This window comes from Microbacterium sp. zg.Y1084, assembly GCF_024623595.1.
GTDB classification, from domain to species: Bacteria; Actinomycetota; Actinomycetes; order Actinomycetales; family Microbacteriaceae; genus Microbacterium; species Microbacterium wangruii.
In genome coordinates, this window is record NZ_JANJGV010000009.1 from 1 (window position 1) to 114,323 (window position 114,323).

107 protein-coding genes, 1 tRNA gene and 1 riboswitch (1 of these 109 running past the window's edge) are annotated in these 114,323 nt (G+C 71.5%); of the genes, 42 read left to right on the forward strand and 66 right to left on the reverse strand.

Annotated elements, in window-relative coordinates; all coding sequences use genetic code 11:
• Nucleotides 1-92 precede the first annotated feature (92 nt).
• A complete protein-coding gene (locus NQ165_RS10410) occupies nt 93-2,246 on the reverse strand; it encodes a DEAD/DEAH box helicase (protein ID WP_257533302.1) in 2,154 nt (717 codons plus the stop codon).
• Between the two features lie 194 nt (nt 2,247-2,440).
• Complete coding sequence (locus NQ165_RS10415) at nt 2,441-3,103, reverse strand: hypothetical protein (protein ID WP_257533304.1); 663 nt, start codon at nt 3,101-3,103, stop codon at nt 2,441-2,443.
• A 120-nt stretch (nt 3,104-3,223) separates the two neighbouring features.
• Here NQ165_RS10415 and NQ165_RS10420 point away from each other — a divergent pair, with 120 nt between their 5' ends.
• The 4 genes from NQ165_RS10420 to deoC are packed head-to-tail and all read left to right on the forward strand — an operon-like array spanning nt 3,224 to nt 7,167.
• A complete protein-coding gene (locus NQ165_RS10420) occupies nt 3,224-4,552 on the forward strand; it encodes an extracellular solute-binding protein (RefSeq protein ID WP_257533306.1) in 1,329 nt (442 codons plus the stop codon).
• On the forward strand, nt 4,549-5,499 hold the full coding sequence (locus NQ165_RS10425; protein ID WP_257533308.1) for a carbohydrate ABC transporter permease: 951 nt from the start codon (nt 4,549-4,551) through the stop codon (nt 5,497-5,499). The genes NQ165_RS10420 and NQ165_RS10425 overlap by 4 nt, the downstream gene beginning before the upstream one ends.
• Nucleotides 5,496-6,407 (forward strand): carbohydrate ABC transporter permease, encoded by a 912-nt coding sequence (locus NQ165_RS10430; RefSeq protein ID WP_257533310.1) that lies wholly within the window; start codon nt 5,496-5,498, stop codon nt 6,405-6,407. Before NQ165_RS10425 ends, NQ165_RS10430 begins: the two co-directional genes overlap by 4 nt.
• A gap of 43 nt (nt 6,408-6,450) precedes the next feature.
• Entirely contained in the window at nt 6,451-7,167 is a 717-nt protein-coding gene (deoC, locus tag NQ165_RS10435; RefSeq protein ID WP_257533312.1) for a deoxyribose-phosphate aldolase, read from the forward strand.
• A gap of 1 nt (nt 7,168) precedes the next feature.
• Here the strand turns inward: deoC and NQ165_RS10440 are convergent, their stop codons facing one another.
• From NQ165_RS10440 to NQ165_RS10460, 5 genes are read right to left on the reverse strand one after another with little or no spacing between them, the layout of a single operon-like run.
• Nucleotides 7,169-8,149 (reverse strand): bifunctional riboflavin kinase/FAD synthetase, encoded by a 981-nt coding sequence (locus NQ165_RS10440; protein ID WP_257533314.1) that lies wholly within the window; start codon nt 8,147-8,149, stop codon nt 7,169-7,171.
• Nucleotides 8,146-8,589: a hypothetical protein gene (locus NQ165_RS10445; protein ID WP_257533316.1), complete on the reverse strand. Its 444-nt coding sequence runs from the start codon at nt 8,587-8,589 to the stop codon at nt 8,146-8,148. Before NQ165_RS10445 ends, NQ165_RS10440 begins: the two co-directional genes overlap by 4 nt.
• Before the next feature lie 38 nt (nt 8,590-8,627).
• Nucleotides 8,628-8,996, reverse strand: coding sequence for a hypothetical protein (locus tag NQ165_RS10450; RefSeq protein WP_257533317.1), 369 nt, complete (start codon nt 8,994-8,996; stop codon nt 8,628-8,630).
• Nucleotides 8,996-9,883 (reverse strand): tRNA pseudouridine(55) synthase TruB, encoded by an 888-nt coding sequence (gene truB, locus NQ165_RS10455; protein ID WP_257533319.1) that lies wholly within the window; start codon nt 9,881-9,883, stop codon nt 8,996-8,998. Before truB ends, NQ165_RS10450 begins: the two co-directional genes overlap by 1 nt.
• Nucleotides 9,883-10,539, reverse strand: coding sequence for a uridine kinase (locus NQ165_RS10460; RefSeq protein ID WP_257533321.1), 657 nt, complete (start codon nt 10,537-10,539; stop codon nt 9,883-9,885). The genes truB and NQ165_RS10460 overlap by 1 nt, the downstream gene beginning before the upstream one ends.
• Nucleotides 10,540-10,610: 71 nt before the next feature.
• Here NQ165_RS10460 and NQ165_RS10465 point away from each other — a divergent pair, with 71 nt between their 5' ends.
• Nucleotides 10,611-11,477: an A/G-specific adenine glycosylase gene (locus tag NQ165_RS10465; RefSeq protein ID WP_257533323.1), complete on the forward strand. Its 867-nt coding sequence runs from the start codon at nt 10,611-10,613 to the stop codon at nt 11,475-11,477.
• A gap of 186 nt (nt 11,478-11,663) precedes the next feature.
• Here the strand turns inward: NQ165_RS10465 and rbfA are convergent, their stop codons facing one another.
• The 5 genes from rbfA to NQ165_RS10490 form a co-directional block, all read right to left on the reverse strand.
• Entirely contained in the window at nt 11,664-12,098 is a 435-nt protein-coding gene (gene rbfA / locus NQ165_RS10470) for a 30S ribosome-binding factor RbfA (protein ID WP_257533325.1), read from the reverse strand.
• A gap of 58 nt (nt 12,099-12,156) precedes the next feature.
• Nucleotides 12,157-14,946 carry a translation initiation factor IF-2 gene (gene infB / locus NQ165_RS10475; protein WP_257533326.1) on the reverse strand — a complete coding sequence of 930 codons (2,790 nt, stop codon included), beginning with the start codon at nt 14,944-14,946 and terminating at the stop codon, nt 12,157-12,159.
• 94 nt (nt 14,947-15,040) lie between these two features.
• Complete coding sequence (locus NQ165_RS10480) at nt 15,041-15,310, reverse strand: YlxR family protein (RefSeq protein WP_306816695.1); 270 nt, start codon at nt 15,308-15,310, stop codon at nt 15,041-15,043.
• Nucleotides 15,311-15,364: 54 nt separating this feature from the next.
• Nucleotides 15,365-16,351, reverse strand: a complete 987-nt coding sequence (gene nusA, locus NQ165_RS10485) for a transcription termination factor NusA (protein WP_257533329.1) — start codon at nt 16,349-16,351, stop codon at nt 15,365-15,367.
• Between the two features lie 98 nt (nt 16,352-16,449).
• Nucleotides 16,450-18,309, reverse strand: a complete 1,860-nt coding sequence (locus NQ165_RS10490) for a lipase family protein (protein ID WP_257533332.1) — start codon at nt 18,307-18,309, stop codon at nt 16,450-16,452.
• Nucleotides 18,310-18,368: 59 nt separating this feature from the next.
• Here NQ165_RS10490 and NQ165_RS14665 point away from each other — a divergent pair, with 59 nt between their 5' ends.
• On the forward strand, nt 18,369-19,190 hold the full coding sequence (locus tag NQ165_RS14665) for a DUF1206 domain-containing protein (RefSeq protein WP_257533334.1): 822 nt from the start codon (nt 18,369-18,371) through the stop codon (nt 19,188-19,190).
• Nucleotides 19,191-19,205: 15 nt separating this feature from the next.
• On the opposite strand, the gene NQ165_RS10500 is transcribed toward NQ165_RS14665, so the two are convergent.
• Complete coding sequence (locus NQ165_RS10500; protein ID WP_257533336.1) at nt 19,206-20,963, reverse strand: proline--tRNA ligase; 1,758 nt, start codon at nt 20,961-20,963, stop codon at nt 19,206-19,208.
• A gap of 47 nt (nt 20,964-21,010) precedes the next feature.
• Between NQ165_RS10500 and pcp the strand changes: the two genes are divergently transcribed.
• Nucleotides 21,011-21,640 (forward strand): pyroglutamyl-peptidase I, encoded by a 630-nt coding sequence (gene pcp / locus NQ165_RS10505; RefSeq protein ID WP_257533338.1) that lies wholly within the window; start codon nt 21,011-21,013, stop codon nt 21,638-21,640.
• A gap of 127 nt (nt 21,641-21,767) precedes the next feature.
• Here pcp and ispG read toward each other — a convergent pair whose 3' ends face one another.
• Complete coding sequence (gene ispG / locus NQ165_RS10510; RefSeq protein ID WP_257533341.1) at nt 21,768-22,919, reverse strand: flavodoxin-dependent (E)-4-hydroxy-3-methylbut-2-enyl-diphosphate synthase; 1,152 nt, start codon at nt 22,917-22,919, stop codon at nt 21,768-21,770.
• Between the two features lie 194 nt (nt 22,920-23,113).
• On the opposite strand from ispG, the gene NQ165_RS10515 reads away from it, so the two are divergent.
• On the forward strand, nt 23,114-25,027 hold the full coding sequence (locus NQ165_RS10515) for an anthranilate synthase family protein (protein ID WP_257533343.1): 1,914 nt from the start codon (nt 23,114-23,116) through the stop codon (nt 25,025-25,027).
• A gap of 42 nt (nt 25,028-25,069) precedes the next feature.
• Here NQ165_RS10515 and NQ165_RS10520 read toward each other — a convergent pair whose 3' ends face one another.
• Nucleotides 25,070-26,374 carry an RIP metalloprotease gene (locus NQ165_RS10520; RefSeq protein WP_257533345.1) on the reverse strand — a complete coding sequence of 435 codons (1,305 nt, stop codon included), beginning with the start codon at nt 26,372-26,374 and terminating at the stop codon, nt 25,070-25,072.
• A 78-nt stretch (nt 26,375-26,452) separates the two neighbouring features.
• Between NQ165_RS10520 and NQ165_RS10525 the strand changes: the two genes are divergently transcribed.
• The 7 genes from NQ165_RS10525 (at nt 26,453) to pflA (ending at nt 36,026) form a co-directional block, all read left to right on the forward strand.
• Nucleotides 26,453-27,028 carry a hypothetical protein gene (locus NQ165_RS10525; RefSeq protein WP_257533347.1) on the forward strand — a complete coding sequence of 192 codons (576 nt, stop codon included), beginning with the start codon at nt 26,453-26,455 and terminating at the stop codon, nt 27,026-27,028.
• A 66-nt stretch (nt 27,029-27,094) separates the two neighbouring features.
• Nucleotides 27,095-27,796, forward strand: coding sequence for a YcnI family protein (locus NQ165_RS10530; protein ID WP_257533349.1), 702 nt, complete (start codon nt 27,095-27,097; stop codon nt 27,794-27,796).
• A 211-nt stretch (nt 27,797-28,007) separates the two neighbouring features.
• Nucleotides 28,008-29,387, forward strand: coding sequence for a glutamate decarboxylase (locus NQ165_RS10535; protein WP_257533351.1), 1,380 nt, complete (start codon nt 28,008-28,010; stop codon nt 29,385-29,387).
• Nucleotides 29,388-29,396: 9 nt separating this feature from the next.
• Nucleotides 29,397-30,986: an amino acid permease gene (locus tag NQ165_RS10540; protein ID WP_257533353.1), complete on the forward strand. Its 1,590-nt coding sequence runs from the start codon at nt 29,397-29,399 to the stop codon at nt 30,984-30,986.
• Nucleotides 30,987-31,086: 100 nt separating this feature from the next.
• Nucleotides 31,087-32,706, forward strand: a complete 1,620-nt coding sequence (locus tag NQ165_RS10545) for a Mur ligase family protein (protein ID WP_257533355.1) — start codon at nt 31,087-31,089, stop codon at nt 32,704-32,706.
• A gap of 226 nt (nt 32,707-32,932) precedes the next feature.
• Complete coding sequence (gene pflB / locus NQ165_RS10550) at nt 32,933-35,206, forward strand: formate C-acetyltransferase (RefSeq protein WP_257533357.1); 2,274 nt, start codon at nt 32,933-32,935, stop codon at nt 35,204-35,206.
• A gap of 7 nt (nt 35,207-35,213) precedes the next feature.
• Nucleotides 35,214-36,026 carry a pyruvate formate-lyase-activating protein gene (gene pflA, locus NQ165_RS10555; RefSeq protein ID WP_374679354.1) on the forward strand — a complete coding sequence of 271 codons (813 nt, stop codon included), beginning with the start codon at nt 35,214-35,216 and terminating at the stop codon, nt 36,024-36,026.
• Here the strand turns inward: pflA and dxr are convergent.
• Both dxr and NQ165_RS10565 read right to left on the reverse strand, forming a co-directional pair.
• The gene (gene dxr, locus NQ165_RS10560) at nt 36,014-37,105 is read right to left on the reverse strand and encodes a 1-deoxy-D-xylulose-5-phosphate reductoisomerase (RefSeq protein WP_257533359.1); all 1,092 of its coding nucleotides are present in this window, start codon (nt 37,103-37,105) and stop codon (nt 36,014-36,016) included. The two genes, pflA and dxr, sit on opposite strands and share 13 nt — an antisense overlap.
• Before the next feature lie 16 nt (nt 37,106-37,121).
• Entirely contained in the window at nt 37,122-38,069 is a 948-nt protein-coding gene (locus NQ165_RS10565; RefSeq protein ID WP_257533361.1) for an FKBP-type peptidyl-prolyl cis-trans isomerase, read from the reverse strand.
• Between the two features lie 139 nt (nt 38,070-38,208).
• Here NQ165_RS10565 and NQ165_RS10570 point away from each other — a divergent pair, with 139 nt between their 5' ends.
• Nucleotides 38,209-38,985: a lysophospholipid acyltransferase family protein gene (locus NQ165_RS10570; RefSeq protein ID WP_374679353.1), complete on the forward strand. Its 777-nt coding sequence runs from the start codon at nt 38,209-38,211 to the stop codon at nt 38,983-38,985.
• Between the two features lie 19 nt (nt 38,986-39,004).
• Here the strand turns inward: NQ165_RS10570 and NQ165_RS10575 are convergent, their stop codons facing one another.
• Nucleotides 39,005-39,478 (reverse strand): OsmC family protein, encoded by a 474-nt coding sequence (locus tag NQ165_RS10575; protein ID WP_257533362.1) that lies wholly within the window; start codon nt 39,476-39,478, stop codon nt 39,005-39,007.
• Nucleotides 39,479-39,529: 51 nt separating this feature from the next.
• Here NQ165_RS10575 and NQ165_RS10580 point away from each other — a divergent pair, with 51 nt between their 5' ends.
• Nucleotides 39,530-40,519 carry an asparaginase gene (locus NQ165_RS10580; RefSeq protein ID WP_257533364.1) on the forward strand — a complete coding sequence of 330 codons (990 nt, stop codon included), beginning with the start codon at nt 39,530-39,532 and terminating at the stop codon, nt 40,517-40,519.
• 36 nt (nt 40,520-40,555) lie between these two features.
• Complete coding sequence (gene ald / locus NQ165_RS10585; protein WP_257533366.1) at nt 40,556-41,671, forward strand: alanine dehydrogenase; 1,116 nt, start codon at nt 40,556-40,558, stop codon at nt 41,669-41,671.
• 7 nt (nt 41,672-41,678) lie between these two features.
• Here the strand turns inward: ald and NQ165_RS10590 are convergent, their stop codons facing one another.
• The 19 genes from NQ165_RS10590 to prmC all read right to left on the reverse strand — a co-directional run bounded on the left by NQ165_RS10590 (nt 41,679) and on the right by prmC (nt 62,406).
• Nucleotides 41,679-44,447, reverse strand: a complete 2,769-nt coding sequence (locus NQ165_RS10590) for an FtsK/SpoIIIE domain-containing protein (RefSeq protein WP_257533368.1) — start codon at nt 44,445-44,447, stop codon at nt 41,679-41,681.
• Between the two features lie 66 nt (nt 44,448-44,513).
• Nucleotides 44,514-45,395, reverse strand: coding sequence for a PP2C family serine/threonine-protein phosphatase (locus NQ165_RS10595; protein ID WP_257533370.1), 882 nt, complete (start codon nt 45,393-45,395; stop codon nt 44,514-44,516).
• 59 nt (nt 45,396-45,454) lie between these two features.
• Nucleotides 45,455-47,410 (reverse strand): ABC transporter ATP-binding protein, encoded by a 1,956-nt coding sequence (locus NQ165_RS10600; protein WP_257533371.1) that lies wholly within the window; start codon nt 47,408-47,410, stop codon nt 45,455-45,457.
• Nucleotides 47,407-49,140 (reverse strand): ABC transporter ATP-binding protein, encoded by a 1,734-nt coding sequence (locus NQ165_RS10605; RefSeq protein WP_257533373.1) that lies wholly within the window; start codon nt 49,138-49,140, stop codon nt 47,407-47,409. The genes NQ165_RS10600 and NQ165_RS10605 overlap by 4 nt, the downstream gene beginning before the upstream one ends.
• 97 nt (nt 49,141-49,237) lie before the next feature.
• Nucleotides 49,238-50,224: an aldo/keto reductase gene (locus NQ165_RS10610; RefSeq protein ID WP_257533375.1), complete on the reverse strand. Its 987-nt coding sequence runs from the start codon at nt 50,222-50,224 to the stop codon at nt 49,238-49,240.
• A 59-nt stretch (nt 50,225-50,283) separates the two neighbouring features.
• Nucleotides 50,284-51,192, reverse strand: a complete 909-nt coding sequence (locus tag NQ165_RS10615; protein ID WP_257533377.1) for a hypothetical protein — start codon at nt 51,190-51,192, stop codon at nt 50,284-50,286.
• Nucleotides 51,193-51,251: 59 nt separating this feature from the next.
• A complete protein-coding gene (locus NQ165_RS10620; RefSeq protein WP_257533379.1) occupies nt 51,252-52,070 on the reverse strand; it encodes a YaaA family protein in 819 nt (272 codons plus the stop codon).
• Between the two features lie 96 nt (nt 52,071-52,166).
• A complete protein-coding gene (locus NQ165_RS10625; protein WP_257533381.1) occupies nt 52,167-52,427 on the reverse strand; it encodes a F0F1 ATP synthase subunit epsilon in 261 nt (86 codons plus the stop codon).
• Between the two features lies 1 nt (nt 52,428).
• A complete protein-coding gene (gene atpD, locus NQ165_RS10630) occupies nt 52,429-53,874 on the reverse strand; it encodes a F0F1 ATP synthase subunit beta (protein WP_257533383.1) in 1,446 nt (481 codons plus the stop codon).
• A 21-nt stretch (nt 53,875-53,895) separates the two neighbouring features.
• A complete protein-coding gene (locus tag NQ165_RS10635) occupies nt 53,896-54,798 on the reverse strand; it encodes a F0F1 ATP synthase subunit gamma (protein WP_257533384.1) in 903 nt (300 codons plus the stop codon).
• 20 nt (nt 54,799-54,818) lie between these two features.
• A complete protein-coding gene (atpA, locus tag NQ165_RS10640; RefSeq protein WP_257533386.1) occupies nt 54,819-56,459 on the reverse strand; it encodes a F0F1 ATP synthase subunit alpha in 1,641 nt (546 codons plus the stop codon).
• A 64-nt stretch (nt 56,460-56,523) separates the two neighbouring features.
• On the reverse strand, nt 56,524-57,312 hold the full coding sequence (locus tag NQ165_RS10645; protein WP_257533388.1) for a F0F1 ATP synthase subunit delta: 789 nt from the start codon (nt 57,310-57,312) through the stop codon (nt 56,524-56,526).
• Nucleotides 57,312-57,863, reverse strand: a complete 552-nt coding sequence (locus tag NQ165_RS10650) for a F0F1 ATP synthase subunit B (protein ID WP_257533390.1) — start codon at nt 57,861-57,863, stop codon at nt 57,312-57,314. Before NQ165_RS10650 ends, NQ165_RS10645 begins: the two co-directional genes overlap by 1 nt.
• 31 nt (nt 57,864-57,894) lie before the next feature.
• The gene (gene atpE / locus NQ165_RS10655; RefSeq protein WP_257533392.1) at nt 57,895-58,131 is read right to left on the reverse strand and encodes an ATP synthase F0 subunit C; all 237 of its coding nucleotides are present in this window, start codon (nt 58,129-58,131) and stop codon (nt 57,895-57,897) included.
• 43 nt (nt 58,132-58,174) lie between these two features.
• Nucleotides 58,175-58,975, reverse strand: a complete 801-nt coding sequence (atpB, locus tag NQ165_RS10660) for a F0F1 ATP synthase subunit A (protein ID WP_257533552.1) — start codon at nt 58,973-58,975, stop codon at nt 58,175-58,177.
• Between the two features lie 131 nt (nt 58,976-59,106).
• Nucleotides 59,107-59,601, reverse strand: a complete 495-nt coding sequence (locus NQ165_RS10665) for a hypothetical protein (protein ID WP_257533394.1) — start codon at nt 59,599-59,601, stop codon at nt 59,107-59,109.
• Nucleotides 59,598-60,752, reverse strand: coding sequence for an MraY family glycosyltransferase (locus NQ165_RS10670; RefSeq protein ID WP_257533396.1), 1,155 nt, complete (start codon nt 60,750-60,752; stop codon nt 59,598-59,600). The genes NQ165_RS10665 and NQ165_RS10670 overlap by 4 nt, the downstream gene beginning before the upstream one ends.
• Nucleotides 60,749-61,459, reverse strand: coding sequence for an L-threonylcarbamoyladenylate synthase (locus NQ165_RS10675; RefSeq protein ID WP_257533398.1), 711 nt, complete (start codon nt 61,457-61,459; stop codon nt 60,749-60,751). The genes NQ165_RS10670 and NQ165_RS10675 overlap by 4 nt, the downstream gene beginning before the upstream one ends.
• 65 nt (nt 61,460-61,524) lie before the next feature.
• Entirely contained in the window at nt 61,525-62,406 is an 882-nt protein-coding gene (prmC, locus tag NQ165_RS10680) for a peptide chain release factor N(5)-glutamine methyltransferase (RefSeq protein WP_257533400.1), read from the reverse strand.
• A gap of 145 nt (nt 62,407-62,551) precedes the next feature.
• Between prmC and cysK the strand changes: the two genes are divergently transcribed.
• Nucleotides 62,552-63,490: a cysteine synthase A gene (gene cysK / locus NQ165_RS10685; RefSeq protein WP_257533402.1), complete on the forward strand. Its 939-nt coding sequence runs from the start codon at nt 62,552-62,554 to the stop codon at nt 63,488-63,490.
• Between the two features lie 111 nt (nt 63,491-63,601).
• Complete coding sequence (epsC, locus tag NQ165_RS10690; RefSeq protein ID WP_257533404.1) at nt 63,602-64,195, forward strand: serine O-acetyltransferase EpsC; 594 nt, start codon at nt 63,602-63,604, stop codon at nt 64,193-64,195.
• Here the strand turns inward: epsC and NQ165_RS10695 are convergent.
• The 11 genes from NQ165_RS10695 to NQ165_RS10745 all read right to left on the reverse strand — a co-directional run bounded on the left by NQ165_RS10695 (nt 64,192) and on the right by NQ165_RS10745 (nt 78,058).
• On the reverse strand, nt 64,192-65,598 hold the full coding sequence (locus NQ165_RS10695; protein WP_257533406.1) for an HNH endonuclease signature motif containing protein: 1,407 nt from the start codon (nt 65,596-65,598) through the stop codon (nt 64,192-64,194). The genes epsC and NQ165_RS10695 overlap by 4 nt on opposite strands.
• Nucleotides 65,599-65,738: 140 nt before the next feature.
• On the reverse strand, nt 65,739-66,149 hold the full coding sequence (locus tag NQ165_RS10700; RefSeq protein ID WP_257533408.1) for a hypothetical protein: 411 nt from the start codon (nt 66,147-66,149) through the stop codon (nt 65,739-65,741).
• Nucleotides 66,150-66,244: 95 nt separating this feature from the next.
• Nucleotides 66,245-67,318 carry a peptide chain release factor 1 gene (gene prfA / locus NQ165_RS10705; RefSeq protein ID WP_257533409.1) on the reverse strand — a complete coding sequence of 358 codons (1,074 nt, stop codon included), beginning with the start codon at nt 67,316-67,318 and terminating at the stop codon, nt 66,245-66,247.
• A 28-nt stretch (nt 67,319-67,346) separates the two neighbouring features.
• Nucleotides 67,347-69,548: a transcription termination factor Rho gene (gene rho / locus NQ165_RS10710; protein ID WP_374940943.1), complete on the reverse strand. Its 2,202-nt coding sequence runs from the start codon at nt 69,546-69,548 to the stop codon at nt 67,347-67,349.
• 157 nt (nt 69,549-69,705) lie between these two features.
• Nucleotides 69,706-70,674: a homoserine kinase gene (gene thrB / locus NQ165_RS10715; protein ID WP_257533411.1), complete on the reverse strand. Its 969-nt coding sequence runs from the start codon at nt 70,672-70,674 to the stop codon at nt 69,706-69,708.
• Nucleotides 70,671-71,756 (reverse strand): threonine synthase, encoded by a 1,086-nt coding sequence (gene thrC, locus NQ165_RS10720; RefSeq protein WP_257533413.1) that lies wholly within the window; start codon nt 71,754-71,756, stop codon nt 70,671-70,673. The genes thrB and thrC overlap by 4 nt, the downstream gene beginning before the upstream one ends.
• A 1-nt stretch (nt 71,757) precedes the next feature.
• Nucleotides 71,758-73,101 (reverse strand): homoserine dehydrogenase, encoded by a 1,344-nt coding sequence (locus NQ165_RS10725; protein WP_257533415.1) that lies wholly within the window; start codon nt 73,099-73,101, stop codon nt 71,758-71,760.
• Nucleotides 73,098-74,510, reverse strand: coding sequence for a diaminopimelate decarboxylase (lysA, locus tag NQ165_RS10730; protein WP_257533417.1), 1,413 nt, complete (start codon nt 74,508-74,510; stop codon nt 73,098-73,100). Before lysA ends, NQ165_RS10725 begins: the two co-directional genes overlap by 4 nt.
• 163 nt (nt 74,511-74,673) lie before the next feature.
• Nucleotides 74,674-75,507 (reverse strand): DUF2993 domain-containing protein, encoded by an 834-nt coding sequence (locus NQ165_RS10735; RefSeq protein WP_257533419.1) that lies wholly within the window; start codon nt 75,505-75,507, stop codon nt 74,674-74,676.
• Nucleotide 75,508: 1 nt separating this feature from the next.
• Complete coding sequence (locus NQ165_RS10740) at nt 75,509-77,176, reverse strand: arginine--tRNA ligase (RefSeq protein ID WP_257533421.1); 1,668 nt, start codon at nt 77,174-77,176, stop codon at nt 75,509-75,511.
• Nucleotides 77,177-77,215: 39 nt separating this feature from the next.
• Nucleotides 77,216-78,058 (reverse strand): transglutaminase family protein, encoded by an 843-nt coding sequence (locus NQ165_RS10745; RefSeq protein ID WP_257533423.1) that lies wholly within the window; start codon nt 78,056-78,058, stop codon nt 77,216-77,218.
• A gap of 101 nt (nt 78,059-78,159) precedes the next feature.
• Here NQ165_RS10745 and NQ165_RS10750 point away from each other — a divergent pair, with 101 nt between their 5' ends.
• From NQ165_RS10750 to NQ165_RS10765, 4 genes are all read left to right on the forward strand, one after another.
• A complete protein-coding gene (locus tag NQ165_RS10750; RefSeq protein WP_257533425.1) occupies nt 78,160-78,981 on the forward strand; it encodes an SGNH/GDSL hydrolase family protein in 822 nt (273 codons plus the stop codon).
• Between the two features lie 89 nt (nt 78,982-79,070).
• On the forward strand, nt 79,071-79,874 hold the full coding sequence (locus tag NQ165_RS10755; protein WP_257533427.1) for an SDR family oxidoreductase: 804 nt from the start codon (nt 79,071-79,073) through the stop codon (nt 79,872-79,874).
• 43 nt (nt 79,875-79,917) lie between these two features.
• Nucleotides 79,918-80,343, forward strand: coding sequence for a glucose-6-phosphate dehydrogenase (locus NQ165_RS10760; protein WP_257533429.1), 426 nt, complete (start codon nt 79,918-79,920; stop codon nt 80,341-80,343).
• Nucleotides 80,344-80,425: 82 nt separating this feature from the next.
• Entirely contained in the window at nt 80,426-80,584 is a 159-nt protein-coding gene (locus NQ165_RS10765) for a hypothetical protein (RefSeq protein ID WP_257533431.1), read from the forward strand.
• A gap of 73 nt (nt 80,585-80,657) precedes the next feature.
• On the opposite strand, the gene NQ165_RS10770 is transcribed toward NQ165_RS10765, so the two are convergent.
• On the reverse strand, nt 80,658-83,648 hold the full coding sequence (locus NQ165_RS10770; protein ID WP_257533433.1) for a DEAD/DEAH box helicase family protein: 2,991 nt from the start codon (nt 83,646-83,648) through the stop codon (nt 80,658-80,660).
• A gap of 71 nt (nt 83,649-83,719) precedes the next feature.
• On the opposite strand from NQ165_RS10770, the gene NQ165_RS10775 reads away from it, so the two are divergent.
• Nucleotides 83,720-84,079 (forward strand): DUF6804 family protein, encoded by a 360-nt coding sequence (locus tag NQ165_RS10775; protein WP_257533434.1) that lies wholly within the window; start codon nt 83,720-83,722, stop codon nt 84,077-84,079.
• 124 nt (nt 84,080-84,203) lie between these two features.
• Here the strand turns inward: NQ165_RS10775 and NQ165_RS10780 are convergent, their stop codons facing one another.
• Entirely contained in the window at nt 84,204-84,860 is a 657-nt protein-coding gene (locus tag NQ165_RS10780; protein WP_257533437.1) for an FMN-dependent NADH-azoreductase, read from the reverse strand.
• A gap of 84 nt (nt 84,861-84,944) precedes the next feature.
• On the opposite strand from NQ165_RS10780, the gene NQ165_RS10785 reads away from it, so the two are divergent.
• On the forward strand, nt 84,945-85,283 hold the full coding sequence (locus tag NQ165_RS10785; RefSeq protein WP_257533439.1) for a helix-turn-helix domain-containing protein: 339 nt from the start codon (nt 84,945-84,947) through the stop codon (nt 85,281-85,283).
• 72 nt (nt 85,284-85,355) lie between these two features.
• Here the strand turns inward: NQ165_RS10785 and NQ165_RS10790 are convergent.
• From NQ165_RS10790 to NQ165_RS10810, 5 genes are all read right to left on the reverse strand, one after another.
• A tRNA-Arg gene (locus tag NQ165_RS10790) sits at nt 85,356-85,431 on the reverse strand.
• Nucleotides 85,432-85,671: 240 nt separating this feature from the next.
• A complete protein-coding gene (locus NQ165_RS10795) occupies nt 85,672-85,992 on the reverse strand; it encodes a multidrug efflux SMR transporter (protein WP_257533441.1) in 321 nt (106 codons plus the stop codon).
• 11 nt (nt 85,993-86,003) lie between these two features.
• Nucleotides 86,004-86,068, reverse strand: a riboswitch (guanidine-III (ykkC-III) riboswitch).
• Between the two features lie 365 nt (nt 86,069-86,433).
• On the reverse strand, nt 86,434-87,306 hold the full coding sequence (locus NQ165_RS10800) for a CPBP family intramembrane glutamic endopeptidase (RefSeq protein WP_374940944.1): 873 nt from the start codon (nt 87,304-87,306) through the stop codon (nt 86,434-86,436).
• The gene (gene trmB / locus NQ165_RS10805) at nt 87,303-88,073 is read right to left on the reverse strand and encodes a tRNA (guanosine(46)-N7)-methyltransferase TrmB (protein ID WP_257533443.1); all 771 of its coding nucleotides are present in this window, start codon (nt 88,071-88,073) and stop codon (nt 87,303-87,305) included. The genes NQ165_RS10800 and trmB overlap by 4 nt, the downstream gene beginning before the upstream one ends.
• Before the next feature lie 41 nt (nt 88,074-88,114).
• Nucleotides 88,115-88,951, reverse strand: coding sequence for a DUF3097 domain-containing protein (locus NQ165_RS10810; RefSeq protein WP_257526629.1), 837 nt, complete (start codon nt 88,949-88,951; stop codon nt 88,115-88,117).
• Between the two features lie 220 nt (nt 88,952-89,171).
• On the opposite strand from NQ165_RS10810, the gene NQ165_RS10815 reads away from it, so the two are divergent.
• From NQ165_RS10815 to NQ165_RS10830, 4 genes are all read left to right on the forward strand, one after another.
• Entirely contained in the window at nt 89,172-91,136 is a 1,965-nt protein-coding gene (locus NQ165_RS10815) for a TPM domain-containing protein (protein WP_257533445.1), read from the forward strand.
• Nucleotides 91,137-91,207: 71 nt separating this feature from the next.
• A complete protein-coding gene (locus tag NQ165_RS10820) occupies nt 91,208-91,948 on the forward strand; it encodes a PspA/IM30 family protein (RefSeq protein WP_257526627.1) in 741 nt (246 codons plus the stop codon).
• 135 nt (nt 91,949-92,083) lie between these two features.
• Nucleotides 92,084-92,899, forward strand: a complete 816-nt coding sequence (locus NQ165_RS10825; RefSeq protein WP_257526625.1) for an arginase family protein — start codon at nt 92,084-92,086, stop codon at nt 92,897-92,899.
• Nucleotides 92,896-93,351, forward strand: a complete 456-nt coding sequence (locus tag NQ165_RS10830; protein ID WP_257526624.1) for a Fe-S oxidoreductase — start codon at nt 92,896-92,898, stop codon at nt 93,349-93,351. The genes NQ165_RS10825 and NQ165_RS10830 overlap by 4 nt, the downstream gene beginning before the upstream one ends.
• 38 nt (nt 93,352-93,389) lie before the next feature.
• Here NQ165_RS10830 and NQ165_RS10835 read toward each other — a convergent pair whose 3' ends face one another.
• Genes NQ165_RS10835 through NQ165_RS10845 form a run of 3 tightly spaced genes read right to left on the reverse strand, consistent with a single transcriptional unit; the run spans nt 93,390 to nt 95,090 of the window.
• Entirely contained in the window at nt 93,390-93,851 is a 462-nt protein-coding gene (locus NQ165_RS10835) for a siderophore-interacting protein (RefSeq protein WP_257526623.1), read from the reverse strand.
• Between the two features lie 37 nt (nt 93,852-93,888).
• Nucleotides 93,889-94,617, reverse strand: a complete 729-nt coding sequence (locus tag NQ165_RS10840; protein WP_257526622.1) for a tyrosine-protein phosphatase — start codon at nt 94,615-94,617, stop codon at nt 93,889-93,891.
• Nucleotides 94,614-95,090, reverse strand: coding sequence for a carboxymuconolactone decarboxylase family protein (locus NQ165_RS10845; RefSeq protein WP_257526621.1), 477 nt, complete (start codon nt 95,088-95,090; stop codon nt 94,614-94,616). The genes NQ165_RS10840 and NQ165_RS10845 overlap by 4 nt, the downstream gene beginning before the upstream one ends.
• A 211-nt stretch (nt 95,091-95,301) precedes the next feature.
• Between NQ165_RS10845 and NQ165_RS10850 the strand changes: the two genes are divergently transcribed.
• The 7 genes from NQ165_RS10850 to NQ165_RS10880 are packed head-to-tail and all read left to right on the forward strand — an operon-like array spanning nt 95,302 to nt 101,661.
• Complete coding sequence (locus tag NQ165_RS10850; RefSeq protein WP_257526620.1) at nt 95,302-96,810, forward strand: ABC transporter substrate-binding protein; 1,509 nt, start codon at nt 95,302-95,304, stop codon at nt 96,808-96,810.
• On the forward strand, nt 96,807-97,757 hold the full coding sequence (locus NQ165_RS10855; protein WP_257526619.1) for an ABC transporter permease: 951 nt from the start codon (nt 96,807-96,809) through the stop codon (nt 97,755-97,757). The genes NQ165_RS10850 and NQ165_RS10855 overlap by 4 nt, the downstream gene beginning before the upstream one ends.
• Nucleotides 97,754-98,671, forward strand: a complete 918-nt coding sequence (locus NQ165_RS10860) for an ABC transporter permease (protein WP_257526618.1) — start codon at nt 97,754-97,756, stop codon at nt 98,669-98,671. The genes NQ165_RS10855 and NQ165_RS10860 overlap by 4 nt, the downstream gene beginning before the upstream one ends.
• Nucleotides 98,668-99,456: an ABC transporter ATP-binding protein gene (locus tag NQ165_RS10865; RefSeq protein ID WP_257526617.1), complete on the forward strand. Its 789-nt coding sequence runs from the start codon at nt 98,668-98,670 to the stop codon at nt 99,454-99,456. Before NQ165_RS10860 ends, NQ165_RS10865 begins: the two co-directional genes overlap by 4 nt.
• On the forward strand, nt 99,453-100,274 hold the full coding sequence (locus tag NQ165_RS10870; protein ID WP_257526615.1) for an ABC transporter ATP-binding protein: 822 nt from the start codon (nt 99,453-99,455) through the stop codon (nt 100,272-100,274). The genes NQ165_RS10865 and NQ165_RS10870 overlap by 4 nt, the downstream gene beginning before the upstream one ends.
• A gap of 9 nt (nt 100,275-100,283) precedes the next feature.
• Nucleotides 100,284-101,342, forward strand: a complete 1,059-nt coding sequence (locus NQ165_RS10875) for a M4 family metallopeptidase (RefSeq protein WP_257533447.1) — start codon at nt 100,284-100,286, stop codon at nt 101,340-101,342.
• On the forward strand, nt 101,329-101,661 hold the full coding sequence (locus NQ165_RS10880) for a protealysin inhibitor emfourin (protein WP_257526613.1): 333 nt from the start codon (nt 101,329-101,331) through the stop codon (nt 101,659-101,661). The genes NQ165_RS10875 and NQ165_RS10880 overlap by 14 nt, the downstream gene beginning before the upstream one ends.
• Here the strand turns inward: NQ165_RS10880 and NQ165_RS10885 are convergent.
• Together NQ165_RS10885 and NQ165_RS10890 are read right to left on the reverse strand one after the other, a co-directional pair.
• Complete coding sequence (locus NQ165_RS10885; protein ID WP_257526612.1) at nt 101,624-102,244, reverse strand: GNAT family N-acetyltransferase; 621 nt, start codon at nt 102,242-102,244, stop codon at nt 101,624-101,626. The genes NQ165_RS10880 and NQ165_RS10885 overlap by 38 nt on opposite strands.
• 4 nt (nt 102,245-102,248) lie before the next feature.
• Nucleotides 102,249-102,956, reverse strand: coding sequence for a uracil-DNA glycosylase (locus NQ165_RS10890; RefSeq protein ID WP_257533558.1), 708 nt, complete (start codon nt 102,954-102,956; stop codon nt 102,249-102,251).
• Nucleotides 102,957-103,176: 220 nt separating this feature from the next.
• Here NQ165_RS10890 and NQ165_RS10895 point away from each other — a divergent pair, with 220 nt between their 5' ends.
• Entirely contained in the window at nt 103,177-104,598 is a 1,422-nt protein-coding gene (locus tag NQ165_RS10895; protein WP_257526611.1) for an HNH endonuclease signature motif containing protein, read from the forward strand.
• Between the two features lie 28 nt (nt 104,599-104,626).
• On the opposite strand, the gene NQ165_RS10900 is transcribed toward NQ165_RS10895, so the two are convergent.
• A complete protein-coding gene (locus tag NQ165_RS10900) occupies nt 104,627-105,409 on the reverse strand; it encodes an SDR family oxidoreductase (RefSeq protein WP_257533449.1) in 783 nt (260 codons plus the stop codon).
• 121 nt (nt 105,410-105,530) lie between these two features.
• Here NQ165_RS10900 and NQ165_RS10905 point away from each other — a divergent pair, with 121 nt between their 5' ends.
• Both NQ165_RS10905 and NQ165_RS10910 read left to right on the forward strand, forming a co-directional pair.
• Nucleotides 105,531-106,853 carry a bifunctional o-acetylhomoserine/o-acetylserine sulfhydrylase gene (locus NQ165_RS10905; RefSeq protein WP_257526609.1) on the forward strand — a complete coding sequence of 441 codons (1,323 nt, stop codon included), beginning with the start codon at nt 105,531-105,533 and terminating at the stop codon, nt 106,851-106,853.
• Nucleotides 106,854-106,986: 133 nt separating this feature from the next.
• Entirely contained in the window at nt 106,987-108,006 is a 1,020-nt protein-coding gene (locus NQ165_RS10910; protein ID WP_257526608.1) for a DUF2332 domain-containing protein, read from the forward strand.
• On the opposite strand, the gene NQ165_RS10915 is transcribed toward NQ165_RS10910, so the two are convergent.
• Nucleotides 108,007-108,948 carry a hypothetical protein gene (locus NQ165_RS10915; protein WP_257526607.1) on the reverse strand — a complete coding sequence of 314 codons (942 nt, stop codon included), beginning with the start codon at nt 108,946-108,948 and terminating at the stop codon, nt 108,007-108,009.
• Nucleotides 108,949-109,021: 73 nt separating this feature from the next.
• Here NQ165_RS10915 and NQ165_RS10920 point away from each other — a divergent pair, with 73 nt between their 5' ends.
• Nucleotides 109,022-110,227 (forward strand): homoserine O-acetyltransferase, encoded by a 1,206-nt coding sequence (locus tag NQ165_RS10920; protein WP_257526606.1) that lies wholly within the window; start codon nt 109,022-109,024, stop codon nt 110,225-110,227.
• A 4-nt stretch (nt 110,228-110,231) separates the two neighbouring features.
• Here the strand turns inward: NQ165_RS10920 and NQ165_RS10925 are convergent, their stop codons facing one another.
• Genes NQ165_RS10925 through NQ165_RS10940 form a run of 4 tightly spaced genes read right to left on the reverse strand, consistent with a single transcriptional unit; the run spans nt 110,232 to nt 113,529 of the window.
• Nucleotides 110,232-110,984 carry an NUDIX domain-containing protein gene (locus tag NQ165_RS10925; protein ID WP_257533451.1) on the reverse strand — a complete coding sequence of 251 codons (753 nt, stop codon included), beginning with the start codon at nt 110,982-110,984 and terminating at the stop codon, nt 110,232-110,234.
• 1 nt (nt 110,985) lies between these two features.
• Nucleotides 110,986-111,351: a thiamine-binding protein gene (locus NQ165_RS10930; protein WP_257526604.1), complete on the reverse strand. Its 366-nt coding sequence runs from the start codon at nt 111,349-111,351 to the stop codon at nt 110,986-110,988.
• A 16-nt stretch (nt 111,352-111,367) separates the two neighbouring features.
• Nucleotides 111,368-112,621 (reverse strand): glycosyltransferase 87 family protein, encoded by a 1,254-nt coding sequence (locus NQ165_RS10935; RefSeq protein ID WP_257533453.1) that lies wholly within the window; start codon nt 112,619-112,621, stop codon nt 111,368-111,370.
• 59 nt (nt 112,622-112,680) lie between these two features.
• A complete protein-coding gene (locus NQ165_RS10940; protein WP_257526602.1) occupies nt 112,681-113,529 on the reverse strand; it encodes an ADP/ATP-dependent (S)-NAD(P)H-hydrate dehydratase in 849 nt (282 codons plus the stop codon).
• A 30-nt stretch (nt 113,530-113,559) separates the two neighbouring features.
• Here NQ165_RS10940 and NQ165_RS10945 point away from each other — a divergent pair, with 30 nt between their 5' ends.
• Nucleotides 113,560-114,323: the 5' portion of an NADH:flavin oxidoreductase/NADH oxidase gene (locus NQ165_RS10945; RefSeq protein WP_374679351.1), read on the forward strand. It continues 331 nt past the right edge of the window; the window shows 764 of its 1,095 coding nt (coding positions 1-764); its start codon is at nt 113,560-113,562; its stop codon lies off the right edge, out of view.

Sequence of the window (114,323 nt, forward strand, 5' to 3'; positions counted from 1 at the left end):
CGGCCGCCGGCGGGGGCGGGTGTAATGGGCGGGGGGCCCGGGGGGGGGGGGGGCCCGCGTCCATCTGTGGCCACGATGGCGGCAGCGGCGCGTCAGCTGCCGCCGAGCGACCGCCGCAGCAGATGCATGAGAGCCGACAGCTGCACCGAGTCCGTCGATGCCGCCTCCGCCGCCTCGCCGTCCAGTGCGCGGGCCGCGAGCCCCTGCTTCGAGTCGATGAGCTCCGCGATCTTCGTGTCGATCGTGTGGGCCGCGATGATGCGCCACGCCGTGACCGGCTCACCCTGACCGATGCGGTGCACGCGGTCGATCGCCTGCGTCTGCTCGGCCGCCGTCCACGACAGCTCCGCGAGCACGACGTTGGATGCCGCCTGCAGGTTGAGTCCCACGCCGGCTGCCGTCAGCGAGCACACCGCGATGCCCACTCCCGGGTCGTTGTTGAACGCGTCGATGGCCTCCTGGCGCGCGGGCGTCGTCTGGTCGCCGCGGATCGAGACGGTGCGCAGCCCTGCCGCGGCGAAGTGCGCCTCGGCGGCATCCATGACGTCGATGTGCTTGGCGAAGAAGACGACCTTGCCCACCGACCGCTGCAGCTGCACGGCGTAGTCCGCCGCGAGCAGCGCCTTGGCCTGGCCGATGCGCCGCACCATGGTGAAGACGTTCTCCGAGCCGGAACCCGCGGCCTTGGCCTCTTCGAGCTCGTTGTGCGCGACGAGCCGCACGATGTCCTCGTCGAAGTCGCCCAGGAACACCCGGTCCCCACGCGCTTCGAGGATGCGGCGGTACTTCGCCGCGAGACGGTCGCCCAGCTCGCGCTCCGCAGCCCTGATCGAGCGGCCGAACTCGTCGTCCAGCTCCACCGGGAGATCGGCGATCAGCTTGTCGGGGAGGTCCGCGGCGACGTCCTTCTTCTTGCGCCGCACGATCCCCATCGAGATGACCGCTTCCCGCGCCTCGGGGTAGAACGCCTTGTCCGCCGGAGTCAATCCCGTCGCGTCGAGCTTCTCCATCAGCTCGGGGCCGGGCTTCTCGCCGTTGGTCCAGCCGAGGAACCGCCAGATCGCATCGAAGTCCTCGACGTCGTTGATCAGCGGGGTTCCCGTCAGCGCCAGCATGAGCGGGTCGCTCGTCTGCTCGCGGATGCGGCCCGCCAGCGCCAGCACGTTCTGCGAACGCTGCGACGAGAGGTTCTTGATGAAGTGGGCCTCGTCGACGACCATGCCCTTCAGCCCGATCGAGCTGAGCCAGGACAGGTGGCGGTCGAGGATCTCGTAGTTGACGATGAAGACGTCGGCGAACGCGTCGAGGTCCTCCCCGTCACCCTGGATGACCGTCGCGCGCCGCTGCGGCGTCCAGCGGTGCACCTCGCGCGCCCAGTTCATCTTGACGACGTTGGGGACGACCACCAGCAGCGGGTAGGCGTCGGCGACGGATGCCGCCAGCACCGACTCCGCGGTCTTTCCCAGACCCGGCTCGTCGGCCAGCAGGAAGCTGCGGTGGCCGTGACGCACCGACTCCAGGAACCGCGACTGGTGCGGCATGATCTCCAGGCCCTTGGGCGACAGGCGATCGAACTCCGGCATGGGGGGCAGGTCCATCGACGCCGCGCTGCCGCCGGCGCCGGTCTCGAACGCCTTGTACAGCGGGCCCATGAGCTCCCAGCCGTCGAGTCGGCGACGAGGGGTGTCCGCGGGGTTGCGGCGGTGGAGGTCCGGCGCCAGGAACGGGTTCGCCTCGCGGCGTGCTTCGACCTGCGGCGGCACGACCTGCCGTGAGCTCATGGCGGCGGGGACCACGGGCGCTGCGACGGGCACGGTGTCGGTGATGATGAGCTCGTCCGGCGGAAGCTCCGCCCCCGATTCCAGCAGCCAGTCCCGCCGCATGCGCTTGGCGACCGGCGACGTGGCCTGGTCGACCTCGAGCAGCTGGATCAGCGAGGTGTCGCGCGCGGCGGTCTTCGCGAGGATCGTCGCCACTCCGTCGAGCCGCTTCAGCAGCTCGGCGCGTGCGGCGTCGGTGACCTCGGTGTCGGCCTTGACCCGGGCGCGCTCCTCGCGGACGAGGAACGCGATCACCTGGAACTTCACGCGGTTGGTGGGTCCCAGCTTGCCGCGCTGGGACTTCGCCTCGACCTCGCGCACCTTGCGGGCGAGGATCGGGATGATGGGCGCTTCGTCATCGCGTCGGGATGACGTGTTCTTCCTGCGGCGCGACGTGGACTGCGCGGCGGGTGCCGTGGGCGGCATGCTCCTCCTGGGCGTGGATGCCGGATGCCTCGGGAGTCCCGGGGCGGGATCGATGTGCATGTGACCGCGTGCGGCTCGGTTGCCGGGACGACCGCGGTCTCAGGGACGACGCACGACGCGCCACGGGCATACATCAGCCGACTGCGGCGACGAAGCGTCTCTTCCCCGATGCACAGTCTAGGGCATGCGCGCGCTCAGCCCCAGATCATCGAGGCGATGTCTTCGGTGTAGCCTTCCGGGCCGTAGTTCAGCCACACCGTGGCGAGCCAGCCGTTGCCCCGGAAGAAGTGCGTCTCGCCCTTCTCCACGAGGTTGTCGTCGTAGTCCACGAGCGTCTCGGTGAGGCGGCACGCGGTGCCCCCCTGCGCGTCGGCGCACGAGAACCCGGCGTTCGCCAGCGACCCCACGAGGTCACCCACCGCGGCGGGTTCGATCAGGGAGACGGTGGTGGCGATGCCCACCTCGGAGGGATAGCCCCACGTGCACCGCAGCGACGGGATGCCGGACTCGAGCAGCTGGAGCGCCTGGGCGTTCTGCGTCGAGGGCATGCTGATGCCGGGGTCGTTCAGAGGCGGCACTCCGGCCTCGAGCTGCGCGCGCATCGCCGGGGAGTAGATGTCGTCGCACGACGCCGGCAGTTCGATCGTGTCGGCCTCGGCCGGCTCGGTGGGCGTCGGCGACGGGGTCTGCGAGGGCGACGGCTCGGCGGTCACCGGCGGCGTGGCGCCGGTCCCGGAGGGTGCCGGCGCGGCCGGCTCCTGGGCGCAGCCCGCGAGGAGGAGGATCGCCGCGGCCGCGGCGGCGATCGTCGTGGCGCTGCGACGCAGCCGCGTCGAGGGGAAAGCCGAGGTGAACACGCTCCGACTGTACCGTTCGCGCGCGTCCGGATCCGGCCGCCGCACCCGCACATGCCCTTGCACCGGCTCGGCAGGGGGTACAGGATGCGGGAATCCACGCGAAGTCACGAAGGAGTGACGATGACAGCAGCACCCGTGGTCTCCCGCCGGGGGTTCCTCGGCCTCGCCGGCGCCCTCGCGGGCACCGCCGCCCTGGCCTCCTGCAGCCCCGTGTCGGCATCGGGTCCCCGCCCCCTGCAGTACTGGCACCTGCTCAGCGGCGCCGACGGCGTGACCATGTCGGGGCTCGTCGACACCGCGAACGCGGCGCAGAGCGCCTATCGGGTCAGACCGACGGTGCTGTCGTGGGGCGAGCCGTACTACACCAAGCTCGCCATGGCCGCCGCGGGCGGCCGGGCACCGGACCTCTCCGTGATGCATGCGTCCCGCGTGGTCGGCTATGCGCCGGGAGGGCTGCTGGACACCTGGGACGTGCAGCGCCTCGCCGACCTCGGCGTCGATGAGGCGTCGTTCCCCGCAGCGGTCTGGCAGAAGGGGTTCGTCGGAGACGACCTGTACAGCGTCGCGTTGGACGCGCATCCGTTCATCCTCATGTTCAACACCGACATCTGCGAGCGCGCCGGGGTGCTCGACGGCGACGGCCGCCTGCGCGCGGTGTCCTCCCCCGACGACTTCCTGGAGCTCGCCCGCGCCGTCGCCGGGGAGTCGGAGGGCCATGGCCTGTCGTACGGGTACCTGGGCGACGGCGCGCAGATGTGGCGCCTGTTCTACACCCTCTACACGCAGCACGGCAGCGAGATCGAACTGCCGGAGGGCGGCAGCGCCCAGATGGACGACGACGCCGCGCTGACGGCACTGACCTTCATGCAGCAGCTGCTCGATGGAGAGATCGCCGCGCGCGAGAACGACTACCAGTCGGCGATCGCAGAGTTCGCCACGGGCCGCAGCGGACTCTTCCTCACCGGTGTCTGGGAGCTGCGGTCCATGCAGGAGCGGGATCTCCCGCTGGATGCGACGCTCATCCCGACGCTGTACGGCACCCCCAGCGTGTACGCCGACTCCCACGCCTTCACCCTGCCGCACCAGAGCGCCCCCGACCCCGCGACGAGAGACCTCGTCTACCGGTTCGTCGCGGATCTGCTGAAGGGGTCCTTCGACTGGGCGGGGGCCGGGCACATCCCGGCGTATCTGCCCGTCACCGAGGCGTCGTCCTATGCCGACCTCCTGCCGCAGGCCCACTACGCCGAGGCCGCTCAGCACGTGCGCTACGACCCGCGCGCCTGGTTCACCGGCTCGGGGTCGCGCTTCCAGGCCGAGTTCGGCTCGGCCGTGCAGAACGTGCTGCTGGGCGGCGACGACCCCTCCGCCGCGATCGCCCGCTTCCGATCGCGCCTGGACGCGCAGCTGAAGACACCCAACCCGGCCGACCCGCGAGGAGGCGCGTCATGACCACCACGGCACCGTCCACCTCCACCGCCACCGTCATCACCGGGCGGGCGAGTGCCGGCATCCGCCGTCACACCGGCGAGCGCCGCGAGACCGCGGTCGCGTGGGGCTTTCTGGCACCGTTCCTCGTCGCGTTCGCGGTGTTCCTGCTGTGGCCCCTCCTGCACGGGCTGTACCTGAGCTTCACCGATCAGTCCCTCACCGGCGCCGGGGGCGGGTTCGTCGGGTTCGCCAACTACATCGAGGCGCTCGGCGATCCGGTCACGTGGCGGTCGCTGGGCAACACGGCGTGGTTCACCGTCCTGTCGACCGTGCCGCTGGTGCTGCTCGCGCTCGCGATGGCGCTGCTGGTGCACCGCGGACTGCCCGCCCAATGGCTGTGGCGGCTGTCGTTCTTCATGCCGTATCTGCTGGCCTCCACGGTGATCTCGCAGATCTGGGTGTGGATCTTCAACCCCCAGATCGGCGCCGCCAACAGGGTGCTCGCCTGGTTCGGTCTCGAGCCTCTGGCGTGGCTGCAGAGCCCCGACACCAACATGTACGCCATCGTCATCGCCACGGTGTGGTGGACGGTCGGCTTCAACTTCCTGCTGTACCTCGCCGCGCTGCAGAACATCCCGGCGCAGCAGTACGAGGCGGCCTCCCTCGACGGTGCGGGCCCGGTGCGGCAGCTGTGGTCGATCACCCTCCCGCAGCTGGGTCAGGTGACGGTGCTCATCGTCATCCTGCAGGTGATCGCGTCGCTGAAGCTGTTCGACCAGGCCTATCAGATGCTGGGCGGGGTCGCGAGCGACACCACCCGCTCCGTCGTGCAGTACATGTACGAGGCCGGTTTCGTCGGGTACCGCTTCGGGTACTCCTCCGCCATCTCCTACGTCTTCTTCGCCATCATCGTCATCATCGGCGTGGTGCAGGCCTTCGCCGTCCGCCGCCGGGGGGAGCAGTCATGACCACCACCGCTCAGGCACGCGCACCGCTGGCCACCCCGCAGGGCGCCGCCACCCGGCCGGACCGCACGACCAAGCCCGGCGCGCGACGGCTGACCCCGCTGAACATCCTCGCCTTCGTCGCACTGGCGCTGATGGCGCTCGGCTGGCTGATGCCGTTCCTGTGGGCGGTGGCGACCTCGTTCATGACCGAGACGGATGCCGCGTCCGGCGGCGGCTGGATCGGCCAGTCCGGTGCGACCACCGATGCCTACGGCGCGATCCTCGCGCAGGGGAACGTGTACATCTGGGCCTTCAACAGCCTGTGGACCTCCGCGGCCGTGACCCTCATCACCGTGGCCATCTCGGCGCTGGCCGCCTATGCCTTCTCGCGGCTGGAGTTCCCCGGCAGGAGGTTCCTCTTCGGAGTCGTGATCGCGTCGATCGTCGTCCCCCCGCAGGTGCTCATCATCCCGCTGTTCTACGAGATGCTCGCCCTCAACCTCGTCGACACCCCGCTGGGGCTGATCCTGCCGCAGGTCGTCGTGCCGGCGATGGTGTTCATCCTGAAGAAGTTCTTCGACCAGGTGCCGCTGGAGCTGGAGGATGCCGCGCGCGTGGACGGCGCGGGACGGCTGCGGGTGTTCTGGTCCATCGTGCTGCCGCTGTCGCGCGGCATCCTCGCTGCTGTGGCCATCTTCGTGTTCATCACGACCTGGAACAACTTCCTCTGGCCGTTCCTGATCATCAACGACACCAACCTGATGACGCTGCCGGTGGGTCTGCAGACGGTCATCAGTGCCTACGGGGTGCAGTACGCGCAGGTGATGGCGCAGGCCGTGCTGGCATCCCTCCCCCTGATCGTGCTGTTCCTGATCTTCCAGAAGCAGATCGTCCGCGGTGTGGCGACGACCGGGTTCGGCGGCACCTGAGCGGTGGCCCACCTCGTCCGGGGGCGGCGACTACGCTGAGAGCATGTCCCGAATCACCGAACGCGAACTGGCCGCCACGATCGACCACGCGATCCTGAAGCCCGAATTCACCCGTGCCGACGTCGACGCCGAGCTCGACATCGCCGCCCAGTGGGGCGTGTTCAGCGTGTGCGTTCGTCCGTCGGACATCCCCTACGCGGTGAAGCGCCTGGACGGCACCGGCGTCGCGGTGGGCACCGTGATCGGGTTCCCCCACGGCACCACCTCCACCACGGCGAAGGTCGCTGAGACCATCCGCGCGTTCGAGGACGGCGCGACCGAGTTCGACATGGTGATCAACATCGGCGCGCTGCGCTCCGGGTTCGACGATGTCGTCGTCGACGACATCCGCGCCGTCGTGGATGCCGCTGCCGGGAAGATCACGAAGGTGATCCTGGAGACGAGCCTCCTCGACGACGAGCAGATCGCCCGCGGCAGCCGGCTGACCGAGGCCGGCGGCGCAGACTTCGTCAAGACCTCCACCGGGTTCGCCGGCGGCGGCGCGACGGTCGAGCACGTGCGACTCATGCGGGCGAGCGTCGGCGAGCGCGTGCAGGTGAAGGCCTCCGGCGGCGTCCGCAGCCTCGAGACCGCCCTGCAGATGCTCGATGCCGGCGCGACCCGCCTGGGCACCAGCGCCAGCGCCACGATCCTCGGCTCGCTGCGCGCAGAGCTCGACGGCCGGGAGGGCGCCTCCACGGTCGACGAGACGTCGTACTGACTCAGTCGCTCAACGCGGCGCGCACTCGGGCGACGTCGTCGGTCATCTGCGCGATGAGTGCGTCGACGCCCTCGAAGGCGACCATTCCCCGGATGCGGTGGGTGAAGTGCACCTCGACGCGGTGGCCGTAGAGATCCAGATCGGTCTCGTCCAGCACGTACGCCTCCACCTGACGCGCGGTCACGTCGCCGAACGTGGGGTTGGTCCCCACCGAGATGGCGGCGGGGTAGCGGGTCGTGGCGTGCGGGTGGGGCGAAGCATCCGCCACAGGGATCGCACCCTCGTCGACGAGCCAGCCGGCGTAGACGCCGTCGGCGGGGATGAACCCCTCGGCCTCGAGGGACAGGTTCGCCGTCGGGAAGCCGAGGTCGCGGCCGCGCTTCAGGCCGTGCACGACCTCGCCGCGCACCGCCGCGGGGCGGCCGAGCAGCCGGGCCGCGCCCTCGACGTCGCCCTCCGCGAGCAGGCCGCGGATCCAGGTCGAGGAGACACGGCGGCCGTCGTCGCGAGCCCGGATGTCGTCGATCACCTCGACGCGGAACCCGGACGAGCGGCCCAGCTGCGCGAGCAGGCCGGGGTCGCCGGCACCGCCGCGACCGAAGCGGAAGTCGGCCCCCACGAACACCGTGACCGCGCCGACGGCGTCCACGAGCACGCGGCGCACGAAGTCTTCAGCGGGCAGGTCGGCGAGGGCACGGTCGAAGTGCAGTACGAGGGTGGCGTCCACCCCGGTCTGCGCGAGCAGGGCCAGCTTCTGGTCGACGCTGACGAGCTCGGGCGGGCACAGCTCCGGCCGCAGCACGCTGAGCGGATTGCGGTCGAACGTGACGGCGACCACGCGCGCGCCTTCGGCCTCTGCGGCGACCCGGGCGCGGTCGATCCCGGCGCGGTGCCCGGCATGCACGCCATCGAACTTGCCGATGACGACCACCGAGGGGCCGAAACCGGCGGGGATCTCCGCCGGGTCGCGGAAGACGATCACCAGGACGACCTCTCGACCGGCTCGGGGCCCGGCTCGGCCACGGGGCCGGGCCGGTGGGTGGTCAGCCACCACAGTCCGAGGAAGGGCAGCACCAGCGGGATGAACAGGTAACCGGCGCCGAACCAGGACCACACCGTCGGGTGGTCGAACAGCGCAGGCAGCACGAAGGTGAGCATGCCGACGACGATCACGCCGGTGAGCTCGAAGCAGATCGCGACCCAGGCGATGACGTACCAGACGCGGGAGCCCGCGAACACGAGGGCGAGGGTGGCGAGGATGTACACGACGGCCGCGCCCGCCGACAGGGTGTACGCGAGCGGCGCCTCGTCGAACTTCTCGACGATCTGCACGAAGGAGCGCCCGGTGGCGGCGAGGGCCATGACCGCGTAGACGATCACGAGCACGCGGCCGATGCCGGTCATGCGGGGGCGGGTGGACATGTCGCGGTCCAGTTTAGGCGGCGTGACGACGGAGCCGGTCATGCGCCCTGCACCGTCCAGATGACCTCCATGCGCCACACCATCACGGCCACCGACAGCGCGGCGACCCCCATGATGACGGTGCTCCAGCGGCTGCGCTCGATGAGCGCCCACGCCGCCGCCGCGGGCGGCAGCAGCACGGCCGAGACGAGGTACACCCAGAACTCGAGCAGGCTGCCCGAAGCGGGGTTGCCCGCGAGCGGCGACACGATGCCGATGACGACCTGCGCGATGAGGAGCAGCTCGAGAAGTGCGAGCGAACCCACCGTCAGGTCACTGGGGCGACGGCCGGCCAGGCCGATCCCGATGCACAGCAGGCCGGCCACCACGGCGACGGCCACCTGGACGACGGTGAACCACAGGATCATCAGCTCTCCTCCGAGACGTTCATGGCACTCTTCACGTCGGCGCCGCGGCGCTCGACGATCCCCACGAGCCGGCCGTCGGGGTCGATGGCCGCGGCCGGCGGGTCGGCGAGGCGCACGCCCGCGCCGACGAGACGCTTTCCGTGCCGCAGATCGCGGGCCTCCTCCGCCGTCACCGGGAAGGCGCCCAGCACATCGGCGGCGACCCTCGCCTGCGGGAGCAGGGCGTCGGCGGAGATGTCGTCGACGGCCACCGCGTCGGCGAGGTCGAACGGACCGATGCGGGTGCGCCGCAGCGCGGTGAGGTGACCGCCGACCCCGAGCGCCGCACCCAGGTCGCGGGCGAGGGCACGGATGTAGGTGCCGCTGGAGCAGTCGACCACGACGTCGAGGTCCAGCACCCCGTCGCCAGGGCGGCGGGCGCGCACCGCGAAGCGCGAGACGGTGACCGCACGTGCTGCCAGCGTGACCTCCTCGCCGGCGCGGGCCAGGTCGTAGGCGCGGCGACCGTCCACCTTGATCGCCGAGACGCGACTGGGCACCTGGGAGATGTCCCCCGTCAGCGCCGAGATGCCCGCGTCGACCGCAGCGTCGGTGACGGCGGCGACGGCCGCGGCATCGGCCCTGGTCGTCACGGCGCCGTCGGCGTCATCGCTGTCGGTGGCGACACCGAGGCGGATCGTGGCTTCATAGGTCTTGTCGAGCCCGACGAGATACGTCAGCAGCCGGGTCGCGCTGTCGACGCCGAGGACGAGCAGGCCCGTCGCCATCGGGTCGAGCGTGCCGGCGTGGCCGACCTTGCGGGTGCCCAGCGCGCGCCGCGCGCGCGCGACGACGTCGTGGCTCGTCATGCCGCCGGCTTTGTCGACGAGGAGGATGCCGCCGGCCATCAGCAGAAGTCCCGGTAGACGCGCGACGGGTGGCGGAAGTCGGTGTTGTCGACGATCGCCGAGGCGGCGCGACGCGGGTCGGCGTCGCGCAGGTAGATCTCCTGGCCCTGCCGGTAGCGGGCGTTGGAGGCTGCGGTGTGGGCGGGGTCGGTGCCGTCGCGCTCGGCCAGGCGGGCGAACGCCACGTCGACGGGGACGTCGAGCCACAGCGACCAGTGCCAGAGCCCGCGCAGCTCGGGGCGGTGCAGGAAGATGCCGTCGACCAGCAGCACGGCATCGGGTCCGGCGACCTGCGGGGCCACATCGACCGGCGCATCGGCGTCGACATCCCACACCGCGGTGCGGAAGGGCTCGCCGGCACGGAAGGGCTCGATGAGCTCACGGCGGAACGCCGCGTAGTCGTAGGAGTCGAGGTAGAACCCCTCCGGCGACGTGCGCCCGCGGGCGTATCGCTCGGCGCGGGGGCGGTGGAACCCGTCGACCGATGCCCGGAAGACCGGGACGTCGTCGAACACGGTCGCGAAGCCGTCGGCGAAGCGGGTCTTGCCCGCGCCGTCGACGCCATCCACGCCGAGGAGGATCCGCCCATGGCGGTGATGCTGGCGCACCTCGTCGCGCAGGCTCCCCCAGAGGTCGGAAGCGGTGGTCTCGGGCATCCCTCCAGCCTACTTCGGCCGGGTGGGGCGACCGGCGCTCCCCCGGCGTTCGGCCGTCATAGGCTTCTCGGGTGCCCGACCTCGCGACCCCGCTCATCGCCTGGTACCGCGACAACGCCAGGGACCTGCCGTGGCGGCATCCGGAGTTCGGGGCGTGGGGCGTGCTGGTGAGCGAGTTCATGCTGCAACAGACGCCGGTGGCCCGGGTGATCCCCCATCTGGAGGCGTGGCTCGACCGCTGGCCCGACCCCGCGGCGCTGGCGGCCGACCCGCCCGCGGAGGCGGTGCGGCAGTGGGCGAACCTCGGGTACCCGCGGCGCGCGCTCTGGCTGCACCGGGCCGCGGTGGAGATCCGCGACCGCCACGACGGCGTCGTGCCGGCGGACGTCGAGGCGCTCCTCGCCCTCACCGGGATCGGCGACTACACCGCGCGCGCCGTGGCCGTCTTCGCCTACGGGCGCAGGCATCCCGTCGTCGACACCAACACCCGACGCGTGCTCGCGCGGGCCGTCGACGGTCGGTCGCAGCCGGGTGCGCCGGCGAAGCGTGATCTGGCGGCGATGGCGGCGGTGCTGCCTTCGGACGTCGACCAGGCCGCGGTCGTCAACGCGGCGGCCATGGAACTCGGGGCGGTCGTGTGCACGGCACGCGTTCCCCGGTGCGAGGCGTGCCCGCTCGCGCACCTGTGCGCGTGGCGCGCGGCCGGGTACCCGGACACCGGCGACGAGAGGCGGCGGCAGGCCCGGTACGAGGGCAGCGACCGGCAGGCGCGCGGTGCGGTGCTGCGGGTGCTGCGGGAGGCTGCGGCCCACGCGGTGGCGGCCGACGCGGTCATCCCGGCCTGGCAGGATGCGCGCCAGCGCGACCGCGCCATCGACTCGCTCATCGCGGACGGGCTCGTCGAGGCGACCGGGGGCATGCTCTCGCTCCCCCGCTGAGCCTGCGCGCGTGCGGCCGCGTGCACAACGTCGCCAATCAAGTGCGGGCAACAGCCCGTCTGGGCGCGTTGACGCGCAGGCACCCGGGATCGGCGACGTTGTGCACGTCGGCAACGGAGCGCCCCCGCTCCCGGTGGCGCGAAGGCTCAGCCGCGTCGCCGGATACCCGCTCGTGGACCCGGAGGTCTACTCGGCTTCTTCGAGGTCGCGGGGCTTGACGTACGGGTCGGCGTCGCCGGCATAGGCGGCACCGGTGGCCAGTCCCGCCACAGCGGCGTCGCGCTCGCGCGCCTCGCGCAGCAGGTCCTCGATGTGCCCGGCGTTCTCGGGGATCGCGTCGGGGATGAACTCGAGGGTCGGGGTGAGCCGCACGCCGAGCTTGCGCCCGACCTCGCTGCGCAGCATGCCGGTGGCGGCCCGCAGCGCCTCAGCCGAGTCGGCGCGCTCCTTCTCGGTGCCGAGCACGGTGTAGAACACCGACGCGTGCTGCAGGTCCCCGGTCACCTTCACATCGGTGATGGTGGTGAACCCCAGCCGCGGGTCCCGCAGACCCTTCTCGAGCCGTTCGGCGATCAGAACGCGAATGCGGTCGGCCAGCCTGGCCTGACGCTCTGAAGACATCGTTTATCTCCCTGCAAGTGAAGGCGGGGGGTGCCTTCCGGCACCCCCCGCCGGATGATCAGCCTCGCGGCTTCTCGACCATCTCGGTGGTTTCGATCTCGTCGCCGATCTGGATGTCGTTGAACTTGCCGAGTCCGATACCGGCCTCGTAGTCCGTGCGCACCTCGGTGACGTCGTCCTTGAAGCGGCGCAGCGACTCGATCGTCAGGCCGTCGGCGATGACCACGCCGTCGCGGATGACGCGAGCCTTCGCGTTTCGGGTGATCGTCCCCGAGCGCACGATGACACCGGCGATGTTGCCGACCTTCGAGGAGCGGAACACCTCCCGGATCTCCGCGACGCCCGACTGGACCTCTTCGTACTCCGGCTTGAGCAGGCCCTTGAGCGACTGCTCCACATCGTCGATCGCGTTGTAGATGACCGAGTAGAACCGGATGTCCACGCCTTCACGCTGAGCACGCTCGCGCGCCTTGGCATCGGGGCGGACGTTGAACCCGATCACGATCGCGTTGTCGATCGTGGCGAGGTTGACGTCGGACTCGGTCACGGCACCCACACCGCGGTGGATGATCCGCAGCTGCACGGAGTCGTCCACCTCGATCTTCAGCAGCGACTCCTCGAGCGCCTCGACGGCACCGGAGACGTCACCCTTGATGATGAGGTTGAGCGACTCGACCTTGCCCTCCTGCAGAGCGCGGGTGAAGTCCTCGAGCGAGATGCGCTTGCGGGCCTTGGCCAGCTGGGCGTTGCGCTCGGCGGCTTCACGCTTCTCAGCGATCTGACGGGCGAGGCGGTCCTCTTCGGTCACGATGAACGTGTCGCCGGCGCGGGGCACGGAGTTCAGACCCTGCACCTGCACGGGGCGGGAGGGGTAAGCCTCCTCGACCGGGTCGCCGTTCTCGTCGACCATGGCACGCACACGGCCGTAGGCGGTGCCTGCGACGATCGCGTCGCCGACGCGCAGCGTGCCGGACTGGATCAGCACGGTGGCCACCGAGCCGCGGCCCTTGTCGAGCTTCGCCTCGATCGCGACACCACGGGCGGCCTTGTTCGGGTTCGCCGTGAGGTCCAGACCCGCGTCCGCGGTCAGCAGGACGGCATCCAGGAGCTCCTGGATGTTGGTGCCCTGACGTGCGGAGACGTCGACGAACATGACGTCGCCGCCGTACTCCTCGGCGACCAGGCCGTACTCGGTGAGCTGCTGGCGCACCTTCGCCGGGTTGGCGTCGGGCTTGTCGACCTTGTTCACTGCCACGACGATCGGCACGCCTGCCGCCTGTGCGTGGTTCAGCGCCTCGACCGTCTGGGGCATGATGCCGTCGTCGGCGGCGACCACGAGGATCGCGAGGTCGGTGACCTGCGCACCACGGGCACGCATGGCGGTGAACGCCTCGTGACCGGGGGTGTCGATGAACGTGATCGCGCGCTCGATGCCCTCGTGCTCGGTCCACACCTGGTAGGCACCGATGTGCTGGGTGATGCCACCGGCCTCACCGGCGACCACGTTGGTCTGACGGATCGCGTCGAGCAGTCGCGTCTTACCGTGGTCGACGTGACCCATGACGGTCACGACGGGCGGACGGATCTCGAGGTCGTCTTCGCTCTCGGCTTCGAGCTCGGCGTCGAGGTCCAGACCGAAGCCCTCCAGGAGCTCCTTGTCCTCGTCCTCGGGCGAGACCATCTGGATCTTGTAGCCCAGCTCCTCGCCGAGCACCTCGAAGGTCGCCTCATCCAGCGACTCGGTGGCCGTGGCCATCTCGCCGAGGTTGAACAGGATCGTCACCAGCGTGCCGGGCTGCACCGTGTAACCGGTGATGGCCTCGATCTTGTCGGCGAAGTCCGCGATCGACGCGCCGCGGCGCATGCGGATGATCTCGCCGTTACCGCGCGAGACGTTGACGCCGCCGACGACCGGCGCCGACCGCATCTCGAATTCCTGCCGCTTCGCCCGCCGCGACTTGCGCTGCTTGGACTTGCCGCCACCCTTGCCGAAGGCGCCGGCGGTGCCACCACCGGGACCACGGCCACGACCGCCGCCGCCACCGGGACGACCGGCGAAGCCACCCGCGGGCGGACCGCCGGGGCGCTGGAAGCCACCGGGTGCGCCACCGGGACGACCGGGGCCGCCGGGACGCTGCTGGAACGGGGCGCCGGGACGACCGCCGCCACCGGGACGACCTGCGCCACCGGGGCGCGGGGCCCCCGGGCGCGGGGCGCCGGGACGCGGTGCCTGCGGACGCGGGATGTTACCGGGCGTGGGGCGCTGCCCCATGCCCTGCGCCGAGGCGAACGGGTTGTTGCCGGGACGCGGACCGGCGGGACGCTGGCCCATGCCCTGCGAGGAGGCGAACGGGTTGTTTCCTGGACGCGGTGCCCCACCGGGGCGCGGGGCGCCGGGAGTCGGGCCGCCGGGAGTGGCGCCACCGGGCTTCGGCGCGGCGTCGGGCGCCTGCGGAGCTGCGGCGGGCGCAGGCGTGGCTGCGGCCGGCGCTGCCGGAGCGGCGGGGGCCGCCTGCTCGGGAGCGCTCGACGGCGCGGGAGCAGGTGCCGGGGCGGCGGGAGTCGCCTGTGCTGCCGGTGCCTGCGGCGCCGGAGCGGACGGCGTGGGAGCCGACGGACGCGCGGGGCCGGGGCGGCCGGCCGGGCGAGCCGATGCACCCGGGGCGGGCGCAGCGGCGGGCTTGGCGCCGTCGGCCTGCAGGGCCTGACGGAGCTTGCGAGCCACGGGGGGCTCGATGGTCGAGGAAGGGCTCTTGACGAACTCGCCGAGCTCCTTCAGCTTCGCAAGTGCGACCTTGCTGTCGACGCCGAGTTCGGAAGCGATCTCGTGCACGCGTGGTTTTGCCACAATTCTCCTGTCTGAAGGTCTGCCCCAGACAGGAGCAGACCACTAGTTGCGGACGGGTCTCATTTCGAGCCGTTCACTTTGAGTCCATAGCCGTTCAGCCGTTTCGCTGGAAGTGGTTCTGAAGGGTCTGCGTGTCAAGCGAACCTGACACACGTAGTGCTCGCCCGAAGGCACGGCGCCGGATGGCGGCATCCACGCACTCGTGCGTGCGGTGCACCCACGCGCCCCTTCCGGGCATCGATCCTCGTTCGTCCAGGACGACCTGCGAATCGATGGCCACGACTCTGACGAGCGCGGCACGGGGGGCGCGTGCGCGGCATCCCACGCACGTTCGAACAGATTCCATCCTACCCCCTCCGTGCATTCCCTCGTCGAGCCGTGTCCCGGGCGCGTCCGGCGGGACGCTCCCGGCGGGTCGTCAGGCCTCGAGGATGCTGTCGGGCTGGATGTCGATCTTGGCGCCTGTCAGCTTGGCCGCCAGACGGGCGTTCTGACCTTCCTTGCCGATCGCCAGCGACAGCTGGTAATCGGGAACGAGGGCGCGCACGGCCTTGGTGGAGGCGTCGAGGATGAAGCTCGACGTCACCTTCGCCGGCGACAGCGCGTTGGCCACGAATGCCGCGAGCTCCGGGTTGTAGTCGACGATGTCGATCTTCTCGCCGCCGAGCTCTTCGGTGACCGCGCGCACGCGGCGGCCGAGCTCGCCGATGCACGCACCCTTGGCGTTGATGGAGGGCTCGGTGGCCGACACCGCGATCTTCGTGCGGTGGCCCGCCTCGCGAGCGAGGGAGACGATCTCCACCAGGCCGGACGCGATCTCGGGCACCTCGAGGGCGAACAGCTTGCGGACCAGGCCGGGGTGGGTGCGCGACACGGTGATCTGCGGGCCCTTGAGACCCTTCGACACGCTCGTGACGTACACACGCAGGCGCGAGCCGTGCGCGTAGGTCTCGCCGGGCACCTGCTCCTCGGGCGGGAGGATGGCTTCGACCGAGCCGAGGTCCACGTGCACCATGCGCGGGTTGGGGCCCTGCTGCACGACACCGGCGACGATGTCGCCCTCCTTGCCGCGGAACTCTCCCAGCACGGCGTCGTCGGCGATATCGCGCAACCGCTGGCCGATGACCTGCTTGGCGGCGAAGGCGCCGATGCGGCCGAAGTCGTCGGGGGTGGTCTCCTCTTCGCCGATGACGGCGCCCTCTTCGTCCAGCAGCGGAACGTAGATCGCGACGTGACCGGTCTTGCGGTCCAGCTCCACGCGGGTGCCGTCGGGCAGCTCGCCGGTCGGGGAGGTGTGCTTGCCGTATGCGGTGAGGATCGCCTGCTCGATGATGCGCACCAGCTCGTCGAAGGGGATCTCCTTCTCGCGCTCGATCGTCCTCAACAGTCCGAGATCGATGTCCACGGTGTCCTCCCTATTCAGCTTGTCGCGGGGCGCGACGGCGCCTCCGCATCCCTCATACGTTACCGGATGCCGCCCGCGCTCCAGCTGGGAGCCGCACCTCAGCGCGCGCAGGTGTCGAGCACCCGGTCGGCGCGGGCCGCCTCCGCCGGCGTGTCGAGATCGGTCTCCAGCACCGTCTCGCTCCACTGCAGCATCGCCGGCAGCACCTGCGAGCGCGGTTGCAGGAGGTCCTGGTGTCCCGCGGTGGGGACGACCCAGGTGTAGACGCGCTCGCCCGCTGCGCACAGGTCGTCCACGAGTCGCCGCTGCAGCACCGTCGGCAGGACGTCGTCCTGAGCCCCCCACCCGACGAACAGCGGCGTCCCCCACGGCCCCTCGGGCACGTTCTCCGCCAGCCGCTCCCCCAGCGGTCCCGTCGTCAGATCGGACAGCGTCACCGGCTGATCCTCGGACAGCCCCAGCGCGGTGAGCGCCGAGACCACCACGCCCGGCTCGCTCAGGCAGCGCTGCGAGATCTCCCGGATCAGCTGCTCCGCGCCGCGGGCGGCGTAGTCCTCGAGCTGCACGTCCGGATAGGTGTCGGCATAGGGCACCAGCACCCATGACACCATCACGGTCAGCAGCGCGTTGGCGTCGCCGGATGCCAGCTCCTCGGCGAGGGCCAGCGGGTCGGCGGCGGGGGCCAGCAGGGCCGTCCCGCGCACGTCGATGCCCGGGGCGTAGTCGGGGGCGAGCTGCGTCGTCCACAGCGCGGCATGCCCGCCCTGCGAGTGCCCCCACACCAGGGTGCGCGGCGACAGCACGAGATCGTCGTCGAGCTCTCCCGCCGCCAGCACCGCGTCGAGAGCGGAGCGCGCCTCACCCCGCCCGATGAGGTACGGGAAGTCGCCCGGTGCGCCCTGTCCGCTGTAGTCGGGGGCGACGACAACCCAGCCGTTGGCGACGGCGCGGTTGACGTCGGGGATCGCCCAGTGCGTGGCTGTGCCGTCGGCCAGGCTCGGCGCGCAGCCGCGCGCGATGCCGGTGGTGCCGTGGTTCCACACCACCACCGGCCGGGGCCCGCCGGCGGGCTCTTCTGGGACGATGACCAGGGCGCTGCCGACGGCGGGGTCGCCCAGCGTCGAGCGTGTCGTGTAGAGGATGCGCTGCACGCTCGCCCCGGGCGGGGCGGCGCCGCGGTACTCGTCGGCGCGGATGAGTCTCCCGTGCCCGTCGGGCACCTCCGCGGGCGGGTCGTAGAAGGCGTCGACCACCGGCGCGCCGTCGGCGAGCCACGAGTTGACCCAGGAGCCGCCGGCGGCCGCGGCGACGAGCAGCAGCGCGACGGCGTACCGCCCGACCGCCGTCCACACGCGCCGGCGACGTCCGACCGGGCGCGGCTCCGGCGCCGGCGTCTCGGCGCCCTCGGAGACGATGGCACGGATGCCGCGCCCCACGAGTGCGGCGCCGAAGACGATCGTGCGGGCACCGAAGAGCACCGCCACCATCAGCACGCTGATGTCAGGCCAGGTCAGCGCCAGCACCCCGAAGACGATCTGCGTGCCGCCCCAGGCCAGGCTCAGCACGCGCTGGCTCACAGTGCCTCGTCGCAGGGCATCGCCGAGGGACGCGGCACCGGCGACGATCAGCAGCACGGCCATCGCGGCGGGCAGTTCCTCCAGCCTGCGACCGAACCAGAACGCCACCGCGAGTCCGCCGATGATCCAGATCGCCCCGAACAGCCGGCCGTGCCAAGCCCGTTCCCGGCTCGACAACAGCTCCGCCACGCCGGCGGCCACCGCGCTGAGGCCGATGTACACCGCCAGCAGCAGCAGCGAGGTCAGCGGCCGGAAGACGATGAGCAGACCGAGCGCCACCACGAGCAGCCCGATGGCCAGGAGGGCCGGCGCCGGGGCGCGCACGATGAGGCGGGGCAGCTCGCCCAGCCTCGCCGTCAGCCCTCTGCCCCGTCCCTGCACCCTTGAAAGCGTACGCGCGGCCGGCTCGGCGAAACCTGCGCGAGCCCTAGGGTGACCTTGTGACCGAAGCCGCCCCGCGCCGCGCCGCGCGTGAGATCGCCCACCATCCGGCGGCCCGGCTCGGAGCCCGTGCCGGCTACGCCGCGAACGGCGTGGTCCATGCCCTGATCGGCGTCATCGCGCTCGTCATCGCCTTCGGCGGCGACGGGGAAGGCGACCAGGCCGGCGCGCTCAAGGCGATCGCCGCCGTGCCACTGGGCCTTGCCGCCCTCTGGCTGCTCGCTGTGGCCCTGTGGGCGCTGGGCACGTGGCACCTGGCGGAGGGGGTGCTCTCCCGTGACCGCGACGGCGACCTCAAGGGCGCGGCGAAGAAGTGGGGGCAGCGCGCCTCGGAGTGGGGTCAGGCCGCGGCCTTCATCGCCGTCGGGTCGGTCGCCGCAGCCGTGGCCCTCGGCGCCCGTCCCGACGGCGAATCCGCCGCGGAGGATGCCAGCCGTGGTGCGCTCACCGTCCCCGGTGGCAGCATCGTGCTGGGGCTGGTGGGGCTCGGCGTGGCGATCGGCGGCATCTCGTTCATCGTCATGGGATTCCTGCGCAGCTTCCGCAAGAAGATGGACATCCCCGACTCGCCGCTCGGCCACACCGTCACCACCCTCGGCACCGTCGGATTCATCGCCAAGGGCGCCGCGCTGCTCATCGTCGGCATCCTGCTGCTGATCGCCGCAGTCACGATCGACGCGAGCGCGGCGGGCGGCATCGACGGCGCCCTCGACGCGCTGCGCGACATGGTCTTCGGGCAGCTTCTGGTCGCCGCCGTGGGCGCCGGCTTCATCGCGTACGGCGTGTTCTGCGCCTTCCGCGCCCGCTACGCCTCGCTCTGAGACGCAGCGCCGACGTCAGCGGCGGGCGAGGCGCTCGACCGCCTCGGCGGCGGCGACGACCTCGCGCTCACCTGTGCGACGGTCCCACAGCTCCACCTCACCGGCGGCGGCGCCGCGGCCGACGATCACGATCTGCGGCACGCCGACGAGCTCCGCGTCGCCGAACTTCACGCCCGGCGAGACCTTCGGACGGTCGTCGTAGAGCACGTCGAACCCGGCGGCCTCGAGATCGGCCGACAGCTTCTCGGCGAGTTCGAACGCGGCGGCGTCGCGACCGGTGGCCACGACGTGCACGTCGAACGGGGCCACGGAGGTCGGCCAGATGAGGCCCTTGTCGTCGTTGTTGAGCTCGGCGATGATCGCGAGGATGCGGGTGATGCCGATGCCGTACGAGCCCATCGTGACGGTGACGAGCTTGCCGTTCTCGTCGAGGACCTTGAGCCCCAGCGCCTCGGCGTACTTGCGGCCGAGCTGGAAGACGTGCCCGATCTCCATGCCGCGGGCCAGTTCGACCGGGCCGGAGCCGTCGGGGGCGGGGTCGCCGGCGCGCACGGTGGCGACCTCGACGAACCCGTCGGCGGTGAAGTCGCGGCCGGCGACGAGACGGGCGACGTGCTTCTGGTCGATGTTCGCGCCGGTGATCCACGACGTGCCGTCGACCACGCGGGGGTCGAGGAAGTAGCGGATGCCGGTGGCGGACTCCTCGCCGAGGATCGGCCCCTTCTCGGACCAGGGTCCGATGTAGCCCTTCACCAGCAGCGGGTTGGCGGCGAAGTCGGCTTCGGTCGCCTGCTCGACCTCGGCCGGAGCGAACGCGACCTCCACGCGCTTGTCGTCGATGTCGCGGTCGCCGGGGAGCCCGACGACGACCAGCTCGCGCGTGCCGTCGAGGTGGGTGAGGGCGAGCACGACGTTCTTGAGCGTGTCGGCGGCGGTGTATTCGCCGTCGAGGTGCGCGTTGCAGTGCGCCACGAGCGTCTCGATGGTGGGGGTGTCCGGGGAGTCGAAGATCACCGGGGCGGGCAGCCCGTCGAACGGGATCGGGTCGGGCGCGACAGTCGTGAACGCCTCGACGTTGGCGGCGTAGCCGCCGGCGGAGCGCACGAACGTGTCCTCCCCCACCGGGGTCGGGTGCAGGAACTCTTCGGAGCGCGATCCGCCCATGGCGCCGGCATCCGCCTGCACGATGACGTACTCCAGGCCCAGACGCTGGAAGATGCGCTCGTACGCGTCACGCTGAGCCTCGTACGAGGCGTCGAGACCCTCGTCGGTGTAGTCGAACGAGTAGGCGTCCTTCATCGTGAACTCGCGGCCGCGCAGGAGGCCGGCGCGGGGGCGCGCCTCGTCGCGGTACTTGTCCTGGATCTGGTAGATCGACAGCGGCAGGTCCTTGTACGAGGAGTACAGGTCCTTCACCAGGAGAGTGAAGACCTCTTCGTGCGTCGGAGCGAGCAGATAGTCGGCGCCCTTGCGGTCCTGCAGGCGGAAGAGGGCATCGCCGTACTCCTCCCAGCGGCCGGTGGCCTCGTAGGGCTCGCGCGGCAGCAGGGCCGGGAAGTGCACCTCGTAGGCGCCGGCGGCGGCCATCTCCTCGCGGACGATCTGCTCGATCTTTCCCTTGACCCGCAGCCCCAGGGGCAGCCAGGCGAAGACGCCGGGCGCCTGCCGTCGGATGTAGCCGGCGCGGACGAGCAGCCGGTGGCTCGTGACCTCCGCATCGGCGGGGTCTTCACGGAGCGTGCGGAGGAAGAAGTGCGACAGACGAGTGACCACGAGGAGTAAGTCTACGGATGCCACCTGGGTCGACCTACGCTGGAGGCGTGTCCACCGTGCTGCTGACCGGGTTCGAGCCCTTCGCCGATGCCGCCGTCAACCCGAGCGCGGAGGCGGTGCATCTGGCGGCCGATCGCTGGGAGGGGCCGGAGACGCTCGTGACGGCGGTGCTGCCGGTGACCTTCGACGGCGCCGCATCGCGCCTGCGCGAGCTCATCGCGGAGCATTCCCCCGGCGTGGTCGTCGCGGCCGGACTCGCCGGCGGTCGGCGCGCCATCGGCATCGAGCGCGTCGCGGTGAACCTGATCGACGCCCGGATCCCCGACAACGACGGCGCGCAGCCCGTCGACGTGCCGAGCGTGGCGGGCGGCCCGGCCGCGTACTTCGCCACCGTCCCGGTCAAGGCCATCGTCCGCGCGGTGGCGAGTGCCGGCATCCCCGTCGAGGTCTCCCACACCGCGGGCACGTTCGTCTGCAACCACGTGATGTTCGTGGCGCTGGACGAAGCCGCGCACCGGCCCGGCCTGCGCGCGGGCTTCGTGCACGTACCGTGGGCGGACGGCGAGGGCGAACCGTCACTGCCGCTGGAGACCATCGCCGCGGCGCTGCTCATCGCGGTGCGGACCGCGCTGGACACCGCCGGCGACGTCGCGATGCCGGGCGGCACCCTGCACTGAGCGGGCGCGCCGGGGCATCCTGAAGACCGTGCAGCCGGCGCGCACGCCGACCGGGAGTCGACGGCGCCTCAGCGCGGACGGTCGGTTCGGCGAGTACGGCCTCTGCTCCGTTGCAACGCTGCGACGATCAGGCGGTGACGACCTGCGCCGTGCCCAGAGGTGCGTCGGGGCCCATCTCGGCGGCGATCCGGTTGGCCTCTTCGATGAGGGTCTGCACGATGTCGGCCTCGGGCACGGTCTTGATGACCTCGCCCTTGACGAAGATCTGTCCCTTGCCGTTGCCGGACGCCACGCCCAGGTCGGCCTCGCGGGCCTCACCGGGTCCGTTGACGACGCAGCCCATGACCGCCACGCGCAGCGGCACGGTCATGTCCTTGAGGCCTTCGGTGACGTTGTCGGCGAGGGTGTAGACGTCGACCTGCGCGCGTCCGCACGAGGGGCACGAGACGATCTCGAGCTTGCGCTCGCGCAGGTTCAGCGACTGCAGGATCTGGTGCCCGACCTTCACCTCTTCCGCCGGCGGCGCGGACAGCGAGACGCGGATGGTGTCGCCGATGCCCTCGGAGAGCAGGATGCCGAAGGCGGTGGCGCTCTTGATGGTCCCCTGGAAGGAGGGACCCGCCTCGGTGACGCCGAGGTGCAGCGGCCAGTCGCCGCGCTCGGCCAGCAGCCGGTAGGCCTTGACCATGACGATCGGGTCGTTGTGCTTGACCGAGATCTTGAAGTCGTGGAAGTCGTGCTCCTCGAACAGGCTCGCCTCCCACACGGCGCTCTCCATGAGCGCCTCGGGGGTGGCCTTGCCGTACTTCTCCAGCAGGCGGCGGTCCAGCGATCCGGCGTTCACGCCGATGCGCAGCGAGACTCCGGCATCCTTCGCGGCCTTGGCGATCTCGCCGACCTTGTCGTCGAACTGCCGGATGTTGCCCGGGTTCACGCGCACCGCCGCACACCCGGCGTCGATGGCCTGGAAGACGTACTTCGGCTGGAAGTGGATGTCGGCGATGACCGGGATCTGGCTCTTCTTCGCGATGATGTGCAGCACATCCGCGTCGTCCTGGCTCGGCACGGCCACGCGCACGATCTCGCAGCCCGAGGCGGTGAGCTCGGCGATCTGCTGGAGGGTGGCGTTGATGTCGGTGGTCTTGGTCGTCGTCATCGACTGGACGCTGACGGGAGCGTCGCCGCCGACGAGGACCTTTCCGACCTTGATCTGACGGCTCTTGCGGCGGGGGGCGAGGACCTCCGGCACGCGGGGCATCCCGAGATTGACTGCTGGCACGATCCCACCCTACGCCGGGCGGGCTGGGGACGGGCCGAACGCGGGGAGGGCCCTGTGCGGTGTGGTAGTTTCGGCGCATGTCCGCGAACCTCACCTGGTGGCTCACCGCATAGGCGGTGGGTTCGTGTGACGACAGACCGCCCCCGGGGCGGTCTTTTTGTTGGTGCGGCCGCTCCCATGACGAAAGACCGACCATGACCGCGTCCCTGTACTCCACGCTGGCCGACCTGCCGGCGTTCGCCCTCATCGCGCGCGATGCCGACACCGTGGAGCTGCTCACCGGCGACGTCGTCGACGTCGATCTGCTCGCCGACATCCCCCTGACGGATGCTGCGGGCACGCCCCGCGAAGTGCTCGCGATGGTGCCGTTCCGCCAGGTGCGCGAACGCGGCTTCGAATGCCACGACGACGGGGCGCCGCTGCGATGCCTCATCGTGGACACGCACAGCGCACTCCCCCGCGCCGAGGTTCTCGCGCAGCTGCCGAGCGATCCGATCGCGCTGACGGATGCCGGCTTCGACATCTCGGACGAGGATTACGCCGCCATCGTGCGCCGCGTGATCGCCGAGGAGATCGGCCGCGGCGAGGGCGCGAACTTCGTCATCCGCCGCGACTTCACCGCCGGAGTCGACGCCGACCCGCGGCTGGCGGCACTGACCTGGTTCCGGGCGCTCCTCGAGCACGAGCGCGGCGCGTACTGGACGTTCGCGATCGTGACGCCCGGGCACATCGCAGTGGGTGCGAGCCCTGAGGCGCACGTCAGCGCGCAGCATGGCGTGGTGACGATGAACCCCATCTCCGGCACGTTCCGCCACCCCGCCGGCGGGGCCACGGCCGCGACCCTCAGCGCATTCCTCGAGTCGACGAAGGAGACCGAGGAGCTGTTCATGGTCGTCGACGAAGAGCTGAAGATGATGAGCGCCGTCTGCGCCGACGGCGGACGCATCACCGGACCGCACCTCAAGGAGATGTCGCGACTCACGCACACCGAGTACGTGCTGCGCGGCCGCAGTCGGCTGGACCCCCGTGACATCCTGCGCGAGACGATGTTCGCCCCCACCGTCACCGGCTCCCCGATGCAGAACGCGTGCACGGTCATCAGCCGACACGAGACCACCCCACGCGGCTACTACTCCGGCGTCGCAGCCCTGTTCACCCCGAACGACGGGATGGATGCCGCGGACGGGCCGACCCACGACCTCGACGCTCCGATCCTCATCCGCACGGCCTATCTCGCCGAGGGACGCCTGCGCGTGCCGGTCGGCGCGACGCTCGTACGCCACTCCGACCCGGACGGCGAAGTGGGCGAGACCCACGGCAAGGCCGCCGGTGTGCTCGGCGCGATCGGCGCGATCCCCCGCGACGCACCCGTCGTGACCGCTGCCACCCCCGACAGCGACCCCGATGCCCCCGCGGCGGCACCGCGGCCGCTGGCCGAGGACCCGCAGATCGCCGAGCTGCTGGCCTCGCGCAACGCGCGGCTGGCGGAGTTCTGGCTCAACCCGCAGGGCGACGACAGCACGCCGGGGCCCTTCGCAGGGCGCACGGCGGTGGTCGTCGACGCGGAGGACCGCTTCACCACGATGCTCGCCCACCAGCTGCGGCATCTGGGCCTGGACGTCACCATCGTGCCGTGGTCCGAGGTGTCGGACGCCGCCATCGACGCCGCCGACCTCGTCGTCGCTGGCCCCGGTCCCGGAGATCCGCGCGACCCGGACAGCCCGCGCCTGCGCCGCATGCGCGAGGTCGTGCGCGGGCGACTGGCCGCCGGCAGCCCGCTGCTGGCGGTGTGCCTCAGCCACCAGATCGTCGCCGACGCGCTGGGCATCGACCTCGCGCCGCTCGACGCCCCGCACCAGGGCCTGCAGAAGACCGTCGACGTGTTCGGCGAAGCGTCGTCGATCGGCTTCTACAACACCTTCACCGCCCGGGTGACCCCGGGAACGGTGCGTGTCGCCCGGGCGGAGGTGTCCGCCGACGCCGCCACCGGCGACGTGTACGCGCTGCGCGGCCCGGGCTTCGCCTCGGTGCAGGGGCACCTGGAGTCGATCCTCTCGCGCGACGGCATGCGCACGCTCGAGCGCCTCGTCGCCGCCGCCCTGGCCTGAGCCCGCGTCGGCTGCCGCGGTCCGGCCACGCGCGCGCTCCGGTCAGCCGAACAGGGCGATCGGGTTGAACACGTCGGCGAGGATCAGGATGCCGCCCATCCCGATCATCAGCACCACGACGGCGAAGGTGGCCGGCACGAGGCGCGCGGTGTCGACCGGGCGCGGCGGCGGTCGGCGGAACACCTTCGCGACCACGCGCTTCAGGCCGTCCCACAGCGCCACCAGCACATGCCCGCCGTCCAGCGGCAGCAGCGGGATGAGGTTGAACACGAAGAGCGCGAGGTTGAGTGAGGCCAGCAGACCCAGCAGCCCCGACAACCGGTTGAGCACGGGCGCGTCGATCGCGGCGACCTCGCCGGCGATGCGTCCCGCACCCACGACCGACAGGGGGCCGTCGGGGTCGCGTTCGGAGCCGGTGAACAGCGCCACCGCCGTGTCGTAGACGCGCACCGGCAGCTGCACGATGACACCGGCGACGCGCTGCACACTGTCGACCGTCATCTCCGCCCCCGCCCACAGTGGCTGCGGAACGTACTCCGACCGTGCGGTCATCCCCACCATGCCGACCTCGGCGGTGGACACCTGGCCGTCGGCGTCGACGACCTCGCGCTCGGTGAGCACGGGCGTCACCTGCAGCGTCTGCGTCTCGCCGTCGCGCTCGACGACGACCGGGAGGGCGCGACCGGGGGAATCCTGGATGATCTGCGACGCCTCGGCGAAGGTGTCGACCGCGACGCCGTCGACGGAGACGAGCACGTCGCCGGGTCGGATGCCGGCCGCCGCCGCGGGAGCGGCGGGATCGTCCGCGGTGCACTCGGCCTGCGCGGACGCTCCCGACACCAGGCATTCGCTGACGCCGGCGATGGTGGTCGTCGCGGTCTGCACGCCGATGCCGCTCAGCATGATCGTGAACAGCACGAGCGCGAGCAGCAGGTTCATGAGCGGCCCGCCCAGCATGATGATGATGCGCTTGTAGACCGGCAGCCGGTAGAACAGCCGCTTCTCATCGACGTCGGTCATCGTCTCGGCGTTGGCGGCCCGTGCGTCCTGCACCATGGTGGCGAAGAAGCCCCCACCCGCACGACCGCCACGCTCGGCCTCCGTCGGCGAGGGCGGGTACATGCCCGACATCGAGATGTAGCCGCCCAGGGGGATGGCCTTGAACCCGTATTCCGTCTCACCGCGCCGACGCGACCAGAGTGTGGGACCGAAGCCGATCATGTACTGGCCGACGTGCACGCCGAACTTCTTCGCGGGCACCAGATGCCCGAGCTCATGGAGCGCGATCGAGAGTGCCAGCCCCACGACGAGGAAGAGCACTCCGATGACGAAGGCGATGACGGTCACAGCGGGTCACGCTACCGCCACCGCCTTTGAATTCGCCGTGGCGCGCACGCACCGTACGCTGATCCTCGGGAGGCGGGCATGACGACACGACAGGCGCGGACGCTGCGCGGCGCAGCCGGTGCCGGCGTCGCGACCCTCGTCGCCGCCACGGCGCACACCCTCTCCGGCGGTGGTGCTCCCGGCCCCCTGCTCGTCGTGGCCGTCGCCTGCCTCGCCACGCCGCTCGCGGTGCTGCTCTCCGGCGGCCGCTCGGCGCTCTGGCGCACCACGCTGGTGGTGGGCGGGGCGCAGGCGCTGTTCCACGGCGCGTTCGCGATCGCCGGCGACGCCCGTACGCTCCCCGGCGGCGGGCACGCACACCATCACATCGATGACATCGTCGCTCCCGCCGCCGGCACCGTCGCGTCGACCGAAACCATGCCGCTCGGCCACCTCATCGCCGCCGTGGTCACGATCGCGGCCCTGCGCCACGGCGAGCGTCTGCTGCGGCGGCTCGGCCGTGGCATCCTGCGCCTGACGTCGCGACGCCTGCCGGCCCTGCGCCCCTCGCCGGCCGCGCCGACCGTGCCGCCGGCCCCCTGCGCCCGCCTGGGCTCCCGCCGTCTCGCCCTCTCCGCTCTCTCCCGACGGGGTCCGCCGGTCTTCGCCCGCTGACACCCCCAGGCGCTGCGCGCCACCCCGCGACGGCGCCGCCGTCGCCCAAGATCCGAGAGAGCTCACATGACCACCATCACCCCGGCACGCCGTCGCGCGCGCCTGACCGCCGGCGTGCTCGCCGGCACCGCGCTGGCCCTGGCCGCCCCCCTGGCGGCGAGCGCGCACGTCCACGTCGACCCGTCCGATGCCACGGCAGGCGGGTCGGCCGTGCTGACCTTCTCCTCCAGCCATGGCTGCGACGGGTCGCCGACCACCGCTTTCACGATCGACATCCCGGAGGGCGTCGCCGGCATCGCACCGCACGCGCACGCGGGCTGGACGATCGAGCAGGTCGGCGCCGACACCGGCGTGCCGACGCGAGTCGTGTTCACCGCCGACGAGCCCATCGAGTCGGGGCTGCTGACGACCGTCTCGATGCAGGTGACGTTCGCCGCAGACCTCGCCGGCGAGCAGGTGGCCTTCCCCGTGCTGCAGGAGTGCGTCGCCGGTGCGACCGACTGGGCGGACATCGCCGAAGACGGGCAGGACCCGCACGACCTCGAGGCCCCCGCGCCCGTGGTCACCGTGAGCGAGGCCGCCGGCGACGCGCACGGCGGCCACGGCGAGGACGCGGCGACCGACGCGGCGGCAGCCGAAGCCGAAGCCGAAGCCGAAGCCGACGCCGATTCGGCGCTGCCCATCGTGCTGGGCGCGGGCGGCCTCGCCCTCGGCGCCGCGGGCCTGGCAGCGAGCCTCGTCGCCCTGCGCCGCACCCGCCGCAGCTGATCCCGCAGGGGGCGCCGTCGTAGGCCCGACGGCGCCCCCCCTGCACATCTTGGATACGAACCAGCCGTCGCGCCGCCGCGAGGCCTCTTGTCCGACCGCGGCCCGCGGCGTAGCTTCCCCCCAGATGCGCACCGAACTGCACCGCAGCTCGGTTTTTCGCATTCGCGGCCCGCACATCGCGGGCGCCGGACATCGAGGATGGGAGCAGCTGATGAGCACAGCGAACACCGGGGACGAGGAACTGACCCCCCGATTTGCACGACCCGGCGAGGCCTCCGTCGCCGCCAGGCACGTCATCCCGCAGCAGGAGTCGCTGCCCGACACCGCCAAGCAGATCGTCGACGACGAGACGATGCTCGACGGCAATTCCCGGCTGAATCTGGCGACCTTCGTGGGCACGTGGATGGACGACGACGCCAAGCAGGTGTACGAGGCGTCCTTCGACAAGAACATGATCGACAAGGACGAGTACCCCCAGACCGCCGCCATCGAGGACAACTGCTGGCACATGCTGGCGAATCTGTGGAACGCGCCGGACGCTTCACGGAGCATCGGCACCTCCACCATCGGCTCGTCCGAGGCCTGCATGCTCGGCGGACTCGCCTTCAAGCGGCGCTGGCAGCAGTCGCGTCGTGCCGCGGGCAAAGACACCTCCCAGCCGAATCTCGTGATGTCGTCCGCGGTGCAGGTGTGCTGGGAGAAGTTCTGCAACTACTTCGACGTGGAGCCCCGTTTCGTCCCCATCAGCCTCGAGCACAAGACACTCGACGGGTACGACCTGGAGAAGTACGTCGACGAGAACACGATCGGGGTCGTCGCGATCATGGGCGTCACCTACACCGGCATGTATGAGCCGGTGGCCGAGATCGCCAAGGCCCTCGACGAGATCCAGGCCAAGACAGGTCTCGACATCCCCATCCACGTCGACGGCGCCTCCGGCGCCATGATCGCTCCCTTCCTGCAGCCCGACCTCCTCTGGGACTTCCGTCTCGAGCGGGTGCACTCCATCAGCACCTCCGGCCACAAGTACGGCCTGGTCTACCCGGGCCTCGGCTGGGTCGTCTGGCGCGACACGCAGTGGCTGCCCGAGGACCTCGTGTTCAAGGTGAGCTACCTGGGCGGGGAGATGCCGACATTCGCGCTGAACTTCTCACGCCCCGGCGCGCAGGTGCTGCTGCAGTACTACATGTTCCTCCGGCTCGGATTCGAGGGATACCGCGCCGTGCAGCAGGCCTCGCAGGACGTCGCGAAGTACCTGTCGGCCGGCATCGCGAAGATCGACGCGTTCGAACTGTGGAACGACGGCAGCGACATCCCGGTGTTCGCCTGGTACCTGAAGGAGGGGCACACCAAGAACTGGAACCTCTACCATCTGCAGGACCGTCTGCGCATGAAGGGCTGGCTCGTTCCGGCGTATCCCATGCCGGATGATCTGGGCGATCTCACCGTGCAGCGCATCGTGGTGCGCAACGGCCTGAGCATGGATCTCGCCGCCGAGCTGCTCGGCGACATCGAGACCGAGACCGCGTACCTCGACGCCCTCGAGTCGGCCATGCCCGTCGAGGGCCAGCACCCCGCGTTCCACCACTAGGCGGCAACCATGTCGACCAACCCAACGAACCAAGCGACGGATGCCGCGAAGGCGGCATCCAACCATCCGCTCACGTCCCACAAGGCCGTCACCGCCTTCCTCGGAGTCGGCCAGCTCGCGATGCTGACGCTCGTGGTGGTCGCGAGCCTGCGCTCGCTCCCCGCGATGGCGGTCTACGGGCTCGGCAGCGTCACGCTCTACATCATCCCGGCCATCTTCTTCCTCATCCCCACGGCGCTGGTCGCCGCGGAGCTGGCGACGGGATGGAAGGGCGGCGTCTACGTCTGGGTGCGTGAGGCGTTCGGCAACAGATGGGGGTTCACGGCGGTCTGGCTGCAGTGGATCCAGAACGTGGTGTGGTACCCGACGCAGATCGCGTTCATCGCGGCCGCTCTCGCGTTCGTGTTCCTCGATCCCTCCCTCTCCAGTTCCGGGCTCTTCACCGCGATCGTGATCCTGGTGCTCTACTGGGGCTCGACCTTGATCACGCTGCGCGGCGGCAACCTGTTCGCCAAGCTCGGATCGTGGGGCGGCATCCTCGGCACGCTGCTCCCCGCGGTGCTGCTCATCGTGTTCGGGTTCATCTGGCTCGGCACCGGGGAGAAGAGCGAGACCTCGCTGGAGCCCTCGGCCATCATCCCGCCGTTCACCGGTATCGCCTCGATCGTGCTGATCGTCTCGAACGTGCTCGCCTACGCGGGCATGGAGGTCAACGCGGTGCACGTGAACCAGATGAAGGACCCGGGGCGCGGGTACCCGAGGTCGGTGCTGCTGGCGTCGATCCTCATCCTGCTGGTGTTCATCCTGCCGACGCTCGCGATCTCGATCGCCGTGCCGGAAAAGGACCTCGGGCTCACCAACGGCATCATGCTCGCGTTCCAGGCCTACTTCGACAAGTGGGATCTGGGATGGGCGACGGCGGTGGTGTCGGCGCTCATCGCCGCCGGGGCGCTCGCCTCGGTGATCACCTGGATCGCCGGCCCTTCGAAGGGCCTGCTCGCCGCAGCCGAGACCGGGCTGCTGCCGCCTGCTCTGCAGAAGCGCAACAAGGCGGGCGTGCAGTCGGGCATCCTCATGCTGCAGGGCACCATCGTGACGATCCTGGCGGCGATCTTCGTGATCGTGCCGAACGTGAGTGCGGCGTTCGTCGCGCTCATCGACATGGCGGCGGCGCTGTACCTGATCATGTACATGCTGATGTTCGCAGCGGCGATCGTGCTGCGACGCAAGGAGCCGAACGTCAAGCGCACCTACCGGGTGCCGGCGATGAACCTCGTCGCCGGGGTCGGCTTCGTCGCGTGCCTCTTGGCGTTCGTGCTGGCCTTCGTCCCGCCCGACGGGTTCACCGCGTTCCCGGTCGCGGCGTACCCGTGGATCGTGGGCCTCGTCATCGTCGTGCTCGGCGGACCTCCCTTGGTCTTCTACGCGCTGCGCAAGCCGAGCTGGGATCGTCGCAGTCCGGCGGAGAAGGCCCTGCACGGCACGCACGACGAGGATGAGGCTGCGGCCGCGACCGCGCCTCCGGCGGCCGGGTCGACTCCCCCGCCGTCGACAGGCTCGGCGCCCCGGTCAGGCGGAGCCCCGCCTCCATCCACCTGAGCTCGGCAGTGATCTGCGGTCGCGGGGCAGCATCCCGCGACCGCAGATCTGCGTGCGGGGTGGAGGTGTCGGCCATGCCGGGTGAGAGGATGGGAATGCCATGCCCACCGATGCCCCCACCAATCTCCCGCCCGTCCTGCGCCCGGAGCACCCGCCGGTGCGCGCGCTCGACGAGCTCGCCCGCCGCTTCAGCGGACGCGTCCGCGGCGCTGTCGCCGGAGTGACCCTGTCGGGCATCACGCTCGCCACCGCCGATCTGCGCCCCGGCGAGGCCTTCGTCGCGATCCGCGGCGCAGCCCGCCACGGCGCGGAGTTCGCCCGCGCGGCCGCCGACAAGGGCGCCGTCGCCATCGTCACCGACGAGGCCGGCGCCGACCTCGCTGCCGACGCCGGCGTGCCGATCGTCGTCGTCGACGACCCCCGCGCCATGCTCGGCGACCTGTCGGCGTGGGTCTACGGCACCGGCTCCGGTGACGACCTGCCGCTGCTGTTCGCGACGACCGGCACCAACGGCAAGACGAGCGTCTCGCACCTGCTGGAGGGCATCCTCGAGCAGGTCGGAACGGTGACGGGCCTGTCGTCGACGGCCGAGCGCCACATCGCCGGACAGGTGATCGTGTCCCGGCTGACGACCCCCGAGGCATCCGAGTTCCACGCCCTCCTCGCGCTCATGCGCGAGCGCGGCGTCGAAGCGGTCGCCGTCGAGGTGTCGGCGCAGGCGCTGTCACGGCATCGCGTGGACGGCATCATGTTCGATGTCGCGGCGTTCACCAACCTCACCCACGACCACCTCGACGACTACGCCGACATGCGCGAGTACTTCGAGGCGAAGCTGCCGCTGTTCCGCGCCGACCGCGCGCGACGGGCGGTCGTCTCGCTCGACTCGGCCGCCGGCGCCGAGGTCGTCGCGCGGTGCGAGGTCCCCTGCACGACCGTGGGCACGCCCGACATCGCGGTCGACCCGGTCGCCGCAGCAGCGGCGGACTGGGTGGTCGAGATCGTCGACGAGCGCCAGGAGGGCACCGAGTTCCGCCTCGTCGGCCCCGGCGGCCGCTCGCTGCAGACGACCGTCCCCGTTATCGGGCGCCACATGGCCGCCAACGCCGCACTCGCCATCGTGATGATGCTCGAGGGCGGCTACGCATGGGACACGATCGTCGACGCACTCGAGCGCGACGGCGGCATCCGCGCCCATCTCCCCGGCCGCACCCAGCGGGTCTCCGGGGATCGCGGACCCGCCGTCTACGTCGACTTCGGCCACTCGCCCGACGCGTTCGAGAAGACGCTCGCCGCCGTGCGTCGCGTCACCCCCGGCAAGGTGCTCATGCTCTTCGGCGCCGACGGCGACCGGGATGCGACGAAGCGCCATGACATGGGACGCACCGCCGTGCTCGGCAGCGACATCCTCGTCATCACCGACCACCACCCGCGCTTCGAGGACCCCGACTCGATCCGGGCGACCCTCATCGAGGGCGCGCGCCTGGCGCGGCCCGACGCAGAGATCCACGAGTACTCGCCGCCCGAGCGGGCGATCGTCGAAGCGGTGAAGCTCGTCGGCGAGGGCGACGCGATCCTCTGGGCCGGGCCCGGCCACCAGGACTACCGCGACATCCGTGGTCAGCGCACTCCGTACTCGGCACGCGAGCTCGCCCGGCGCGCGCTCCGGGACGCCGGGTGGCCGGTGCCCGACCCCAGCTGGCCCGTCCCCTACCCCGACTGATCGGCGCTGCGCCCCTGCGGCACACCGCCGAAACGGGCGCAAGCGGCACCCGCCGTGCATATCCGATCTTGTGTTCGCGCCACAGGGCTCATGGCGTTCGCCGAACGTTCTTTATGGGTCCCGTGCATGCTCTTCCGTTGTGGTCAGACCACGACGTATCCTGGGTCAACGCCTCAGGTCCCGACGAGACCCGCATGGCGAACATTCGCAGAGGATTGAGGAAACGATGACCACGGTCACTCCCCCCACGCAGCTTTCCGGCGCGGACGCCATGCCCGAAGCCTGGGACGGCTTCACCGCCGGCCCCTGGCAGGACGGCATCGACGTGCGCGGGTTCATCCAGGCCAACTACACCCCCTACATCGGCGACGCCGCGTTCCTCACGGGCGCGACGGAGCGCACCGAGCGGGTGTGGCAGACCCTCATGGGGATGTTCCCCGAAGAGCGCGAGCGGGGCGTCTACGACGTCGACAACCACACCCCCGCCAGCATCACCGCACACGCCCCCGGCTACATCGTCGAAGACGACGAGCTGATCGTCGGCCTGCAGACCGACGCGCCTCTCAAGCGCGCCATCATGCCCTACGGCGGATGGCGCATGGTCAAGGGCGCGCTGGAGACCTACGGCTACGAGATCGACCCCGTGCTGGAGCGGATCTTCACCAGCTACCGCAAGACGCACAACGACGGCGTCTTCGACGTCTACCCCCCGGCCGTGCGCCGTGCCCGCAGCAGCCACATCATCACCGGACTGCCCGACGCCTACGGCCGTGGCCGCATCATCGGCGACTACCGTCGCGTGGCGCTCTACGGCACCGACGCGCTCATCGCCGGCAAGCACGCCGAGCGCGCAGAGCTGGACATGCACTTCTCCACCGAGGAGATCATCCGCGAGCGCGAAGAGAACGCCGAGCAGATTCGCGCCCTCAAGGAGCTGGCCGAGATGGCCGCCACCTACGGCTGCGACATCACCCGCCCCGCCGCCACCGCGCGTGAGGCGATCCAGTGGCTGTACTTCGCCTACCTCGGTGCGGTCAAGGAGCAGAACGGCGCCGCGATGAGCTTCGGGCGCAACACCGCGTTCCTCGACGTGTACATCCAGCGCGACCTCGCCCGCGGCATCCTCACCGAGCAGGAGGCGCAGGAGCTCGTCGACGACCTCGTCATCAAGCTGCGCATCGTGCGGTTCCTGCGCACGCCCGAGTACGACGCGCTGTTCTCCGGCGACCCGACCTGGGTCACCGAGTCCATCGGCGGCATCGGCGAGGACGGGCGCACGCTCGTGACCAAGACGGCGTTCCGCTTCCTGCAGACCCTCTACAACCTCGGCCCCGCACCGGAGCCCAACCTGACGGTGCTGTGGAGTGACGACCTGCCCGAGGGCTTCAAGGAGTTCTGCGCGAAGGTCTCCATCGACACCTCGTCCATCCAGTACGAGTCCGACGACCACATCCGCGCCCTCTGCGGCGACGACGCGGCCATCGCGTGCTGCGTGTCGCCCATGACCGTCGGCAAGCAGATGCAGTTCTTCGGCGCTCGCGTGAACCTCGCCAAGACGCTGCTCTACGCCATCAACGGCGGGCGCGACGAGATCAGCGGCAAGCAGATCACGCCGTTGCTGCCGGCCGTGACCGGTGATGTCCTCGACTACGACGACGTGCGCGAGAAGTTCCGCACGACGATGGAGTGGCTGGCCGAGACCTACGTCGACGCGCTCAACTGCATCCACTACATGCACGACAAGTACGCCTACGAGCGGCTCGAGATGGCGCTGCACGACCGCGAGGTCATGCGCACCATGGCCTGCGGCATCGCCGGACTGTCGGTCGCGGCCGACTCGCTGTCGGCGATCAAGTACGCCACCGTCCGCCCCGTGCGCGACGAGTCGGGTCTGGTCGTGGACTACGAGGTCGAGGGCGAGTACCCCTGCTTCGGCAACGACGACGACCGCGTCGACGCCATCGCCCGTGACCTGGTCACGGAGTTCATGGAGATGCTGCGCCGCCACCCCACCTACCGCGACGCCGTGCACACCCAGTCGGTGCTGACCATCACGTCGAACGTCGTGTACGGCAAGAAGACGGGCAATACTCCGGACGGACGCCGTGCCGGCCAGCCCTTCGCCCCCGGCGCCAACCCGATGAACGGCCGCGACACCCACGGCATGCTGGCATCGGCGCTCTCGGTCGCCAAGCTCCCCTTCGAGCAGGCGCAGGACGGCATCTCGCTGACCACCACGGTGGTCCCGGCCGGCCTCGGACGCACCGAGGAAGAGCGGGTGCACAACCTGGTCGGCCTGCTCGACGCCCAGATGGCCACGGGGGGCTACCACCTCAACGTCAACGTGCTCACGCGCGAGACGCTGGAGGATGCCATGGAGCACCCGGAGAACTACCCCCAGCTGACCATCCGTGTCTCCGGTTACGCGGTCAACTTCGTGCGTCTGACCCGCGAGCAGCAGCTCGACGTCATCAGCCGCACGTTCCACACGGGACTCTGAGACTCCCGTGTCTGCCATCCTGGTGCCGGCGCCCGATACGGCACGCCCTGACTCCGACGGACGTCACGCCCACCTCGAAGCTGTTCGGGCGGGTCGCGTCGCGAGCGTGCACTCCTGGGAGCTCGTCACTTCCGTGGACGGTCCCGGCACCAGGATGACCCTCTTCCTCGCCGGGTGCCCGCTGCGCTGCCAGTACTGTCACAACCCCGACACGTGGCAGCAGCGCGACGGCATCCCGACCGAGATCGACGATGTGCTGGCGCGAGTGCGCCGGTACCTGCCGGTGTTCAAGGCCACCGGCGGCGGGCTCACCATCTCGGGCGGCGAGCCCATGCAGCAGCCGGCGTTCGTGACGCGGCTCGCGCGCGAGGCGGCCGAGCTCGGCGTTCACGTCGCCCTCGACACCTCCGGAAACCTCGGTCGCAACGCCTCCGACGCCCTGCTGGACGACCTCGGCATGGTGCTGCTCGACGTCAAGTCGGGCCTGCCGGACACGTACCGCGAGGTGACCGGCCGCGAGCTGCAGCCCACCATCGATTTCGGCGACCGCCTGGCGGCCAAGGGCGTGCCGGTGTGGATCCGGTTCGTCCTCGTTCCGGGTCTGACCGACGCCCCCGAGAACGTCGAGGCCGTGGCTGACATCGTCGAGCGCTGGCCGAACGTCGCGCGCGTCGAGGTGCTGCCGTTCCACCAGATGGGCACGTCGAAGTGGGAGCGCCTGGGCATCGACTACGCCCTGGCCGACGTGCAGCCGCCCGAGGCGGACCACGCCGAGAGCGTGCGCGATCGCTTCCGCGCACGGGGTCTTCAGACCTTCTGACCCCCGGCGATCAGCGCGTCGGCGGTGCGCCGCGCCCACGCCTCGGCGTCCGCGAGGCTTTCCCGCGAGAGCGCGGCAGGCGCCTCATGCCGGTCGACGACCGCACGCACCGTCTCGACGATGGCGGGAAAGCCCAACCGGCCCTCGTGGAACGCGTCGACGGCCTGCTCGTTCGCGGCGTTGAACACCGCGGGGTACGTGCCGCCGGCGCGGCCGACCTGCTTGGCCAGCGCGACCGCGGGGAATGCCCGCTCGTCCAGCGGCTCGAACGTCCACGAGGTCGCCGTGGTCCAGTCCAGCGGCCGGCCGACGCCGGAGACCCGGTGCGGCCAGTCCAGGCCGAGCGAGATGGGCAGGCGCATGTCCGGCGGTGACGCCTGCGCGATCGTCGAGCCGTCGACGAACTCCACCATCGAGTGCACGATCGATTGCGGGTGCACCACCACGTCGATGTCGGCGTAGTCCACCCCGAACAGCAGGTGCGCCTCGATCACCTCGAGGCCCTTGTTGACCAGGGTCGCGGAGTTCGTCGTCACCACGCGCCCCATGTCCCATGTCGGGTGGGCGAGGGCGTCTGCGGGGGTGACGGATGCCAGTTCGTCGCGGGTGCGGCCGCGGAACGGCCCGCCTGATGCGGTCAGGACGAGGCGGCGCACCTCGCCGCGCTCCCCCGCACGCAGCGCCTGGGCGATGGCGGAGTGCTCCGAGTCGACCGGCACGATCTGGCCGGGGGCGGCGAGCGCGGTGACGAGGTCGCCGCCGACGATGAGCGACTCCTTGTTCGCGAGTGCCAGCGTGCGGCCCGTCTCGAGTGCGGCGATCGTGGGACCGAGTCCCACCGATCCCGTGATTCCGTTGAGCACGACGTCCGCCTCGACGTCGCGCACCAGCTGCTCCGCCTCGGCGGCGCCGAGCGCCGTGTGCTCGACGCCGAACTCCGCCGCCTGACGCTGCATCAGCTCGCGCTGGGTGCCCGCAGACAGTCCCACGACATCGAACCGGCCGGGGTGGGCGCGGATGACGTCGAGGGCCTGGGTGCCGATCGAGCCGGTGGAGCCGAGGATGAGAACGCGTCGCACGCGCTTCAGCCTACGGTCACTGGGTCGGCACGTGCTGGGTGCCGAGGATGTCCACGACGAACACGAGGGTCTGGCCCACGAGGTTCTCGTCGTTGATCTCACCCTCGCCGTAGGCGACGGCCGGCGGAAGCACGGCGATGACCTGCGAGCCGACCTTCTGGCCCACCAGCGCGTCGGCGAAGCCCTGCACGACCTGCGACGTGGAGAAGGTCGCGGGCGCCTGGCCCCAGCTCTGGTCGAAGACCTCGCCGGTGTCCCACGAGACGCCCTGGTACTGCACCATGACCGCGTCGCCCTCGGCGACCGTCGGGCCGTCGCCCTCCTTCAGCACCGCGAGCTCGTACTCGGTGGGCGCGTCGCCTTCGGGCAGGGTGACGGTGGGAGCGCCGTCCTCGTCGAGCTCGACGGTCGGAAGGCCCTCTGCCGGCTCCTGCTCCTCGCCCCACGCCGCGGCCGGAACGATGTCGATCAGATCGAGCACGTACACCTGCGCGGAGGTGCCGGTGGTGTCGTCGGCGGGGAGGGCCACGGCGACCCGGCTTCCCACGGGGGCGCAGCCGAGGAACTGACCGATGCCCGTCTCGGCGCCGATCGTCTGCGGGAGCACCTCGCCCTCGGTGTAGCCGACCGAGCCGAGCTCGGTGGCGTCCGCGGCATCCAGACCGACGAAGGCGACGTTGACCAGATCGCCCTCGGACACGGCTTCGCCATCACCCTCGACGAGGAGGGTGCTCTGCATCTCGTCGATCTCGAGCGGCGTGGAGAAGGTGACCTCGGGGAGCTCTCCCACGGCGCCCTCGGCCTTGACGGCGTCGGATGCGGCACCGGAATCCAGCTTGGCGTCGCAGAGCGCGGAATCCTCCGAAGAGGGGGTGCCCGTGGTGTCCGGTGAGCCGGCGCAGCCGGCGAGCAGGAGCGCCGAGACGGCGGCGACGGACAGGGCGGCAAGCGGGCGGAAGCGCACGGGGATCCTCACGGAAGGAGACAGGGAACGGGACCATCCTCTCGCACTCTTCTCTGCTGCGGCTGGGAACCCGCCTCAGCGGCCTCCTCGCCGTCCCGCCATGCCCGGACCCGCATGAGAACGGGAGTAGCCTCGACTGGTGACCGCGTCTCTTCCCGATCCCGACGAGCAGACGAGCGAATCCACCGGTGTGCCCGGCATCGGCCTCACCTACGTCATCGGGCGCTGGGTGATCGCCCCGCTGGCCCGGCTGTTCTACTGGCCCCGCATCGAGGGGCGCAAGAACGTGCCGCGCAAGGGTCCCGTGATCCTCGCGAGCAATCACCTGTCGTTCATCGACTCGTTCGTCATCCCCATGGCATCGCCCCGCCCCGTGCGCTTCCTCGCCAAGGCCAGCTACTTCGACGGCAAGGGCCTCAAGGGCTGGCTCGCGCGCGAGTTCTTCTACGCCGTGGGCGCCTTTCCCGTGCAGCGCGGCGCCGGTCAGGCGGCGCTGGACGCCCTCGATCAGCAGAAGCGGATGCTGGAGGCGGGCTGGGCCACGGCCCTGTACCCCGAGGGCACGCGATCCCTGGACGGGCGGCTGTACAAGGGGCGCACGGGCGTCGCCTTCCTCGCGCTGCAGACCGGCGCGAAGGTGGTGCCCGTCGGGCTGGTCGGCACGAACGAGATCATGCCGGTGGGCGCGAAGTTCCCCCGTCTGCGCCCGCGCGTGACCGTGCGCTTCGGTGAGCCGATCGACCTGTCCCACCACGGCCCCGCCACGTCGGGTCGGGCCCGCCGGCTGGCGACCGACGAGATCATGACGGCCATCCACGCCCTGTCGGGCCAGCAGCTCGCCAACGCCTACAACGAGGCTCCCGCGCAGAATCCGGTGGAGCGCATCAAGCAGGTCCTCCCCCACGAACGCCGCTGATCCGCAGCGAGTCGGGCACTCACTCGGCGACGGTGACCGACGGCTCGTGGCGCACCGGGAAGTTCACCGAGTTGGCGATGAAGCACCACTCGTGCGCCTGCACGTGGGCGGCGAGCGCGGCATCGACCATCGACTCATCGGCGACGGTGACCTGCGGCCGCAGCACGACCTCGCGGAACGCGCCTCCCCCGCGGCCGTCCTGCACCATCACGCCGCGCGCCTCGTCCCGGTACGCGGTGACGACCACCCCGGCCTGCACGCAGGCGTGCAGGTACGACAGCAGGTGGCACTCCGCCAGGGCCGCCACGAGCAGATCCTCGGGGTTCCACTTGCCTCGGTCGCCGCGGAACGGCCGGTCGGCCGAGGCCGCCAGTGCCGGCTTTCCCTCGACCGCCAGCGTCACCGACCGGTCGTAGTCGCGGTAGCCGCTCGTGCCGGTGCCGCGGTCCCCGGTCCACAGCGCCTCGACGCGGTAGGTGTGCTCGCCGAACATTCCGCCAGTCTGCCACGCGTCGCGACCGCCCCCGCCGGGTAGGCTGACGGGGTGCCGCAGACGTTCTCCGCCCAGGATGCCGTGGAGCTCGCCGTCGTCGAGCGCAGTGGTTTCGTCGAGTCGCGTCACGTGGGCAGCGCCGTGGTGCTCGCCCCCGACGGTGCGACGCGCACCGCATTGGGCGACGTGGACGCTCCGGTGCTCCCGCGTTCGACGCTGAAGCCGCTGCAGGCACTCGGGTGCCTGACCGCCGGGGCGGAGCTGGAAGGCGAGCAGCTCGCGCTCGCCACCGCCAGTCACGCCGGCACCGACCGGCACGTCGCGGTCGTGCGGGACATCCTCCATCACGCCGGTCTCGGCGAGGACGACTTGCGCTGCCCGCCGGCCTGGCCGGGCGACACCGCCACCCGCGACGAGCTCGTGCGCGAGCTGGGGACCCCCTCCCGCATCCGCATGAACTGCTCCGGAAAGCACGCCGCCATGCTGCTGGCATGCGTCGTCAACGGCTGGGACACCGCCGGATACCTCGAGGTCAACCACCCGCTGCAGATGCACATCCGCGAGGTGGTGGAGCGGCTGACGGGGACGAAGGCCACCGTCACCGCGGTCGACGGCTGCGGCGCGCCGGTCTACGGCCTGAGCCTCACGGCGCTCGCCCGCGGCATCCAGCGCATCGCGACCTCGTCGGAGCGCTCCCCGTTCGCCCTGCACCGTCACGCCGCCACCCTCGTGCGTGCGGTGAAGGACCACCCGTGGACGATCGACGGGGACGGCCGCCCCGACACCGTCGTGATCGAGGCGCTGGGGGTGTTCGCCAAGACGGGCGCCGAGGGCGTGCTGGTGATGGCGGCCCCCGACGGCACAACGGTCGCGCTGAAGATGCTCGACGGCAGCCCGCGCGCCGCCACCGTCGTCGCCCTCACCCTGCTCGTGCGCGCGGGGGCCCTGCCCGCCGCGCAGGTCGCCCAGGTGCTCGGCTCGCTCTCCTTGAGCGTGCGCGGCGGCGACCGAGATGTCGGGGCGATCCGCCCCACTGTGTGACGGCGCCCTCACCCCGGGCGCGGAATGGAGCGATCGATGAGGATCTGCGTACCGACCGAAGTCAAGAACAGCGAGTACCGGGTGGCGCTGACCCCTGCCGGGGTGCATGACCTCGTCACCTCGGGCCATGAGGTGTTCGTCCAGCGCGGAGCCGGACTCGGCTCGTCGATGTCGGATGCCGAGTACGACGCGGCCGGCGCGACGCTGCTGGACGATCCCGCCGAGGTGTGGGCGCGCGCGGAGCTGCTGCTGAAGGTCAAGGAGCCCATCGCCTCGGAGTACGCCTACTTCCGCGACGACCTCGTCGTGTTCACCTACCTGCATCTCGCCGCCGACCGCGCGCTCACCGAGCGACTCGTCGCCGACCGCGTCACGGCGATCGCCTATGAGACGGTGCAGCTGCCCGGCGGGAGCCTGCCGCTGCTGGCCCCGATGAGCGAGGTCGCCGGCCGCCTCGCGCCGATGGTCGGCGCCTCCACCCTCATGCGCTCGGCCGGCGGTCTGGGGCTGCTGATGTCGGGCGTCCCCGGCACGCGCCCAGCGCGCGTCACGATCATCGGCGGCGGGGTGGCGGGAGCCAACGCGGCCATAATCACGGCGGGTACGGGTGCCGACGTGACCGTCTTCGACACGAACGTGCAGCGGCTGCGGTACCTCGACGACTACTTCCAAGGCCGCATCAAGACGGCGGCCTCCAACCCGCTGGACCTCGATGCCGCCGTGGTGGCATCCGACCTGGTGATCGGGTCGGTGCTCATCCCCGGTGCCAAGGCGCCCAAGCTCGTCACGAACGCGATGGTGGAGCGGATGCGACCGGGCTCGGTGCTCGTGGACATCGCCGTCGACCAGGGCGGCTGCTTCGAGGACAGCCACCCGACGACGCATGAGGATCCCACGTTCCTCGTGCACGGCAGCGTCTTCTACTGCGTCGCGAACATGCCCGGCGCCGTGCCGAACACCTCGACCTCGGCCCTCACCAACGCGACGCTGCCCTACATCCGGCGCATCGTGGCGCTCGGCTGGCGCGACGCACTGCGGGCCGACCCCGCTCTCGCGTCGGGACTGAACACGCACGCCGGCGAGGTCGTCAATCCCGGTGTGGCGACGGCTCACGGCATGCCGCTGGTGTCGACCGCCGACGCGCTGCGATAGCCCGCCGTCACCGCAGCCGCACCCGCAGGGCGACGGATGCCGCGTCCCACAGCCACGCCCGGTCGCGGCCGGGCGCCGCGTAGGGCGGCGCCGCGCGCGAGGCGGTGACCGCTCGCACGTCGCCGCTGCACGCGGCGTCGACGAGCAGCGCCCCCGACGCACGCACCTCCTGCAGGGTGCGCCATTCGCGCAGCCAGGTCTCGGGCTCCCCCCACAGCGCCGTGGGCCCCGTCGGGAGGTCGGTGCGCGCCGCGCCACCGAGCGGGACGACATGCACGCCGGCGCTCTGCCACCGCTCGCGCACCTCGCGGGCCGCGGGCGACGCCGGCGCCACGAGGCCGACGAGCCCCCGCGGCCGGTACAGGGGGACGTCGGTCTCGGGCTCCGGGAGCCCGCTTTCGGCCAGCGCGAACTGCACGGCGAGGCCGTCCACGACACCGCGGCCGGGCGGCAGGTCGCGGTGGTGGTCGCGCGCCTCCCCTCCGGCGGCGACATGATCCGCCCGGCTGGGAAGCGACAGGATCGCCCGCCTGGTCAGCAGCGGCGCGACCCGCCCGGCGATCCCCGTGAGCCGCTGGGTCGTGACGATGACGCGGATGCCGCGACGGCCGGCGTCGCGCACGAGAGCCTCGACCCGCTCCTGGAGGATCGCCTCGTGATCGGGCCCGTACGGCGCAGGCAGCGCATCGAGGTCGTCCACGAGCACGAGGGTGCCCGGCGGCAGCTCGGCCGTGCCGGCGAGCGCATCCCAGGCCGCCTCGGGGTCTCGGGGCACGACAAGGGTGCGACCGGCGTCGTGCTGTGCTGCGGCGGCCCGCAGCACGCCGGTCTTCCCCGACCCCGGGCCACCCACCACGACAAGGCCACGCTCGGCGGAGGTCAGCAGCACCGGGCGCTGCCGCTGCCGGTCGGGCTCGTCGGCCAGCCCCAGCAGGATCGCACCGTCTCGGGGCGTCGCACCGTCCGCCGTTCCCAGGGTCTGCAGCGCCTGCAGCGGCAGCCGATCGGGCAGAGCGGGGAGCCAGGGTCGCCGGGGCGGCGCACCGGCGTCGACGGCCGCGAGCCGGGCGAGGGTGTCGTCATCGCAGACCGCCACCCGCACCCCGCGCGCCGTCCGGTCGGCGGCGCGGCGCACGAGGGCGAGCCCACGCGCGGCCGGTTCGCCGGGCAGCAGGGCGGCGTCGTCCCCGCCGAGCATGAGCCGGGCGTCGCCGACGTCGGTGACCCGCAGACTGACCCGCAGCGGACAGTTGGCCAGCAGCGCGTCGCGGAAGACGCCCGCGGCGCGCTGGCCGGCGAGGATCAGGTGCATGCCCAGCGCCCGCCCGCGCGCGGCGATGTCGGCGAACAGCGCGTGCAGCTCCGGCTGCGTGCCCACGAGCGCGGCGTACTCGTCGACGACGATCACGAGTCGCGGCAACACCTCGCCTGCCTCGTCGACGTCGCGCGCACCCGCCTCGGCGAGCACGCGCTCGCGGTGTCGAAGCTCGGCTCGCAGGCTGTGTATGGCGCGGTGAGCGGCGGCCTCGTCGAGGTCGGTCAGCACACCCGTGACGTGCGGCAGGGCGGCGAGGCGGTCGAACGCGCGGCCGCCCTTGAAATCAGCGAGGAGGAAGGCGACCTGCGCAGTGGTGTGGGTCGCGCAGAGGCTCGCGATCCAGGTGGTCAGCAGCTCGCTCTTGCCTGCTCCGGTGACCCCGGTGACGAGGGCATGCGGACCGTCCACCGCGAGGTCGATGACCACCGCCTCGCCGCCGTCTCGGCCGATCACCGCCGGCAGCGTGCCCGCGGCGGCGGACGGGGCGTGGGGCAGCAGGAGCGCGAGGTCTGCCGAGGGGGCGGAAGCCGCGCCGGCAACGGCTCCCGCCCGCACATCGAGCGCGGTGGCGACGGCCGTCGCCTGGGCGCGCCCCAGGGCCTCGACGCGCACCTCGCGGCCGAACCCGCCATGATCGAGCCACGCCGCGCCGAGTCCGGTCAGGGTGAGCACCGCCGCGCAGCGGGGCGGGGGAGGCATGCGCGGGGCGACGAGGGCGATCGGCGCCTCGACGCCGCGTTCCGGCACGGTCCCCTGCTCGCACAGCTGCACCGCCATGCCTGTGACGCAGCGACGGTGCGGGAGCGCCGCGGTCCACCCGCCGTCGGCGGTCACCGGCCCGACGAGCCTCACCTCCCCCGGGGGCGAGACCAGACACACCTGCGCGAGCAACGCCCTCCCCACCGCGGCCGCTGCGACCGGCGGGCCCACCACCGCGACGCCGTCGCCGAGCGGCACCGTGACCGGCGCGTGGTCCAGGCGCGTCGCCTGTGCCCGCAGTGCGGCATCCTCCTCGTCACCGCCACCGCCGACCACGCGCACCGCACTCGGCCGCTGACCCGTCCCCACCCGCAGCTGGTGCGCCCGGCCCGGGACGGTGCGCCAGATCCCCTCGGGCTCCGCCAGGCATCCGGCGACATCGGGATGCCTGGCGGAGAGCGCGCCGCGCTCCGTGGCGTGGCGCGCGGCGAGTCGTGCGGCGACGCTGGCCCGCAGGGACTCCTGCGATCGCCGTGCGCGGCGCCGGTCCCGGCGGGCGGCCCGCAGCCCGTCGAGGGCGGCGCCGCCGGCCAGCAGCGGCCCGAGCGCGGCGAACCACAGCGACAGGACCGATCCCGTGATCGCCCAGAGCCCGAGCGCGGCGGCCACGGGCAGCAGAGCCGCTGCGAACGGCAGCGCCGGCCGCGGCACGGGTTGCGCCGGCTTCGGGAGGGTCAGCGGTTCGTCGTCGGAGATCATGCCCCCAGCACAGCGCACCACGGGACCCCGCGGTCGCCGCGGCGACCGTTCGGGGTCGGCTCCGGCTCAGTCGGCGGCTGGGGAGGAAGCGGCGTCGGCCGCCGCGGCGTCCTGGCGCGGCAGCGGCACAGTCGGCGCCACCTGCTGGCGCTCAGCGGTGTCGCCGTCGTCGTCGCCCTCGGCGACGACCTGCGCGTTGAGCACGATCACGGAGATGTTGTCGCGACCACCGTTGTCCAGGGCTGCCTTCAGCATGGCATCGACGGCCGCCGCGGGGTCGGGGTGCTCCATGAGGAAGTGCAGGATGCCGTAGTCGGTGAGTTCCTTGGTGAGTCCGTCGCTGCAGATGACGAACCTGTCGCCGTCGACGACGTCGAGGCGCACGTAATCGGGGGTGACGGACTCTGTGGGGCCAACGGCGCGGGTGATCACGTTGCCGTACGGGTGGTTCTCGGCTTCCTCCGGGCTCAGCCGACCCGAGGCGACGAGCTCCTGCACCACCGAGTGGTCGGTGGTGATCTGCATGAGGCTCTCGTCGCGCATGAGATACACCCGCGAGTCGCCGATGTTCAGCGTGACCCAGGTCGCCTCGTCTCCCGTGGCGTCCAGGTAGACGCCGGTGACCGTCGTGCCGGTGCCGTCGTCGGTGGCCTCGGGATGGTGGGAGATGTCCTCCACCGCGCGCGCGAGTGCCGTCTCGATCACCTTCGGGGAGACGGGCTCGGTCGTCGAGACCGCGCTCAGCCGTTCGATCGCGCTGGCGCTGGCGATCTCGCCGCCGATGTGCCCACCCATGCCGTCGGCGACGATGAACAGGGGGTAGGTGGCCAGCACCGCGTCCTGGTTCACCTCTCGGCGACGTCCCACGTCGGTGGCCGCAGCCCACGACAGAGACAGCTCCCCGCCGGGCACCGCGACGACGCGCGTCTGGGTGGTGGCTTCAGGCACGCTGTCGGCCTTCCCTGTCGTCGTCGGATGCGTTCGTCTGCAGAACGCGTTTTCACATCCTAGTGGACCGCCGCCTGCTCGCCCTCAGCGACGTCACCCTCGACCGGGGCCTGGAACTGCGCGTTGTACAGCCTCCGGTAAGCCCCCTGCGCGGCGAGCAGCTCGTCGTGGGTGCCCTGCTCCACGATCGAGCCGTTCTCCATCACCAGGATCACGTCGGCGTCGCGGATGGTGGACAGCCGGTGCGCGATGACGAACGACGTGCGGTCGCGCCGCAGGCGGGCCATGGCCCGCTGGATCAGCAGCTCGGTGCGGGTGTCCACCGACGACGTCGCCTCGTCGAGGATGAGCAGCCGCGGGTCGGCCAGGAATGCCCGGGCGATGGTGACCAGCTGCCGCTCCCCTGCGCTGAGGTTGGTGGCCTCATCGTCGAGCACGGTGTCGTACCCCGCGGGCAGGGCGTGGACGAAGCGGTCGACGTAGGCGGCCGAGGCGGCGGCCGTCATCTCCTCTTCGGTGGCGTCGGGCCGCCCGTAGAGGATGTTCTCGCGGATCGTGCCGGAGAACAGCCACGTGTCCTGCAGCACCATGCCGGTGCGCGAACGCAGGTCGGCCCGCGTCATCCGCCGTGTGTCGAGGCCGTCGAGCGTGATGCGGCCGGCGTCGATGTCGTAGAAGCGCATGATGAGGTTGACCAGCGTGGTCTTGCCCGCACCGGTCGGACCGACGATGGCCACCGTGCTCCCCGGCCGCACCGACAGGTCGAGGTGCTCGATGAGCGGCTTGTCGGGGGTGTAGCTGAACGACACGTCCTCGAAGTCGAGGTCGCCGGCATCCTCGTCGACGGTCTCGGCCGGCTCGGGGTCGGGCGTCTGCTCCTCCTCGTCGAGGAGTTCGAAGACGCGCTCTGCGCTGGCGACGCCCGACTGCAGCAGATTGGCCATCGAGCCGAGCTGGCTCAACGGCTGGGTGAACTGACGGGAGTACTGGATGAAGGCCTGAACGTCGCCGATCGACAACCGCCCGCCGGCGACCTGCAATCCGCCGACGACCGCGATCGCCACATACACGAGGTTTCCGATGAACATCATGGCGGGCATGATGACGCCCGAGAGGAACTGCGCACCGAAGGTGGCGCGGTACACCTCCTCGTTCTCGGCCCGGAAATCCGCTTCCACCTCGCGCTGGTGCCCGAAGACCTTGACGATGGCGTGACCCGAGAACGTCTCCTCCACGCGGGCGTTGAGCACCCCGGTGGCCTTCCACTGGGCGACGAACAGCTTCTGGGATCGGCGGGCGACGAGCACCGTGACCACGATCGTCAGCGGAATCGTCACAAGGGCGATGAGGGCGAGCAGCGGCGAGATCACGAACATCATCACGAGCACGCCGATGACGGTGAGCAGCGAGACCACGACTTGCGAGAGGGTCTGCTGCATCGTCTGCCCGATGTTGTCGACGTCGTTTGTGACGCGGCTGAGCAGCTCACCGCGCTGCACGCGGTCGAAGTACGACAGCGGCAGTCGGTGGATCTTGTCCTCGACACGCATGCGCAGGCGCTGCATCGCCCGTTGCACGACGCCGTTGAGGATGCGCGCCTGAAGCCAGCCGAACACGCTCGCCAGCAGGTACACCGCCAGCACGCCCATGAGGATCCAGCGCAGCTGCTCGAAGTCGATGCCCGCACCGGGAGTGAACTCCATCGCCGCGAGCATGTCGGCCTGCTCCTGCGAACCTTCGGCACGCAGGGCGTCGACGACCTGGTCCTTGGTCACGCCGGGAGGCGACTGCAGGGAGATGAATCCGGCGAAGACCACGTTCGTCCCCTCACCGAGCAGCTTCGGGCCGGTCACCGTCAGTCCGACGCTGACGACCCCCAGGATCAGCACCGTGACGATGCGCGGCAGGTCGACCCGCAGCTCCCCGAGCAGCCTCCGGGCGCTCGGGCCGAAGTTCTGCGCCTTCTGCACCGGCGCCGTGCCGCGCCCGGGGCCGTGTCCGCCGTGCCCGCTCATGCCGTCGCCTCCGCCGCCAGCTGCGACGCCACGATCTCGCGATAGGTCTCGCAATCCTCGAGCAGCTCGTCGTGGCGTCCGACACCCACGATGCGACCATGCTCGAGGACGATGATCTGGTCGGCACCCTGGATGGTGGACACCCGCTGGGCCACGACCAGGCGGGTGGTCCCCGGCAGGCGTTCATCCAGAGCACGGCGCAGCGCCGCATCGGTCTGCAGGTCCAACGCCGAGAACGAGTCGTCGAAGATCTGGATGCGTGGGTTCTTCACCAGGGCCCGCGCGATCGCCAGCCGCTGGCGCTGCCCGCCCGATACGTTCGTGCCGCCTTGGGCGATCGCCGCTTCGAGCCCTCCCGGCATCGCCTCGACGAAATCGCGGGCCTGTGCGATGTCCAGTGCCTCCCACAGCTCCTGGTCGGTCGCCTCGGCATTGCCGTAGCGGAGGTTGGAGGCCACCGTGCCGGAGAACAGGAACGCCTTCTGGGGCACCAGGCCGATGCGCTGCCACAGCTCGTCCGGGTCGTATTCGCGCACGTCGACGCCGTCGACGCTGACCGATCCCGCGGTGACGTCGAACAGGCGCGGCACGAGTCCGACGAGCGTGGTCTTTCCCGACCCGGTCGATCCGATCACCGCGGTCACCGTGCCGGGCTCGACGTCGAAGGAGAGATCGTGCAGCACCGCCTCGTCGGCTCCGGGATAGGCGAAGTCGACGTGGGAGAACCGCACGCGACCCGCCGGCCGGGGAGCCGCCGCCGGTGCATCGGGGGCCGTCACCGACGCCGGGGTGTGCAGCACCTCGCCGATGCGCTGCGCGCACACCGCTGCGCGCGGGATCATCACGAACATGAAGGTGGCCATCATGACGCCCATGAGGATCTGCATCATGTAGTTGAGGAAGGCGAAGAGGGTGCCGATCTCCACCCCGGCATCCTGCACCTGCCCCGCCCCGAACCAGATCACGGCGATGCTGGAGAGGTTCATGACGAGCATGACGGCCGGGAACATCAGCGCCATGAGGTTGCCCGCCCGCAGCGCCGTGTCGGTCACGTCCTGGCTGGCCGCCCGGAACCGCTCGCGCTCCTGGCGCTCCCGAACGAAGGCTCGGATGACGCGGATGCCGGTGAGCTGCTCGCGCATGATCAGGTTCACGCGGTCGATGCGCTGCTGCATGAGAGTGAACGCCGGCACCATTCGCACCACGATGAGTCCGACGATGATGAGCAGGAGCGGCACGGAGACGGCCATCAGCCACGACAGCCCGACGTCCTGCCGGATGGCCATGATGATGCCGCCGATGGCGAGCATGGGCGCGGAGATCATCAGCGTCGCCGAGACCTGCACCAGCATCTGCACCTGCTGCACGTCGTTGGTGTTGCGCGTGATCAGCGAAGGCGCGCCGAACCGGCCCACCTCGCGCTGTGAGAAGGCGACGACCCGGTGGAACAGGTCCGAGCGCAGGTCCCGGCCCACCGAGGTGGCCAGGCGCGAGCCGAACCACACCGCGATGATCGCGCACGCGATCTGCACCGCGCTGACGACCAGCATGACGCCGCCGAGCGACCAGATGACGTCGACGTCACCGGTGACCACCCCGTCGTCGATGATGTCGGCGTTGAGGGTGGGCAGGAGCAGCGACGCGACCGACTGCGCCAGTTGGAACACCACGACGGCGACGATGAGCGGCCACATCGGGCGCGTGTACGTCGCGAGCAGCTTGCCGAGCACGAAGCCCCCTCCCGCGCGCCAGGCACGACACGCGGATTCAGACGCTACGCCTGCCGTGCGCCCGGTGCCAGTCGCCGACGTGCGCTCTCGGCGAACGTCACACGCGGGCAGCGGGATCGGCGACCAAGGGGAACAACTCGTCGATGGCGGCGAGTTCCGCCGCATCGGGCGTCCAGTCCGTCGCGGCCGCGTTGGCGCGCACCTGCTCGGGGGTCGTGGCACCCGCGATGACGCTCGAGAGCTCGGGCCGCGAGAGCAGCCAGCCGTATGTCGCCTGCAGCATGGTGATGCCCCGCTCCCGGCAGAACCGCTCGTACGCCTCCAGCGCGTCCCACGGCGCATCGTCGTAGACGTGACGGCGGTTGCGCATGATGCGCGTGTCCTCAGGCGCCTCGTCGCGGCGGAACTTGCCGGTGAGCAGCCCGTTGTGCAGCGGGAAGTACGGCAGGAAGCCGACCCCGAAGCGCTCCACCGCCGGGAGCACCTCGCGCTCGGCCGCACGCGCGAGGAGGCTGTAGTGGTTCTGGGCGGAGATGAACGGGATGCCGTGGCGCTCGCGGGCGACGAAGTGGGCCTCGGCGATCTGCCACCCGGCGAAGTTCGAATGACCGATGTAGCGGACCTTGCCCTCCCGCACCAGCTCCGCGAGCGCGTCCAGGGTCTCCTCGATGGGCGTGCCGGGGTCGGGCGTGTGCAGCTGGTAGAGGTCGATCCAGTCGGTCTGCAGCCGGCGCAGCGAACCCTCGACGGCTCGGCGGATGTAGGCGCGCGATCCCTTGGCCCCGGTGGGGAGCCCCGGCATCGCCGCACCGGAGTGCCCGAACTTCGTCGCGAGCACGACCTGATCGCGCCGGGAGCCCAGCGCCTCACCGATGAGCGTCTCCGACAGGCCGGGTTCCTTGCCGTACATGTCTGCGGTGTCCAGCAGCGTGATGCCGGCATCGATCGCCGCGTCGAGCACCGCGCGGGTGCCCTCGAGCGTCTCGGTCGCAGATCCGGCCCTGCCGAAGTTGTTGCAGCCGAGGCCGGCGGCGGAGACGAGCAGGCCGGAGGCGCCGAGGCGGCGCTGAGAGGGAGCGGTCATGCCCCCACGCTAGCGCGCACGGGGAAACCCCCGCCGGTGGACCGGCGGGGGTTTGCGGCTCATGGCTGGTGGGGAGGTTGCGGAGCCGTCGGCGGCTCGGTCCCGGGCGCTGCGGCGGGAGGCTCGGGCGCGGCGGGCGGCTCCGGCGCAGCGGGCGGCGCAGCAGGCGGCTCGGGCGCGGCGGGAGGCTCGTACGGCGGCGGCTGCGTGCCCGCGGGCGGCTGTGCCGCGGCGGGCGGCGGGTACGCCGCCGGGGCCCGGTACGCCGTGGGCGGCGGGGTGCCCGGAGCGGGCGGCTGGCCCGGCGCCGCGTAGCCCGCGGGCGGCTGGCCCGGCGCCGCGTAGCCCGCGGGCGGATACCCCGGCGCCGCGTAGCCCGCGGACGGGTAGCCGGGAGCGGCGTATCCCGCCGGCGGCGGGTAGGCGCCCGGGACAGGGGGCTGCCCGTACGCCACGCCGGGGAAACCCGCCGGCGTCTGGGCCGGGATGCCCGACCATTCGGTGGTGTCGCGCAGGAAGGTGTTCGCCCACGGCGCGGGCGGCACCGCCAGGTTCCAGCGCGACCGGTCGTAGGCGGCGATGCCCAACCACACGATCGACACCAGCACGTAGAGCACGACCCAGACGGGCTCCTTCTGCAGCTTCAGCCCGATCCGGTAGGACGCCATGGCGAGGTAGGCGGATGCGGCCAGCAGGAAGATGTAGCCGACCCCGACCGGCGACAGCAGCGCGCCCGCGCCCCACGCGATCAGCAGCCACCAGGGGTTCAGGTCGCCGAGCTTGGCGAACACGAGCATGTTGTAGACCGGCACCCAGGCCCGCCACCGGCCCTGCACGCCCGCCTTCTCGAAGATCTTCATCAGGAACAGGGACGTCAGCACGTAGCCGGCGATGGAGAGGAGGAAGGCGACGAAGCCGAAGGCGGCGACGAGCGCCCAGAGCGCCCCGTCGGTGTCATACAGGTACATGGGTGGACCTCCGATGTCGATCCTGGCGCCGGGAGGGCGACGGGGCGATGCCCCCGCGGTCACATGCTAGCGATACCCGCCGCGGTGCGCCGGGTGACAGCGGCCACGGACCCGGTCGAGGCGTCAGGCCCGGCGACGAGCTCCAGCTCGCCCGCGTCCCCCGGCCGCAGGGTGAGACCGACAGCAGCGGCCCAGTCGAGGAGTTCGTCGAGGCTGACGATCTTCGGGCGATGGGATGCCAGCAGTCGCAGCAGCTCTCCCTTGGCGTGCTTGTTGAAGTGGTTGAGCGCCCGCACGGTGCCGTCCGGCCCGGTCGAGACCACGCGCACGTAGGCGCGGGGACGATCGGCCGGGACGGGACCCAGAGCCGTGTAGGCCTCGGAGCGCAGGTCGAGGATGAGCCCGGACTCGGTGGCGCCGAGAGCGGCCGTCACGGCCTCGGCCCAGAGCCGTCGCAGCGGCGGCAATCCCGGCAGGCGGGTGCCGGCTGCGAGCCGGTACGCCGGGATCGGATCGAGTGCGGCGACCGGCCCGAACGGAGCGGAATGGATCAGCACGTGCGCGTGAAGCCACGCCCGCGCGGATGCATCGAGCGAGTCGGCGCCCAGCGCGTCGAACAGCACGCCGGTGTAGCGGTCGACCGCAGGCAGGGTCGGCGCGGTGCGCAGGGCGGCGTTGGCCGCGATGTCGCCGCGCTGCCGCGCACCGAGCTTGAGCACCCGGGCAGCGTCATCCTCGTCCTGCGAGAGCGCCACGAGTGCGTCGATCACGCAGTCGCGGATCGCCGCGAGCTGCGGAAGCGCGAGGGCGGTCGCGTCCAGCGGGCGGCCGTCTCCCCCGGTCCGCTTGGTCTCGGAAGGTGGGGCGAGGATCAGCATGGGGTGCCCTTCGATGCGTCGCCGTGGCGCACGAATGCACCGGAGAGCATGCTCATCCGGTGCATTCGTGTGCTGTCGTGCGGTGGTGAAGCGGGGTCAGGAGACCAGGGCGGCGTGGCCTGCCACGATGGACAGCTCATCGCCGGCCATCGACAGGAAGCCCTCGCGTGCATCCGCGACGACCTTGCGGCCGTCCTCGGTGGTGATGCGCACCTGGCCCTCAGCGAGGATCGCCAGCACCGGCTCGTGGCCGGTCATGAAGCCGATCTCGCCCTCGACGGTCTTGGCCACGACGAGGCTCGCCTCGCCGGACCAGACCTCCGCCTCAGCGGAGACGAGGCTGACGGAGATCGCCATGTCAGCTGTTCTCCTTCTGGATCTTCGCCCACTTCTCCTCGACGTCGGCGATGCCGCCGACGTTGAAGAAGGCCTGCTCGGCCACGTGGTCGAAGTCACCCTTGACGATCGCGTCGAAGGACTCGATGGTCTCCTTGATCGGGACCGTGGAGCCCTCGACGCCGGTGAACTTCTTCGCCATGTAGGTGTTCTGCGAGAGGAACTGCTGGATGCGACGCGCGCGCGACACGACGACCTTGTCCTCTTCGGAGAGCTCGTCGACACCGAGGATCGCGATGATCTCCTGCAGCTCCTTGTTCTTCTGCAGGATCTGCTTCACGGCGGTGGCCACGCGGTAGTGGTCCTCACCGATGTAGCGCGGGTCGAGGATGCGGCTGGTCGAGCTGAGCGGGTCGACGGCGGGGTACAGACCCTTCGACGCGATCTCGCGGGACAGCTCGGTGGTGGCATCCAGGTGGGCGAACGTGGTCGCCGGCGCCGGGTCGGTGTAGTCGTCGGCGGGCACGTAGATCGCCTGCAGCGAGGTGATCGAGTGACCGCGGGTCGAGGTGATGCGCTCCTGGAGCACACCCATCTCGTCGGCGAGGTTCGGCTGGTAGCCCACGGCGGAGGGCATGCGGCCCAGCAGCGTGGAGACCTCGGAGCCGGCCTGCGTGAAGCGGAAGATGTTGTCGATGAACAGCAGCACGTCCTGCTTCTGCACGTCGCGGAAGTACTCCGCCATCGTCAGCGCCGACAGGGCCACGCGCAGACGCGTCCCCGGCGGCTCGTCCATCTGGCCGAAGACGAGGGCGGTCTTGTCGAAGACGCCCGCCTCCTCCATCTCGTGGATGAGGTCGTTGCCCTCACGGGTGCGCTCACCGACACCGGCGAAGACGGACACACCACCGTGGTCCTGCGCGACGCGCTGGATCATCTCCTGGATGAGGACGGTCTTGCCGACACCGGCGCCGCCGAACAGGCCGATCTTGCCGCCGAGCACGTACGGCGTGAGCAGGTCGATGACCTTGATGCCGGTCTCGAACATCTGGGTCTTCGACTCGAGCTGGTCGAAGTTCGGCGCCTGGCGGTGGATGCCCCAGCGCTCGGTGACCTCGATCTGCTCGCCGGGAGCGGCGTTGAGCACGTCCCCGGTCACGTTGAAGACCCGGCCCTTGGTGACGTCGCCGACGGGCACAGTGATGGGTCCGCCGGTGTTGCGCACCTCCTGGCCGCGGACGATGCCGTCGGTGGGCTTGAGCGCGATGGCGCGGACGAGGTCGTCGCCGAGGTGCTGAGCGACCTCGAGCGTGATCTCGGTCGACTCGTCGTCGATCGTGATCGTCGTCTTCAGCGCGTTGTAGATCTCGGGGATCGAATCGTGCGGGAACTCGATGTCGACGACGGGGCCGGTGACGCGCGCGACGCGGCCTGTGACCGTGGTCGCCTCGGGTGCGGTGAGAGTCATTGTCTTCTCTTTCGGTGGGTTCTACTTGCCCGACGCCAGAGCGTCGGCGCCGCCGACGATCTCGGCGATCTGCTGAGTGATCTCCGCCTGACGCGCGTTGTTGCGCAGGCGGGTGTAGTCGGTGATGAGCTTGTCGGCGTTGTCGCTGGCGGACTTCATCGCCTTCTGCGTGGCGGCGTGCTTCGCCGCCGACGACTGCAGGAGGGCGTTGAAGACGCGGCTCTGGACGTAGACCGGGAGGAGGGAGTCCAGGACGGCCTCGGGGCTCGGCTCGAATTCGTACAGCGGGTAGACCTGGCTGCCCGACGGCTCGTCCGCGGCAGCGTCGACGACCTCGAGCGGAAGCAGACGCACCCGCTCGGGCGACTGGGTCATCATGCTGATGAACCGGTTGTACACGAGGTGGATCTCGTCCACGCCACCCTCGTCGCCGCCGCGGTCGTAGGCGTCCAGCAGGGCGCCCGCGATCAGTTCGGCGGTGTTGAAGTGCGGCGTGTCCGTGTCGCCCACCCACTCCCCCGCGGCCGGGATGCGGCGGAACTGGAAGTAGCCCACCGCCTTGCGGCCGACGAGGTAGAACTCGACTTCCTTGCCCTCCGAGCGCAGCAGCTCCGCAAGCTCCAGCGCCTCGCGCAGGATCTGGGAGTTGAAGGCGCCCGCCAGGCCCCGGTCGGAGGCGAAGATGACCACCGCGGAACGGCGGATCACCTCCCGCTCCGTGGTGAGGGGGTGGTCGACGTTGGAGTACGTCGCGACCGCTGACACGGCCCGCGTGACGGCCCGTGCGAAGGGGGATGAGGCGCGGACGCGCCCCATCGCCTTCTGGATGCGCGAAGCCGCGATGAGCTCCATCGCCTTCGTGATCTTCTTGGTCGTCTGAGCAGAACTGATCTTCTGCTTGTAGACCCGCAGTTGTGCGCCCATTGGCTATCCCTACTGAGTCGTCAGCCCCGGCGGCCCTTGACGATCTTCTCCTGGTTCACGTCGTCGGCGTCCGCCGCGGCGAACTCCTCGTGACCCGGGTTGTTGATCGCCATGCCCTTGCCGGACTGGAACTCGAGGACGAAGTCGTCCGTCAGCTTGTCGAGCTGCGCGACCGTGTCGTCGTCGAGGACGTTGGTCTCGCGCAGCGTGTCGAGGATCGACGTGTTGCGCTTGAGGTAGTCCAGCAGCTCGCGCTCGAACCGCAGCACGTCCTCGACCGCGATGGTGTCGAGCTTGCCGTTGGTGCCGGCCCAGATCGACACGACCTGCTCCTCCACCGGGTACGGCGAGTACTGCGGCTGCTTGAGCAGCTCGGTCAGACGCGCTCCGCGCGCCAGCTGGCGACGCGAGGCCGCGTCGAGGTCGGACGCGAACATCGCGAACGCCTCGAGCGAGCGGTACTGGGCCAGCTCGAGCTTGAGCGTGCCGGAGACCTTCTTGATCGACTTGACCTGCGCGTCACCACCGACGCGCGACACCGAGATGCCGACGTCGACAGCGGGGCGCTGGTTGGCGTTGAACAGGTCGGACTGCAGGAAGATCTGGCCGTCAGTGATCGAGATCACGTTGGTCGGGATGTAGGCCGACACGTCGTTGGCCTTGGTCTCGATGATCGGCAGACCCGTCATCGATCCCGCGCCCAGCTCGTCAGAGAGCTTCGCGCAACGCTCCAGCAGACGCGAGTGCAGGTAGAACACGTCACCGGGGTAGGCCTCGCGGCCCGGCGGGCGACGCAGCAGCAGCGACACGGCACGGTACGCCTCGGCCTGCTTCGACAGGTCGTCGAAGATGATCAGGACGTGCTTGCCGCCGTACATCCAGTGCTGGCCGATGGCCGACCCCGTGTAGGGCGCCAGGTACTTGAAGCCGGCGGGGTCCGACGCGGGAGCGGCCACGATGGTGGTGTACTCCATGGCGCCGGCATCCTCGAGCGCGCCCTTGACGGAGGCGATCGTGGAGCCCTTCTGGCCGATGGCGACGTAGATGCAGCGCACCTGCTTGCTGACGTCGCCGGACTCCCAGTTGGCCTTCTGGTTGATGATCGTGTCGATCGCGATGGCCGTCTTGCCGGTCTGGCGGTCGCCGATGATCAGCTGACGCTGGCCGCGGCCGACGGGGATCATGGCGTCGATGGCCTTGATGCCGGTCTGCATCGGCTCGTGCACGCTCTTGCGCTGCATGACGCCCGGCGCCTGCAGCTCGAGGGCACGCCGGCCTTCCGACGCCACGGGCCCGAGGCCGTCGATCGGGTTGCCGAGCGGGTCGACGACGCGGCCAAGGTAGCCGTCGCCGACGGGGACCGAGAGGACCTCGCCGGTGCGGGTGACCTGCTGGCCCGCCTCGATGCCGGCGAAGTCGCCCAGGACGACCACACCGATCGCGTGCTCGTCGAGGTTGAGCGCCAGTCCGGCCGTGCCGTCGCCGAAGCGGACGAGCTCGTTCGCCATGACGCCGGGCAGTCCCTCGACGTGGGCGATGCCGTCGGCGGCGTCGATGACGGTGCCGACCTCGGTCGCGGCGGCCCCGGTGGGCTCGTACGCGGCGACGAAGTCCTTCAGCGCGTCACGGATGACGTCGGGGCTGATGGAGAGTTCTGCCATGGTCTTCCTTCGTGTTCATGGGACCTTGCGGTCCCGAAATCTCCGCTCCGATGAGCGGGAAGCTCTAACCGGCCAGCTTCTGGCGCAGGTCGTTCAGACGGCTCGACACACTGGCGTCGATGACGTCGTCGGCGATCTCGACGCGCAGGCCGCCGACGACCGAGGGGTCGACGACGACGTTGAGCGAGATGTCCGTGCCGTACCGCTGCGACAGCGCAGCGGAGAGGCGGTCGGCCTGTCCCGCCCCGAGGGGCTTCGCGGCGACGACCGTGGCGACCGAGCGACCGCGCTGCTGCGCCACCAGGCGCATCGCACGACCGAGCAGCTGCCGCACCCGACGCTCACGCGTCTGCTGCACCGCCGAGGAGACGATCAGTGTCGTGCCGGCGCTGGTGCGGCCGCCCAGGAGCGTCTCGACGAGCGCGCCCTTGGCGGACGCGTCTCCGAGTCGGCTGCCGAGCGCAAGCTCCAGCTCGGGGTTCGCTGCGATGGTGCGGATGACCGCGAACAGCTCCCCCTCGATGTCGGAGCCCGGCTCCGCGATCGCGGTGGCCCGGATGCCGAGCTCCTCGATCCCGTCGACCAGGTCAGACGCCGACGACCAGCGCTGCTGGACCGCACTGGTCAACAGCGAGACCGTGGTGGGCTGGAACGAGCCGAACACGTGCGCGACGACCTTCGCCCGCGCGGCGGGCGCCGCGGCGGAGTCGGCCAGCGCGCCCCTCAGCTGGGCCGATTCGCCCATCGCCCGCGCGGCAGCGAACAGCTCGCGGGCGACGCCGAGGTCGACCGACGACGCCGCGCCGAGCGCCGACGTCGTCGCGGCCAGGGCCTGAGTGGTCGCGCTGCCCATTACTTCGACGCCTCGGAGGCTTCGAGGTCGGCCAGGAAGCGGTCCACGACGGCCTGCGCCTTCGCGTCGTCGGAGAGGGACTCCCCGATGACGCCGCCGGCGAGGTCGAGGGCCAGCGAGCCCACCTCGCTGCGCAGCGAGACCAGCGCGGTCTGGCGCTCCGCCTCGATCTGCGCGTGCGCGGCGGCGGTCAGGCGTGCGGCCTCCGAGGAGGCGGCATCCTTCGCTTCGGCGACGATCTTCTTGCCGTCCTCGCGAGCGGCGTCGCGGATCTCTCCGGCCTCCTTGCGAGCCTCGGCCAGCTGAGCGGTGTACTGCTCCAGAGCAGCCTCCGCCTTGCGCTGAGCCTCATCGGCCTTGGCGATGTTGCCCTCGATCGAGGCGGCGCGCTGGTCGAGCAACGTCTTCATCTTCGGAAGGGCGACCTTCCAGAAGACGAAGAGGATGATGACGAAGCAGACCGCCGACCAGATGATGTCGTACCACGCCGGGATGAGCGGGTTGTACGCGACACCCTCTTCCGCGGCGTACGTGACAAGAGCGTTCAGCATCCTGTCTCCTTTAGGTCAGTACGGGGCTGGATCAGAAGCCGAAGATGAAGGCGGTGGCGATGCCGATGAAGGCGAGCGCCTCGGTGAAGGCGATACCGATCCACATGAGCACCTGAAGACGACCGGCCAGCTCGGGCTGACGGGCGACGCCCTCGATCGTCTTTCCGACGACGATGCCCACGCCGATGGCCGGGCCGATGGCGGCGAGGCCGTAGCCCACCGTCGCGATGGAACCGGTGACGGCGGCGAGAACCGTAGTTGCGTCCACGGGGGTTTTCCTTTCGGTTATGGGCGGCAGTCAGCCGACCCGCTCAGTGCTCTTCCGCGACCGCGAGCTGGATGTAGACCGCGGTGAGGAGAGCGAAGACATAAGCCTGCAGCGCTGCGACGAGCAGCTCGAACAGGGTGAAGGCGAAGCCGAAGGCGAGCGAGCCCGCAGCCAGAGCCGACCACCAGCCGCCGAGATCGAGCAGGAAGAACTGCGTCGCGGCGAAGAAGAGGACCAGCAGAAGGTGCCCGACCATCATGTTCATGAGGAGTCGGAGGGTCAGGGTCACCGGCCGGATGACGAACGTCGAGATGAGCTCGATCGGCGTCACGATGATGTAGATCGGCCACGGCACGCCGGTGGGGAAGAGCGAATTCTTGAAGAAGTTCTTCGGGCTCTTCTTGATGCCGGCGTAGATGAAGGTCACGTAGCTGACCACCGCGAGCAGCAGCGGCACCGCGATGATGCTCGTGCCGGCGATGTTCATGAACGGGATGACACCCGTGAGGTTCATGAACAGCACCATGAAGAAGATCGTGGTGAGGATCGGCAGGAACCTCTGCCCGTCCTTCTTGCCGAGGAGGTCCTCGGCGATGTTGACCCGGACGAAGTCCAGGCCCATCTCCACGATGCTCTGGAAGCGTCCGGGGACGACCTTCATGCGTCGGGTGCCGAGCCAGAAGACCAGGACCACCGCGAGTGTCGCGATGAACTGGATCAGGTGGATCCGGTTGATGACCAGATCACCGATCTGGAAAACAGCCTCGGGAAAGAACTCCGCGATCGACGGAGCGTGGAACTCGCCTTCGTCGGCGGTGGGGGCGATCAGTGTCGCAGCGTGAATAAACAGCGCAGGCTCCAGCTTCGGGGCGCCGGTACAGGACCGGAGCGACGATGGTCGGTGAGCGTCACTCCGCAGATGCTCCGAGAGGAGCGGGGCGGGCGCAGATCAACACTATCAAACTCCGGCGGCGGTCAATGCCGCCCTTCGGGTCCTTCGCCCTGTTCCGCGACCTCGTCGGCCGTGGGAAGGGTGACATCGCTTGCATGCGGCACCCGCATGCGGGTGAGCACGACGACGTCGATCACGAGCGATGCGACAATCCCGGCGACGAGGGAGAGGAAGAAGACCGTCGGGTTCAGCCAGGCCGCATCCCGCAGCACCAGCAGCAGCACGATGAAGACGAGGAACTTGAGGATCCAGCCCCCCAGCACGATGCCGAAGAAGATCGGCACGTACAGCGCGTCGCCGTACCAGCGGTTGGCGACGAGGATGCTGACGCCGGTGATGCCGAGGAAGGCGAACGCCAGCCCCACGCCGCACAGGGCGCTCCACAGCCCCTCGGTGCCGCCGGCCGCGTAGCCGGCGACGGCGCCGATCACGGCCAGAACGGCGGTCACCCCGGCGGACCACAGCAGAGTGGCACGCAGGACGGGGGTGCTGGAGACGGAACTGCGGGGCGTGGTCATGAGGACTCCTGGGTCGCGGGCAGGGCGCGGCGGGCGGGGGTGAAGGTGACGACGAGGCAGGCCGCGACGCCGATGAGACCGAAGGCGGCGCCGGGCAGGTACTGCCCCGGCCAGTCGGCGGTCGTTCCGATGTACATGAGCAGCACCGCGAGACTGACCACCGCCGTCCAGGCGTAGAAGATCAGCACGGCGTCGCGGTCGGAGTGGCCCATGTCGAGCATGCGGTGGTGCAGGTGCTTGCGGTCGGGCGAGAAGGGGGACTTTCCGGCCTGCATGCGCCGCAGCACCGCCATGCCGAAGTCCAGCAGCGGGAGCATCACGACCACCACCGGGAGCAGGATCGGGATGAACGCACCCAGTAGCTGGGAGCGGCCGAACTGGTCGGGGTCCCCCAGCAGGGCGGGGTCGAGCGAGCCGGTGATCGACACGGCGGAGCAGGCCATCAGCAGCCCGATCATGAGTGCGCCGGAGTCGCCCATGAAGAGCTTCGCCGGGTTCCAGTTCATCGGCAGGAATCCGATGCAGGCGCCGATGAGCACAGCGGCGATGAAGGAGGCCATGGTGAAGTACGTCGCCGACCCCATGTCGCGCATGAGCAGGTAGGAATAGGCGAAGAACACCGCGTTCGCGATGAGGGCGACGCCGGCGACGAGCCCGTCGAGGCCGTCGATGAAGTTGACGGCGTTCATGACGATGACGATGGAGAAGATCGTGAGCACGAAGCTGACGGTCCCCGAGAAGCCGGTGATCCCGCCGATGGGCAGCGTGTAGATCTGCAGCTCCCCGAACCAGGCGACGATGCCGGCGGCGAGGAACTGGGCGCCGAGCTTGATGGTCCAGTCGAGGTCCCACAGGTCGTCGGCGACCCCCACCAGCACGATGAGGGTGGTCGCCGCCAGCACGGCCCAGGGGGCGGGGTCCGCCCAGAAACTCGCGAATCGGGGGTCGGGGTGCATCGCCGAGACCGCGAACGCGAGGACGATGGCGAAGTACATCGCGATGCCGCCGAGGCGCGGCGTGGGCGTCTTGTGCACGTCGCGGGCCCGGATGGCCGGGTAGAGCTTGAACCGCAGCCCGAGGCGCCACACCGCCCAGGCGAGGACGAGCGTGACGGCGGCGGTCAGGATGACGATGAAGACGTACTGTTTCACACCGCGCCGCCGGCCGCCGCGGCGGGGCCATCCGCCTCATCGGGGTCGGCTTCCAGCAGGTCGCCGAGCACGTCCCGCAGTCGGGTGCGGCTGACGGCGCCGTCGCGCAGCACGCGCACCACGCCGTCACCATCACCGGTCAGACCGGTCGCGTCGACGATCGTCGAGGGGATGCCGGTCTCCCGCATGCCGGCGTCGAGGTACACCGCCACACTGTCGCCGAGCATGTCGACGGCCTCGTCGATCGCGATCGCCGCCGAGTGCCCGGTGCGGTTGGCGCTCGAGACGGCGAGCGGGCCGCACTCCTCGAGCATCTCCAAAGCGATGCGATCGGCGGGCATGCGCACCGCGACCGTTCCGAAGGTGTCGCCCAGGTCCCAGGACAGCGAGGGCTGCGCCGGCAGCACGATGGTCAGTCCGCCGGGCCAGAACTCCTCGACGAGTCGTTCGACCGGCTCGGGGATCTCGGCGGCGAGGGCGCGCAGGGTGGTCACTCCGGCGACCAGCACGGGCGGCGGCGACTGCCGGCCGCGCCCCTTGGCTGCGAGCAGGCGTGCGACGGCCGAGGCGTTGAAGGCGTCGGCGGCGACGCCGTACACGGTGTCGGTGGGCAGCACGACGAGCTGGCCGCGCGCGATCGCCTGACGCGCCTGGCGCAGGCCGGGCAGCAACTGCGTCTCGTCGCGGCTGTCGAATACAGGGGACATGGCCGCACCAGTCTACCGGCGCAGGCTCCGCAGACCCTTCAGACCGCCGTCCCGCGCGGCGGGTGTCAGGAGCGGACGGCTGTGGTGGCCCGGTCGCGCAGCGTGAGGTCCTGATGGGTGGCGGCGGCGAGCCAGCCGTCTGCGGTCAGGAGGGACCTGATGGGTGCGCCCTGCCACTCGCCGTGCTCGAGCACGAGGGTGCCTCCCGGGTGCAGCAGACGACGGGCCACCCCGCTGATCACGCGCACCACATCGAGCCCGTCCGCTCCCCCGTAGAGCGCCGCCGGCGGATCCCAGTCGCGCACCTCGGGGTCGCGCGGGATGGCGCCGTCGGGCACGTAGGGCGGGTTGGAGACGACGACCGACACGGTTCCGTCGAGCTCGGGAAAGGCTTCTGCGAGGTCGACGAAGGCGATGCGGGCGTTGCTCGCGCCGACGGCGATGAAGTTCTCCTTCGCCCACACGAAGGCGTCGACCGAGTTCTCGGCGGCGTGCACCCTGGCATGCGGCACCTCGGTCGCCAACGCAAGGGCGATCGCGCCGCTTCCGGTGCCGAGGTCGACGGCGATGGGCTCGGGGGACGCGGCTGCGGTGAGCGCGTCGATCGCGATCTGGGCGACCGACTCGGTCTCGGGGCGCGGCACGAACACGCCGGGCCCGACCTTCAGCTCCAGATGACGGAACGGTGCAGTGCCGGTGAGGTGCTGCAGCGGCTCGCGAGCAGCCCGGCGTGCGAGCAGCGCGGCGAACGCCGACGCGGCGGGTTCGGGCACCTCGTCGCCGCGCACGACCGCGGCGTGCAGCTCGCCCCGGCCGATGCCCAGGACGTGCGCCAGCAGCAGCTGCGCGTCGACGTCTGCGGAGGCGACCCCGGCCCGCTGCAGCAGGTCGGTGGCGGTGCGCAGCGTCTCGGCGATGCGGGCGGGGGCGGTGCGGGAATCGGGCATGGGCGTGTCCAGCCTAGACGGGAACCGGCCGCGCGGTCCGGGAAGGATCGTCATATTCGGCCGCATGCTCCCCCACGCGCCCTAGGCTTGAACGATGAGCTTCCCCTCGCCGAGGAGGGGTCACCGACCGCACGAAAGGCAGATCATGGCCGGCATCCATTCCGACATCACGAGCGCATTCGGCAACACCCCCTTGGTCAAGCTGAACCGGATCACCGAGGGCCTTCCCGGTACGGTGCTGGCGAAGCTCGAGTTCTACAACCCCGCGTCCAGCGTCAAGGACCGCATCGCGATCGCGATGGTCGACGCGGCCGAGGAGTCCGGCGAGCTCACCCCCGGTGGCACGATCGTCGAGGCCACGAGTGGCAACACCGGCATCGCGCTGGCCATGGTGGGCGCGGCGCGTGGCTACAAGGTGGTGCTCGCGATGCCGTCGTCGATGTCGATGGAGCGCCGGCTGCTGCTGAAGGCATACGGCGCCGAGCTGGTGCTGACGGACCCGGCCGGCGGCATGAAGGGCGCGGTCGCCAAGGCACAGGAGATCGTCGACGAGACGCCGGGCGCCGTGCTGGCCCGTCAGTTCGAGAACGCCGCCAACCCGGCCATCCACCGCAAGACGACCGCGGAGGAGATCCTGCGCGACACCGATGGCAAGGTGGACTACTTCGTCGCCGGCATCGGTACGGGCGGCACCATCACGGGTGTCGGCCAGGTGCTCAAGGAGCGCGTTCCCGAGGCGAAGGTCGTCGCCGTCGAGCCGGCCGACTCGCCGCTGCTGACCAAGGGGACGCCCGGCCCGCACAAGATCCAGGGCATCGGCCCGAACTTCATCCCCGCGCTGCTGGACCAGAGCGTCATCGACGAGGTCGTCGACGTGGAGTTCGCGGATGCCATCGCCACGGCCCGCGAGGTCGGCGTGAAGGACGGCATCCTCGTCGGCATCTCCTCCGGCGCCGCACTGTGGGCCGCCCTGCAGATCGCCGCCCGGCCCGAGGCCGAGGGCAAGAACATCGTCGTGGTCATCCCCTCGTACGGCGAGCGATACCTGTCGACCGCGCTCTACGAGGACCTGCGCGAAGACTGATCACTTCCGGCCCGGGCGGCAGCGCCGCCCGGGCCGTCATCGTTTCCGAAAGCAGGTTCTCGTGCACGGCATCCCCCTCCCCCGCGTCGACTCCCCCGCCGAGGCGGGCGCGTGAGCGGGCCGCTGCGCGGCCTGCGTGATCTTGTGGGCCGGGCACGCGAGGATGTCGCGGCCGCGAGGCTGCGCGACCCCGCGGCCCGGAACGGACTCGAGATCGCCCTGCTGTACCCGGGCCTGCACGCCATCTGGTCACACCGCGTCGCCCACACCCTCTGGCTGCGAGGACTGCGCCTTCCGGCCCGTGCGCTGTCGCAGCTCACGCGGTGGCTCACGGGCGTCGAGATCCACCCGGGCGCGCGCATCGGGCGCCGCTGCTTCATCGACCACGGCATGGGCGTCGTGATCGGCGAGACCGCCGAGATCGGCAACGATGTGCTGCTCTACCACGGCGTCACCCTCGGCGGCCGCACGCGCAACGGCGGCAAGCGCCACCCGACCCTCGGCGACCGCGTGCTGGTGGGCGCCGGCGCGAAGGTGCTCGGCCCCATCACGATCGGGGCGGGCACGGCGATCGGCGCGAACGCCGTCGTGACGAAGGATGCCCCCGCCGACAGCGTGCTGGTCGGCGTCCCCGCGAAGGCCCGCAAGCGCACCCCGGGCGAGGACACCCGGTCGCTGCTCATGGCACCCGAGTACTTCATCTAGAACGGCGCAGGCGCACCTGCTGTCGCCTGATCGAGCGCGCTGAACTCCAGCACGCGTCGAGGGGTGTCGGGATAGACCCGACCGGTGGGACTCGTCCATTCGAGGATGCCGCGGGGTTTCTGGATCACCGACCACGCCGTGGCGTGCTTCATCGCGTGGTGCCGAGCGCAGAGGTTCGCGAGGTTGGCGACGGCGGTCGGCCCGCCGCAGGCATGGTCATGGGTGTGATCGTGGTCGCAGAACCGGGCGGGTCTGCGGCAGCCGGGGAACCGGCAATGCTCGTCTCGCGCATCGAGATGTCTGCGCTGCGCCCTGCTGGGCCGGTAGGTGTCCACGTGATGGACGGCTCCGGTGGCCGGGGAGGTGAACACCCGCTCCCAGACGTCGGCGGCTGCGGCCAGACGCCGGGCGGTGTCGGGGTCGATGGGTCCGTATCCGAGCAGCTCGGCCGGTGCGGCACCTGCGCCCACAAGGGTGGCGGCCGGGATGACGATCTGCACCTGCGCCGTCACCGCCGCTGCCTCCGGGAGGACACCGGTCGCCGTAGGCGCGGTGGCGCAACCGGTGAGCAGCAGATCGGTGAGCACATCGGCCCGGATCTGATCGGTGGTGCGCGTATCGGTGGCGACGGGGTCGTCGGCAGTCTCAGCGACGGTGTCATCGGGGGTCTCAGCGACGGTGTCATCGGGGGTCTCAGCGACGGTCTCGTCGTCGGTCTCAGCGACCGGCTCGTCCGCGGCGCGTGCGCGGCGTGCGGCGGTGATCTCGCGCGCGTGCTGGGTCAGCCGATCACGGATCGCGTAGGCGAGCACGGCCGGCAGCACCGCGGCGAGCTCAGCCATGCCGTCGTCGAGGTCCCGTACCCATACCCGCCGACCCGCCGCCGCGTCAGCGTGCCGTTCCTGCAACGGCACCGGGCGCAGCTTCTGCGCGATCACCGTCACGATCGGCTTCGCCCGCCCCGGTGTCTCCCGCTCGCACACCACCAGCGCCGCCTGCTCGAACCTGGCCCGCACCTCGGGGTCGCCGATGACGGCACCGGCATCCTGGATCACACGCACGTGGCCCGCGTCGACACGCCCCTCCCGTAACGCCGCGACGGTCGCCGCAAAGCCTTCCACGAGGACCGTGGCGTCGCGCATGCGGTCCTGCATGCCCCGGTCGGGTCGCCGCAACGCCGCGCCCACCTCTGCCGCGATCGCCCGCGCGGGCATCTCTCGCTCCCGCCGCTCAGACGACGGCACCCGGGCTGTCTGCTCAGCCGCGATCGCATCGGCGCGCGCCAGCAGCTGCAGCTCCTCGGCGTGCAGCGCGGCGATCCGCCGCCGCGTAGCCTCCAGCCCCGCCACCACCGCACCCAGCGAGCGGGTATCTCTGCGGGAGGCGGGCGGGAGCGTCTTCATACCCGTCATTCTCCCGCCTACCTCCGACATTCAGAACGGAGAAACTCCCGGCCAGGCGGCACTTGTGGATAACCTCCCGGCACACTCGTTGTGCAGGGAACGGCGCTCGGCGGGGCGCGAGCAGCGGCCCCCGCCACGCATCACGCGCGCGACGTCTCCCCCCGCGCATCCATCCTGCGCCGGAGGAACAGCCTCGGCAGCAGCAGCGTCGCCAGCGCCGTCACCACCCACACGACGAGGGGCGCGAGCACCCACGCGAGCGCGTCGGTGATGCGCAGCCCGCCGACCGGCAGCAGCACCACGATGAGCAGCGCGACCAGGGTCGAGAGGATCCCCACTCCCCCGAGCAGCGGCGGAGCGTGCCGCCGCGCCACCCGGGTGATCACCGGGGCGAGGGCGCTCTGCAGCACCGCGAAGATCACGATGCAGAGGACGAAGCCCCACCAGTCCGCCCACACGATCGTGAAACCCGGAACGACGAGGTCTGCCACCACGAGCCCCAGCGCGGCAGACCCGAGGAACACCGCCGCGCGCAGCAGCAAGGTCGTCATGCGCCGACCCTAATCCGCCCACACCATCGCAGCCAAGACCGCGCCACCCGGCGGCCACGGGGCCGGCCGAGGCATCCCCCCGCCCGAAACGCCCCTCAGGACCCGAGAGCCGCCAGTCGCGCCTCTTCGTCAGCGGCGATCGCCGACTGCACGATCGGCTCGAGAGCGCCGTCCATCACCTGGTCGAGGTTGTACGCCTTGTAACCGGTGCGGTGGTCGGCGATGCGGTTCTCGGGGAAGTTGTAGGTGCGGATGCGCTCCGAGCGGTCCATGCCGCGGATCTGCGACTTGCGCGCATCGGACGCCGCGGCATCCCGCTCCTCCTGCTGCTTGGCCAGCAGCCGGGCGCGCAGCACCCGCATGCCGGCTTCGCGGTTCTGCAGCTGCGACTTCTCGTTCTGCATCGACACGACGATGCCGGTGGGCACGTGGGTGATGCGCACCGCCGAGTCTGTGGTGTTCACCGACTGGCCGCCGGGCCCCGACGAGCGGAACACGTCGATCTTCAGATCGTTCTGGTCGATCTGCACTTCGTCCGGCTCGTCCACCTCGGGGAACACCAGCACGCCGGTGGTCGAGGTGTGGATGCGCCCCTGGGACTCCGTCGCCGGCACGCGCTGCACGCGGTGCACGCCGCCTTCGTACTTCAGATGAGCCCACACGCCCTGCGCCGGGTCGCTCGATGAGCCCTTGATCGCGAGCTGCACGTCCTTGTAGCCGCCGAGGTCGGACTCGTTGCGGTCCAGCACCTCGGTCTTCCACCCCTTGGATGCCGCGTACTGCACGTACATCCGCAGCAGATCGGCCGCGAACAGCGCGCTCTCGGCGCCGCCCTCGCCCTGCTTGATCTCCATGATCACGTCACGGGCGTCGTCAGGGTCGCGCGGGATCAGAAGTCGCCGCAGGCGCTCCTGCGTGGCGGTGACCTGCTCTTCGAGAGCGGGCACCTCCTCGGCGAACGCCTCGTCGTCCTTCGCGAGCTCGCGCGCCGCCTCGAGGTCGTCCGCCGCCGCGACCCACGCGTCGTGGGCCGCGACGATGCGCGACAGCTCGGCATAGCGCCGATTGACCCGCTTGGCGCGGGCGGCATCGGCGTGCACCGCGGGGTCGGAGAGCTCCTCCTGCACCGCGCGGTGCTCGTCGATCAGTCCGCGGACGGACTCGAACATGCCGGAATCGGACACGGTCGCCGTCAGGTCAGCGGATGCTGTTGTCGTTCGCGTGGCTGCTGCCGCCGGGCGCGGGCATCGACTTCTGCATCTGCACCAGGAACTCGACGTTGGACTGCGTCTCGCGGAGCTTGCCCAGAACCACTTCCAGCGCCTGCTGCGGGTCGAGCCCGGCGAGGGCGCGGCGCAGCTTCCACGTGATCTTCACCTCGTCGGGCGACAGCAGCATCTCCTCGCGACGCGTGCTCGAGGCGTTGACGTCGACGGCGGGGAAGATGCGCTTGTCGGCCAGCTGACGGCTCAGCCGCAGTTCGCTGTTGCCGGTGCCCTTGAACTCCTCGAAGATCACGTCGTCCATCTTGGAGCCGGTCTCCACCAGAGCCGTGGCGAGGATCGTGAGCGATCCGCCGTTCTCGATGTTGCGCGCCGCTCCGAAGAAGCGCTTGGGCGGGTACAGCGCCGAGGCGTCCACGCCGCCGGTGAGCACGCGACCCGACGTCGGGGCCGAGATGTTGTACGCGCGACCCAGACGCGTGATCGAGTCCAGCAGCACGACCACGTCGCGGCCGAGCTCCACGAGGCGCTTGGCACGCTCGATGGCGAGTTCGGCGACGGTGGTGTGGTCCTCGGCGGGACGGTCGAACGTCGAGGCGATGACCTCGCCCTTGACGGTGCGCTGCATGTCGGTGACCTCTTCGGGCCGCTCGTCCACGAGCACGACCATGAGGTGGACCTCGGGGTTGTTCGTGGCGATCGCGTTCGCGATCTGCTGCAGGACGATCGTCTTGCCCGCCTTCGGGGGCGCGACGATGAGGCCGCGCTGACCCTTGCCGATGGGGGCGACCAGGTCGATGATGCGCTGGGTCAGCTTCTCGGGGGCGGTCTCCAGGCGCAGGCGCTCCTGCGGGTACAGCGGCGTCAGCTTGCCGAACTCCACGCGGGTGGCGGCATCGTCGACGGACAGGCCGTTGATCGAGTCGACCTTGACCAGGGCGTTGTACTTCTGGCGGCCGGACTGCTCGTTCTCGCGGGGCTGCTTGATGGCGCCCACGACGGCGTCGCCCTTGCGCAGGTGGTACTTCTTGACCTGGCCGAGGGACACGTAGACGTCGCTCGTGCCGGGGAGGTAGCCGGTGGTGCGGACGAACGCGTAGTTGTCGAGCACGTCGAGGATGCCGGCGATGGGGATGAGAACATCGTCCTCGCCGATCTCGGTCTCGAACTCGTCGTTGGTGGTGCCCTGCGGACGGCGCTTGTTGCGCTGACGCCCGCGGCCGCCCTGACCCGACTCGTCGTCGTCCGCGGCGTGGGACGGGGCAGGCTGAGGGGCGCGCTCGGACTGCTCCGGGGCGTTTCCGTTCTGCCCGCTGCCGTTCTGGCCGCTGCCGTTCTGGCCGTTGCCGTCCTTGTTGCGGTTGCGGTTGCGGTTGCGCGACCGGCTGCGCGAACGCGACGTGCCCTCGCCCTCGTTCTGCTCGCCGTCGCCCGCGGACTCGCCGGCCTTGTCGGCGGATGCGTTGTCGGCGGATGCCTTCTCGGCGGGTGCCTTCTCGGCGGGTGCCTTCTCGGCCGGTGCCGCGTGGGCGGACTTCTCAGCGGATGCCGTGTCTGCTGCGGGCTTCTCGTCCGGGGCGGCGGATGCCGGCTCGGAGCGGTCCGCGGCCGGGGCGTCCGTCGTGTCGGTGTTCGCGGCGGGCTCCGCGGCGGCGGGCTCCGCCTCCGCGGCGACGGAGCGGCTGCTGCTGCGGCGCGCGCCGGTCTTGCGCGGCGCCTTGGCGCGGGCGGGCGGGGCTGCGTCTGCGGTCGGCGCGTCGGCACCGTCCGCAGGAGTCGTCTCGGCAGCGGGGGTGTCCTCGGCGGCAGCAACGGCTTCGGCGGCGGGGGCGGCCTCGGCCGGTGCCTCGGCAGCGGCGGCTTCGGCCTGCGCAACCAGGTCGCTGCTCTTGGCGCGACGCGGAGCACGCTTGCGCGGCGCCTTCGCCGGCTTCTCCTCCGCAGCGGCGGCCGGCGCTTCGGTGGCGCCGTTCTCGACGGCGGCGACGGACTCGACGACGTCAGCCGTCTCGGCCTCGGCCGGGGTCTGCTCGCTCGCCTCGGCGTCGGTCGCCACGGCGTCTTCGCCGTCGGTGACGTCGGCACCCTCGGCGGGCGCGGTGGTGACGGTCTCGTCCTGCGGCGTGTTCTCGCCGTCGGTGTCGCCGTCGGTACGGATCTCGGAGATGGACTCCACGAGTACTCCCTTGTGTGTCATCGGATATGCCGCATCGCGTTCGATCGTCGCGGCCGTGCGTGCGCTTCCCGGATGGAACAGGGGAAACGGCGCGACGCGATCAGATCGGGATACAAGCGACAGTTCGCAGAATTGCGACGGAGGCCAGATTCACGATTTACGTGGAACCCTCCGTTTGGTCCCTCACTGTACCACCCTTGACATCGACGGCGAGCATGAGGGGCTCCCACGGGGTGTCCGCCACGGCAGCCGCGACCTCGGCGGCCACGAGACGCTGCCCTGGGCCGTCGGCGAGCACCAGCACGCTGGGGCCGGCCCCGGACACGACCGCGGCGAATCCCTCCGCCCGCAGTGCACGCACCAGACGATCGGTCTCGGGCATGGCCTGCGCCCGGTAGTTCTGGTGGAGCTTGTCCTCGGTGGCCGCCAGCAGCAGCTCCGGGCTCTGCGTCAGTGCGGCGATGAGCAGCGCGGAGCGCGAGACGTTGAAGACGGCGTCTTCACGGGGCACCTGCAGCGGCTGCAGGCTGCGTGCGAGCGAGGTGGACATCGTGAAGGCGGGCACGAGCAGCAGCGGAGCGACGCCGCGGTGGACGATGAGCTTCTTGTGCTGCGGCCCGTCGGGGTCCATCCACGCGATCGTGAGGCCGCCGAAGAGGGCGGGCGCCACGTTATCGGGGTGCCCTTCCAGCTCGGTCGCGAGCCGCAGCAGCGCATCGGGCCCGAGTTCGACGTCGCCGGAGAGCAGCCCCTTCGCCGCGAGCAGCCCCGCGACGACCGCCGCGCCGGAGGAGCCCATGCCCCGGCCGTGCGGGATCACGTTGTGGGCGCGCAGGCGCACACCCGGCATCCGCCGCCCGCACGCCTCGTAGGCGTAGGCCATCGAGCGCACCACGAGGTGGGAGGCGTCGCGCGGGATGTCGTCGGCGCCCTCCCCGGTGGCCTCGATGTCCAGCTCGCCGTCGGGCAGCGCCGTCACGGTGAGCTCGTCATAGACGCTCAGCGCCAGGCCCAGGGTGTCGAACCCCGGACCCAGGTTGGCGCTGGTCGCCGGCACGCGCACGACGACGGTGCGCCCCTCGGCGTCACCGCCGTCCGCCGCGACCTCCGGCGAGGGTGCGCTCACGCGGTGGCCTCCGCCACCAGCCCCAGCACCGAGGCGACCTCGCTCGTCGCGGCATCCACGACCGTCGGCTCGACCTGCGACCCGTCGGCGGCGCGCAGCGCCCACTGCGGGTCCTTCAGCCCGTGCCCCGTGACGGTGAGCACGACGCGCGCGCCGGCGGGCACGATGCCGGCCTCGGCACGGTCGAGCAGCCCGGCGACGCTGATGGCGGATGCCGGTTCGACGAAGACGCCGACGGAGCCGGCGAGGAGCTTCTGGGCGGCGAGGATGCGCTCGTCGTCGATCGCGCCGAACCAGCCGTCGGTGGCGTCCCGCGCTTCGAGGGCGAGTTCCCACGAGGCGGGGTTGCCGATGCGGATCGCACTGGCGATCGTCTCAGGGTGGCGCACCACTTCACCGCGCACGAGCGGCGCGGAGCCCTCGGCCTGGAAGCCGAACATGCGGGGAACCCGGGTGGCGGCGCCGCGCGCGGCTTCCTCGCGGTAGCCGCGGGAGTAGGCGGTGTAGTTGCCGGCGTTGCCCACGGGGATGAAGTGGAAGTCGGGCGCATCGCCCAGCTGCGAGACGACCTCGTACGCGGCCGTCTTCTGACCCTCGATGCGGTCGGGGTTGACGGAGTTGACCAGGTGCACCGGGTAGTGCTCGGCGAGCTCGCGGGCGATCTCGAGGCAGTCGTCGAAGTTGCCGCGCACCTGGATCAGCCGCCCGTTGTGGGCGACGGCCTGACTGAGCTTGCCCATCGCGATCTTGCCCTCGGGCACGAGCACCGCGGCGGTGATGCCGGCGTGCGCGGCGTAGGCGGCCGCCGAGGCCGACGTGTTGCCGGTCGACGCGCAGATGACCGCCTTCGCACCGTGCTCGACGGCGCGCGACAGCGCGACCGTCATGCCGCGGTCCTTGAACGAGCCGGTCGGGTTCATGCCCTCGTACTTCACCCACACGTCGGCACCGGTCATCCGCGACAGGGCCGGCGCCGGGATCAGCGGCGTGCCGCCCTCGCCGAGCGTGACCACCGTCGAGGCGTCGGTGACCCCGAGCCGGTCGGCGTATTCGCGGAGCACCCCGCGCCAGAGATGTGCCATGTCAGTTCCCCTCCACGCGCAGCACGGACACGACGCGTCCGACCACGCCGCTCTCGGCGAGCCGGGCGACCGTGTCGCTCAGATCCTGCTCACGCGCCGTGTGCGTTCCGATGACGAGCCGGGCGACGCCCGCCTCCTGCTCTGCGCCGGGGACGTCGGCCCCGGACAGGATGTTCTGCTCGACCGTGGCGATCGACACCCGGCCATCACTGAGGATGCCGGCGACGGACGCCAGCACACCCGGCAGGTCGTCGACCTCGAGCGTGATCTGGTACCGGGTCGTGACGTGCCCGATCGGGACCACCGGCAGGTTCGCACGGGTGGACTCCCCCACCCCGACACCACCGGCGATATGGCGTCGCGCCGCCGAGACGACATCGCCGAGGACGGCCGACGCGGTCTGCAGGCCGCCGGCGCCGGCGCCGTAGAACATGAGGTCGCCGGCGGCCTCGGCCTGCACGAACACGGCATTGTTCGCGCTGTGCACGCTCGCCAGCGGGTGGGCGCGCGGGACGAGCGCCGGGTACACGCGCACCGAGATGGCCTCGCCGGTGGGCGATGCGTCCGCCTCGCCGACCAGCCGCTCGCACACGGCCAGCAGCTTGATGACGTAGCCCGCGTGGCGCGCGGCATCCATCATCGCCTTGTCGATCCCCACGATGCCCTCACGGTGCACGGCCTCGATCGGCACGGCGGTGTGGAAGGCGAGGCTCGCCAGGATCGCGGCCTTCTGGGCGGCGTCGTAGCCCTCGATGTCGGCGGTGGGGTCGGCCTCGGCGTAGCCGAGCGCCTGAGCCTGGGCGAGCACGTCGTCGAACTCGGCGCCCTCGGCATCCATCCGGTCGAGGATGTAGTTGGTGGTGCCGTTGACGATGCCCATGATGCGCTGCACGCGGTCACCGGCGAGCGAGTCGCGCAGCGGCCGCACGATGGGGATCGCACCGGCGACCGCGGCCTCGTAGTACACCGACGCGCCGACCTGGTCGGCGGCGTCGAAGATCTCCGGTCCGTGGGTGGCCAGCAGCGCCTTGTTGGCCGTGACGACGTCGGCCCCGGAGTTGATCGCCTGCAGGATCAGCGTGCGTGCCGGCTCGATGCCGCCCATCAGCTCGATGACGATGTCGCTGCCGGCGATGAGCGGGTCGGGGTCGGTGGTGAACAGGTCCCGCGGCAGATCCACGTCGCGCGGGGCGTCGAGGTCGCGCACGGCGATCCCCGCCAGCTCGAGTGAGGCACCGGCGCGGTCGGCGAGCTCGTCGCCGTGCGTGAGCAGCAGGTCGGCGACCTGGGCGCCCACAGCTCCCGCTCCCAGCAGTGCGACACGCAGGCGGCGGTGATCGGTCATGCGGTTCCCTTCGTCGATGCGACCCCCACGTCGCGGGCGAGCAGGTCGTCGACGGTCTCGCCGCGCACGATGACGCGCGCGGACCCGTCGGCGACCGCCACGACCGGCGGGCGGGGGATGTAGTTGTAGTTGCTGGCGAGCGAGAAGCAGTACGCCCCCGTCGCCGGCACGGCCAGCAGGTCTCCGGGGGCGACGTCACCCGGCAGGTATTCGGCGTCGACGACGATGTCGCCCGACTCGCAGTGCTTGCCGACGACGCGCGCCAGGGCGGGTGCGGCATCGCTGCGGCGCGAGGCGACGCGCGCGCTGTAGTGCGCGCCGTACAGCGCCGGCCGGGCGTTGTCGCTCATCCCGCCGTCGACGCTCACGTAGAGCCGCTGCAGATCGTCGCTCGCCTGCACGTGCTTGACGGTGCCGACCTCGTAGAGGGTGACCCCTGCCGGCCCGACGATCGCGCGGCCGGGCTCGAACGCGACGACCGGGACCGGGATGCCGTGCGCCGCGCACTCGGCGGCGACGGCGTCGACGATGCCCGCCGCGAGCTCCTCGATCGGTGTGGGGTCGTCGGCCGAGGTGTAGGCGATGCCGAAGCCGCCGCCGAGGTTGAGCACCGGCACCGGCCCGTCGGCGAGGAGCCGCGCGTGCACCTCCACCAGGCGGGCGGCGGATTGCGCGAACCCGGCGGTGCCGAAGATCTGCGACCCGATGTGGCAGTGCAGCCCACCGAACTCCAGGCTCCCGAGGGAGCGGATGCGGGCGACCACCTCGTCGGCACGCGACAGCGTGAAGCCGAACTTCTGGTCCTCGTGGGCGGTGGCGAGGAAGTCGTGGGTCTCGGCGTGCACACCGCTGTTGACGCGCACCCGCACCGATTGCACGACGCCGTGGGCGGCGGCGACGGCCGCGACCCGGGTGATCTCGATGTCGCTGTCGACGATGATCGATCCGACACCCACCTCGACGGCGCGGGCGATCTCGGCCTCGCTCTTGTTGTTGCCGTGGAAGCCGATGCGCGCGGGGTCGGCGCCGCCGGCCAGCGCGACGGCGAGCTCCCCGCCGGTGGCGACGTCGATCGACAGTCCCGCGGCGGTGACCCACCGCACGACTTCGGTGCAGAGGAACGCCTTGCCCGCGTAGTAGACCTGCGCGGTGGTGCCGTGCCGGGCGGCGGCCTCGTCGAAGGCGATGCGCGTACGGCGCGCACGACGGCGCACCTCGTTCTCGTCGAGCACGTACAGCGGCGTGCCGAACCGGGCGGCGAGCTCGGTCACGGGCACTCCCCCGAGCCGCACCACGCCGTCGGCGTCGCGCACGGCCGAGTCCGGCCACACGCCGGAGACCAGCACGTCGGCGTCCTCCGGCTCGACGAGCCACTCTGGGACGGACACACGGGCGGGCGAGGCGGACACGGAGCAGACCAATCGGGTGGGATACGGGAAGCTGCACCTGGCGGAGCAGCGGCCTGATGCCGGGCGGATCATCCACGCGCCGACGTTGCAAGCAGTCTAGGGCAACGGTCGCCGCGGGGCCGTGCGTGCGACGCGGTGTGACAGGCGATTCAGAAGCAGGCGGTCAGGAGCAGGCGCCGTCGGCCAGCAGCGTGCGGTCCACCAGGATGTCGTCGGCGACGTCGAAGCGCGCCCGCAGCACGTCGCCGGTCACGGCGACCTCGCTCAGGGTGAGCCCCTGCGGCAGGTACGCCGCGATGCAGACCGGCCAATCGCGCAGCACCGCATTGGAGACGATGCCGAACTGACGTCGCAGCTCGTCGGCGCCGATGTCCGACCCGGCGACCTGCACGCTCGAGGGCGTCAGCACAAGCTCGCCGTCCTTCGCACCGGGGGTCAGCGACAGCCCCACCGGGATCTGCGCGCCGAACAGCGACAGCTCGATCGTCGCGGTGATGTCGGGCTCGGCGAGGCCCACCGACTGCGCGGGGAACCCATCCACGGACGACAGCAGCTCCTGCAGCTGCGGCTGGTCCAGTGTCACGGTGGCGCGGCCATCACGGATCGTGCGCTCCCCGCTGACGGGGATGTCGCGGGCCTCGACGGCGATGTCACCGGTGAAGGGCCCGAAGGAGACGTCCGCGGAGGAGATCCGCAGCTCGTCGAGGCTGCCGCCGATCAGCTGCGGCAGCACCGCGCCGGGCACGTCGACGTCGATCGGGTGATCCTCGGGGAGCGACAGGTTGGTGACGATCTGCTGGCGGATCGTGTTCACCACGATGCCGCGCGCGATCGCCTCACCGGCGAACCAGGCCACGAGGGCGAGCACCACCACGACGAGGCCCGCGACGACCCACCGCAGTGTCCGGCGGGGACGACGCGGCGGCTCCCCCGACGACAGCACCCACTGCGCCGACGGGTCGGGAAGCGGCTGGGTGGGGTGCGTGTCGCCGGTCATGTCACATGCGCTCCGGCGCGGTGACCCCGAGCAGGTCCAGGCCGTTGCGCAGCACCTGGCCGGTCGCGTCGTTGAGCCACAGGCGGGTGCGGTGCAGGTCGGTGACGGGGTCGTCGCCGAGCGGGATCACGCGGCAGTTGTCGTACCAGCGGTGGTAGAGGCCCGCCAGCTCCTCGAGGTAGCGCGCCACACGATGCGGCTCGCGCACCTCCGCGGCGAAGGCGACCGTGCGCGGGAACTCCTGCAGCGCGCCGAGCAGGGCCGACTCCGTCTCGTGGGTCAGCAGCTCGGGAGCGAAGGCGCTGCGGTCCACGCCGCTCTCGGCGGCGTTGCGCGCGACGTTGTGGGTGCGCGCGTGGGCGTACTGCACGTAGAAGACGGGGTTGTCGTTGGTGCGCTTCTGCAGGATCTCGGGGTCCAGCGTCAGCGGGGAGTCCGCGGGGTAGCGCGCGAGCGAGTACCGCAGCGCGTCGGTGCCGAGCCACTCGCGCAGGTCGTCGAGCTCGATGATGTTGCCCGCGCGCTTGGAGAGGCGGGCGCCGTTGATCGAGACGAGCTGCCCGATCAGCACCTCGATGTCCTTCTCGGGGTCGTCACCGGCGGCACCGGCGAGCGCCTTCAGACGGTGCACGTAACCGTGGTGGTCGGCGCCCAGCAGGTAGATCTTGTGCTGGAACCCGCGGTCGCTCTTGTTCAGGTAGTAGGCGGCGTCCGCGGCGAAGTAGGTGAACTCGCCGTTGGAGCGACGGATGACGCGGTCCTTGTCGTCGCCGAAGTCGGTGGTGCGCACCCACACCGCGCCGTCCTGGTCGAACACATGACCCTGGGCGCGCAGGCGCTCCACGGCCTCCTCGACGAGGCTCGGTCCGCCGTCGGCGCCGGGGGCGTGCAGCAGCCGCTCGCTGAAGAAGACGTCGAAGTGCACGTTGAACTTCGCCAGCGACGCCTGCAGCTCGCCGAGCTGCAGTTCGTACGCACGGTCGCGTGCGGCGACCAGCTGCTCATCGGCGGGGAGGTCCAGGATGCCGGGATCCGCGGCCTGCACCCGCTGGGCGAGCTCATCGATGTACGCCCCGGCATAGCCGCCCTCGGGCGTGGGCTCGCCCTTCATCGCGGCGAGCACGGAGGCGCCGAAGCGGTCCATCTGCGCACCGGCGTCGTTGATGTAGAACTCGCGCACCAGCGTGGCGTCGCAGGCCAGCAGCAGGCGGGCCATCGCGTCGCCGAGCGCCGCCCACCGGGTGTGTCCGATGTGCATCGGACCGGTGGGGTTGGCGCTGACGAACTCGAGGTTGATCGTGTTGCCGCGCTGACTGTCGTTGCGGCCGAAGGCGGCCCCCATCTCGACGATGGTCTTCGCCAGGGCGCCGGCGGTCGCGGCATCCAGGCGGATGTTGATGAAGCCGGGACCGGCGACCTCGACCGAGGCGATGCCGGGGACGGCGGCGAGCGCCTCGGCGATCTCGGCCGCGAACTCGCGCGGGTTGGCCCCCACGGCCTTCGCGAGCTTCAGCGCCGCGTTGGACGCCCAATCGCCGTGGTCACGGTTCTTGGGCCGGTCCAGCGGCAGATCGGCGGGCGTCAGACCCTCGGTCGAGCCCGCGCGTCGCGCCTCGGCGGCCGGGCGGACGACGTCGAGCAGGACAGCGGAGAGGGCTTCAGGATCCATAACCCTCCGATTCTACGCGGGGCGTGCACGCCCGACCGCTCAGGCCAGCTGCACGAGCGCCGCGGGGTCGTCCGCGGCGGGATCGGATGCCGCCAGCGCGGCGGCCGCGGCATCGTCGCCGGCGCCGTCGGGCACGAGGTGCGCGTCCACCTGCATGCGGGTGAGCCCGACGTAGCCGCCGTGGTAGCTGAGGAAGGCGCAGTCGGCGGCGTCGCGGCCGGTCGCGATGCGCACGAGGGCGCTGCGTCGCGACAGCCGGGTGGCGTCGATGACGTACCAGGCACCGTCGAGGTACGCCTCCGCGACGGCGTGGAAGTCCATCGGCCGCAGGCCCGGCGCGTAGCACGCGGCATAGCGGGCGGGAACGTCCATCGCCCGCAGCAGCGCGATCACGAGGTGCGCGTAGTCGCGGCAGACCCCCTGCCCGCTGCTCAGCGTCGTCACCGCGGAGTCGGTGCCCTGGCTGAAGCCGAGGGTGTACGTGGTGGTGGTGGCGACGAAGTCCTCGACCGCGGCGACGAGCTCTCGCCCCCACAGCCCCCGGAACTGGCGCCGCGCCTGCGCGAACACCTCGTCGGACTGGCAGTAGCGGCTGGGCCGCAGGTACGTGATCGTCTCGAGCCCGCTCGCGGCGGGTGCGGCGGCACCCGCGGCGACGCGTGCCTCGTAGCGCACCTGCAGCGGTCCGGCGTGGCCCCGCAGCCGGTGCAGTCGCGCCCCGGCGGGGTCCGCGATCTCGGTGACCGCGACCGCGCCGTCGTCCTGCATCACGGTGAGCCGCTCCTGCACGAGGTGCGCGCTGCGAGCCGCTGTGATCTGCAGGATCAGGTCGACGTCCGCCCCCAGTTCGAGGTCGAGTTCGGCGGTCACGTTGCGCAGCACCGGGCTATCCTCGCACGCGGCCAGGGGCACCCCGGAACGGTGCGGACAGCGCGGCAGGGCGCCCGGGTGCGGGGCGCTCCGCGGTGACCTACCCTCGAAGCGTGACGCTCACCGCACGCCCGCGCAGCCGACGCGCGGCGTGGCCGCTCGCGGTGCTGATCGTCGCGGTCGCGGCCATCTGCCTGCTGGCGGTGTGGCGCCCGTGGCCGGCGCCCTCAGCGCCCGCCGCCGACGCCGGCGCCGGCAGTGCGGTGGCGGCCGACGCTCCCGCTGCACTGGACCTGCCCGCGGCGCCGCGCGTGCTGATCTTCGGCGACTCCTGGACCTACGGGTCGGCGGCGACCACCCTCACGCGGGGGTACGCGTACGTGGCAGCGCACCTGCAGGGCTGGGATGCCGTCGTCGACGGCGTGCGCGGCAGCGGCTACGTGAAGCCGGGCAGCGGCGGCGGCGCCTATGGCGAGCGCATCGCCGCACTCGACCCCGGGCTCTCCCCCGACCTCGTCATCGTGCAGGGGTCGATCAACGACCGCAGGCAGGGCGCTGCGGGCTATCGCGAAGCCGTCACCGCGGCATGGGACGACCTGACGGCGACGTACCCGCAGGCGCGCATCGTCATCCTCGGCCCCGCACCCCAGGTGCTTCCCGTCGAGGCCGAGACCGCTCGCATCGACCGCGACCTGCGGGAGCTCGCCGCGGCCCGCGGCTGGTGGTACGTCTCCCCCCTCGCCGGCGAGTGGATCACCGCTGACAACCACCGGGACGTGATCGACACCTCCGACATCGGCCGGGACCACCCCTCCACGGCCGGGCACGCCTACCTCGCGCAGCGCCTCGCGGAGGCGATCGCCGACATCTCGGTGACGACCCAGGTCGCCGCCGATCACGACAGCGAGCCACTCCCCGCGCCGCTCACCCCCTGAGGCGGCCCGCCTCGGCCCCGCGCCTAACCCACCGACGCCGACGTGTAAACCCCTGTGATCGTGGCGCCGTGGTTTCCTAGCGTCGAGACATGGACGCCACCTTCTCCCCCACCCATGCCATCGTGACCGCCTCGGATTCCGGCATCGGCGCCGCCACGGCGATCGCCCTGGCCGAAGCCGGGCTCGATGTGGGCATCACCTGGCACTCCGATGAGGAGGGTGCGCAGCACACCGCAGAAGCCGTGCGCGCCCGCGGCGCTCGTGCCGTCGTGGCGCAGTTCGACGCGACCGACCTCGCCGGCGCCCCGGCTGTGCTGGACCGGTTGGCAGAGGAGCTCGGCGGCGTGGACGTGTTCATCAACAACGCCGGCGGCGGCGGAGGCATCCCTGTGCTCGAGATGTCGCTGGACGACTGGCGCTCGACCGTCGCGCTCAACCTCGACGGTGCGTTCGTCGGCATGCAGTGGGCAGCCCGCCGCATGGCCGCGGCCGGCACGGGAGGACGCATCGTGGCCGTCACGAGCGTGCACGAGCATCAGCCGCGGGTCGGGTCGGCGGCGTACGTCTCCGCGAAGCACGGTCTGGGCGGGCTGGTGAAGACCATGGGCCAGGAGCTCGGAGCCGCGGGCATCACGGTCAACGCGGTGGCACCGGGCGAGATCGCCACTCCCATGAACGACATGGAGTCCGAGGATGCCGAGCAGACGCACCGCCCCGGCATCCCCGTCCCCCGGCCGGGTCGTCCCGAGGAGATCGCCGCAGTCGTGGCCTTCCTCGCCTCGCCTGCCGCCTCGTACGTGAACGGCGCGAGTTGGCCCGTCGACGGCGGCATGCTGCAGATGGGGCCGCAGGCCGGATCGCACCTCGAAAGCGACCAGTGGCGCCAGGGCTGACCGGACGAGCGTAGGCTCGAAGGGTGGGAAGAGGCCTCCGAGCATGAAGATCGTCGCATCAGCAGACTGGCGGGACGCCGTCCCGTTCGAAACCCCGGTGGTCGTCGCAGACGTCGTCCCCGGCGACCCGGCGCGCTGCGTCGCGTGCCGCACCGAAGCCGACCCTCACCCCCGCACGCAGCTGTGGGCCGTGAAGCACCGGCATCCGAAGCATCACGACGGGTTCATCCGCTTCTACTGCGCCGACCACCTGCCGGCGATGGAGCTGCCCGACGCGCCCGCGCCGGTCGCCGCCAAGCCCAAGCGCGCACCGCGCGCCTCGTCGCGCACCGCCGTCCGCCCCGAGCGCACCCCCGAGGTGCGCCGCAGCTCGTCGGTCGACGAAGCGCCGCGCGCGATGTGCCCCGAGTGCTTCGTCGAGGTGTCGGCGACGGGCATCTGCGGCATGTGCGGTCTCACCGTCGCGTGAGCAGCGTCCGCAGCGTCTAGGGATCCGAGGGCGACCTGTCAACCGCCCCCGCGCTGAGGTGGCGAGCAGCCAGAATCGACGAATGACCGGACTCGCTGTAATCCTCCTCATCGTCGGAATCGTCCTGCTGCTGCTGGGCGTGTTCGTCCAGGCCGTGCAGTTCCTGCTCTACGTCGGCATCATCATCATCGTCATCGCGATCATCGCGTGGCTCATGCGCTTCATCCGCCGTCAGGCCTGATCCCGACCGCCGCGGCGACCGTCGGTACACCCGGGCGGTCCCTCGCGCACGAGCCCCGGCTCGGCGCGCAGCCTTAGCGCCACTCCTCGCGCGCGATCGGCGCGGGAAGCTCACCGCCGCCCCGGCGGGCACGAGCCATCAGGGCGAGCTGCCCGGGCCGGTCCATCGCGTGCAGCACGCAGGGGCCGATCTCCTGCTCCCACGCCGCGGCGAACGCCTCGGCATCCGCCCGGCGACGCCCGATGGCGGTCGGCACCGGCAGGAGATGCCCGGTGTCCCGGCGTCGTGCTGCGAGGCGGAGCACACCGCGCACCAGGGGCGCCCGGCCTCCCTGACCCGTCTCGAGCAGGAAGCGGGGGGTGCGCACGACGCCGAACAGCTCCCCCAGCGCATCGGCGAGCGTCCGCTGATCGGCCGGGGCCGCCGACGGCGCCGAGAGGGCGATCGAGACCACCCCGCCCCGCGGCTCGCCCTCGATCGAGACGAGGTCTGCATCCACGTCGGCGACGCGTCCCGCCCGCCGCAGCGCCTCCCAGACCAGAGTCGCGATGCGAAGGTGGACGCCGGACGCTCGCGCGGTCTGCCCGCGAGTCTGACGCCATGCCATCCCGAGCGGGACGGCATGGACGATCCCCACGACGAGCACCGCGATCCCGGCGACCACGCCGAGCTCGGGTGAGGCCACCGCGACCCCCGCGGCCGCCGCTCCCGCCGTGCCGACGAGCGTCGCCGCGGCCGTCGCGCCGAACGCGCCGCCGAGGGCCCGTGACGCCGGCGCGCTGGTGCGGAACACCGGCGCCCCGGGCCGTCGCGGAACCAGCGCGCTGACGCTCTCGCGGTCGAGGTACGCCTCGCCGATCCGCCATCGCGCGCGCGTGACCCCCCGCGGCGCCGGCGCGGACAGATCGTTCAGCGCGGCCACGGATGCCGCGGCATCCTTCGCCACCACCGCGTCCAGCGCCCGGCGCTGAGTCGCCGCCATCGCGATCGACAGGCCGCGCACCACCCGCGACGGCTCGTCGGCGTCGAGCCCCCAGAGCCTCGCGTGCTTGCGGGACAGGCGAGCGACATCGGGCTGCGCGCGCAGGGGGAACGACGGCGGCAGCACGGCGGTGACCGTCCAGTTGTGTGCGACCTTCTCCGGCCAGGCCGGGTCGAGGCGCAGCGTGCGCCCGCGCAGCTGCTGCGTCGCCGAGGCCGTCGACACCGCCGTCAGATCGATGAGGGTGTTGACGGCCGGGCAGTCCCATCCCTCGCCGAAGAGACCTCGCGTGCCGACGACGACCTGCACCGTTCCCTGAGCGAGCAGCACGGATGCCGCGCGCACGAGTGCCGCGGAGCCGGCCCCGGGCGCGTGGATCTGCGACACCTCAGGTGACTCCAGCACCGGCGCCGCGGCGACCGGCAGGCCGAGCACCTCGCTCAGCGCGGGGACGAGCACCTCCGCGTCCCGCGTCGCGATGCGCGTGGACCTGCCGGAGACGAGGATCGGGCGCAGTCCGCTCGTGGCGGCATCCGCCACCAGCGTCGCGAAGGTGCGCAGGGCGCCGGCAGTGCCCACGAGCCCGCCGTGCCTGTTGCCGTGCTCGGCGAAGTCGGTGACCACCAGCGCGCGCAGCCGGTCATCGCCCAGCGCCTCGCGCTCGGCGCCCAGGATGTCGCACGCGGCGTGGTCCTTCGCCAGCGATGAGGCGAGCATGGTGTCGACGGGGTCACGGGTGCGGCGGACCCCCCGATCGGTGATCGCGTAGCCGAAGTCGGCGAGGGTCCGGCGGATGCGGTGCCAGTGCTTCTCTTCGGCCGGATCCGGAAGCAGGCGGTCCAGCGCGAACCGCGCGAGCAGGCGCATCGCCTCGTCGGCGGTCGGCGGCCGGCGTGCGACGTCGGGCAGGCGCGGGACGAGAGGATGCTGCGGAGCGACGGTCGCCAGCATGGCCGCGGCCGCCTCGGCGCCGGCGAAGTCGGCGGCGAACGCGGCCGCGAGGCGGGCGTCGGCGGCGTCTTCTGCGGGCGGGGCGGGCGGCGCGGGCGGCGGATCGAGATCTCTCGGCGCCGGTGGAGCGCCGGGCCCGGGCTCGGGCTCGGGCTCGGGCTCGGGCTGCAGGATGTCGACGAGGAGCTGCAGGCCGGCATCGCGGGCGAACGTGGTGCGCAGCAGCACCTCGAGCCCGTCGGCGTGGGCGGCGAGGAAGGCGAGCTCCTGCGGCGTCGGCTCGGTGAAACGCACGAGATCGCGGTAGGGCGCAAGGTTGCCCTCCCGCACCACCGCCGGCACCGGCACCTCGTAGTCCACGTCGCCCAGGAGCGAGGTGTAGTTGTCGTACTCCGCCGCGTCGTCGGGTGAGGGCAGCGTCGCCGTGAGGCCGATCAGCAGCGGCTCGCGGCCCGCGGCCCGCAGCCGCGCGACGAGGGTCGCCACCACCAGCGCCCAGTGATCGAGCAGGTGATGGCATTCGTCGAGCACGACGGTCTCCACGCCGTGCTCGACGAGCCGGTCGATGAGAGCGAGGGCGTTCGGGTGCAGCGCCGCCGCGAGCACGCCAGCATCCTCCCGCACCAGCTGCCGCCGCACCGTGCGCGACCGGCTCGCGATGCCGCGGCCGTAGGCCTTGGGATTCGCATCGGCGAGGTCGTCGAGCCAGCGCGTCGCGGCATCCGGCGAGCGCCCGTCGGCTTCGAGTTCGCCGAGCCAGCGCGTGCGGGCGATGCCGGCCAAGGGGTGGGCGGCGTCGAGCACGCTGAGGGCCTGGTAGGTCAGCGCCGTGAGCTCCGCCGGCTGCGCGGGGTCCTCCGACACGGCGGCCGGGTCGGGGGCGAGCGTCGCCGCGGCACGGGCCCACTGCCCGCGGATCGTCGTGGTCGGGGTCAGCACCACGGCGCGGCGTCCGCGTCGGGCGGCCAGCAGCAGACCCAGCAGGGTCTTGCCCGACCCTGGCGGCGCGACGATGTGCAGCGCCGCGCCGGCGTCGACGTCGACGCGGTCGAGCACGTCGGCCTGGTAGAGCCGCAGGGTGCCGGTGAAGTGCCAGTCCGCCAGCGCGGCGGTGACGGCAGGCTGCGGCATCCGATCAGCTTACGAGCACCCGTCGGGCGAACCGGGCTCCCGGCGGGAGCCGTCAGACTGGGAGGAGACAGATGAATGGAGACCCTGTGTCCTCACCGCAGCCCCGCCCGACCTCGGAGTACCAGCGCAACGCGTTCGCGCCGGCGATCCTCGCCGCGATCGCGTGCGTTGCCGGGACAGCGCTCATCGGTCACGAGTACTACCTCGCGATCCGCTTCATCGTGGCGATCCTCGCCGTGATCATCGGCTGGTTCGCCCTGCAGGCCCGCCAGTGGTGGTGGGCGCCGGTCATGCTGGCGATCGCCGTCGTCTGGAACCCGCTCTTCCCGTTCCCGTTCGCCGGCCCCTGGTGGTCGGGCGCGCACGCCGTTGCCGCGGCGGTGTTCCTCGTCGCCGGATCGCTGATCAAGACCCCGCGCACCCCGGCGTAGTCCGCGCCGCGCCCCCGAATCCTCACCGGTGTGGCGAGCGGACTCCCGGGTGAGGTCCGCCATCCCGGCCAGGAGCGCGCACGGCCAGGGATGCCGGGACCACCGACATCCCCCGCCGGCGCTGTCAGGCCACGCGGGCGCTGTGCGCCGCGGCGATCTCGCGCCCGGAGCGCACGGCGTGCTGCTCGGCGTCGGACTTCAGCGCCGCGGCCGTGTCGGCGAAGGCATCCATCGCGGGGTTCACCCCGACCAGAGTGAACGGCCGCTGCACGACGCGCAGGTCGAGGCCCCAGACGTCCTCGAGCACACGGCGCAGCCACGCGGTCGAGTGGTCCCAGCCCTCCCGGGGGCTGCCCGGTGCGTAGTTGCCGCCCAGCACGGTGACGAGCGTGGCGGGCTTGCCGTGCAGTGCCGTCCCCTGCGGGTCGATGCGCGAATCGGTGTACGCGAGGTCGAACCACGTCTTGAAGTGCTGCGAGACGCCGTAGTTGTACAGCGGCACGGCGAACAGCAGCGCGTCGGCGGCGGTCAGCTCATCCGCGATGACCGTCGCCAGCTCGACCGCCGCCCGCTGGCGTTCGCTGCGCTCGGCCTCGGGCACGCCCGGCGCCGTGACGGCATCGGGCCACGCGGTGGCCGGCACCGGGTCGAGGCTGAGGTCGCGCCGGGTGACGGTGGAATGCGGGTGCGCAGCGAGCCACTCGGCCTCGACGAGGTCGGCCAGGGCACGGCTCGACGAGGTGGCGGGAAAGATGCTGGCATCCAGCCGGAAGAGGGACATGGGGCTCCGATCAGGGCTTGGGTTTCAGTAGTCGCTCCGAAAATGAGAGCGACCAGCGAAACGCTAGCACGGTAGAGTCGGATTGTGGACGGGGACCAGCACGAGGGGCGACAGTGTGACGCTGCCGTCAGCTTGGCCTTCTCGGTCCTCGGCAAACGATGGAACGGCATGATCGTCGACGTGCTGCGCGGCGGGGCGATGTCGTTCGTCGAGCTGCGCCGGGGCGTGGGCGGCATCAGCGACGCCATGCTGTCCGATCGGCTCACCGAGCTGGCGCAGGCCGGGCTCGTGGTGCGCCAGGTCGCTCCCGGCCCTCCGGTGTCGGTGGCCTATGAGCTGACCGAGGCCGGCCGCGAGCTCCTCCCCCTGCTGACCCAACTGGGCCAGTGGGCGGCCGACCACCTCGGCGCCACCGCTCGCTGACGACGAGGCGTTCGCAGCGCAACGACGAATCGCCGCCCAGAACTGGACGGCGATCTTCGCGTGGAGTGGTGGTGGTGCCCCCGACAGGAGTCGAACCTGCGACCTACGGTACCGGAAACCGGCGCTCTATCCACTGAGCTACGGAGGCGTACCGAACGAGACTATCACCGGCGCAGCACGGCTCCCGACAACGCAGAACGCCCCGGAGCCGAAGCTCCGGGGCGATCAATTGTGTGTGTCGGTTTCCGTATCCGGTCACCTCTCGGTTTCCACGTTTCCGTTTTCTTCTCGCAGAACTGAAGCTACTCCGATCCGACGGGGCGTCAAGACTCCCGCCCGAAGTCGTCTCACCCTCCGGTTGAAGCTGAAGGATGCCGGCACTGCCGGTCTACTCGGGGCTGACGAGCTTCAGCCCGACGATGCAGCCCACGAGCCCCAGGATCAGCAGGAACTTCACGAGCGAGAAGGCCTCGTCCCCGGTGACCATCGCGTACGCCACCGTGATCGACGCCCCGATGCCCACCCACACCGCGTAGGCGGTGCCGGTGGAGATCTCGCGCATCGCGTAGGCGAGGCCGCCCATGCTCAGCACCAGCGCGACGCCGAACACCACCGACGGCCAGAGCTTGGTGAACCCCTCGGATTTGCCGAGGGCGGTCGCCCAGACGGCCTCGAGCACTCCCGACACGACAAGGACGATCCATGACATGACACAGCCTCCGTGGCCAGTCTTGTCGCTCACCGGGTACTGAACCCTCGTCCGGGGATCCGGTCGGGATCCGCCCCCGATGCTACCGCCGGGCACTGGGCAGCGGCCCACCGCGTGCACAACGTCGTCGATCCGGCGTCGAGCGCCCGCCGCCGGCGCCGTTTCCGCCCTCTCGCGCCGGAATGCCGACGTTGTGCACGCCGCGGCGGGCGCACACGCCCACAACCCGCGCACCGCTGCGGCCGTCCCCTGCAGGAGCCGGCCGGCCGGCGCACCGCGCGCACCGCGTGCACAACGTCGTCGATCCGGCGTCGAGGACGCCCGGAGGGGCCAGTTCCCCCCGTCCTGCGCGTCATTCCGCGACGCTGTGCACGTGGCTGCGCACGCGGCCGTGGCCGCCCCGCGCGGACCGGGCGGCCTGCACCAGCCGGCCGACCCCGGTCAGGGCGAGACGAAGAAGATCGCGTCGAGCATCCCCGGATTGTGGGCGTGCACCAGCACCGCGAACACCACCGCGTCGAACAGCAGGTGCACCGTCACGACGTACGCGAGCGAGCGCGTGCGCAGGAAGATGTAGCCCTGCAGCAGCGCGAACGGGATCGTCAGCGCCGGCCCCCACTCGCGGTAGCCCAGCTCCCACAGGAACGACACGAACACGATCGCCTGCAGCAGGTTGGCCGACAGGTCGGCGAAGTGCCGACGCAGCAGCGCGAACACGGTGCAGATGAAGAACAGCTCGTCCCAGATGCCGACGGCGCCGACGCCGACGAACAGGCGCGCGATGAGGTCGGGGGTGTCCACCACCGGCCAGTTCATGTAGACGCCCGACGTGATGAAGTAGAACGGCAGGATCAGCCACCCGAGCACCAGCACGAGCACCAGCCACACCCACTGGAAGGTGGTCCACCGCCCTCCCCCGTGCCACGGGAAGGAGATCGCCCGGTCGCGATACACCCAGCGGGAGATCACGTACGGCACCACGACGGCGCCGCCCAGAGCGAGCGTGAAGCGCACCATCGCGGCGTTGTCGAGCTCGGCCTTGAGGTCGATGAGACTCACGACGACCATGCCGGCGGCGATGAGGGACAGGTCGCGCACGAGGCTGGGCGGACGGGTGTCGGATGCCACGCGCGCGGCATCGCGCCCACCCCGCCGTTCCACCAGAACGGCGGCGACGAGCCCCGCGATCAGCAGCCCCCAGCCGAGCAGCGGCTGCAGCAGCACGAAGAACGCCGGGGCGGCCAGACACACCAGCAGAGTCGGCACCGTCGCCAGCGACACGAGCGGCCGAGTCGCCGGGACGACCGTCTTCACGAGCGCGCCTTGCGCCGGTACGACAGGTCGCGGATGGCGCGGCCCTTCGCGGCGCCCTTGCGCTCGAAGGCGGTGACGACCCGTCCGGGGTAGCGCGGCGCCCAGTCGCCCTCGAAGGCGGGCTCGAAGTCGGCGGCATCCGCCATGACGTCGCGCATCTGGAGGGCGTAGTCCTCCCAGTCGGTGGCCAGGCGCAGCACGCCGCCGTCGCGGAGCACGCGCGCGGCGAGCGCGGGGAAGGGCGGGGCGATCAATCGGCGCTTGGTGTGCTTGTGCTTGTGCCACGGGTCGGGGAAGAACACCCACAGCTCATCCACCGACGCTTCCGGCAGCAAGTGCTCGAGCACCTCGGGCGCGTTGGCCTCGACGACACGCAGGTTGCGCACGCCGGCACGCTCGGCGTCGAGCATGGTGCGGGCCAGGCCCGCCTTGAAGACCTCGACGGCGATGAAGTCGCCGTCCGGTCGGGCGGCGGCGGCGTGCACGATGGCGTGACCCTGGCCTGATCCGATCTCGACGACGAGAGGCGCGGCGCGGCCGAAGACGGATGCCGGGTCGATCTCCGAGCCCGCACGCACGCTGGTCGTCGCGCCGTCGCGCTCGAGCGGCAGGGCGTAGAACGGGGCGAGATCGCTCCAGGCACGCTCCTGCGCCTCGGTCATGCGGCCGCTGCGACGCACGAACGAGACCGTGCGCTTGCGGAACGGGGCGTCGGGGGCATCGTCGGCGGGGACGGTCGGGTCCGCGTCGGGCTCAGGATCCGGCATGCTCCCAGGCTACCGGGGGCGGCGAGCGCATCGCCCGGCGCTCAGCCCTCTTCGGTGACGAAGTCGATCAGCTGCTCCACCCGCCCCAGCAGCGCCGGGTCGAGGTCGCGGAAGGTGTGGACGCTCCCGAGGATGCGCTGCCAGGCCCTCGCGATGTCGGCCTGCTCCTCGGCCGGCCACCCCAGCGCGCGGCAGACGCCCGTCTTCCAGTCGATCCCGCGGGGCACGGTCGGCCAGGCGGGGATGCCGACGGCTCGCGGTGTCACGCACTCCCAGACGTCCACGTGCGGGTGACCGACGACCATCACGTGCGCGCCGTGGGGGCCGCGGGCGACGGCATCCGCGATGCGCTGCTCCTTCGATCCCGGCACGAGGTGGTCCACGAGCACCCCGTAGCGGCGCTGCGGGCCGGGAGGCTCGTCGCGCAGGGTCTGCTCGAGCAGGTCGATGCCCTCGAGGTACTCCACGACGACACCCTCGACCCGCAGGTCGGCGCCCCACACCTTCTCGACGAGCTCCGCGTCGTGACGCCCCTCGACGAGGATGCGGCTGGCCCGCGCCACCCGGGCGCGCTGTTCGGGCGCGGCGAAAGATCCGGATGCCGTGCGCGTGCGGGGCTTCGGGCCAGCGGTGGGCGCCGTCAGGCGCACGGGGTCGCCGTCGATGAGGAAGCCGCCGCCGAGCGGGAACTGCCGACGGCGCCCCACCCGATCCTCCAGCTCCACCAGGCCCGACTGCACGCCGGTGACCGCCCCACAGAATCCATCGCCGGCCACCTCGACCACCAGGCCGCGGTTCGCGGGCACTTGGGGGATCTCGCGCTTCCCCACGGTGCGCCACCCGGGTGCCAGCACGTCGCCGCCGTATCGATCGTCCATGTCTCCTCCGGGGGCACGAGCGTACCCGCGGGCGGCGACACGTCCGCGCCGACCCGCCGCACCGGCCGCCGGTCGGGGATTCTCATCGCGACCTCCCAGCAGCCGGACTACAGCGCGGCCGCGGGCGGGTGAATAGACTCGCCCTGAGGCGCTGTGAGGGGCCTCAGAAGGGGACACGATGCGCAGGCGCTGGGCCTTGGTGCTGGCCACGATTCTCGCAGTGCTCTTTTCCGCGGGGTCGGTGACGGCGTTCGCGACGGACCCTGTGCAGCTGGGCGGGGCCCGTCTGCTCGACCAGGCCGGGGTGCTCAGCAGCGCCGAGGTGGACAGGGTCGAGGACCGTCTCGCGGTGCTGTACGACGAGACCAGCGTCGACCTCTACGTGGTCCTCGTCGACGAATTCACGAATCCCGGCGATCGCCAGCAGTGGGCCGATGAGGTCGCGGTCGCCAATGGCCTCGGCGAACGGCAGTACCTGCTGGCCATCGCCACCGAGGGCCGCCAGTACTACATCTCCTCCGACCCGAACGGTCCCCTCAGCGACGGCGATCTCGACGCCATCGAGCAGGACATGCGCCCGCTGCTGGGACAGAACGACTACGCCGGCGCGATCGAGCTGGCGGCCGACCGGTTCGAGTCCGACCTCTCGGGCGGGGGCGGCGTCAGCTGGGTGTGGATCGTCGTCATCGTCGCCGCCGTGGGAGCACTCGTGTTCGTCTTCATCCGCACGCGACGCGGCGCGAAGAAGAGCGGCACGTCCGCGGACGAGGTCGCGGCGCTGCCGACGGCCGAACTCGCCCGCCGTGCCTCGTCGGCGCTCGTGGCCGTGGATGACGCCCTGCGCACCAGTGAGCAGGAGCTCGGCTTCGCCCGCGCGCAGTTCGGCGACGCCGCCACGGTCGAGTTCGCCGAGGCACTGGCCAAGGCCAAGGAGAATCTCAACCAGGCGTTCACGATCAAGCAGCAGCTCGACGACAGCGAACCCGACACGGAGGAGCAGACCCGGGCCTGGAACGCCGAGATCATCCGGCTGTGCGAGGAGGCCGACGCCGACCTCGATGAGAAGGCCGAAGCGTTCGAGGAGCTGCGCAAACTCGAGCAGAACGCCCCCGAAGCGCTCGCCCGCGTGCAGGAGCAGCGGGCCTCCGTCGGCGGCCGCCTCGATGCCGCCGCCACCACGTTGCAGACCCTGCGCAGCACTTACGCGCCTGAGGCACTCGCGACGGTGGCCGACAACCCCGACCAGGCCCGCGAGCGCCTGGCGTTCGCCGATGAGCAGCTCACCGCTGCCGCCGCCGCGATCGCTGCAGGCGAGGGGGGCGAGGCAGCCGTCGCCATCCGCGCGGCCGAGGGTGCCGTCGACCAGGCTGCGCTGCTGGAGGACGCGATCGGTCGGCTCCGCGACGACTTCGCGCAGGGCGAGAAGGATGCCACGGCACTCATCGCCGACCTCGAGCACGACATGGCCGTCGCCGCCGCGCTGCCCGACCCCGACGGTCAGGTCGCCGCGACCATCGCCGCCACCCGTCAGCAGGTCGACACCGCCCGCGCGAACCTGACCTCGACCGCCAAGCGGCCGCTGGTCACCCGCGAGGCCCTCGAGGCCGCGAACACCCGCATCGACGGCGTGGTCGCAGCCGTCCGCAATGCACAGGAGCGGGCGCAACGCGCCCAGCAGCAGCTCGGCCAGCAGATCGCCCAGGCTCAGGCGCAGGTGTCGGCCGCCGAGGACTACATCTCCGCGCGCCGGGGAGCCGTCGGCGCCCAGGCACGCACCCGGCTCGCCGAGGCGGGCGCCGCTCTCGTACAGGCGCAGCAGGTGGCCGCCACCGCGCCCGAGCAGGCTCTCCCCCTCGCGCAGCGCGCGACCCGTCTCGCTTCGCAGGCGATCCAGCAGGCCCAGAACGACGTGGGCGGCTTCACCGGCGGCGGCTACGGCAGCGGCGGTGACGGCAGCGTCATGGGAGCCGTCATCGGCGGCCTCGTCATCAACTCGCTGCTCAACAGCGGCGGCGGACGCGGCCGATCCGGCGGCTTCGGCGGCGGCTTCGGCGGCGGCTTCGGCGGCGGCTTCGGCGGCGGCGGCAGCCGCAGCGGGCGCAGCAGCGGCGGTTTCGGCGGCGGACGCAGCGGGCGCAGCAGCGGCGGCAGCCGCAGCGGCCGCAGCGGAGGGGGGCGCTTCTGACCCCCTGGCCCGGCCGCCGGCGCGCGGCATCCACCGTTCAGTCCACATCACTTCGACAGGAAGGCACATCCATGGCAAAGCAGTCCATCTTCGGTCGCATCTCGACCCTCATGAAGGCGAACATCAACGCGCTCCTCGACTCGGCCGAGGACCCGCAGAAGATGCTCGACCAGCTCGTGCGCGACTACACCAACTCCATCGCCGACGCCGAGTCGGCCATCGCCGAGACGATCGGCAACCTGCGCCTGCTCGAGCGCGACCACCAGGAGGACGTGCAGGCGGCCGCGGAATGGGGCAACAAGGCCCTCGCCGCCAGCCGCAAGGCCGACGAGCTGCGCACCGCCGGCAACACCGCCGACGCGGACAAGTTCGACAACCTGGCCAAGATCGCCCTTCAGCGTCAGATCAGCGAGGAGAACGAGGCCCGCGCGATCGCGCCGACCATCGCCACGCAGAGCGAGGTCGTCGAGAAGCTGAAGGACGGCCTCAACGGCATGAAGCAGAAGCTGGAGCAGCTGAAGTCGAAGCGCTCCGAGCTGCTGGCCCGTGCGAAGACCGCCGAGGCGCAGAACAAGGTGCACGACGCCGTGCGGTCGATCGACGTGCTCGACCCCACCAGCGAACTCGGCCGCTTCGAGGACAAGGTGCGCCGCCAGGAGGCCCTCGCAGCCGGCAAGCAGGAGCTCGCGGCGTCCACCCTCGACGCGCAGTTCAATCAGCTCGAGGACGTCGGCGAGCTCACCGAGGTCGAGGCGCGACTGGCTGCGCTGAAGTCCGGCGCCCCGGCGAAGGCGATCGACTCCGGCGCCTGAGCCGCACCGCACGACGCTCCGGGCGCCGCTCCTTCCGGGGCGGCGCCCGGAGTCGTCTCCGGCGCCGCGCGCGGCCGGCGATTTCCCACGGCGCGGACGCACGCCGCACCTCCTGCGACAGGGAAGGATGGTGTCATGACCCGGTTCATCGTCGTACCGCAATGGCAGGGCTCACCGTCTGCGCGCGCCATGCTCCTCGTCGATGGCGCGGAGGTGATCGCCGGCGACCTGCCGCGATCCGCCTGCACCCGCATCGACATCCCGCTCGAGGCCGGCGAGTCGCTCGGCACGGGCGTGCACCGGCTGAGCGCCCTGGCACGGATCCAGGCGCTGGTGACCGAAGCGCTTGCCCCTCTCGCCGAGCCCGCCGTGGTCGTCGGCGGCGACTGCGCCGTGGCCGTTCCCGCCATCGGACACGCGGCTCAGCGGCACCCGAACCTCGCGGTGGTCTGGCTCGACGCCCACCCGGATCTGCATGATCCGGCGTCCTCCCCGTCCGGAGCCTACGCGGGGATGGCACTGCGGGCGGTGCTCGGCGACGGCGAGCGCGCGCTGCCGGCCGGCGCGGTGCCGGCGGAGCGCGTCGTGCTGGCGGGGGCGCGCGAGGTGGATGCCGCAGAAGCCGCGTACCTGGAGGCATCCCCGCTCACCGTTCTCGCCGCCGACGCCCTCGCCGACCCCGATGCGCTGGCCGACGCGGTCGCCGCCACCGGGGCCGACGCCGTCTACGTGCACGTCGATCTGGACGTCCTGGATCCGGCAGCCATCATCGGGGTGAGCTCCGCCGTGCCGTTCGGCGTCGAGGTGCCGCAGCTGGTCGCCTCCCTCGCACGGCTGCGCAACCGGATCCCGCTGGTCGGCGCGTCGCTGGCCGGGTTCGCCCCGGTGACCCCGGCGGCCGCCGTCGACGACATGGGCGCGATCCTCCGGGTGATCGGCGCGCTCGCGTGAGTCCTCTCACCCCTCCCCCTGCCGGGTGGCGGGAGCGGGCCGACCGGGCCGTGGCCCGCGGTCGCCGCGCGGACCGCATGATCCCCGCCGTGCTGCTGGACTCCCCGCTCAGCCGGGTCGGCTACCTCGCGGGGACGGCCTTCGGATTCGTGTGGGGGACGCTGTGGTCCACCGGACCCATCGAACGCCGGGCGGGACTGTGGGTCTTCCGCGGGATGCCGTCGTGGACCTACGGGCGCGGCGGGGTGTGCGTGGGCGGCTGCTTCCTCACCGGAACCGGTCGCGTCACGCCGCAACTGCTGGCCCATGAGGCGCGGCACAAGCGTCAGTGGCAGCGCTACGGAGCCCTCATGCCGGTGCTGTACCTGCTGGCGGGGCGCAACCCGCTGACGAACCGCTTCGAGATCGAGGCCGGCCTCGAAGACGGCCGCTACGTGCCGCGGGGGTCGTGACGCGCGACGCCACGGCGCCACGGCGCCACGGTCGACCGTCAGCGGGCGGTCGAGAGCCCGAAGCGCTCGGGGGTGCGGATGTCCTCGGCGGGCATGCCGAGGGTGCCGGTGAGGTGGTCGACGATGTCGGCGGTGCCGAGGTAGCCGCCCAGGAGCATGACGCGGGTGCCGTGGCCGTCGGCGCACAGCATCTCGTCGGCCCAGGCGTTCACCGCGCGCGCGAGCGCCTGCCCGCGGGCGCAGCCCCGGCCGGTGCCCGGCTCACCCGAGCGGCGGGAGCGGTCGAGCCACGTCACCGTCATGCGCGGCGGCACGGCGAGGTCGGCCTGCCAGGACGCGTCGGGCACCTCGATGAAGACACGGCCCGTGGAGCACAGCGGCAGCGTGGCGATGAGCGCCTGCAGCTCGGCGAGCGCGTGCTCGTCGGCGGTCACCAGGTGCTGCACACGGGTGTGCTTGGCCGCGCGGCAGGCGGCGGCGCTGTGGGGTGCGGTGCTCATGACGCCTCCACGATACACCGACCAAGGGTTGCCTAACCTATGAAGGGCTGTGTACCAGCACCGACGTGAGTTCGGCGATCTCGTCGTCGCCCAAGCCGTGCGCGCGCAGGAACTCCACGGGCGCGCCGTAGCGCTCGCGCAGTCCGTCGAGCAGGGTGCGCATGGCGGCCGCGGGCGATTTCGTGGCCAGCTCCTCGAGGTGGCGGGACTGCGGATGCTGCGAGCGCAGGTACGCCAGCACCCGGGCGTTGCGCTGGGGAGGCAGCAGCGCCTCCGTGCGCGCGTAGTCGGCGACGACGGCATCCTCCGCCACTCCCGCGGCCGCGAGGGTCAGCGCCACCGTCACCCCGGTGCGGTCCTTGCCGACCGTGCAGTGCACGAGCACCGGCTGGTTCGCGAGCACCCCGCGCACGACCTCCACGACACGGTCTGCCGCCTCGTCGAGCAGCGCACGGTAGAAGTCGTCGAGACACACGTCCTGCTCGAAGAACGAGGCGGCCGAGCCCGTGAACAGCGGAAGTCGCAGGGTCTCCAACCCCAGGCCGTCCACCAGCGAGGGCTCGAGGGCCACCTCGTCGTCGGCACGCAGGTCGATCACCCGCCGCAGGCCCAGTTCGCGCAGCGTCGCCCTCCCGCTGTCGTCGAGGCGGGCGAGGTTGCCCGAGCGGAAGAGCACGCCCGACCGGGTGACGCCGGCGCGCGCCGGCAGCCCTCCGACGTCACGGAAGTTCAGCGCCCCCGCGACGATGCGGTCGGCGGCCGTCACGCGTTCTCCCCGGCGCGGGGCTCCACCGGGTAGCGTCCGGCGATGGCCACGCGGTTGAACGCGTTGATCGACACGAGGATCCAGCTGAGCGCGACATACTCCTGCTCCGAGAGGATGCCGCCGACGTGGTCGTACACCTCGTCGGAGACGCCCTCCTCATGGATGTACACGTGCGCCTCGGTGAGCTCGAGCGCGGCACGCTCCCGCTCGGTGAACACCCCGGAGTCGCGCCACACCGGCAGCTGCGCCACCAGGTCGACGTCCATTCCCGCTGCCACGGCGCGGTCCACGTGCACACGCACGCAGTAGGCGCACCCGTTGAGCTGCGACGCGTGGATCTGCACGAGTTCGCGCAGGCGGGCGTCGATGCCGGCGTCGTCGGCGAGCGACCCGACGGTCTTGGCGAGGCCTTCCAGCGCACGGTAGGCGCCGCGGGCGGAGCGGGACAGGTGCACACGCGGCTGATCGGTCATGGTCCGACCCTAGCCGCCTGCTGCGGAGGGGCGCCTGCGGCGGTGTGGCGCGCGCAGGCATCTCTCGGCGGAGCGCGATTATCCTGGTCGCGCCGCGCATGGGCACCCGATGCGCGACCATGCCCAGCAGGACCATAGGCTGTTACGCGCACCAGCGTATGCGGGGGCCCGCCAGCACCGACGCCGCCCGCCCTGTGAAAGGACCTCTCCCATGCTCCGCCGCAGCACCACCCTGGCCGCCGCCGTGCTCATGGCCGGCGCGCTCGCCCTCACCGCCTGCAGCGCGTCGCCGTCCCCGGCGCCGAGCACGAGCGCCGCCGCCGACCCGGATGCGTCGGTCGCGGTTCGCCTGGTCGCCGAGCCCGGCAACCTCGACATCCGCGAGACCGCGGGAGCCGCCCTCGACCAGCTGCTCATCGACAATGTCTACCAGGGCCTCGTCTCGCGCACGCCCGAGCAGGACATCGTCCCGGCGCTCGCCAGCGACTACGAGGTCTCCCCCGACGGCCTCACCTACACCTTCACGCTGCGGGAGGGCGTCGTCTTCCACGACGGCCAGCCGCTGACCCCGCAGGACGTCGTGTGGTCGCTCACCCAGGTGCGTGACACCCCGTCGTACCGCGACTCCGACCGTCTGGCGGGCGTCACCGGCATCGCAGTCGACGGCCAGGACATCGTCCTGACCCTCGCCGAACCCGACTCGAGCCTGCTGTGGAACCTCACCGGTCGCGCCGGACTCATCCTCAAGGAGGGTGACACGATCGACCGCAAGACGGCAGCCAACGGCACCGGTCCCTTCACCCTGTCGTCGTGGAAGCAGGGCGACAGCGTCACCCTGCAGCGATTCGAGCAGTACTGGGGCGACCCGGCGGGCGCCGCCGAGGTGGTCTTCGCCTACATCCCCGAGAACCAGGCGGCCCTCAACGCCGCTCTCGCCGGTGAAGTCGACGTGGTCACCGGTTTCGACGCGAACCTCGCCGAGCAGATCGAGGCCAACGGCGACTTCACCGTCGAGGTGGGCGCCTCCACCGACAAGGGCACGCTCGCGATGAACGCGTCCGAGGGCCCGCTGGCCGACGTGCAGGTGCGTCAGGCCATCCGCCAGGCGATCGACCACGACGCGATCGTCGAGGCGATCGGTGCCGGGCAGACGCAGTACGGACCGATCCCCGAACTCGACCCCGGCTATGAGGACCTCTCCGACGTCGCACCGTTCGACCCCGACGCGGCCCGCGAGCTGCTGGAAGAGGCCGGTGCGGACGACCTCGAGCTGACCCTCACCATCCCCTCGTTCTACGGCACGACGGTGTCGCAGATCCTGGTCTCCAACCTGCACGACGTGGGGGTGACTTTGAAGGTGGATGCCGTGGAGTTCTCGTCCTGGCTCAACGACGTGTACATCAACAAGGACTTCGACCTGAGCTTCGTGCTGCACACCGAGGCGCGCGACTTCGAGAACTGGGCGAACCCGGACTACTACTTCGGCTATGACAACGCCGAGGTGCAGGAGCTGTTCGCGCAGTCCCTCGCCGCAACCGACGAAGCCGAAGCCGCGGAACTGCTGGCCGAGGCCGCCCGCATCGTGTCCGAGGACCACGTGGCCGACTGGCTGTACAACGGCGCATCGGTCGTCGCCGTCGGCGCTAGCATCTCGGGTATGCCCACGGTGAACGTCAACGAGCGCCTGAACCTCGCCGAGCTGACCAAGAGCGAGGGGTGATCCGCTACGCGCTGACGCGGCTGGCCCTGCTGCTGCTTGGCCTCGTCGTCGCCAGCGTGTTGATCTTCCTGACCCTTCGGGTGCTCCCCGGCGACGTCGCCCAGATGATCGCGGGCGTCGGCAGCACCCCCGAGCAGGTCGCGGCCATCCGCACGCGACTGGGCCTGGACCAGCCGCTGTTCCTGCAGTACCTCGACTGGATGGCGGGCGTGGCCAGGGGCGACCTCGGCACGTCACTGCTGACCGGCGCACCCGTGGCCACCGAGCTCGCGCAGAAGGCGCAGGTCACGGTGCCCCTCGGCATCCTCGCCATGGTCATCGCCCTCGTCTTCAGCGTGCCGCTCGGGGTCGCCTCGGCGCTGCGCCGCGGCCGGGCCGACGGCACTCTCATCACCGTCGGCGCACAGACCCTCGCCGCTGTGCCGGTGGTGTGGGCGGGCATGATGCTCGTCGTGGTGTTCGCGGTGTGGCTCGGCTGGCTGCCCGCGCAGGGGTTCCCGCGCGCCGGGTGGACCGACCCATGGGCGGCCTGGCGGGCGCTGCTGCTGCCGGCGGTGACGATCGGCATCGTCGAGGGCGCCATGCTGCTGCGCTTCGTGCGCTCGGCGACGCTGCAGGCGGTGGGGCAGGACTACGTGCGCACCGCGGCCGCGAAGGGGCTGACCCGCACCCAGGCGCTGGTGCGGCACGGACTGCCCAACGTCGGACTCTCCGTGATCACGGTGCTCGGCCTTCAGGTGGCCGGCATCATCGTGGGCGCCGTCGTGATCGAGCAGCTGTTCTCGCTCCCCGGCATCGGTCGCATGCTGGTCACCGATGTGGGGCAGCGCGATCTGCCGAAGGTGCAGGGCGAGCTGCTCGTGCTCACCGGGTTCGTGCTCGTCGTCGGCTTCCTCGTCGACCTGTTCCACCGGGTCGTGGACCCCCGGCAGCGGGAGGCGGAATGAGCGCCCCCGCCGGTGCCACCTCCTCCCCCGCGATCACGGGGCGATGGGGCTGGCTGCGCCGACTCCTCCGCCTGACCACCGGGCGGGTCGGCGTGGCCGTCGTCCTCGCCGTCGGGGTCACCGCCGTCGTCGCAGCGGTCTGGACGCCGTTCAACCCGCAGCAGGTGGACATCTCCGAGCGCTGGGCGCCTCCCGGCTGGCCCCACGTGCTGGGCACCGACGGCACCGGCCGCGACATCCTCAGCCTCCTCATGGCGGGCTCGGTCACCACGGTGTGGGTCTCGCTCGGGGCGGGCCTGGTCGCCACGCTCGTCGGGCTGGTCCTCGCGTCGCTCGGTGCGCTCACCCGACGATGGATGCGCGAGTCGGTCGCCGTCCTGGTGGACATCCTCATCGCCTTCCCCGTGCTGCTGATCGCCATGATGATCTCCGCGGTCTGGGGGGGATCGCTCTGGGTGGTGATCCTGTCGGTCGGCATCGGCTTCGGCGTCAACATCGCCCGCGTCACACGGCCGGAGCTGCGACGCGTGCTGCACAGCGAGTTCGTGCTGGCGGGCAAAGCGGCAGGGCTTACCCCCGTGCAGAACCTGCTGCGCCACCTCTTCCCCAATGTCGCGCCGGTGTTCATCGTGCAGCTGTCATGGGGCATGGCGGTGGCGGTGCTCGCCGAGGCCGGCCTGTCGTACCTCGGCTTCGGCGCACCGCCCACCGAGCCGTCATGGGGGGTGCTGCTGAGCGAGCTGCAGAGCTACATCACGGTGCACCCGGTGTCGGTGGTCTGGCCCGGGCTGGCGATCACGCTCACCGTCCTCGGGCTGAACCTGCTGGGCGACGGGCTGCGTGAAGCCACCGACCCGACGCTCTCGCGCCGCAGCAATGCCGCACGCGCGCACGTTCCGGAGGTGGTGGCGTGAGTCTGCAGGTGCAGGACCTCGTGATCGAGCTCGGCGGTCGCCGCGTGGTCGACGGCGTCTCGTTCGAGGTGCCCGACTCGGCGCGCGTCGGGCTCATCGGCGAGTCCGGCTCGGGCAAGTCCCTCACCGCCCTGGCGATCATGGGCCTGCTGCCGGATGCCGCGACGGTCGAAGGCAGCATCCGCTGGAACGGGCGCGAGCTGGTCGGCCTGCCCGACCGCGAACTCGCGCAGCTGCGCGGCGACGAGATCGGCATCGTCTTCCAGGAGCCCCGCACGGCGCTGAACCCGATCCGCACCGTGGGCCGGCAGATCTCCGAGTCGGTGCGCATCCACGAAGGCGTCACCCGGCGCGAGGCGAAGTCACGCGCGGTGGCCGAGGCCCGCCGCGTCGCCCTCCCCGATCCCGAGCAGATCGTCGCCCGCTATCCCCATCAGCTCTCGGGCGGGCAGCGACAGCGGGTGGCGATCGCGATGGCTCTCGCCTGCCGCCCGCGCCTGCTCATCGCCGACGAGCCGACCACGGCCCTGGACGTGACGATCCAGGCCGAGATCCTGCATCTGCTCGGCACCCTCGTCACCGGGGACGGCATGTCGCTGGTGTTCATCACGCACGACCTGGCGGTGCTGTCCCAGATCGCCAGCCACGGGGTCGTGCTCGAGCACGGCCGCGTGGTCGAGTCGGCACCGGTGTCGACCCTGCTCACCCGTCCGTCGTCGGAGGTGACCCGCGGGCTGCTGCGGGACGCCACCGCGACACTGTGGCGACCGGGGGGCGCGCTGTGAGCGCCCTGCTGCGCGGCCGGGGCCTCACCCGCCGCCACCTCGCGCCTCGCTCCGGCCTGTTCACCCCCCGCCGGTACACGACGGCGCTGGAGGACGCCGACGTGGATGTGGCGGAGGGCTCCGCCCTCGGTGTCATCGGCGAGTCCGGCTCCGGCAAGTCGACCCTCGTGCGGCTGCTGCTGGGCCTGGACACCCCCACCGCGGGCACCGTGGACTTCGACGGCCGGCCGGTTGCGGCATCCGCCCCCGCCCGCTCGCTGCACTGGCTGCGACGCCAGACCGGTGTCGTCTTCCAGGACCCGTACGCATCGCTCGACCCCCGCATGAGCGTGGGACGCATCGTGGGCGAGCCGCTGTGGGCGCTGGGGATCGAGGGCGACCGGCGCGCGCGGGTGCGCGAGGTCCTCGCCGATGTCGGCCTGGAGCCGGACATGGCCGACCGTTTCCCGCACGAGTTCTCGGGCGGGCAGCGCCAGCGCATCGCGCTGGCCAGGGCGATCGTGCACCGCCCGCGGCTGCTCGTGGGCGATGAGCCGCTGTCGGCGCTGGACGTCACGGTGCGCGCTCAGATCCTCGAGCTGCTGCGGGAGCTGCGCCGCCGCGACGGGCTGGCGCTCGTGCTGGTGTCGCACGACATCGGCGTGGTGCAGAATCTCTGCGACGAGGTGATCGTCATGAAGGACGGCCGCATCGTCGAGGAGGGGCCGACCGAGAAGGTCCTGCTGACGCCGCAGGTGGCGTACACCCGGCGACTGCTGGCATCCATCCCGGTCATCGACCCGCGTGCCGGGCGCGAGGATGTCGCACCTCCCCCCTAGCCTCGTGGCATGAACGCCATCGTCCCGCCGTACCTGCTGGCCCGTCTCGCCGAGACCGACGCGCCGCACCTCGCGCGGGCCGCCCGCGCGGCGCGCAACACCCTGGCCGCGCAGCGGCACTACCGACCCGAGCTGACACGGCTGCGGCTGTCGATCGATGAAGACGGCGCCCTGGTCGCCGAGGGCGCCCCCTCCCCGAACCGCGTCGTCTCCGACGCGCAGAACGAGGAGAACCTGCCCGGCATGACGGTGCGAGGCGAGGGCGACCCGCCCACCGGCGACGCCGCGGCCGACGAGGCGTTCGACGGCCTGGGCGTGACCTTCGATTTCTTCTGGGACGCCTACCAGCGCGCGGGGATCGACGGGGTGGGCGGCACCCTGGCGGCGACGGTGCACTACGGCGTCGACTTCGACAACGCCTTCTGGAACGGCGAGCGCATGGTGTTCGGCGACGGCGACGGCGAGGTGTTCCGGGGGTTCACGGGTTCCCTCACCGTGGTCGCGCACGAGCTGACGCACGGGGTGACGGAGTACTCCGGCGGCCTGGCGTACGTGGGGCAGTCGGGCGCGCTCAACGAGTCGATCTCCGACGTCTTCGGCGCCCTCGTCGAGCAGCACCACCGGCAGCAGCGGGCCGACGAGGCGTCGTGGCTCATCGGGGAGGGCGTGTTCACCGACCTCGTGCAGGGTGTCGCGCTGCGCTCACTGGCCGCACCCGGCACGGCGTACGACGACGACGTGCTCGGGCGCGATCCCCAGCCTGGTCATCTGCGCGACTACGTCGACACCGAGGACGACAACGGCGGCGTGCACATCAACTCCGGCATCCCCAACCGCGCGTTCCATCTGGTGGCCACCGCCCTCGGCGGCTTCGCCTGGGAGCGGGCGGGCCTCATCTGGTACCGCACGCTCACGGGTGGGTCGCTCGCGCCGAGCACCGACTTCGCCGCATTCGCCCGCGCCACACTCCTCACCGCCGCGGCGGAGTACGGTGAGGACTCGGAGGAGGTCGCCGCCGTCCGCGCCGGCTGGGCGGGCGTCGGCGTGATCGAGGATGCATCAGCGTGACGAACCCGACGTCTCCGTGACCGTCGTGCGCAGCGGCGGCATCGCCGGCCTTCGCCGGGAATGGCACGCCGAGGCCTGCGGAGCCGAGGCGAAGCCGTGGCTCGCCCTCATCGAGGGCTGCCCGTGGGACGAGCCCGTACCCGAGACGCCGGGGGCAGATCGCTTCCAGTGGCAGGTGAGCGCCGCCGTGGGCGCTGCCCGGCGGGACGCGCGGATGCCCGACGGCGCGGTGACCGCACCGTGGCGGGCGCTCATCGACGCCGTGCGCGGCGTCCCCGCCGTCAGCGGCCCGAAAGCCGCTCGCGCAGAGACTTCTTGACCGGCTTCAGCGACCTCTGCAGGTACACCGTGCCCAGCCAGCGGCCGAACTTGCGTCCCACACGTCCCATGCGACCCACCTCGACGAACCCGAGCCGCTCGTGCAGCGCGATCGACGCCTCGGCGCCTCGGTCGCTGATGACGGCGACCATCTCACGGATGCCGGCCTGCTCGCAGGCGACGATCAGCGCCTCCAGCAGCGCGCGTCCCAGGCCTTTGCCGGTGGCGGCCTGCCCGAGGTAGATCGAGTTCTCCACGCTGTAGCGGTAGGCCGATTTGCTCGACAGGGGCTGCACGAGGGCGTAACCGAGGATCTGGCCGGACGGCGCCTGCGCCACCAGGAACGGCATCCCCAGCTTCTGGAGGTGGTTCAGCTTCTCCCGCCACTGCGCGATCGACCACTTCTCCTCGTCGAAGGTCACCACCGAGTTGGTGACGTAGTGGTTGTAGATCTCGCGGATGTCGGGGACATCCCGCTCAGTGGCGGGTCGGATCTCGTAGGCGAAGGGATGCTCCGGATCCGGCCGCCGCCGCAGGTGCCACGGCAGACGCCGGCGGTCGCGGTCGTACTCGTCCTCCAGCATGAGGTCAGCCTAGAGCGGCAGCCGGCGGCAGCTCCCACCGCACCGGCGAGGACCCCTGCTGCACGAGCAGGGCGTCGGCGCGCGAGAACGGGCGTGACCCGAAGAACCCGCGTGATGCGGAGAGCGGAGACGGGTGCGGGGACTCGATGCGCGCCGTGTCGCCCAGCAGCGGCGCGAGCGAAGCGGCATCCCTCCCCCACAGGATCGCCACGAGCGGCCCGCCCCGGGCGACGAGGGCACGGATGGCGTGCTCGGTCACCTTCTCCCATCCCCAGCCGCGATGCGAGCCGGCCGCGCCCGGCGCGACGGTGAGCACGCGGTTGAGCAGCATGACGCCCTGGTCGCTCCACGCGGACAGGTCGCCGTGCTCCGCCGGGGCGATGCCGAGATCGTCCGACAGCTCCCGGTAGATGTTGCGCAGGCTCCGCGGGATCGGGCGCACGTGGGCGTCGACGGCGAAGGAGAGCCCGATCGGGTGCCCGGGGGTCGGGTAGGGGTCCTGCCCCACGATCAGCACGCGCACGTCGGCCATCGGACGCTGGAAGGCACGGAGCACGCGGTCACCGGCCGGCAGGTAGGCGCGCCCTGCGGCCGTCTCGGCGCGCAGTCGCTCGCCGAGGGCGGCGATGTCGCCCGCGACCGGCTGCAGCGCCTGCGCCCAGTCGGGAGCCACCAATCCCGCGTCGGCGAGTTCGGGCAGGGTCATCGCCATCCACTCCTCCGTCCACACCCGACCAGCCTACGGAGGGGCGCGCCGGGTGCGGGTGCGCGTCGGGTGCGCGACGGGTGCGCGTCGGGTGCGAGCCGGGTTTTCGGGTGCGCCGGCCGCCGCCTCCTCCACAGCCCGGGGTGGATTCGCGTCATCCACAATGTCCGCCTGACCTGGGGTTACCACCCGTTCGATGTCGGAGGGGAGCGGCAGAATCAGAGGCATGAACAGCTCCCCCATCGTCGACTCGATGGCCGTCGACTCGATCGCCGCCGCCTCACACGGCGCGGTGATCTCCGGCGTGGAGCAGACCCGCCGGGCGATCGCGGCGTTGCAGGCGCGGGAACTGCAGTGGCTGGCGCGGGCCGAGACGATTGCAGCCGAGGAGACATCCCGAGTGCCCTCGAGCGAGGGGCGTGAGCGCGAGATGCCGCGGCGGGCGATGGCGGCGGAACTCGCGGCCGTGCTGCGGCGTTCCGATCGCGGCATGCAGCAGCGGATGCGCGATGCCGCCGGGCTGGTGGGGGGATTCGCGGCGACGCTGGCGGCGCTGGAGGCGGGGAGAATCGACGTGGCCCACGTCCGGGTGATCCACGATGCCGGCGTCCGCATCACCGACCCCGAGGCCCGAGGCCGGTTCGAGCAGGCCGCACTGGTGGTCGCGGAGCGGGAGACGCCAGGGCGGGCGAAGCCGATCATCCTGATGCTGGCGCAGCGACTCGACCCGGTGCCGTTGCAGGAGCGGCATGCCGAAGCGACGGCGGGGCGGCGGGTGTGGGTGCGGGACCTCGACGACGGAATGGCCGAACTGGTGGCGACGCTGCCTGCTCCGCTGGCGTACGCGATCCGGGAGCGGCTGACCGCCTACGCCCGCGAGATCGTCGGCGCGGGGCGGGGTGCGCGAGGTGCGGCCGCCGCCGGCACCCCGGCGAGCGCAGACCTGGGCGATGACCGCGCCGTCGCCGGCACCGCAGGTGGGCATGTCACCGACGACGCCGTCGCAGAGGCGGACGTCATCGCGACCGACCGGCGCACCACCGACCAGGTGCGCGCCGACGTTCTCGCCGATCTGCTCCTCACTGGGCACGCCACCGCGCCGGTCTCCTCCGGCAGCATCCCCGCGACGGCTGCGATCACCGCCCACGTGCAGATCACCATCCCCGCCACGACCCTCACCGGTGACGACGCCGAACCCGCCGAGCTCGTCGGGTACGGACCGATCGACCCCGACACGGCCCGGCGCCTCGCCGCGACCGCCGGCATCTGGGAACGGCTGTTCACCTCCCCTGCCACCGGAGCAGTGCTTCAGGTCGACACGTACCGCCCCAGCGCCCGGATGCGCCGATTCCTCGATGCCCGCGACGAGCACTGCCGGTTCCCCGGCTGCCGCCGACCCGCACGGCAGTGCGACGGCGACCATACGATCGACGCCGCCCGTGGCGGACCGACGCGGGTCACGAACCTCGCAAATCTCTGCCCGGGCCGACATCACCCGCTCAAGCACGGGACTGCCTGGAGCGTGGTGCACAAACCCGACGGCATCCTCGAATGGACGAGTCCTGCCGGGCGCGTGTATGTCGACGTCCCGCGCCGGATGCTCGAGTTCAGAGCCTTCGCCGCGGCCGCCGAGCCCGCACCGTTCTAGACACCCGCCGTATCGGCGGCGGAGCTGTTCACTCCCCCGGCAGCCGCGGCCGCAGGGGGCCACGTGCGAGCAGGTGCTGCGCCGACTGCGCCACCGGGCGCATCGTGACGAGGTCGAGGTTGACGTGCCCCGGCGCGTTCATCGCGTACGCGATGACGTCGGCCACATCGGATGCCACGAGCGGCTGCGCGACGCCGTCGTACACCTTCTCTGCGGCGGCACGGTCACCGCCGAGGCGGTTGAACGTGAACTCCTCCGTGTAGACCATCCCGGGTGCCACCTCCACGACCCGGATCGGCTCACCGTTGAGCTCCAGACGCAGGGCCTCGGCGAGCATGGACTCCCCCGCCTTGGCGGCGTTGTAGCCGCCACCGCCGGGGTACGCCCGCTGCGCCGCAGTGGAGGTGACGAACAGGGTGTCCGCATGCCCATCGACGGCAGCGGCGGCGCGCAGCTGAGGGAGGAGGGCTGCGACGAGCATCTGCGCCGAGAGGACGTTCACCTCGAACATCCAGCGCCAGTCCTCCGGATCGCCGTCCTCGACACGGTCGGTCCCGCGCGCCCCGCCAGCGACGTTCACGAGGGCGTGCACGGGGCCGGTCTCCGCGAGCCACGCCGCCAGGGCGTCCACGTCCGCCTGTCGCGTGAGATCGGCCGCATAGGCGGCCGCGCCCGTTTCGGCTTCCAGGGCGGCGAGACGGTCGGCGCGTCGGGCAACCCCGACGACGTCCCATCCGGTCGCCCGGAGGGCACGCACCGTCGCTTCCCCGATGCCCGAACTGGCTCCCGTGACTACCGCGCGTCGTGTCATGTGACCCACCGTACCGCGCACGTTACGTCACATTTCCGCGCCGTTGTTGACAAGAGCGCCCAGTCCGTAGCCTCAGACCAGGCCGCGGCAGCCGCGGTCGGCCCGAGATCCAGGAGTCATCATGTCCGCACCCGAGAACTGGCGCTTCGAGACCAAGCAGGTCCACTCCGGTGCCGCCCCGGACCCCGTCACCAAGGCGCGCGCGACGCCGATCTACCAGACCACCTCCTACGTGTTCGACAACGCCGACCACGCCGCGAACCTGTTCTCGCTGGCCGAGTTCGGCAACATCTACACGCGCATCCAGAACCCCACGCAGGACGTCGTCGAGCAGCGCATCGCGGCGCTGGAGGGCGGCACCGGCGCCCTGCTGGTGGCCAGCGGCCAGGCCGCCGAGACCTTCGCCGTGCTCAACATCGCGCAGGCAGGCGACCACATCGTCTCGTCGAGCTCGATCTACGGGGGCACGTACAACCTCTTCAAGTACACCCTCGCCAAGCTCGGGATCGAGACGACGTTCGTCGAGAACCAGGACGACCCCGAGGAGTGGCGCCGCGCCGTGCGCCCGAACACCAAGCTGTTCTTCGCCGAGACGATCGGCAACCCGCAGATCAACGTGCTCGACATCCGCACCGTCGCCGACATCGCGCACGAGTCCGGCGTCCCGCTCATCGTCGACAACACCATCGCCACGCCGTACCTCATCCGCCCCTTCGAGCACGGCGCCGACATCATCGTGCACTCGGCGACGAAGTTCCTCGGCGGCCACGGCACCACCATCGGCGGCGTCATCGTCGATGGCGGCAGCTTCGCGTGGTCGCAGAACGTCGAGAAGTTCCCGGGCCTCACCGAGCCCGACCCGTCCTACCACGGCGCGTCATACACCACCGCCGTCGGCGACGGGCTGGCGTACATCATCAAGGCGCGCGTGCAGCTGCTGCGCGACCTCGGTGCCGCGATCGCGCCGATGAGCGCCTGGCTGCTGCTGCAGGGCATCGAGACGCTGTCCCTGCGCATCGAGCGCCACGTGCAGAACGCGCAGGAGATCGCGGAGTGGCTGGAGAACCACGACGACGTCGCCGCGGTGAACTACTCCGGCCTTCCCACCTCGCCCTGGTACGCGGCGGCGAACACCTATGCGCCGAAGGGGGTCGGCGCCGTGCTGTCGTTCGAACTCAAGGGCGGTGTCGCGGCGGGTCGCGAGTTCGTCAACTCGCTCACCCTCTTCAGCCACCTCGCCAACATCGGCGACGTACGCTCGCTCGTGATCCACCCCGCCTCCACGACGCACTCGCAGCTGACCCCCGAGCAGCAGCTCACCTCGGGCGTCACCCCGGGGCTGGTGCGGCTGTCGGTGGGCATCGAGGCCGTCGACGACCTCAAGGCCGACCTCGCCCAGGCCCTCGCCGCCGCCCGTCGCCTGTCGGAGGCCGCGCGCGCCTGACGCGCCGCATCGGCACTACGACGCGCCCCGGCCCCGCATCGCGGCAGCCGGGGCGCGTCGCGTACGGCAGGCGGCACCCGGGGCATCGGCACAGGGCGGAACCGAACCCGCACCCCCCTTGTACGCTGACGCCGTGACCGACGCACTCGCCGCGACCTACGAGACCTTCGGGCGCCGCTGGGCGCACGGCACCTCCCCGCTGTACGAGGACTGGGCCACCGGCATCGCGGGAGACGCCGGCATCCTCGCCGTGCTCGCCGCCCTGCCACCGGCGATGCAGCAGCCCAACCGCATCTTCGCCGCAGCCCGCTGGGCGGGCAGTCCCCTCGAGCCGTTCCCGCAGTGGCGGAAGTGGCTCGAGGCGAACTGGGCACGGGTCGCCGAGATCGCCGCGTCCCGCACCACCCAGACCAACGAGCCCGCGCGGTGCGCCACGCTGGTGCCGCAGCTCGCACGTATCCCCGGTCCCCTCGCGCTGCTGGAGGTCGGCACCGCGGCGGGACTGTGCCTGCTGCCGGATCGCTTCGCCTACGAATACACGGCCCCCGGCGGCGTCCATGTCCTCGGCGATTCGCCCGTCGTGCTGCCGTGCCGCGTGGACGACGACGCAGCGGTGCCGCAGCGCGTTCCCGAGGTGATCTGGCGGCGCGGCATCGACCTGGCGCCGATCGATGCCCGCGACGACACGGCCGTCGACTGGCTCGCGACCCTCGTGTGGCCGGGTCCCGACCACGACGGGCGCGTCGCGCGGCTGCGGGCCGCAGCGGCCATGGCCGCGGCCGAGCCGCCCGACATCGTCCGCGGTGATCTGCTCGAGACGCTGCCCGACGTCGCCGCATCCGCGCCGGCGGATGCCACGCTCGTGATCTTCCACAGCGCCGTTCTGCTGTACCTCGACCAGGACGAGCGGCACCGCTTCGTCGAGCTGGTGCACCATGTGCGCGCCGCACGCGACGGCCGCGTGGTGTGGATCTCGAACGAGTCGTCGGGGACGCTGCCGGGAGTGGATGCGCGCGTGCCCGAGGGACTCGACACCGATCGGCGGTTCGTGCAGTCGGTCGACGGGATGCCGGTGGCTCTGGCCGGCCAGCACGGCGCGACCTACGAGGTGCGTCCTTTCACCGCCCCCGCGACGCCCGCGCGGGCTCTCTAGTCAGTCGCCGTCCCACCACCGCAGCACCCGCAGCGCACGCAGGGTGACCCAGCGGCTCGGGAAGCCCTCGCGCTCGGCCTCGAGCTCGAACAGCGTGGGGCCTTCGTGTGTCAGCTCCAGCTTCCACATCCCGAACGGGAGCATCTTCGCGCGCAGCAGCTCGATCGCCTCCGCGCAGCGATCGTCGCGATCCGGGCGTGCGGACCGGACGTAGTCCAGAGCCCGCAGCACGTCGTAATACCAGTGAGTCGGGAACGACGGCATGGTGAACCGGGGGTCGACGACCTCGCCGGTGGATGCCCGGCGGAAGAGGCGACGCTCCAGCAGATACTCCTCGCCGCGCAGGCGCGCTGAGGTCACGGCATCGGATTCCCCGCCGGCCTGCTCCCACGCCCACAGACCTTCGAGCGCGCAGATCGTCGAGTGGAACGACGAGGGGCTCGTGCCGTCTTCGTCCCAGCAGTTCCATCCGCCGTCGGCCAGCTGACCGGACAGCAGCGTCTCGACGATGCGCCCGCCGTCCTGGGCGAAGAAGGCGGCGTTGGCCAGCGCTCCGCCGTTGATGCACGGCTCCACCTCGCCCTCGAAGTAGGGCTGCCCTTCGTGCTCCCAGCGCACGTTCTCGCGCACCCGCGTGATTGCGCGCACCACCTCGGGTGCCGCCGGGTCGGGCCCGAACGCACGCAGCAGGTCGAGCGACGGGTGCGTGGCGGACCAGGCATCGAAGAAAGGACGGCTCTCGTCCACCCAGCCGGGGCGGTAGGTACCCCCGTCCCACAGCCCGTCCTCGGCCTGCTCGGCGAGGAGCCGGGCGCCCCACCCCTCCGTCGCCACCCGCGCCCGCTCCGCAGCAACCTCCTCGGGCGGGGCATCCGTCAGATCTCGCAGCACCTGCCAGCGGATGGCCGGGTCGGAGTCCAGGAGGTAGTCGATTGCGCTCATGCGCGCAAGCTACTCCCCTCCTCCGACACGTAACACGGGGCCGCGCCTCGACCGCACCGGCCAGAATGGGAACGTGGACTGGCAGACCTCCGAAGACACCGTGCCCTCGGCGCCGGTGACCGAGGCCGACGCACGCCTGCTGCTGGGCCGCCCGCCCGCGACCGGCGCCTGGCGCGACGGCGATCCGCCGGGCGAGCGCAGGTTCGCCGCGTTCGGCGCCTTCCGCACCGAGAGCGGACGCGAGCTGCCGGCGATGCGGCTCGCGTACGAGACCTGGGGCGAGCTGAACGCCGCGCGCGACAACGCCGTGCTGATCCTGCACGCCCTCACCGGCGACAGCCACGTGCGCGGTCCCGCCGGGCCGGGCCACCCCACCTCCGGCTGGTGGAGCGACATCGTCGGCCCGGGCGCCCCGATCGACACCGACCGCTGGTTCGTCGTGGCGCCCAACATGCTGGGCGGATGCCAGGGCTCCACGGGGCCGGCGAGCATCGGCCCCGACGGCTACGAGTGGGCCTCGCGATTCCCCTACCTCACCATCCGCGACCAGGTGGCGGCCCAGGTGCGCCTGGCCGACGCGCTCGGCATCGACCGCTGGGGGGCGGTCGTCGGCGGCTCGATGGGCGGCATGCACGCGCTGGAATGGGCCGTGTCCGAACCCGACCGCGTCGCGCGCCTCGCGATCCTGTCCGCCCCACCGGCCAACACCGCCGACCAGATCGCGCTGAACTCGGTGCAGCTGGAGGCGATCGCGATCGACCCGCGGTTCCAGGGCGGGGAGTACTACGACGCCGGCGACGGCGACGGCCCCCACCGAGGGCTGGCCCTCGCCCGCCGCATGGCTCTGCTGAACTACCGCTCGCCCACCGAGCTGAACTCCCGCTTCCAGCGCTCGTGGCAGTCCGGCAAGAGCCCGCTCGGTCACGGCGGCCGGTTCGCCGTGGAGTCGTATCTCGACTTCCACGGCAACAAGTTCACCCGTCGCTTCGACGCCAACAGCTACCTCGTTCTCGTCGAGGCGATGGACTCGCACGACGTCGGCCGCGAGCGCGGCGGCATCGAAGACGCCCTGGCCCGCGTGACCGCCACGACGCTCGTGCTCGGCATCGACAGCGACCGGCTCTTTCCCGTGGACGGGCAGCACCGCATCGCCCGCGGCATCCCGCGCACCCTCGACGGCGACCGCGCGGTGGTGCTCTCCAGCGACTTCGGCCACGACGGGTTCCTCATCGAGACCGAGGCGGTCGGCCACCACCTGCGGCGGCTGCTGCAGTCCTGAGCGCTCAGCCCGGCGTGAGCGTGTAGCGCCAGGGCAGGGCGCCGACTTCGAGCCGGTGGCGGGCGGCTCCGGGTGGGGCGGCCGCGTCGTACTCGCCATCCTCCTGCCACATCAGCAGCGGCCCCTCGGCCCCGCGCCGGGCGACCGTTTCGAACGAGCGTCGACCGACGAGGCGCACCGCGGCGAGCGCCCCGGCGACATCGCCGTGGTCGCGCAGGCCGTGCAGCGTCACCCACGTCGGCGGGTACAGGATCATCTCGTCGCGGCCGTGGGCGGCCAGTGCGTCGGCAGGGCGCATCCAGCGCGCCGCGACAGCCTCATCGGGTGACGGCTGCACCTGACCGCCGGGGTCGGCGGCGACGAAGAACCAGGTGCGGATGCGCAGCGGCAGCCCCGGCGGCGGGTCCCACACCGACAGCGGCACGAGCTGGGCCGGGTCCACCACGAGCGCGCTCTCCTCCCGCGTCTCCCGCGCGGCCGCCCGGCGGGCCGGCGCCTCGTCGTCCCGGTCGTCGTCGCGTCGATCGGCGTCGTCGAGCCGGCCGCCGGGAAAGACCCACGCCCCGGCGAACGAGCCGCGGTCGGGCCTCTCCAGCATCAGCACCTCGACACCGGCCGCGCCGTCGCGCAGCAGCACGACGGTCGCCGCCACAGGGATCGCCGGATCCTCCGCGTCGCCGGGACGGCGCGGCGCCGACTCCCCCGCGGCGTCGGCGAGCGCCCGCAGCGCGCCGCGCCCGCCGTCGACCCCCGCCACGTCAGTCCGAGCGGGCGGCGTCGGACGCGGCGCCCGATGCCTGCGCCGGGTCGTCCTCCGATGCGGCGCGTTCGAGCGCCTGCTCGAGGCGCTGCACCTTGCCGTCGATCTCCCCGGAGTGACCGGGACGGATGTCGGCCTTCAGCACGAGTGAGACGCGCGACCCGAACGGCATCACCGCGTCGGTGGCGCGCTTGACGACGTCGAAGACCTCGTCCCATTCCCCCTCCACCTCGGTGAACATCGACGTCGTGCGGTGCGGCAGGCCCGAGGCGCGGACGACCGCGACGGCGGCGGCCACGGCGTCGTGCACCGAGCCGTCGGCGCGACCGGTGCCGCTGGGGGCGACGGAGAAGGCGATGAGCATGGGAGGACCTCCGGTTTCAGGGCGATGGTGCGAGAACGGATGCCGGGCGGCGGACGCGGGCAGGGACCGGCACGGCCGCGAGCCGCACCACCGCCCACACCAGCAGCGCGATGTAGAGGGCGTTGCGCACGGTCAGCACGCCCACCGGCAGCGCCGCGGCCGAGAGCACCCCGCCGTAGAGCACGGGGTACACCAGCTGCGTCAGCAGTGCGGTGACCAGGCCCAGCGCGGCGGGAGCCCACCACCGGCGGCGGTCGATCACGAGGCCGAGCACCAGCGGTGCGACCAGCCACGTGGCGAACTGCGGCGAGCCGACCTTGTTGAAGACGATGAGGACCGTCACGAGGCTGAGCGCCAGGGGCGGCAGCAGCACGGCGAACCGGGCGCCGCGCCACGCCTTGACCGCGCCGAGCGCGGCCACCGCCAGCACCGCGCCCGCCAGCAGCGGCGTCATGACGGCGATGACGAGATCGACCTGCGCGCCGGTGACCTGGAAGGTGAGCAGCTCGCGGTCGTAGTAGATCTGGGCACCGGGTGTCCCCCGCACGGCCTGCCACAGGTACACCGCGCTCACCGGCGCCTCCAGCTGCAGGCCGCGGCCGGTCTGACCGGCGACGAAGCCGAACACGTGGGCACCGCCGCCCGCCGCCACGACGCCGGCGACGACCAGCAGGGACACCGCGGCGGCGCCGCCGATCACCCGTCCCCGGCGGCGGCCGGCCACCAGCGCCGCCGCCAGCAGCGCCGCCGGCCACACCTTCATCCACGTCGCGATGGCCAGCAGCGCGGATGCCACGAGGGGCCGGCCCGCCAGCCACAGGCATCCGGCGATGGCCAGGGCGACGGTGAGACCGTCGAGCCGGTACATTCCCACGGGCCCGAGCGCGAGGATCGCGGCGAGCCAGAACGCCGCAGCAGCGGTGCGGCCGCGGGAGCGCCCGCGCCCCACGAGCAGCGCGAAAGCGAGCGCGTCGACGGCCGTCACCACCAGCGCCCAGCCGATCGTGTAGCCGCCGATCCACGACAGCGGCCAGGCCGCGATCATCGGCAGCAGCGCCAGCGGCGGGTACACCCACGAGAGGGTGACGCCCATGACCTCGGTGCCGGCGGGACAGAACCCGTCGAGCCCGCCGCGCAGCGCGCACCAGGCCCACGGCTCGTAGACGAGGTAGACGTCGCCCATGGGCTGATTCGGCAGCGCGAAGCCCAGCCCCGCTACCGCGGCATGCACCACGACGAACGCCAGCCACAGCACCGCTCGCCTCGACACGTCCCCCATCCTACGAACGTCTCCCCCGCCCGTCGGCAGCGGGTTCGGCCGCCGGGCGGTCAGAAGCGCCCCGACAGCACGCCGCCGACGATCCGCGGCAACGCCGCCGCGGCATCCATCGCGGTGATCGGCCCGTCCCCGACATCGGCGGCAGCCCGCGCTCCGGCGCGGCCGTGCAGCCACGCCCCCGACGCGGCGCAGCCCACCAGCGTCTCGCGATCCACGTCGCCCGCGGCAGCGGCGGATGCCACCAGCGCCGCGATCACGCCCGCCAGCACGTCCCCGGTGCCGGCGGTGGCCAGCCACGGCGTGCCGGCGCGCACCCGCACCGCCGTGCGGTCGGGGGCGGCCACGAGCGTCTCCGCCCCCTTCAGCAGCACCACGGCCCCCAGCGCCACGGCCGTCTCGGTCGCCGCCGCGGCACGATCGCCACCCTGCGGGTCGACGGCCGCGAGACCGAGGAGGGACCGCAGCGCGTCGTGCTCGCGGTCGTGCGGCGTGACGATGATCGGCGCCGTCGCCGCCGGCGCCAGATCCAGCGCCCCGGCGTCGACCACGACGGGCTCCTCACCGGCGAGCAGGTGCCGCAGCGCCGCGGTCTCCGCCTCGTCCCGACCGGCCGCGTCGGTTCCGGAGCCGATGAGCCATGCCTGCACCCTGCCGGGGGCGGTGACCGTCTCGGGCCGCCGCGCGAGCACGGATGCCGCGGCCCCGGCCGGTCCGAGGTAGCGCACCATGCCCACGCCGGTCCGCCACGCCGCCTCGACGCCGAGCACGGCGGCGCCCGGGTACCGGTCGGATCCGGTGCGCACCCCGACGACGCCGCGGGAATACTTGTGGTCGGCGTCCGTTGGCCTCCGGAGGGAGCTCACCACGTCCCCGCCCGTCCACACGCCCGTCGTCGTCATGGGCGTCACCCTACCCGTGCCGGAGACACCGTGACCCTGCTGCTGGACCCCCTGACCCTCGGTGCCGACACCGACACCGACACCGACACCGCCACCGTCGTCGCCCGCAACCGGCTGTGGGTCGCCCCCATGTGCCAGTACTCGGCCGAGGACGGGATGCCGGGTGAGTGGCATCACGTGCACCTGGCGCAGTTCGCGTCGGGCGGGGCGGGCATGGTCACGGCCGAGGCGACCGCGGTGACGCCCGACGGGCGGATCTCGCCCGACGACGTGGGGCTGTGGAACGACGCCCAGCGCGACGCCTGGGCGCCCATCGCCGCAGCCATCCGCCGCCGCGGGGCGGTCCCCGCGATCCAGCTCGCGCACGCCGGCCGCAAGGCGTCGACGTGGTCGCCCCTGACCGGCCGCCGCGGCGCGGTGCCGCACGCCGAGGGCGGCTGGCCCACCGTCGCACCCTCGGCCGTCGCATTCGACGGGTTCGCCGAGCCCCGCGCCCTCGACGCCGCGGGCATCGAGGAGGTCGTGGCCGCCTTCGCCGCCGCCGCACGACGGGCTGTGGCCGCCGGCTTCGACGTGCTGCAGGTGCACGCGGCCCACGGCTACCTGCTGCACCAGTTCCTCTCCCCGCTGTCCAACCGCCGCGACGACGACTACGGCGGGTCCCTGCAGAACCGGGCGCGGCTGCTGCTGCAGGTCTGCGATGCGGTGCGCGATGCGGCGCCGCATGCCGTGATCGCGGTGCGCTTCTCCGCGACCGACTGGGCCGAGGGCGGCTGGGACGTCGCCGACACGGT

Excerpts from the sequence above, each read along its gene's own strand:
- NQ165_RS10410 (WP_257533302.1), bottom strand. The coding sequence starts at position 2,246 with ATGCCGCCCACGGCACCCGCCGCGCAGTCCACGTCGCGCCGCAGGAAG.
- NQ165_RS10420 (WP_257533306.1), top strand. The coding sequence starts at position 3,224 with ATGACAGCAGCACCCGTGGTCTCCCGCCGGGGGTTCCTCGGCCTCGCC.
- NQ165_RS10425 (WP_257533308.1), top strand. The coding sequence starts at position 4,549 with ATGACCACCACGGCACCGTCCACCTCCACCGCCACCGTCATCACCGGG.
- NQ165_RS10430 (WP_257533310.1), top strand. The coding sequence starts at position 5,496 with ATGACCACCACCGCTCAGGCACGCGCACCGCTGGCCACCCCGCAGGGC.
- deoC (WP_257533312.1), top strand. The coding sequence starts at position 6,451 with ATGTCCCGAATCACCGAACGCGAACTGGCCGCCACGATCGACCACGCG.
- NQ165_RS10445 (WP_257533316.1), bottom strand. The coding sequence starts at position 8,589 with ATGTCCACCCGCCCCCGCATGACCGGCATCGGCCGCGTGCTCGTGATC.
- NQ165_RS10450 (WP_257533317.1), bottom strand. The coding sequence starts at position 8,996 with ATGATCCTGTGGTTCACCGTCGTCCAGGTGGCCGTCGCCGTGGTGGCC.
- truB (WP_257533319.1), bottom strand. The coding sequence starts at position 9,883 with ATGGCCGGCGGCATCCTCCTCGTCGACAAAGCCGGCGGCATGACGAGC.
- NQ165_RS10460 (WP_257533321.1), bottom strand. The coding sequence starts at position 10,539 with ATGCCCGAGACCACCGCTTCCGACCTCTGGGGGAGCCTGCGCGACGAG.
- rbfA (WP_257533325.1), bottom strand. The coding sequence starts at position 12,098 with ATGTCTTCAGAGCGTCAGGCCAGGCTGGCCGACCGCATTCGCGTTCTG.
- NQ165_RS10480 (WP_306816695.1), bottom strand. The coding sequence starts at position 15,310 with ATGCACGGAGGGGGTAGGATGGAATCTGTTCGAACGTGCGTGGGATGC.
- NQ165_RS10515 (WP_257533343.1), top strand. The coding sequence starts at position 23,114 with ATGACCGCGTCCCTGTACTCCACGCTGGCCGACCTGCCGGCGTTCGCC.
- NQ165_RS10525 (WP_257533347.1), top strand. The coding sequence starts at position 26,453 with ATGACGACACGACAGGCGCGGACGCTGCGCGGCGCAGCCGGTGCCGGC.
- NQ165_RS10530 (WP_257533349.1), top strand. The coding sequence starts at position 27,095 with ATGACCACCATCACCCCGGCACGCCGTCGCGCGCGCCTGACCGCCGGC.
- NQ165_RS10535 (WP_257533351.1), top strand. The coding sequence starts at position 28,008 with ATGAGCACAGCGAACACCGGGGACGAGGAACTGACCCCCCGATTTGCA.
- NQ165_RS10540 (WP_257533353.1), top strand. The coding sequence starts at position 29,397 with ATGTCGACCAACCCAACGAACCAAGCGACGGATGCCGCGAAGGCGGCA.
- NQ165_RS10545 (WP_257533355.1), top strand. The coding sequence starts at position 31,087 with ATGCCCACCGATGCCCCCACCAATCTCCCGCCCGTCCTGCGCCCGGAG.
- pflB (WP_257533357.1), top strand. The coding sequence starts at position 32,933 with ATGACCACGGTCACTCCCCCCACGCAGCTTTCCGGCGCGGACGCCATG.
- NQ165_RS10575 (WP_257533362.1), bottom strand. The coding sequence starts at position 39,478 with ATGTTCGGCGAGCACACCTACCGCGTCGAGGCGCTGTGGACCGGGGAC.
- ald (WP_257533366.1), top strand. The coding sequence starts at position 40,556 with ATGAGGATCTGCGTACCGACCGAAGTCAAGAACAGCGAGTACCGGGTG.
- NQ165_RS10590 (WP_257533368.1), bottom strand. The coding sequence starts at position 44,447 with ATGATCTCCGACGACGAACCGCTGACCCTCCCGAAGCCGGCGCAACCC.
- NQ165_RS10600 (WP_257533371.1), bottom strand. The coding sequence starts at position 47,410 with ATGAGCGGGCACGGCGGACACGGCCCCGGGCGCGGCACGGCGCCGGTG.
- NQ165_RS10610 (WP_257533375.1), bottom strand. The coding sequence starts at position 50,224 with ATGACCGCTCCCTCTCAGCGCCGCCTCGGCGCCTCCGGCCTGCTCGTC.
- NQ165_RS10615 (WP_257533377.1), bottom strand. The coding sequence starts at position 51,192 with ATGTACCTGTATGACACCGACGGGGCGCTCTGGGCGCTCGTCGCCGCC.
- NQ165_RS10620 (WP_257533379.1), bottom strand. The coding sequence starts at position 52,070 with ATGCTGATCCTCGCCCCACCTTCCGAGACCAAGCGGACCGGGGGAGAC.
- NQ165_RS10625 (WP_257533381.1), bottom strand. The coding sequence starts at position 52,427 with ATGGCGATCTCCGTCAGCCTCGTCTCCGCTGAGGCGGAGGTCTGGTCC.
- atpD (WP_257533383.1), bottom strand. The coding sequence starts at position 53,874 with ATGACTCTCACCGCACCCGAGGCGACCACGGTCACAGGCCGCGTCGCG.
- NQ165_RS10635 (WP_257533384.1), bottom strand. The coding sequence starts at position 54,798 with ATGGGCGCACAACTGCGGGTCTACAAGCAGAAGATCAGTTCTGCTCAG.
- atpA (WP_257533386.1), bottom strand. The coding sequence starts at position 56,459 with ATGGCAGAACTCTCCATCAGCCCCGACGTCATCCGTGACGCGCTGAAG.
- NQ165_RS10645 (WP_257533388.1), bottom strand. The coding sequence starts at position 57,312 with ATGGGCAGCGCGACCACTCAGGCCCTGGCCGCGACGACGTCGGCGCTC.
- NQ165_RS10650 (WP_257533390.1), bottom strand. The coding sequence starts at position 57,863 with ATGCTGAACGCTCTTGTCACGTACGCCGCGGAAGAGGGTGTCGCGTAC.
- NQ165_RS10665 (WP_257533394.1), bottom strand. The coding sequence starts at position 59,601 with ATGACCACGCCCCGCAGTTCCGTCTCCAGCACCCCCGTCCTGCGTGCC.
- NQ165_RS10675 (WP_257533398.1), bottom strand. The coding sequence starts at position 61,459 with ATGTCCCCTGTATTCGACAGCCGCGACGAGACGCAGTTGCTGCCCGGC.
- prmC (WP_257533400.1), bottom strand. The coding sequence starts at position 62,406 with ATGCCCGATTCCCGCACCGCCCCCGCCCGCATCGCCGAGACGCTGCGC.
- cysK (WP_257533402.1), top strand. The coding sequence starts at position 62,552 with ATGGCCGGCATCCATTCCGACATCACGAGCGCATTCGGCAACACCCCC.
- NQ165_RS10695 (WP_257533406.1), bottom strand. The coding sequence starts at position 65,598 with ATGAAGACGCTCCCGCCCGCCTCCCGCAGAGATACCCGCTCGCTGGGT.
- NQ165_RS10700 (WP_257533408.1), bottom strand. The coding sequence starts at position 66,149 with ATGACGACCTTGCTGCTGCGCGCGGCGGTGTTCCTCGGGTCTGCCGCG.
- prfA (WP_257533409.1), bottom strand. The coding sequence starts at position 67,318 with ATGTTCGAGTCCGTCCGCGGACTGATCGACGAGCACCGCGCGGTGCAG.
- thrC (WP_257533413.1), bottom strand. The coding sequence starts at position 71,756 with ATGGCACATCTCTGGCGCGGGGTGCTCCGCGAATACGCCGACCGGCTC.
- NQ165_RS10725 (WP_257533415.1), bottom strand. The coding sequence starts at position 73,101 with ATGACCGATCACCGCCGCCTGCGTGTCGCACTGCTGGGAGCGGGAGCT.
- NQ165_RS10735 (WP_257533419.1), bottom strand. The coding sequence starts at position 75,507 with ATGACCGGCGACACGCACCCCACCCAGCCGCTTCCCGACCCGTCGGCG.
- NQ165_RS10740 (WP_257533421.1), bottom strand. The coding sequence starts at position 77,176 with ATGGATCCTGAAGCCCTCTCCGCTGTCCTGCTCGACGTCGTCCGCCCG.
- NQ165_RS10755 (WP_257533427.1), top strand. The coding sequence starts at position 79,071 with ATGGACGCCACCTTCTCCCCCACCCATGCCATCGTGACCGCCTCGGAT.
- NQ165_RS10760 (WP_257533429.1), top strand. The coding sequence starts at position 79,918 with ATGAAGATCGTCGCATCAGCAGACTGGCGGGACGCCGTCCCGTTCGAA.
- NQ165_RS10765 (WP_257533431.1), top strand. The coding sequence starts at position 80,426 with ATGACCGGACTCGCTGTAATCCTCCTCATCGTCGGAATCGTCCTGCTG.
- NQ165_RS10770 (WP_257533433.1), bottom strand. The coding sequence starts at position 83,648 with ATGCCGCAGCCTGCCGTCACCGCCGCGCTGGCGGACTGGCACTTCACC.
- NQ165_RS10775 (WP_257533434.1), top strand. The coding sequence starts at position 83,720 with ATGAATGGAGACCCTGTGTCCTCACCGCAGCCCCGCCCGACCTCGGAG.
- NQ165_RS10780 (WP_257533437.1), bottom strand. The coding sequence starts at position 84,860 with ATGTCCCTCTTCCGGCTGGATGCCAGCATCTTTCCCGCCACCTCGTCG.
- NQ165_RS10795 (WP_257533441.1), bottom strand. The coding sequence starts at position 85,992 with ATGTCATGGATCGTCCTTGTCGTGTCGGGAGTGCTCGAGGCCGTCTGG.
- trmB (WP_257533443.1), bottom strand. The coding sequence starts at position 88,073 with ATGCCGGATCCTGAGCCCGACGCGGACCCGACCGTCCCCGCCGACGAT.
- NQ165_RS10810 (WP_257526629.1), bottom strand. The coding sequence starts at position 88,951 with ATGGACGATCGATACGGCGGCGACGTGCTGGCACCCGGGTGGCGCACC.
- NQ165_RS10820 (WP_257526627.1), top strand. The coding sequence starts at position 91,208 with ATGGCAAAGCAGTCCATCTTCGGTCGCATCTCGACCCTCATGAAGGCG.
- NQ165_RS10825 (WP_257526625.1), top strand. The coding sequence starts at position 92,084 with ATGACCCGGTTCATCGTCGTACCGCAATGGCAGGGCTCACCGTCTGCG.
- NQ165_RS10835 (WP_257526623.1), bottom strand. The coding sequence starts at position 93,851 with ATGAGCACCGCACCCCACAGCGCCGCCGCCTGCCGCGCGGCCAAGCAC.
- NQ165_RS10845 (WP_257526621.1), bottom strand. The coding sequence starts at position 95,090 with ATGACCGATCAGCCGCGTGTGCACCTGTCCCGCTCCGCCCGCGGCGCC.
- NQ165_RS10850 (WP_257526620.1), top strand. The coding sequence starts at position 95,302 with ATGCTCCGCCGCAGCACCACCCTGGCCGCCGCCGTGCTCATGGCCGGC.
- NQ165_RS10860 (WP_257526618.1), top strand. The coding sequence starts at position 97,754 with ATGAGCGCCCCCGCCGGTGCCACCTCCTCCCCCGCGATCACGGGGCGA.
- NQ165_RS10875 (WP_257533447.1), top strand. The coding sequence starts at position 100,284 with ATGAACGCCATCGTCCCGCCGTACCTGCTGGCCCGTCTCGCCGAGACC.
- NQ165_RS10880 (WP_257526613.1), top strand. The coding sequence starts at position 101,329 with ATGCATCAGCGTGACGAACCCGACGTCTCCGTGACCGTCGTGCGCAGC.
- NQ165_RS10885 (WP_257526612.1), bottom strand. The coding sequence starts at position 102,244 with ATGCTGGAGGACGAGTACGACCGCGACCGCCGGCGTCTGCCGTGGCAC.
- NQ165_RS10890 (WP_257533558.1), bottom strand. The coding sequence starts at position 102,956 with ATGGCGATGACCCTGCCCGAACTCGCCGACGCGGGATTGGTGGCTCCC.
- NQ165_RS10895 (WP_257526611.1), top strand. The coding sequence starts at position 103,177 with ATGAACAGCTCCCCCATCGTCGACTCGATGGCCGTCGACTCGATCGCC.
- NQ165_RS10900 (WP_257533449.1), bottom strand. The coding sequence starts at position 105,409 with ATGACACGACGCGCGGTAGTCACGGGAGCCAGTTCGGGCATCGGGGAA.
- NQ165_RS10905 (WP_257526609.1), top strand. The coding sequence starts at position 105,531 with ATGTCCGCACCCGAGAACTGGCGCTTCGAGACCAAGCAGGTCCACTCC.
- NQ165_RS10915 (WP_257526607.1), bottom strand. The coding sequence starts at position 108,948 with ATGAGCGCAATCGACTACCTCCTGGACTCCGACCCGGCCATCCGCTGG.
- NQ165_RS10930 (WP_257526604.1), bottom strand. The coding sequence starts at position 111,351 with ATGCTCATCGCCTTCTCCGTCGCCCCCAGCGGCACCGGTCGCGCCGAC.
- NQ165_RS10940 (WP_257526602.1), bottom strand. The coding sequence starts at position 113,529 with ATGACGACGACGGGCGTGTGGACGGGCGGGGACGTGGTGAGCTCCCTC.